Source organism: Yinghuangia soli (genome assembly GCF_021502675.1).
In the GTDB taxonomy this organism is placed as follows: domain Bacteria; phylum Actinomycetota; class Actinomycetes; order Streptomycetales; family Streptomycetaceae; genus Yinghuangia; species Yinghuangia soli.
This window is the reverse complement of record NZ_JAKFHA010000019.1, coordinates 1-102,309: the sequence shown is the minus strand read 5'-3', so window position 1 is coordinate 102,309 and position 102,309 is coordinate 1. Positions and strand designations below refer to the sequence as shown.

At 71.3% G+C, this 102,309-nt stretch carries 71 protein-coding genes and 2 tRNA genes; 40 read left to right on the top strand and 33 right to left on the bottom strand.

The annotated features are described in order from the left end of the window. Window positions 1-76: 76 nt before the first annotated feature. On the bottom strand, window positions 77-1,492 hold the full coding sequence (locus LZ495_RS27425; RefSeq protein ID WP_235055588.1) for a family 2B encapsulin nanocompartment shell protein: 1,416 nt from the start codon (window positions 1,490-1,492) through the stop codon (window positions 77-79). Between the two features lie 392 nt (window positions 1,493-1,884). On the opposite strand from LZ495_RS27425, the gene LZ495_RS44215 reads away from it, so the two are divergent. Further along, window positions 1,885-2,805, top strand: coding sequence for a hypothetical protein (locus tag LZ495_RS44215; protein WP_268823429.1), 921 nt, complete (start codon window positions 1,885-1,887; stop codon window positions 2,803-2,805). Continuing rightward, entirely contained in the window at window positions 2,802-3,557 is a 756-nt protein-coding gene (locus tag LZ495_RS27415) for a bestrophin-like domain (RefSeq protein ID WP_235055587.1), read from the top strand. The genes LZ495_RS44215 and LZ495_RS27415 overlap by 4 nt, the downstream gene beginning before the upstream one ends. 115 nt (window positions 3,558-3,672) lie before the next feature. Here LZ495_RS27415 and LZ495_RS27410 read toward each other — a convergent pair whose 3' ends face one another. Then, window positions 3,673-4,380 carry a VIT1/CCC1 transporter family protein gene (locus LZ495_RS27410; RefSeq protein ID WP_235055586.1) on the bottom strand — a complete coding sequence of 236 codons (708 nt, stop codon included), beginning with the start codon at window positions 4,378-4,380 and terminating at the stop codon, window positions 3,673-3,675. Window positions 4,381-4,654: 274 nt separating this feature from the next. Between LZ495_RS27410 and LZ495_RS27405 the strand changes: the two genes are divergently transcribed. Then, a complete protein-coding gene (locus LZ495_RS27405) occupies window positions 4,655-5,236 on the top strand; it encodes an AAA family ATPase (protein WP_235055585.1) in 582 nt (193 codons plus the stop codon). Here the strand turns inward: LZ495_RS27405 and LZ495_RS27400 are convergent. Then, complete coding sequence (locus tag LZ495_RS27400) at window positions 5,221-5,799, bottom strand: TetR/AcrR family transcriptional regulator (protein ID WP_235055584.1); 579 nt, start codon at window positions 5,797-5,799, stop codon at window positions 5,221-5,223. The genes LZ495_RS27405 and LZ495_RS27400 overlap by 16 nt on opposite strands. Window positions 5,800-5,845: 46 nt before the next feature. Here LZ495_RS27400 and LZ495_RS27395 point away from each other — a divergent pair, with 46 nt between their 5' ends. After that, complete coding sequence (locus LZ495_RS27395; RefSeq protein WP_235055583.1) at window positions 5,846-6,364, top strand: GNAT family N-acetyltransferase; 519 nt, start codon at window positions 5,846-5,848, stop codon at window positions 6,362-6,364. 45 nt (window positions 6,365-6,409) lie between these two features. Here LZ495_RS27395 and LZ495_RS27390 read toward each other — a convergent pair whose 3' ends face one another. The 8 genes from LZ495_RS27390 to LZ495_RS27355 form a co-directional block, all read right to left on the bottom strand. Then, window positions 6,410-8,344: a flavin-containing monooxygenase gene (locus tag LZ495_RS27390; protein ID WP_235055582.1), complete on the bottom strand. Its 1,935-nt coding sequence runs from the start codon at window positions 8,342-8,344 to the stop codon at window positions 6,410-6,412. A 179-nt stretch (window positions 8,345-8,523) separates the two neighbouring features. Further along, window positions 8,524-10,023, bottom strand: coding sequence for an SDR family NAD(P)-dependent oxidoreductase (locus LZ495_RS27385; protein ID WP_235055581.1), 1,500 nt, complete (start codon window positions 10,021-10,023; stop codon window positions 8,524-8,526). Between the two features lie 85 nt (window positions 10,024-10,108). Beyond that, window positions 10,109-11,296, bottom strand: coding sequence for a type III PLP-dependent enzyme (locus tag LZ495_RS27380; protein WP_235055628.1), 1,188 nt, complete (start codon window positions 11,294-11,296; stop codon window positions 10,109-10,111). Window positions 11,297-11,484: 188 nt separating this feature from the next. Beyond that, window positions 11,485-13,164 (bottom strand): IucA/IucC family protein, encoded by a 1,680-nt coding sequence (locus LZ495_RS27375; RefSeq protein ID WP_308268650.1) that lies wholly within the window; start codon window positions 13,162-13,164, stop codon window positions 11,485-11,487. Next, window positions 13,148-14,590, bottom strand: a complete 1,443-nt coding sequence (locus LZ495_RS27370; protein ID WP_235055579.1) for an MFS transporter — start codon at window positions 14,588-14,590, stop codon at window positions 13,148-13,150. Before LZ495_RS27370 ends, LZ495_RS27375 begins: the two co-directional genes overlap by 17 nt. Then, the gene (locus LZ495_RS27365; RefSeq protein ID WP_235055578.1) at window positions 14,577-16,352 is read right to left on the bottom strand and encodes an IucA/IucC family protein; all 1,776 of its coding nucleotides are present in this window, start codon (window positions 16,350-16,352) and stop codon (window positions 14,577-14,579) included. The genes LZ495_RS27370 and LZ495_RS27365 overlap by 14 nt, the downstream gene beginning before the upstream one ends. Then, window positions 16,349-17,590 (bottom strand): ATP-grasp domain-containing protein, encoded by a 1,242-nt coding sequence (locus tag LZ495_RS27360; protein ID WP_235055577.1) that lies wholly within the window; start codon window positions 17,588-17,590, stop codon window positions 16,349-16,351. Before LZ495_RS27360 ends, LZ495_RS27365 begins: the two co-directional genes overlap by 4 nt. 142 nt (window positions 17,591-17,732) lie before the next feature. After that, complete coding sequence (locus LZ495_RS27355) at window positions 17,733-18,752, bottom strand: ABC transporter substrate-binding protein (RefSeq protein ID WP_235055576.1); 1,020 nt, start codon at window positions 18,750-18,752, stop codon at window positions 17,733-17,735. A gap of 152 nt (window positions 18,753-18,904) precedes the next feature. Here LZ495_RS27355 and LZ495_RS27350 point away from each other — a divergent pair, with 152 nt between their 5' ends. From LZ495_RS27350 to LZ495_RS27335, 4 genes are all read left to right on the top strand, one after another. Then, a complete protein-coding gene (locus tag LZ495_RS27350) occupies window positions 18,905-19,984 on the top strand; it encodes a FecCD family ABC transporter permease (RefSeq protein WP_235055575.1) in 1,080 nt (359 codons plus the stop codon). Beyond that, on the top strand, window positions 19,981-21,030 hold the full coding sequence (locus LZ495_RS27345; protein WP_235055574.1) for a FecCD family ABC transporter permease: 1,050 nt from the start codon (window positions 19,981-19,983) through the stop codon (window positions 21,028-21,030). The genes LZ495_RS27350 and LZ495_RS27345 overlap by 4 nt, the downstream gene beginning before the upstream one ends. A gap of 74 nt (window positions 21,031-21,104) precedes the next feature. Then, window positions 21,105-22,094, top strand: a complete 990-nt coding sequence (locus LZ495_RS27340; RefSeq protein ID WP_235055573.1) for an ABC transporter ATP-binding protein — start codon at window positions 21,105-21,107, stop codon at window positions 22,092-22,094. Window positions 22,095-22,167: 73 nt separating this feature from the next. Next, window positions 22,168-22,779 carry a DUF6000 family protein gene (locus LZ495_RS27335; protein WP_235055572.1) on the top strand — a complete coding sequence of 204 codons (612 nt, stop codon included), beginning with the start codon at window positions 22,168-22,170 and terminating at the stop codon, window positions 22,777-22,779. Between the two features lie 328 nt (window positions 22,780-23,107). Here the strand turns inward: LZ495_RS27335 and LZ495_RS27330 are convergent, their stop codons facing one another. After that, window positions 23,108-29,920, bottom strand: a complete 6,813-nt coding sequence (locus LZ495_RS27330) for a polymorphic toxin-type HINT domain-containing protein (RefSeq protein WP_235055571.1) — start codon at window positions 29,918-29,920, stop codon at window positions 23,108-23,110. Between the two features lie 988 nt (window positions 29,921-30,908). Between LZ495_RS27330 and LZ495_RS27325 the strand changes: the two genes are divergently transcribed. The 3 genes from LZ495_RS27325 to LZ495_RS27315 all read left to right on the top strand — a co-directional run bounded on the left by LZ495_RS27325 (window position 30,909) and on the right by LZ495_RS27315 (window position 37,839). Beyond that, the gene (locus LZ495_RS27325) at window positions 30,909-35,822 is read left to right on the top strand and encodes an FG-GAP-like repeat-containing protein (RefSeq protein WP_235055570.1); all 4,914 of its coding nucleotides are present in this window, start codon (window positions 30,909-30,911) and stop codon (window positions 35,820-35,822) included. A 179-nt stretch (window positions 35,823-36,001) separates the two neighbouring features. Continuing rightward, the gene (locus LZ495_RS27320) at window positions 36,002-36,343 is read left to right on the top strand and encodes a hypothetical protein (protein WP_235055569.1); all 342 of its coding nucleotides are present in this window, start codon (window positions 36,002-36,004) and stop codon (window positions 36,341-36,343) included. A 167-nt stretch (window positions 36,344-36,510) separates the two neighbouring features. Continuing rightward, the gene (locus tag LZ495_RS27315) at window positions 36,511-37,839 is read left to right on the top strand and encodes a flavin monoamine oxidase family protein (RefSeq protein ID WP_235055568.1); all 1,329 of its coding nucleotides are present in this window, start codon (window positions 36,511-36,513) and stop codon (window positions 37,837-37,839) included. A gap of 204 nt (window positions 37,840-38,043) precedes the next feature. Here the strand turns inward: LZ495_RS27315 and LZ495_RS27310 are convergent, their stop codons facing one another. Beyond that, window positions 38,044-39,045 (bottom strand): winged helix-turn-helix domain-containing protein, encoded by a 1,002-nt coding sequence (locus LZ495_RS27310; protein WP_235055567.1) that lies wholly within the window; start codon window positions 39,043-39,045, stop codon window positions 38,044-38,046. A 380-nt stretch (window positions 39,046-39,425) separates the two neighbouring features. Then, complete coding sequence (locus LZ495_RS27305) at window positions 39,426-40,454, bottom strand: carbohydrate kinase family protein (protein ID WP_235055566.1); 1,029 nt, start codon at window positions 40,452-40,454, stop codon at window positions 39,426-39,428. 190 nt (window positions 40,455-40,644) lie between these two features. On the opposite strand from LZ495_RS27305, the gene LZ495_RS27300 reads away from it, so the two are divergent. Next, the gene (locus LZ495_RS27300; protein WP_235055565.1) at window positions 40,645-41,085 is read left to right on the top strand and encodes a VOC family protein; all 441 of its coding nucleotides are present in this window, start codon (window positions 40,645-40,647) and stop codon (window positions 41,083-41,085) included. A gap of 39 nt (window positions 41,086-41,124) precedes the next feature. Continuing rightward, complete coding sequence (locus tag LZ495_RS27295; RefSeq protein WP_235055564.1) at window positions 41,125-41,784, top strand: hypothetical protein; 660 nt, start codon at window positions 41,125-41,127, stop codon at window positions 41,782-41,784. 30 nt (window positions 41,785-41,814) lie between these two features. On the opposite strand, the gene LZ495_RS27290 is transcribed toward LZ495_RS27295, so the two are convergent. Next, on the bottom strand, window positions 41,815-42,678 hold the full coding sequence (locus tag LZ495_RS27290) for an NAD(P)-dependent oxidoreductase (RefSeq protein ID WP_235055563.1): 864 nt from the start codon (window positions 42,676-42,678) through the stop codon (window positions 41,815-41,817). 126 nt (window positions 42,679-42,804) lie between these two features. Here LZ495_RS27290 and LZ495_RS27285 point away from each other — a divergent pair, with 126 nt between their 5' ends. Beyond that, complete coding sequence (locus tag LZ495_RS27285) at window positions 42,805-43,359, top strand: CGNR zinc finger domain-containing protein (protein ID WP_235055562.1); 555 nt, start codon at window positions 42,805-42,807, stop codon at window positions 43,357-43,359. Between the two features lie 20 nt (window positions 43,360-43,379). Here LZ495_RS27285 and LZ495_RS27280 read toward each other — a convergent pair whose 3' ends face one another. Further along, on the bottom strand, window positions 43,380-44,375 hold the full coding sequence (locus tag LZ495_RS27280) for a LacI family DNA-binding transcriptional regulator (RefSeq protein ID WP_235055561.1): 996 nt from the start codon (window positions 44,373-44,375) through the stop codon (window positions 43,380-43,382). Window positions 44,376-44,506: 131 nt separating this feature from the next. On the opposite strand from LZ495_RS27280, the gene LZ495_RS27275 reads away from it, so the two are divergent. Beyond that, a complete protein-coding gene (locus LZ495_RS27275) occupies window positions 44,507-46,312 on the top strand; it encodes an amidohydrolase (RefSeq protein WP_235055560.1) in 1,806 nt (601 codons plus the stop codon). A gap of 50 nt (window positions 46,313-46,362) precedes the next feature. On the opposite strand, the gene LZ495_RS27270 is transcribed toward LZ495_RS27275, so the two are convergent. Beyond that, complete coding sequence (locus LZ495_RS27270) at window positions 46,363-47,943, bottom strand: carboxylesterase/lipase family protein (protein ID WP_235055559.1); 1,581 nt, start codon at window positions 47,941-47,943, stop codon at window positions 46,363-46,365. 368 nt (window positions 47,944-48,311) lie between these two features. On the opposite strand from LZ495_RS27270, the gene LZ495_RS27265 reads away from it, so the two are divergent. Further along, window positions 48,312-49,490 carry an ROK family transcriptional regulator gene (locus LZ495_RS27265; protein ID WP_235055558.1) on the top strand — a complete coding sequence of 393 codons (1,179 nt, stop codon included), beginning with the start codon at window positions 48,312-48,314 and terminating at the stop codon, window positions 49,488-49,490. An 83-nt stretch (window positions 49,491-49,573) separates the two neighbouring features. On the opposite strand, the gene LZ495_RS27260 is transcribed toward LZ495_RS27265, so the two are convergent. The 5 genes from LZ495_RS27260 to LZ495_RS27240 are packed head-to-tail and all read right to left on the bottom strand — an operon-like array spanning window position 49,574 to window position 55,211. Then, window positions 49,574-50,659, bottom strand: coding sequence for an ABC transporter ATP-binding protein (locus tag LZ495_RS27260; RefSeq protein WP_235055557.1), 1,086 nt, complete (start codon window positions 50,657-50,659; stop codon window positions 49,574-49,576). Next, window positions 50,656-51,762 carry an ABC transporter ATP-binding protein gene (locus tag LZ495_RS27255; protein ID WP_235055556.1) on the bottom strand — a complete coding sequence of 369 codons (1,107 nt, stop codon included), beginning with the start codon at window positions 51,760-51,762 and terminating at the stop codon, window positions 50,656-50,658. The genes LZ495_RS27260 and LZ495_RS27255 overlap by 4 nt, the downstream gene beginning before the upstream one ends. Continuing rightward, the gene (locus LZ495_RS27250; protein ID WP_235055555.1) at window positions 51,759-52,697 is read right to left on the bottom strand and encodes an ABC transporter permease; all 939 of its coding nucleotides are present in this window, start codon (window positions 52,695-52,697) and stop codon (window positions 51,759-51,761) included. Before LZ495_RS27250 ends, LZ495_RS27255 begins: the two co-directional genes overlap by 4 nt. Beyond that, entirely contained in the window at window positions 52,687-53,649 is a 963-nt protein-coding gene (locus LZ495_RS27245) for an ABC transporter permease (RefSeq protein ID WP_235055554.1), read from the bottom strand. Before LZ495_RS27245 ends, LZ495_RS27250 begins: the two co-directional genes overlap by 11 nt. Then, window positions 53,634-55,211, bottom strand: coding sequence for an ABC transporter substrate-binding protein (locus tag LZ495_RS27240; protein ID WP_235055553.1), 1,578 nt, complete (start codon window positions 55,209-55,211; stop codon window positions 53,634-53,636). The genes LZ495_RS27245 and LZ495_RS27240 overlap by 16 nt, the downstream gene beginning before the upstream one ends. A gap of 416 nt (window positions 55,212-55,627) precedes the next feature. Between LZ495_RS27240 and LZ495_RS27235 the strand changes: the two genes are divergently transcribed. The 3 genes from LZ495_RS27235 (at window position 55,628) to LZ495_RS27225 (ending at window position 61,030) form a co-directional block, all read left to right on the top strand. Beyond that, on the top strand, window positions 55,628-57,253 hold the full coding sequence (locus LZ495_RS27235; RefSeq protein ID WP_235055552.1) for an AMP-binding protein: 1,626 nt from the start codon (window positions 55,628-55,630) through the stop codon (window positions 57,251-57,253). A 144-nt stretch (window positions 57,254-57,397) separates the two neighbouring features. Continuing rightward, a complete protein-coding gene (locus LZ495_RS27230; RefSeq protein WP_235055551.1) occupies window positions 57,398-59,821 on the top strand; it encodes an oxidoreductase in 2,424 nt (807 codons plus the stop codon). Window positions 59,822-60,196: 375 nt separating this feature from the next. Next, window positions 60,197-61,030, top strand: a complete 834-nt coding sequence (locus LZ495_RS27225) for a PaaX family transcriptional regulator (protein WP_235055550.1) — start codon at window positions 60,197-60,199, stop codon at window positions 61,028-61,030. A 126-nt stretch (window positions 61,031-61,156) separates the two neighbouring features. Here the strand turns inward: LZ495_RS27225 and LZ495_RS27220 are convergent, their stop codons facing one another. The 6 genes from LZ495_RS27220 to LZ495_RS27195 form a co-directional block, all read right to left on the bottom strand. After that, on the bottom strand, window positions 61,157-62,590 hold the full coding sequence (locus LZ495_RS27220; RefSeq protein ID WP_235055549.1) for an alkaline phosphatase PhoX: 1,434 nt from the start codon (window positions 62,588-62,590) through the stop codon (window positions 61,157-61,159). A gap of 345 nt (window positions 62,591-62,935) precedes the next feature. Beyond that, a complete protein-coding gene (locus LZ495_RS27215; RefSeq protein ID WP_235055548.1) occupies window positions 62,936-64,474 on the bottom strand; it encodes a DUF2252 domain-containing protein in 1,539 nt (512 codons plus the stop codon). A gap of 180 nt (window positions 64,475-64,654) precedes the next feature. Beyond that, window positions 64,655-65,608 (bottom strand): DUF1444 domain-containing protein, encoded by a 954-nt coding sequence (locus tag LZ495_RS27210; protein ID WP_235055547.1) that lies wholly within the window; start codon window positions 65,606-65,608, stop codon window positions 64,655-64,657. Window positions 65,609-65,787: 179 nt separating this feature from the next. After that, complete coding sequence (locus tag LZ495_RS27205; protein WP_235055546.1) at window positions 65,788-66,621, bottom strand: crotonase/enoyl-CoA hydratase family protein; 834 nt, start codon at window positions 66,619-66,621, stop codon at window positions 65,788-65,790. A 63-nt stretch (window positions 66,622-66,684) separates the two neighbouring features. Next, the gene (locus LZ495_RS27200) at window positions 66,685-67,884 is read right to left on the bottom strand and encodes an acyl-CoA dehydrogenase family protein (protein WP_235055545.1); all 1,200 of its coding nucleotides are present in this window, start codon (window positions 67,882-67,884) and stop codon (window positions 66,685-66,687) included. 168 nt (window positions 67,885-68,052) lie between these two features. Next, on the bottom strand, window positions 68,053-68,634 hold the full coding sequence (locus LZ495_RS27195; RefSeq protein ID WP_235055544.1) for a MarR family winged helix-turn-helix transcriptional regulator: 582 nt from the start codon (window positions 68,632-68,634) through the stop codon (window positions 68,053-68,055). A gap of 161 nt (window positions 68,635-68,795) precedes the next feature. Between LZ495_RS27195 and LZ495_RS27190 the strand changes: the two genes are divergently transcribed. Then, window positions 68,796-70,334, top strand: a complete 1,539-nt coding sequence (locus tag LZ495_RS27190) for an aldehyde dehydrogenase family protein (RefSeq protein WP_235055543.1) — start codon at window positions 68,796-68,798, stop codon at window positions 70,332-70,334. A 21-nt stretch (window positions 70,335-70,355) separates the two neighbouring features. Here LZ495_RS27190 and LZ495_RS27185 read toward each other — a convergent pair whose 3' ends face one another. Continuing rightward, the gene (locus LZ495_RS27185) at window positions 70,356-72,236 is read right to left on the bottom strand and encodes a hypothetical protein (RefSeq protein WP_235055542.1); all 1,881 of its coding nucleotides are present in this window, start codon (window positions 72,234-72,236) and stop codon (window positions 70,356-70,358) included. A gap of 172 nt (window positions 72,237-72,408) precedes the next feature. Between LZ495_RS27185 and LZ495_RS27180 the strand changes: the two genes are divergently transcribed. The 4 genes from LZ495_RS27180 to LZ495_RS27165 are packed head-to-tail and all read left to right on the top strand — an operon-like array spanning window position 72,409 to window position 80,336. Beyond that, window positions 72,409-72,747, top strand: coding sequence for a trypco2 family protein (locus LZ495_RS27180; protein WP_235055541.1), 339 nt, complete (start codon window positions 72,409-72,411; stop codon window positions 72,745-72,747). Between the two features lies 1 nt (window position 72,748). Continuing rightward, window positions 72,749-74,977, top strand: coding sequence for a VMAP-C domain-containing protein (locus LZ495_RS27175; protein ID WP_235055540.1), 2,229 nt, complete (start codon window positions 72,749-72,751; stop codon window positions 74,975-74,977). A gap of 20 nt (window positions 74,978-74,997) precedes the next feature. Continuing rightward, window positions 74,998-76,065 (top strand): AAA family ATPase, encoded by a 1,068-nt coding sequence (locus tag LZ495_RS27170; RefSeq protein ID WP_235055539.1) that lies wholly within the window; start codon window positions 74,998-75,000, stop codon window positions 76,063-76,065. 11 nt (window positions 76,066-76,076) lie between these two features. Further along, on the top strand, window positions 76,077-80,336 hold the full coding sequence (locus LZ495_RS27165; RefSeq protein ID WP_235055538.1) for an SAV_2336 N-terminal domain-related protein: 4,260 nt from the start codon (window positions 76,077-76,079) through the stop codon (window positions 80,334-80,336). A gap of 14 nt (window positions 80,337-80,350) precedes the next feature. Here LZ495_RS27165 and LZ495_RS27160 read toward each other — a convergent pair whose 3' ends face one another. After that, a complete protein-coding gene (locus tag LZ495_RS27160; RefSeq protein ID WP_235055537.1) occupies window positions 80,351-81,193 on the bottom strand; it encodes an NAD(P)-dependent oxidoreductase in 843 nt (280 codons plus the stop codon). Then, on the bottom strand, window positions 81,190-81,603 hold the full coding sequence (locus LZ495_RS27155; protein WP_235055536.1) for a RidA family protein: 414 nt from the start codon (window positions 81,601-81,603) through the stop codon (window positions 81,190-81,192). Before LZ495_RS27155 ends, LZ495_RS27160 begins: the two co-directional genes overlap by 4 nt. A 96-nt stretch (window positions 81,604-81,699) precedes the next feature. Here LZ495_RS27155 and LZ495_RS27150 point away from each other — a divergent pair, with 96 nt between their 5' ends. From LZ495_RS27150 to LZ495_RS27090, 13 genes are all read left to right on the top strand, one after another. After that, window positions 81,700-82,632: a LysR family transcriptional regulator gene (locus LZ495_RS27150; protein ID WP_235055535.1), complete on the top strand. Its 933-nt coding sequence runs from the start codon at window positions 81,700-81,702 to the stop codon at window positions 82,630-82,632. A 151-nt stretch (window positions 82,633-82,783) separates the two neighbouring features. Further along, complete coding sequence (locus tag LZ495_RS27145) at window positions 82,784-83,542, top strand: hypothetical protein (protein ID WP_235055534.1); 759 nt, start codon at window positions 82,784-82,786, stop codon at window positions 83,540-83,542. 169 nt (window positions 83,543-83,711) lie between these two features. Beyond that, a complete protein-coding gene (locus tag LZ495_RS27140) occupies window positions 83,712-84,929 on the top strand; it encodes a thiolase C-terminal domain-containing protein (RefSeq protein ID WP_235055533.1) in 1,218 nt (405 codons plus the stop codon). 25 nt (window positions 84,930-84,954) lie between these two features. Beyond that, entirely contained in the window at window positions 84,955-85,353 is a 399-nt protein-coding gene (locus LZ495_RS27135) for a Zn-ribbon domain-containing OB-fold protein (protein WP_235055532.1), read from the top strand. 84 nt (window positions 85,354-85,437) lie between these two features. Further along, window positions 85,438-86,613 carry an amidohydrolase family protein gene (locus LZ495_RS27130; protein WP_235055531.1) on the top strand — a complete coding sequence of 392 codons (1,176 nt, stop codon included), beginning with the start codon at window positions 85,438-85,440 and terminating at the stop codon, window positions 86,611-86,613. Beyond that, a complete protein-coding gene (locus tag LZ495_RS27125; RefSeq protein WP_235055530.1) occupies window positions 86,613-87,758 on the top strand; it encodes an amidohydrolase family protein in 1,146 nt (381 codons plus the stop codon). The genes LZ495_RS27130 and LZ495_RS27125 overlap by 1 nt, the downstream gene beginning before the upstream one ends. A 78-nt stretch (window positions 87,759-87,836) precedes the next feature. Beyond that, the gene (locus tag LZ495_RS45000; RefSeq protein ID WP_235055529.1) at window positions 87,837-89,219 is read left to right on the top strand and encodes a phenylacetate--CoA ligase family protein; all 1,383 of its coding nucleotides are present in this window, start codon (window positions 87,837-87,839) and stop codon (window positions 89,217-89,219) included. A gap of 31 nt (window positions 89,220-89,250) precedes the next feature. Next, entirely contained in the window at window positions 89,251-90,132 is an 882-nt protein-coding gene (locus LZ495_RS27115) for an amidohydrolase family protein (RefSeq protein WP_235055528.1), read from the top strand. Window positions 90,133-90,136: 4 nt separating this feature from the next. Continuing rightward, window positions 90,137-90,700, top strand: a complete 564-nt coding sequence (locus LZ495_RS27110) for a DUF7700 domain-containing protein (protein ID WP_235055527.1) — start codon at window positions 90,137-90,139, stop codon at window positions 90,698-90,700. Beyond that, complete coding sequence (locus tag LZ495_RS27105) at window positions 90,697-93,180, top strand: acetate--CoA ligase family protein (protein WP_372498654.1); 2,484 nt, start codon at window positions 90,697-90,699, stop codon at window positions 93,178-93,180. Before LZ495_RS27110 ends, LZ495_RS27105 begins: the two co-directional genes overlap by 4 nt. Continuing rightward, window positions 93,180-94,274 carry an alcohol dehydrogenase catalytic domain-containing protein gene (locus LZ495_RS27100; protein ID WP_235055525.1) on the top strand — a complete coding sequence of 365 codons (1,095 nt, stop codon included), beginning with the start codon at window positions 93,180-93,182 and terminating at the stop codon, window positions 94,272-94,274. The genes LZ495_RS27105 and LZ495_RS27100 overlap by 1 nt, the downstream gene beginning before the upstream one ends. Window positions 94,275-94,663: 389 nt before the next feature. Next, complete coding sequence (locus LZ495_RS27095) at window positions 94,664-96,397, top strand: ABC transporter ATP-binding protein (RefSeq protein ID WP_235055524.1); 1,734 nt, start codon at window positions 94,664-94,666, stop codon at window positions 96,395-96,397. A 233-nt stretch (window positions 96,398-96,630) separates the two neighbouring features. Beyond that, a complete protein-coding gene (locus LZ495_RS27090) occupies window positions 96,631-98,445 on the top strand; it encodes an ABC transporter ATP-binding protein (RefSeq protein WP_235055627.1) in 1,815 nt (604 codons plus the stop codon). A 152-nt stretch (window positions 98,446-98,597) separates the two neighbouring features. On the opposite strand, the gene LZ495_RS27085 is transcribed toward LZ495_RS27090, so the two are convergent. Then, window positions 98,598-100,895, bottom strand: a complete 2,298-nt coding sequence (locus tag LZ495_RS27085) for a hypothetical protein (RefSeq protein ID WP_235055523.1) — start codon at window positions 100,893-100,895, stop codon at window positions 98,598-98,600. A gap of 2 nt (window positions 100,896-100,897) precedes the next feature. Next, window positions 100,898-100,969, bottom strand: a tRNA-Ser gene (locus tag LZ495_RS27080). Between the two features lie 109 nt (window positions 100,970-101,078). Here LZ495_RS27080 and LZ495_RS27075 point away from each other — a divergent pair. The 3 genes from LZ495_RS27075 to LZ495_RS27060 form a co-directional block, all read left to right on the top strand. Then, window positions 101,079-101,228, top strand: a complete 150-nt coding sequence (locus LZ495_RS27075; RefSeq protein WP_235055522.1) for a hypothetical protein — start codon at window positions 101,079-101,081, stop codon at window positions 101,226-101,228. 407 nt (window positions 101,229-101,635) lie between these two features. Beyond that, window positions 101,636-101,709 (top strand) — tRNA-Pro (locus LZ495_RS27065). A gap of 124 nt (window positions 101,710-101,833) precedes the next feature. Beyond that, window positions 101,834-102,309: tyrosine-type recombinase/integrase (locus tag LZ495_RS27060; protein ID WP_235055521.1), on the top strand; the 476-nt coding region annotated here is incomplete at its 3' end.

Genomic DNA, 102,309 nt, shown 5'->3' with positions numbered 1-102,309 from the left:
GGGGCTTGGGCTTGTGGGGGGGGGGGGGGGCGGCGGGGGGGCCCCGGGGCCCCCCACCCCCGTATGTGGGCCCGCGTCAGTCGCGCGGGCGGGCGATCTCGACGTTCTCGAGCACGCCCAGCGCGTCGGGCACCAGCACCGCCGCGGAGTAGTAGGCGGTCACGAGGTAGGAGATGACCGCCTTTTCGTTGATGCCCATGAAGCGCACCGAGAGGCTCGGCTCGAACTCGTCCGGGAGCCCGGTCTGGTGCAGGCCGACCACGCCTTGGTTGTCCTCGCCCATACGCAGCGCGAGGATGCTCGAGGTGTGCCCGTCGGTGATCGGGATCTTGTTGCAGGGCAGCACCGGGACGCCGCGCCACGCGGGCACCCGGCTGCCCTGCAGGTCGACGGTGTCCGGGTAGAGGCCCAGCCGGTTGCACTCGCGCCCGAACGCGGCGATGGTGCGCGGATGTGCCAGGAAGAGCGTCGTGTCGCGGCGGCGGCACAGCAGCTCGTCGAGGTCGTCCGGGGTCGGCGGGCCGTGGTGCGTGTGGATGCGCTGCTCGTGGTCCGCGTTGTGCAGCAGGCCGAACTCGCTGTTGTTGATGAGCTCGTGCTCCTGGCGCTCGCGCAGCGCCTCGACGGTCAGCTTGAGCTGCTGCTCGATCTGGTTCATCGGCTGGTTGTAGAGGTCCGCGACCCGGCTGTGGATCCGCAGCACCGTCTGTGCGACGCTCAACTCGTACTCGCGCGGCGAGAGTTCGTAGTCCACGAAGGTGCCGGGGAGATCGATCTCGCCCTCGTGGCCGGCCGACATCTCGATGGCCGCTTCGCCGTGCTTGTTCGTCGACTGCTGCGCGCTGGCGAGGTATTGCGCGATCTGCACGAGAAGTTCGGGGGACTGGTCGACCAGCGACTGGAACACCGTCCGGGGCAGCACCATGAGCGTGCCGGACGTCGACGCGGTTGCGGTATATGCCCAGCGGGCGTCCTCCTCGACCAGCGACTCGTCGCCGAAGTGGTCGCCGTCGGCCAGCACGCCGACCACCGTCTGGTCGCCGTACTTGCCGTCGCCCAACTTGTTGATCTTGCCGTGCGCCACCAGGTAGATCTCGTCCGCGCCCCGCCCGGCCTCGGTGATCACCTCGCCCGGCGCGAACTCGCGCTGCGTGAACCGGTCCGCGATCGCGGCCAGCATGGCGTCGTCCTCGAAGCCGCGCAGCAGCGGGAGTTCGCGCAGCGTGGGCGGGACGACCTGCACCCGGTCGGCGGTCTGCGCGAAGCTCACCCGGCCGCGCCCCACCGAGTAGGTGAGCCGCCGGTTGACCCGGTACGTGCCGCCCGCGACGTTGACCCAGGGCAGCATCCGCAGCAGCCAGCGCGAGCTGATGCCCTGCATCTGCGGCGCGGACTTGGTCGTGGTCGCAAGGTTCCGCGCGGCCGCTGTGCCAAGGCTCTGCTGGTTGCCGGCGCCGTCCGCCTCGATGTCGTATCCCGCGTCGACCGTCATCAGTCTTGCCTCCCCTGAACCGGAACTCGGCTTGCGCCAACCATCCTGACCATCCGGGAAGTTGTTGATCAATAACACGAAAGTGTGGGGTTGAAAGCGGCAAAAACCGCCGAGAACGCGCGGGCGCGATGGTGAACTGCGCCGACCTGAACCGATCCGGAAGTCGATCCGGAAGTTGACCGGAGTCGACTCGGAGCCGACCCGACTCCGACTCGACTCCCGTCCGACTCCGAGCCGAGCCGCCTCCGCGGGGCGCGAACTCGGCGACCATCCCGCGGTGTTCTTTGTCAAGGAAAACCGGGAACACCGGCGGGAATTACACGAACGGGCTATCTTGCGGCGAACCGGCGTTCAGCCGGACAAGATTCGCGCAGGCTGAGATCATGCTTGCGATGTACGTCCGTCCGGCCCCGCGCGTCCTGGCCGGCGCGGTGCCGCTCGCGGCCTGCCTCTTGGCCGCCCTCGCCCCGCCCGCCGCAGCGGCTCCCTCGGCCGCCGCCCAACCGCCGCCCGCGAGTTCGCCGTTCGGCCGGCCCGCCGGACCGCTTTCCGATCCGCTTGTGAAGCCCTACTTCGGCACACCCTACGGACCGCCCTACGCCCCACCTGATGTCCGGCCCGATGCCCGGCTTGCCGTCCGGCCCGTCGCCCTGATCGCCGCCCGCCCCGCGGCCGCGCCCGCGCTCCTGCCCGCCTGCGCCGTCGGCCACGTCGTCCGACTCGCCCTCGGCCTGCTGCCTGCGATCTCCGGGGCCGACTGCTCTTGCCCCTGCCCGGAGGCGCCTGCCCGCCCCGCGCCGACACCGCCCACCCCGGCGCCGCGTCCGACGCCGGTCAAGCCGCCGGCCACACCGGCGCCCGGCATCACCATCATCCAGCACAACGAGGCGAACACGTCCGTCGTCAACCAGAACAACAGCGCCAACATCGGCCAGCCGCCGCCCAGTTCCCCCCCGCCGCGGCCTCCCGCACCGCCGGCCGCGGTGCCCGCACCGCCCCCGCCCGCCCCGCGCAGCCCCGAGCCCCGGCCCGTCGCGGCCGCCCCCGTGGACCGCGTGCTCCCGCCCGCACCCGCCGAACCCGCCGCACTGCCCGAGCCCCCGGTCAGCGTGCCGCCCTCGCCGACCCCTGCGCCCGCGCCGTTCAACCCGCGGCTGCCCGCCAAGGCCGCCGCACCCGAGGACGAGACCAGCGCCTGGGACCTGTTCACCTGGCTCGGGTTCGCCCTCCTGCTCTCCATCGTGCCCGCGGCCCTGGCCGCCGTCGGCCGCGGCGCGGACGCCCGCGGCGGAGGACCCGGGAGGTCGTCGTGATCACGTTCGTCTGGGTGCTGTGCACCGTGGCCGGAGCCGGCCTCGCGGTCGGCGCGGCAATCTGGCTGGGCCGCAGCGCCCGCAGCAAGGAAGGCTCGTTCAACCCGCAGGCGCTCACCTTCGCCGGCGGCGTCGTGCTGTCGTCCTTCGTGCTGGTGAGCGGTTTCCTGATCGTCGGCGCCTGGCAACTCCAGTCGGTGGTCCGCTCGCACGCCCACGAAGAGGCCCGCGTACTGGCCAAGACGTACGCCCGGGCCGGCGAACTGGCCCCTGCCGACCGGGATGCGGTCCGCACCAAGATCACCGAGTACACCCGCACCGTGATCGACGTCGAATGGCCCGCACTCGGCGAGCACCGCGCGTCCCCGGCTGCATGGCGCCAACTCGACGCGGTGCAGAGCACGTTGAACGCGGTCCCCGCCGACCGCCGGGCCGAGGCATACGACGCGACCGTGGCCTCCCTCGACGAGGTCTACGTCAAGCGCTACGCCCGGCTCGCCGACCTCGACTCGGTGTCGCCGCCGGTGCTGTTCGCCGCGATGATCGCCGCGGGCCTGCTGGTGCTCATCTACCCGCCGCTCGTCGGCATGACCGCCAACCCCCGCAACGTCGCGGTGCTGGGCTTCGCGGGCGCCATCGTCGGCTTCGGCATCCTGCTCGTGTGGCAGCTCCGCGACCCGTTCACCGCACCGCTCAACGTCGGACCGTCCGCTTTCCAGGCCGCGCTGGAGAGGTACGCGCAGCTGAAATGACGGGGGACCCCGGTCCCGAGGGCCGCTGCGGACGTCGGACCCGGCAGCGGCCCTCGGGACCTTTGGCGTCCTGCACGCGTGCGCAGCCCGTGCCCAGCCCCCGCTCAGCCCCCGCTCAGACTCCCGAGACGTGCAGCAGCGTGCCGGTCACATAGGTGACGGCCATCGCCAGCCCGCCGCCCGCGATGTTCCGCAGCACCGACACCCGCGGCGGCGAACCGCCCAGCCGCGCGCTCGCCCATCCGCACAGCGTCAGCGCCGCCAGCACCGCGACCACCGTGACCGGCACCCGCCACCCGTGCGGCGGCAGCAGGATCGCCAGGAGCGGCAGCACCGCGCCGACCGCGAACGCCCCGAAGCTCGCGAACGCCGCCCGCCACGGATCGGTCAACTCGTCAGGGTCCAGCCGCAGCTCGGTCTCCGCATGCGCCGCGAGGGCATCGTGCGCGGTCAGCTCCGCGGCGACCTGCCGGGCCAGGCCAGCCGAGAGCCCCTTGGCCCGGTACGCCTCCACCAGCTCCGCCAGTTCGGCGTCCGGATCGTCGCGCAGCTCGCGCCGCTCCCGCTCGATCGCGGCCCGCTCGGCATCCCGCTGCGTGCTCACCGACACGTACTCGCCGGCCGCCATCGACAGCGCCCCGGCCAGCAGCCCGGCCAGGCCCGCGGTCAGGATCGCGGCCTGCGACCCGGACGCGCCTGCCACGCCCAGCACGATGCCCGCGGTGGAGACCACGCCGTCGTTCGCGCCGAGCACGGCCGCGCGCAGCCAGTTGAGCCGGGCCGCGAGCCCCTCGTGGTGATCGGGTGAACTTTGTTCCGTCATAGGGATGACGCCCGCCGCGCGCCGGAGCCGCCCCGGCACCCCGCCTGGTCCTGCGACGCCACCCGCCACCTCCGGAAAACGCCCTGCCGGCAGCCTTTCCGGCGCCCCGGACCGGGCCGCCGCACGGCTTCCACTGCACCACGCAGGCCCCAGGAGCACCACCGGACCGGGCTGCCATGATGACGGCGCAAGGCTGCCGCGGGCCGCCTGGTCGATGCATCGCCACATCGACACGGCCCGGGCGCACGGGGTTCACGGGGATGGGAACCGAGCGATGACGCACGCCGCAGACCACGCAAGAAGCCGCACGCCGTACGCCGAGGGCGGCCAGGTGGTGATCCTCACCGGGCCGCCCGGTGCGGGCAAGAGCGCCGTCGCCCGGCTGCTCGCCGACGCGTACGAGTCGAGCGTCCACCTGCACGCCGACGACTTCTGGCACTACATCAAACGGGGTGCCCTGCCGCCCTACCTGCCCGAGGCGCACCGGCAGAACCAGGTCGTCATCCGGGTGATCGCCGAGGCCGCGTTCGGCTACGCACGCGGCGGCTACCGCGTGGTGGTGGACGGCATCGTCGGCCCGTGGTTCCTCGACGCCTTCCGCGAGACCGCCGCGGCCACGGACGTGCCGATGCACTACGTGGTCCTGCGCCCCGACCAGGCCACCACCGTCCACCGCGCGACCTCCCGCGGCCCCGGCGCGCTCACCGCACCCGAGCCGGTCCGCTCCCTGCACCGCCAGTTCTCGGGCCTGGAGGAGTTGGAGGCCCACGTGGCCGACTCCACCGACTGGACCCCGGAAGAGACCGCCGACCGCGTACGAGCCGCCCTCGACGCCGGCGCCTACGTCCTGACCTGACGGCCCGCGCCGGGGCCGAAGGCGGCATCCAGCAGGGCCGTCCACGCGGCGTCGACGCGGGGGAGCGCGCCGGGGTCCGCGAGCAGGTCGAGGAGCAGGCCGCGCAGTGCGGCCAGGACCAGGGTGGGCGGCAGCGGTCGGTCGGCGAGCAGGGTCTCGAACAGCGGAAGCCAGTCCTGGACGGACGCCGCGGCCAGCCCGGCCCACGGGCCTTCCGGGTCGCCCGACGAGCGGATGTAGCCCTCGAAGAACAGCCGCAGGATCGTGCGGTGCTCCGGGTCGGTGACCCATTCCCACAGGTGCTCCAGCACCGCCCGCGGAGCGCCGCCCTCCTCGTCGGCGCGCGCGACCAGGGCCAACTGCTCGGCCCGGGCCGCCGCCAGCACCTCGCGGATCAGGCCCTCTTTCGAGCCGAACAGGTACAGCAGGACACGCGGGCTCGACCCGATGGCCGCGGCGAGCGGGCGCAGCGACAGGTCGGAGAGGTTGTTCTCCGCGGCGTAGGCCAGCGTGGCGGCCAGCAACTCGCGTTTGCGCGGTGAGGCTTCCGTCTGGTCCGCCATGGGTCTATCCTCCACTGAAACGAGTGTTTCAGTGGAGGATAGACCCATGGCCGAGGCGAAGGCGAGCATCCGCGAAGCGATCCGGCCCGGAGATCTGGGGGCGGTGGCCGCGCTCCACGGGACGCTCTACGCCCAGGAGTACGGCATGGACGTCACCATGGAGGCGTACGTCGCCATCGGCCTCGGCGAACTTGCCCTCGCCTGGCAGCACGAGGGCGACCGCGCCGCGGGCCGCATCTGGGTGGCCGAGCTGGACGGCCGCATCGTCGGCGCGGCCGCTATGGTGCGCGGCAGCGAGGCGCCCGGCTGGGGCCAGCTGCGCTGGGTGGTGCTCGATCCCGCGGCCCGGGGCCACGGCGTCGGGCGGGCGCTGTTCGAGGCCGCTATGGGCGAGGCCCGCGAGCGCGGCTACCAGGGCGTCTACCTGTGGACCATCGCCGGTCTGGACGCCGCGCACCACCTCTACAAGTCCGCCGGATTCCGCGTCACGCACTCCGAACCCGCCCGCAAATGGGGCGTGGACGCCGTCGAACAGCGCATGGAGCTGCGGTTCGACGGCGCCTGAGCCGCGCTGCGCAAGGCGTGTGCCAAGGCGTGTGGCAGTCGTGGGTCAGTCGATCGCGAAGTCGGCCAGGTCGGGCCGCTTCGTCCACTCCCAGTAGTCCACCAGCCGCCACGGGCTGATCACGTGGATGTCCCCGTCGGCGTTCTTGAACCACGAGTGCTTGATCGACTCGTGCGACCACACCAGTTGCTTGATCTCGGCCTGGTGCCGGGCACGGTACTCGGCGGCCACCTCGGGCCGCGGCTCCATGCTGCGGCGCCCGTCCCGGATCAGCGCGTCCACGCAGCCCGAGACGTACCGCATCTGGCACTCGGAGTGGAAGATCAGGCTGCCGCCGTGCGCGAGGTTGGTGCCCGGGCCGTACAGGCAGAAGAAGTTGGGGAAGTTCGGCATCGTGATGCCCAGGTACGCCGCCGGCTCGTCGCCGAACTGCTCGGCCAGCACCACCCCGCCGCGTCCGACGATGTGCATCGGGTACAGGTAGCGGTTCGCCTGGAAGCCGGTCGCGTAGACGATCACGTCGGCCTCGTACCGCTCGCCGGACACCGTCACCACCGCGTCCTTCTCGATGCGGTCGATGCCCTCGCGGACCAGGTCGACGTTGTCGCGCTTGAGGGCGCGCAGCCAACTGCCGTTGTCCTGCAGGGTCCGCTTGCCGGTCGCCGGGTAGTCCGGCAGCACCTTGGCGAGGAGCTCCTCGTCGTCGCCGACCTGGCTCTTGATCCAGTCGGTGAAGATCTGCCGGGTGAAGTCGTTGCGCGCGCTGATGGAGCGGTCCTGGTGCTCCCACTCCGGGTCGATCCGGGCGCTCATCAGCGCGCCGTCGCTGCCCGGCCAGAAGATCAGGAACCGGTACCAGCGCCCGTAGAACGGCAGGTGCCGCAGCGCCCAGCGCACCCCGTCGCCCACCCTGGCGTGGTAGTTGGTGTTCGGGAACATCCACTGCGCGGTGCGCTGGAACACCGTCAGGTGTGCGACGTCCGGGGCGATGGTCGGCGCGATCTGGAAGCCGCTCGCCCCCGCGCCGATCTGCGCGACGCGCTTGCCCGCGTAGTCCACCGAGTGGTCCCACTGCGCCGAGTGGAACGCCGGACCCTCGAAGTCCGCCATGCCCGGGATGTCGGGCAGCTTCGGGCGGTTCAGCAGCCCGACCGCGGAGATCACCGCACGGGCGGTCAGCACCTCCTCGGCACCGCCCGGGCCGCGGACCGTCACGGCCCAGGTGGCGGACGGCTCGTCCCACACCGCCTGCACGACCTCGGTGCCGAAGCGGATGTGCGGCTCGATGCCGTGCCGCTTCATCACGTCCTCGAAGTACCGCTGCAGTTCGGGCTGCTGCGAGAAGAACTCGCTCCAGTGGTCGCTCGGCTCGAACGAGTAGCAGTAGAAGTGGTTGCCGACGTCCACCCGGCACCCCGGGTAGGAGTTCTCCCACCAAGTCCCGCCCACGCCCGGGTTCTTCTCGACGATGGTGAACGGTATGCCGGCTTCCTTGAGCCGGATCCCGGCCAGCAGGCCGGACTGCCCGCAGCCGATCACGACGACCGGGAACGCCTCGCGCGCCGCCGCGTCCGCGTGCACCTCGACCCGGCGGGCGTCCACCCCGTCGAGCTCCATCTCCTCGAGGATCATCGGGACGTACTCCTCGGGCACGTCCTCGCACGCCACCCAGCTCATCATCTCGCGCACCAGCTCGGGCGAGGGCGGCGGCGGCAGCACGCAGCCGCCGTCCCGGAACGCCTTGATCGCCTCCAGGGCCATGCGGCGCGCCTCGGCCTTGTCCTCCTCGGGCAGGAAGCCCTGCACCTCGTTGAGCACCAGCATCCGCGGCCGGATCGCGCCGCGGATGTACGACGGGTCGCCGGTCATGTGCACGAGCGACAGGAGCAGCGTCGGGATGCTCACGTCCTCCAGCGCGGCCGCGATGGCCGCGTCGTCGTCGGTGATCGGCAGGCCGGCGTGCGGATTCGTGGCAGTCATGTACGAACGGCTCCGAGCGTGGTCGCGGACTCGCGGACCGGCTGGCTCCGTCCAACGGCAACGCGCAGCGGCCAACGAATGATGCGGTCACATTAGAACTGCCGCGCGACGGCTTCAACAGATGCAGCCGTGCATTTAGGCCGGAGCCGGGCCGGCGGTTCCGCGGCCCGGCCGCTGCGTCACCAGGGGGACGGCGCGTAGTCCTTCAGGAAGCAGCCGTACAGGTCTTCGCCCTCTTCGCCGCGCACGATCGGGTCGTACACCCGCGCCGCGCCGTCGACCAGGTCGAGCGGGGCGTGGAAGCCCTCTTCGTGCAGCCGCATCTTCGTCGGGTGCGGGCGCTCGTCGGTGATCCAGCCGGTGTCCACCGCGGTCATCAGGATGCCGTCGGTCAGCATCTCCTGCGCACTGGTCCGGGTGAGCATGTTCAGCGCGGCCTTGGCCATGTTGGTGTGCGGGTGGCCCGGGCCCTTGTACTTGCGGCTGAACTGGCCTTCCATCGCGGACACGTTCACCACGTACTTGCGCCGCGCCGGAGCCGCCGCCATCGCCGGCCGCAGCCGGCTGACCAGCACGAACGGTGCCGTCACATTGCACAGCTGCACTTCGAGGAGCTCCAGCGGGTCCACCTCGTGGACGCGCTGCACCCAGCTGTTGGACGCGTCCAGATCCGGGATGAGACCGCCCGCGTCGATGGCATTCCCCGCCTCGATCCGGGCGAGCGTCGCCGAACCGCTGGTCAGCGCGAGCGCAGTGAGCGCATGCGGGTCCAGGTCGCCGTCCGCGTCCGCGGCCCGGGGTGCGGCGGCGGGCAGTGCGGACGGCAGCGCGACGTGCCCCGAGCCCGCGATGTGCCCGAAGGTGACCGACTCGGGCAGCTCGCCGGCCGGCAGCGGGCCCTCCTCGGCGGCGATGAGCGCCGCGTACGCCTGCGGGGTCCGGCGCACGGTCTGCGCCGCGTTGTTGATCAGGATGTCCAGCGTGCCCTGCTCGGCCACCGAGTCGGCCAGCGCGATGACCTGCGCCGGGTCGCGCAGGTCGATGCCCACGATGCGCAGCCGGTGGATCCACTCGTCGCTGTCCGGCATCGCCTTGAAGCGCCGGATCGCGTCGTTCGGGAAGCGCGTGGTGATCGTGGTGTGCGCCCCGTCGCGCAGCAGCCGCAGCGCGATGTACATGCCGATCTTCGCGCGGCCGCCGGTCAGCAGCGCCCGGCGCCCGGTCAGGTCGGTCCGCGCATCGCGGCGCGCCCGGTTCTCCTTGGCGCACTGCGGACACAGCTGGTGGTAGAACGCGTCCACCTCGACGTACCGCTGCTTGCAGATGTAGCAGCCGCGGGCCCGCTGCAGTATCCCGGCCAGCTCGCCGACCGTGCTCGTGCTGATCGGGATGCCCTGCGTCTCGTCGTCGATGCGGTCCGGCGAGCCCGTCGCGGTCGCCGCGGTGACCGCCTCGTCGGCGGCCAGCACCCGCGCCTTGCGCTCGGCCCGGCGGCGCTCCTTGACGCGCTTGAAGATGTGCGCGGTCGCCTCCCGCACCCGCACCGCGTCCGGGTGCTCGGTGGGCAGCTCCTCCAGCTCGCCGAGCACGGCGAGGCAGACGGCGAGGCGCTCCGGGTCGATGCCGGGGACGTCGGCTGCGCCGGTGGCCTCGACGGACGCGTCGTCGCTCGCTGTCATCACTGTTCGCCATTTCGTGCCGGAGGGGGCGTGCGGGTATCCGCTGAACTCTACGTAGGGTCCCCGCCGACCGCCAAAACGCGGGCTACCCGGGGGCCTCGCCGGTGTGCTCGCCGAGGTAGTGGAAGGTCGGCGGCGGATGCATCAGGAAGTCGCGGTGCGAGATGTTGAAGGCGTACGCCCCGGCCATCGCGAAGGCCACGCGGTCGCCGGCCCGCAGCCCGCCGGCCACGGGTATGTCCGCGGCCAGCACGTCCTTGGGTGTGCACAGCTGCCCGACCAGCGTCACGGGTTCGCCGTCGCCGGACGCCGGGCGGGCCCAGGGGTACGCCCAGTCGTCGCGCGGCAGCACCGTGAACGGCTGGGCGTGGCCGCGGGCAGCCGGGGTGCGCAGGTGATGGGTGCCGCCACGGACCACGGCGAAGGCCCGCCCGCGGCTGCGCTTGACGTCCAGCACCTCGGTGACGTACCAGCCGTGGTACGCCGTGACGGCCCGGCCGGGCTCGATGCGGAGGAGGGGAACGGCAGGTTCCCGGGCTGACGCGGAACCGTGTGCCCGCAGCCGGCCGAGTGCGGACCCGTACGTCGCCCAGTCGAAGCGCGCATGCGGTGCTCCGTAATCGACCTCCATGCCGCCGCCCAGGACCACCTCCTCCACGGCGAGCCCATGGCCGCGTGCCCAGGCCTCGGCCCACTGCACGAGAGACGCACCGAGCGCGGCGAGCGCATCCGCGCCCAGGCCGCTGGCGAGGTGCGCGTGCAGGCCGCGGAGCCGCAGCAGCGGTTCGGCGGCCAGGATCGCGACGCATCGGTCGAGTGCGTCCGGGTCCATCCCGAAGGGACTCGGCCGCCCGCCCATCGCCAGCGGCACGCCTGCGGGGCCGCCAGGCAGCTCGAGGGGCGGATTGGCACGCAGCAGCACATCGACGGGACGGCCATGGGCACGAGCCAGCGCCCCGACCTGCCGCAGCTCGTGCTCGCTCTCGACGTGCAGGCGGTGCGCGCCCGACCGGACGGCGAGCGCCAGTTCGCCGGGCGTCTTGCCGGGCCCGCCGAAGGCGATCGGCAGCCCGGGGACGGCCGCGGCGACGTGCGCGTACTCGCCGCCGGAGGCCACCTCCACGCCGTCCACGTGCGGAGCGAGGGCCCCGAGCACGCGGGCGTCCGGATTGGCCTTGGCCGCGTAGTAGAACTCCACGCCGGGCGGCAGCGCGGCCGCGATGCCCTTCGCATGGTCGGCGAGACCGGCCAAGTCGTGCACGTAGGCGGGCAGTTCGTCGGAGCCAAGGGCCTCGGCGTACGCGTGGACCGCGGGTGGCGCAAGGGACCCGAGCCTCGTAGGCGACGCCGCAGCATCGATGTGCGTGTGGACCGCGGGCGAGGCCAAAAGCCCGCGCCCCGACGACAAGGCCGCAACCTCGGCCACGGCTCGGGTCTCCGCCCGGTCCGGGATCGTGCCGCTCACCGGGCCTCCTCCACGTCGACGGCCGACCCCTCGGCCCCCAGCAGGAACGCCGCGCCCAGCGGACTCGGCAGCGGCACGTACCCCGCCTCCCGGTCCGCAGCTCGCCGCCAGCGCGTCATCAGGTTCGCCTTTGCGGGCAGCGGCACCCCGGCCAGCAGCGCCCGTAGCGGCGGCGGGCACCCGTACGTCCGCGCATGCTCGGCCAGGACCGCCCGCACCACCGCCCACAGCCGCGGTTCGGCCTCCGGGCACAGGTCGGCCAGCGCGGCCGCGGTCTCGCCGATGTGGTTCACGAGCAGGCAGTACACGACGCGGTTCCAGCCGCGCTCCGTGTCGTAGGTCATCGGTCCCGCGACCGCAGGCGGCAGCGCGGCGAGCGCGCGGGCGTGCCGGTCCGGCAGCAGCTTGGTGCCCTCCAGGTCGCGGAAGACCATGCGCACCGGCATCCCGTCGGCGTCCACGCACACCAGCACGTTCTGCAGATGCGGCTCCAGGACCACCCCGTGGTCGAAGAACAGCGTCAGCACCGGCGGCACCAGAAGCCGGACGTACGCCTCCCACCACGCCGCGAGGCGCTCGGGCGACGGCACCCCGACCAGGTGCGAGACGTGCGCGGCGGACACCGCGTACTCGTCGGCGACCGCCCCGGCCAGCAGCGGGACCCCCGGCCCGGCCGCCAGTTCGCCCGCCTCCCGCACGATGACGCCGAGCCCTTCGAGCAGTGCGGTATCGCCCAAGTCCACGGTCCGGTAAGCCGGTTCGGGCAGCAGCGCGAAGCCGGGGTGGCGCCGCGCGGTGGCCCGGGCGGGATCGGCCAGGATCCGGGTGAGCGCGACCGCCCCGGACAGCTCGTACGCGGCGTTCTTCCGCACGCAGTTGGTGATGCGCAGGTCGAGGCTGAACTTGAGGAAGAAGCCGTCGCCGGCGAGCGTGCGCACCGACGCGGTGGGCGTGAACTCCGTTCCGCCGACGCCCAGATCGCGGATCCGGCCGTCGTCGAGCGCCTGCCGCAGCGCGGCGTTGCCGGCCAGCAGGGACCACTGCCACGGGTGGACCGGGAGCAGCCGGAATCCCGCGGGCGCGGTGACGCCGGTCGCCGCCGCATCGAAGCGGGCCAGGGCAGCGGGGTCGGCCGCCTGCTCGCGTACGAGGTCCCGGCGCACCGCCAGATAGCGGAGTCGGACGGTACGCCCGGACTCCGGCCCGTACCGTACTCGGTCCTCCCGGCCGCCGCCGTGCGCCTTGGGCGCCGGATGGAACCGGTGCCCGAACACGAGTGCCTGCTCGGAGGCCAAGTAGCCCAGCGGCTCCGGTGTTTCGGGACGCGCCGCGAGCAGGTCCGCGATCGTGTCGCGACTGCTGCGCACCTGGTCGCCGAACTCGGCGTTGGCCTCGCCGCTGCGGGCCTGGAGTTCGCGGGCGATCAGTCCGGCCAGCACGGGCCACTCCAGCGGGTCCCACCCGTGCTCGGTATGTCGCTGCGCGGCGCCCCGGAAGCGGTGCGCACCGGTCAGCGAGGTGCGCCGTAAGGCCACCCGCAGCAGGGCGTCGGCGCGCGGCAAGCGGATCAGCAAGTAGCCGTCGGACACTATGGCTTGATGCTCGGGTCCGGAGACTTCGCGGAGCAGGCAGTTGAGCAGGGTATGGGTGGTCGCGTCGTCAGCGGTCGGCAGCATGGCCGGTGTGTGCGCGGTCGCGGCGGGATGTGCGGCGGAGTGAGCGGCGGGGTGCATGAGGCTCCTTCGCGGGGTTCGCAGGGTTCGCGGGGTTCGCGGGGCGTCGGCGTAGCCGGGGGACGAGGGTGAGGGCGGCGGCCGCGCCGAGGAGCGCCCCCGCGGCCTGCGGCGCGTCCGGGCCGAGGTGCGCGGTCAGCGCGGACGCGGCCAGCCCGGCGGCCACCGCGCCGAGCTTCGAGACGAATTCGAGCGTGCCGAACAGGCTCCCGGGCGCCCGGCCCCGCGACATCTGCGCGGTCAGCGCGGACAGGCCGACCAGCCCGGCCGTGAGCCCGGCCCCGAAGACGACCCGGGCGGCCAGCAGCAGCGGAAGCCCGGCGTCCGGCAGGTGCAGCACGCAGCCGGCCGCGACCAGGCCGAACCCGGCGGCGATGGCCTGCGCCGGACGCTCCGTCGCCACCGCGAGCGCGGGGCGGGCCAGGACGAGGTAGCAGACGTGGGGGAGCGCGAAGACCACACCGGAAGTCACGGACGGCAGACCGGGCATGCGGTCCTCGACGAGCGCGGTGAGGTAGGGGAAGGTGACGATGGTCGCGAAGACGAACACGAACTCCAGGGCCAGCAGGACGCGCAGGCGCGGAGCGAAGAGCAGGTGCTTGGCGGGCGCGTTGTCGGACTCGACACCCGACAGGGGGAGTTCCTGAGGGTTCGGCGCTTCGCACGAATCGGTCGACCCGGCCGCAGCAGCTGTATCAGTCGTATCAGCCGCATCGGCTGACCCGGCCGAGTCCGGCGACCCGGCCGGCGACGAAGCCTTGGCAGTCTCGGCGGGATCGGCGCCCGGTGCCGGAAGCAGCGCCAGCGTCACCGCCGCGGTCAGCGGCAGCAGCGCCATGACCAAGTACTGCCGGTGCGGCGGCAGTACGGGCGCGAGCAGCCCGACCACGACCGGCGCGGCGACCAGGGCCGCCCGCGCGCTGCCCTGCATGAGCGTCAGTGCCCAGGCGAGACGACCGGTTGGCAGCACTCCGGCAAGGTACCCGGTCGATGCGGCGAAGGTCCCGCCCAACAAGCCCTGCAGCACCAGTGCCGCGGTGAACGCGGGCAGGCTCTGCGCCAGACCGGTCAGCAAGAACGCCACGGCCAGCCCGAGTTGGGCGCGCAGCAGCAGGCGCTTCCGGCCGAAGCGGTCGCCGAGCCGGCCCCACACCGGAGCCGCGAGCGCCCCGCACACGGTCGGCACCACGTACAACACGCCCGCCCAGCGCGCCTCTTCGTCGCCCAGCGTGGGCAGGATCTCGACCAGGTACGGCGGCAGCCCGAGCGCCGCGAACGACGCCACGAAGTGGCAGGCCGCCACCGCGTACACGGCGCTGCGTACCGGATCGGATCCCGATCGGGCGGCGGAGCGGTCAGGCGCGGACATCGGCATGCCGTCTCGGTCGGAGGTAGTTCGGCCCGGTGCGGGCGTAGTGCTTGTTGATGTCCGCGGCCCCCGAGCGCTGCTTGTCGAGCAGCGTTCCGGCGGTGACCATGAGCTTGACGGGCAGCAGCTCGGCGTCCAGGACACCGTCGCGCAGCAGCGCGTAGTCCTCGGTGCCGGCGTGCGGTGCCGCCGCTTCGACGAGGCGGTCCCGCAGCAGTTCCATGAGGTCCGCGGCGTCCGCGCGCCCCGCGGCGGCGAGGCCGAACAGCGGTGCCGCGGCGCACAGATGCAGCGTGATGGTGGTGAAAAGGTCGGCCAGCGGGCGGCCGTCGGTCACCGGGATGCGGGCGTCGTCGAACCGAAGGGGCGGCCCGTCCAGCGCGGCCTGCACGCGGGCCGCGATCAGCCGCGGGCCGTCGTTGTCCTTGAGCAGCAGCCGCAGCCGGGTGGCCCCGGAGGCGTCCCGGTCGAGGACGACCGAGGTGTTCTGCTGGTGGGCCTCCAGGGCGATGCCGTAGCGCATCCACAGCGTGACGTGCCAGTCGAGCAGCAGCCGCAGGTAGCTGTCGTAGAAGGCCACCGGGTCGCCGTCGAAGTACTCGTCGGCCAGCGCCTCGACGACCGTGCGCCCGCCGGGTGCGGCGGCGGCGAGGGCCGCGACCGTGACGACCCGGGCGTCGTCCAGGCCGGGCGGCAGGCGGCGTACGAGGAAGGCCACCAGTTCGTGGCGGGCATGCCCGTACGTGTGCTCGTCGGCGATCAGGATGCGGCCCGCGAACTGCGGCTCGGCGTCCAGCACGCGGCGCAGCAGCCGCCCGCCCGCGTCCCCGTCGACCAGCGAACCCGGCTTCATGGTCCGGCGGTTGCGCAGGCCGAGCGTGCTGGTGTCGAGCGGGACCTTGAGCTGGACGCCCGGATCGCCGAGCACCGCCACGCTGCGCATCGACAGCGTCGGGGCGACGTCGAGGTACGCCTCGGGCGCCGGGCGCAGCCACGGCATCGCCGCGGTCAGGGCCCGCGGGTCGGTCAGCGGGTGGACGGGGATCGCGATGTGCGTGTCGTCGTAGCCGCCGGGCAGGCCCAGCGTCGAGGGCTGCGGCCAGAACTCGGGGAAGGTCCCGGTCCGGAAGAGCGCCGCGCGCGGCACGGCGGCCCACCGCATCGCGAAAGCGGGGTGGAACTCCGGTGCATGGGCGGCGAGCTGATGGTCCGTGAGGCCGGTGCGGCAACGCCCCGTCGGGTACGCCGGATGGTCGTGGTGGGCCGCGAGCGTGTCGTAGACCAAGGCCCCGGAGTGCCCGCGCGCGGGCTGCCCGGCCAGCCGGGCGAAGACGCCGGCCCGGGAGGCCTCCTGCGACCGCACGGTCGCCAGCGCGGCCCGGCACTCGGCGGCGAATGCCGCGAAGCCGTCCGCGTCGGCCGGATCGGCGCCGGCCGCCAGGAACTCCAGCAGGGTCTCCAGTCGCCCGGTGCCGCGCCCGTCGGGGTCGTGCGGGCGGTCCGCGAAGTTCAGGTGCGGCCCGCGCGCCGCCAGGCGGCCGAGGAAGGTGCTCTCCCGCACCGGGAATTCGGCGGACCGGTACCCGGAATCCACGGTCAGCCACCAGCCGTCGCGGCGGCGGTCGAGCCGCCCCGCGGTACGGAACCGGTGGACGTCCTCGCGCAGCAGGGCGTCCAGGATCCGCATGCACAAAGCCGCTTCCGTGGCCTCGTCGACACCGGAAGCAGCGGCCTCCCCGGCCGGTGCCGGTTCGGCCCTCATGCGCCGAACTCCCAGCTGCGCCCTGCCAGGAAGCGGTCCACGGCGGCGTCCACGGCCTCCTGGCCGGGGCCGATCGCGCGCAGCACGCCGATGTAGTCGCGGTTGGTGCCGGTCAGCGGCGCCGTGACGCCCGTCTCGCGCAGCGGCCGGTATGCCAGCCGTACGCCGTCGCCGCTGCCGCTGCCCGCTCCGGCCCCCGTGCCGTCGACCAGGTCTTCCGCGGCCGGGGCCGAGAGCAGCGTGCCCGCGCGGTCGGCGCAGACGTACTCGACCCGGGCCCGCAGGTCGGTGCGCCGCGGCAGTGCGTCCGGGAGCGGCTCGCCGAGGTGGGTGCGGAGTACCTGCTCGAACACCGGTATGCCCAGCAGGTCCTGGAGCAGCAGGTCGCACTGGTCGCCGATGATGCGGTAGTTGACCTCGATGAGGCGGGCGCGGCCGTCGCCGCCGACCACGAACTCGGTGTGGCAGGCGCCGAACCCCACGCCCAGCGCGTCCAGCGCGGCGAGCACCTGGGCCGCGGGGCCGGCGGGCGGCTCGGGGTCGAAGACCAGGGCTTCTTCGATGAAGGTGGGCGGCGGCGAGAGCCGGGTGCGGAAGCCGCCCAGGACGTGGCGTACGCGCCCGTCGCCGAGCGTCTCCAGGGTGTGCAGCCCGCCCGCCAGGAACTCCTCGACGACCAGCACGACGTCCGGTGTCCGCTCCCGGATCTCCCGGCACCGGGCGAGGAGTTCGGCCTCGTCCTCGACCAGGTAGACGTCCTCGCTGGCGACGCCCTCGCGCGGCTTGACCACGCACGGGTAGGGCAGCTCGCGGGCGGCGAGCGAGGCGGGGTCCTGCCCGGCGCCGAGCTCCGCGGACGCGACGCGGTCGACGCCCGCATCGGCCAGGCAGCGCCGCATCAGCGCTTTGTTCTTGGCGCGCAGCGTGGCCCGCCAGTCCTTGCCGGGCAGCCCGAACCAGTCGGCGGCCAGGGCGGTTTGCGTCTGCAGGTGGTCGCTGTTGCTGAAGACCCCGTCGGGCGCCGGGCCTTCGGCCATCGCGGCGGCGAGGGCGCGGAAGTCGCGCACGTCGCATTCGACGATGCGGGCCGGCGCGGCGTCGCCTCCGGCGTACGCGGCCTTGTGCGGTTCGGCGCGGTCGGTGAACAGCGTGACGTCGAGACCGAGCCGGGCGGCCGCGGGCAGGAACCCGGCCGTGACCGAGTCGGTGGGGTTGAGGGCGACGAGGTGCAGCTTCAACGGTCCTCCAGGGGGCGGGCGGGTCCCGGAGCACGGACGGGGCGGACAGCTGTGCCGGCGCTGGTGGCCCGGCACCTGCACAACTGTCCGCCCCGCCCGGGGCCAGTGGCCGCCCGCCGGGAGGCGGGCGGCTGCGCGGAGGCTACTTGGCCGGGTCCACGCCGAACACGCGGGCGAGGTCGTCGAGGATGACGTGCGCGCCCTGGACGGACACCGAGGTCATCCACAGCTCGTCCTGCACGTCGTACACGTGCTTGTCCTGCACGCCCTTGAGCCGCGCCCACAGCGGGTTCGCGGTGAACTGCGCCTTGCGGGCCTCGCCGCCGGAGAAGGCGGTGACGAAGATGTAGTCGCCGTCCGCCTGGCCGATCTGCTCCTCGCTGATCTCCAGGTTGAACTTCTCCGGGTCGCGCTGGTTCTCCGGGCGCGCGATGCCGGCGTCGCCGAGCACGATGCCGCTGAAGGACTTCGGCAGGTAGATGCGGGTCGGACCGTCCACGAAGCGGACCACCGACACCTTCGGGTTGTTGGCCTTGGCGTTGATCGCCGTGCCGATCTTCTTCGCGCGGGCCTCGTACGCGGCGAGCTTGGCGGCGGCCTTCTCGTCCTCGCCGATCGCCTGGCCGACCGCCTTGATGTTGTCCTTCCACTGCGGACCGGTCGTCTTGACGAAGACGGTCGGCGCGATCTTGGACAGCTGGGCGTACAGGGCCTCGTGGCGGACCGTCGCCGAGATGATCAGGTCCGGCTTGAGGGCCATGATCTGCTCGAGGTTCGGGTTGTCGAGCGGGCCGACGTCCTTGGTGTCCTTGACCGCGGCGCCCAGGTACTCCGGGAAGCCCTTGCGGTCGCGGTACGACCCGATGCCGCCGACGAGCGGGCGGTCGAGCAGCGCGACGGCCTCGACCAGGCTGTTGTCCAGCGCGACGATGCGCTCCGGCTTGGCCTTGATCTCGGTGGTGCCCTTGTCGTGCGTGATGGTCCGCGGGAAGACCGCGGCCTGTCCCGGGGCGGCCTGCGAAGCGGTCGCGGAAGCGCCCGCGCCGGTCGACTTCGCGTCGTCCTTGCTGTCCTCACCGCAGGCGGCGAGGCCGACGGTGAGGGCGGTCGCGACGGCCGCAGCCGCCAATCTGGCACGCCAGCGGCGCGGTTCCGTACGCATGTTGACTCCTGGGGGCGGGGACGAAAGTTACCGACACTGTGTCAGGTAAGGTTTGCCTAACCTGACTGCTTCGGAGGCTAAGTTAGCGTTGCCTAAATACCGACAGCAATGGGGGGTGTACGTCGGTATAAGGCATGCCTTACCTTCCTGACGTGCCTGCCACTCTGAAAGCCGGAGCCGCCCCCGCGGGAGCGCCCTCGGCCGTACCACCCGAAACCGACCGGCCCCGACGCTCGGCCCGGCGCAACAGCGCCGCCGTCCTCGCACTCTTCGGCGCGCTCACCGTCGCGGTCTTCCTCTCGCTGGCCATCGGCACCAAGAACGTGCCGCTGTCCGACGTGTTCGCCGCGATCGGGGGCAGCACCGACGGCGACGCGATCGTGGTCCGGGAACTGCGCATGCCGCGTACCGCCCTCGGCCTGCTGGTCGGCATCGCCCTCGGCGTCGCGGGCGCGGTGGCCCAGGAGATCACCCGCAACCCGCTCGGCGACCCCGGCATCATCGGCATCAGCGCGGGCGGCGCGTTCGGCGTGGCGGCCGGCATCGGGCTGTTCGGGTGGACCGCGTCGTACCAGTACATCTGGTGCGCACTCGTGATGGGCGCACTGGCGGGCGGGCTCGCGTACCTCGTCGGCGGCACCGGATACGGCGGCGCCACACCCGCCAAACTCGCCCTCGCCGGCGCCGCGGTCTCCGCACTCCTTGAGGCCTTCACCAGCGCATTGGTCCTGCTCGACGTCAACACCCTCGACCAGTACCGCAGTTGGGCGGTCGGATCGCTGGCCGGACGCGACGACGACCTGGCCTGGCAGCTCGCCCCCTTCGTCGTCGTCGGCCTCGGCCTCGCGCTCTTCCTCGCCGGCCGCCTCAACGCCCTCGCACTCGGCGACGACCTCGCCAGCAGCCTCGGCACGCCGGTACGCAGCACCCGCGCCCTCGGCGCCCTCGCGGTCATCCTCCTTACCGGCGCCGCGGTCGCCGCCGCCGGGCCGATCACCTTCGTGGGCCTCGTCATCCCGCACATCATCCGCAGCCTGACCGGCCCGGACGCCCGCTGGCTCGTGCCGTGCTCCGGCCTCGCCGGCGCCGCGCTGATGCTCTACGCCGACGTCATCGGCCGCCTCGTCGCCCGGCCCGCGGAACTCGAGGTCGGCGTGGTCACCGCCTTCCTCGGCGCGCCCTTCCTGGTCGCGCTCATCAAGAGCGGCCGCCTGAAGGAGCGCACCAAGTGAAGCTCGCTTTCGGCCCGTTCGGCCTCCTCGTCCGCCCGCGCGTCATCCTGGCCAACGGCGGCCTGGTCCTCTTCGGCTTCGCCGTCATGGTCCTGTCCCTGTGCCTGGGCACGTACAGCAACCTCTCCGCGAACCAGGTGCTCGGCGCGCTCTTCGGGTACGGCCCGGACGACACCACTCTCCTCGTCCGCGAACTCCGCCTGCCCCGCGCGCTCACCGCAGTCCTGGTCGGCGTCGCGTTCGGCCTGGCCGGCGCGGTCTTCCAGGCCGTCACCCGCAACCCGCTCGCCAGCCCCGACCTCATCGGCATCTCGGCAGGCGCCGGCACCGGGGCGATCACGGCCATCCTCTTCGGCGGCGTCACCGCCGCCGGGGCCGGCTCGTACGGCGGCGTCCCCTTCGGCGCCCTGTGCGGCGCACTCGCGACCGCCGCGGCCATCTACTTCTTCGCGTACCGCGGCGGCACCATCACCGGATACCGCTTCGTCCTCGTCGGCCTCGCCGTCCAGGGCGCGCTGGTCGCACTCAACCGGTGGATGCTCGCCAAGGCCGACATCGACCAGGCGTCCCGCGCGATGGTCTGGCTCACCGGCAGCCTCAACGGCCGCGACTACACCCACGTGAAGTGGGTCGGCCTCGGCCTCCTGCTGCTCGTACCGCCCGTACTGCTCCTCGGCCGCGCCTACCAGCTCATGCAGTTCGACGAGGACACCGCCCGCGGCCTGGGCTTCCGCATCGGCCGGTCGCGCATGGTGCTGCTGATCCTGGCCACCTGCCTGGCCGCGGTCGCGTGCGCCTCCGCCGGCCTCATCGGCTTCGTCGCCCTCGGCGCCCCCCAGGTCGCCCGCCGCCTCACCGGCCGCGCCGAAGTGCCCCTGGTCGCCAGCGCCTTGACCGGCGCGGTCCTGATCCTCGCCGCGGACCTCCTCGGCCGCACGCTCTTCTCGCCCACCGAACTCCCGGTCGGCATTGTTACCGGAGCCGTCGGCGCCCCGTACCTCATGTGGCTCCTGGCCCGCACCAACCGCGTCGGAAAGGGCGGCTGACCATGCCGGCGACCCCACCCGCAGACCCCACCCCCGCCGCCGCACCGCCCCCGACCCCCGAGGCACCCCCCACCATGACGCAGGACACGGCCACTCCCGACGAGAGCCCTACCGTCACCAAGCCCCGCATCCCCGCGGAGGCCGCGGCCACGACCGCGCCAAGCGAGTACGCGGCAACCAAGAATGGCGAGTCGCCCAAGAGCGGCGAGTCGACCAAGAGCGGCCAGTCGACCAAGAACGGTGAGTCGGCTGGGGAGTCGATCGCCCCCCGCGGCCAATCCCTCACCGCCCACAACCTCACCCTCGGCTACAGCAGCTCCCGCACCATCTCCACCGACCTCACCCTCGACATCCCCGCGGGCAAGGTCACCGCCCTCGTGGGCCCCAACGCCTGCGGCAAGTCCACCGCACTCCGCGCCCTCGCGCGCCTCCTCAAGCCCCACGCCGGCACCGTCCACCTCGACGGCACCGACATCTCCTCCCTCTCCGCCCGCGAGTTCGCCCTCAAGCTGGCCCTGCTCCCGCAGACCCCCACGGCCCCCGAAGGCATCACCGTCCGCGACCTCGTCGCCCGCGGCCGCACCCCGCACCAGCGCTGGTGGCGCCAGTGGTCCCGCGACGACGAAACCGTCGTCGACGCCGCCCTCGAAGCCACCGGCGTCGCCACCCTCGCCGAGCGCCGCCTCGAAGAACTCTCCGGCGGCCAGCGCCAACGCGTATGGATCGCCATGGCGCTCGCCCAGGACGCCCCCGTACTCCTCCTGGACGAGCCCACCACCTACCTCGACCTCGCCTACCAGGTGGACGTCCTCGAACTGGTCGCCGACCTGGGCCGCGACGCCGGCCGCACAGTCGTCATGGTCCTCCACGAGCTCAACCACGCCTGCCGCTACGCCGACCACCTCATCGCCATGCGCAACGGCCAGGTAGTAGCCAGCGGCCCCCCGGCAGAAATCGTCACCGCCGAACTCGTCCAAGAAGTCTTCGACCTCCAGGCCAAGGTCATCGACTGCCCGGTAACCGGCGTCCCCCTCATCGTCCCCATAGGCCGCCGTGAGGTCTAGCGGCAGGTGCGGCCGCGGACGCCCTTGGCTAATCGCTGGCACATACGGTCCGCGACGGACAAGAATCATGACTATGCGATTTGCCAACGATGACGACCCTGAGCTCAGGGATCTGGTCGTGCGTTTCGTGCGTCCTGGCCGCCGATATATGCAGTTGGCCGGAGGGATGCTCCAGTTGAGCGGGCCGGAACGCGATTTGTTCGTCGGTGAGTTGGTTCAGGCCGCTCGGGAGATCACTCCTGCTGAGCTCGGCGTTCTTTTTGAAGGCGGATGGCGAGAGCGCAGGACGGCCGCTTGGCTGGTCGCTGTGTCGGGCAGGACTGATTTCCGCGGACGCATCGGCGAACTCATGCTCGGTGCCGGCAACCCTCAGATTGGGGCCTACTGCATCACTCTTGCCACCTTTCGCACCAGTGCGGACGCCGACCTGGTTTGTGCGTACCTTGATCGTCACTCGTCTCAGCCAGAGCTCATCTACGACCGCACTTTCGCCCTTGGTACGCTCCTTCACCTCGATGCAGTTCTCGGGGCCGACCGGGCATCCTCATACGGTTCCCCAGACGGTCTGCGGCATCACCGGTACGAAGGTCACTCGGACGCGGTACGGCGTCCGCGGGAGGCCCAGGAGCTCGTGGCTCAGTTCTGTGCTTTCGCCAATGAATGTGGCGAACTCTACGCCAGGTGAACAACCGGTCCCAGGCTTGCCCTGACCGCGGAAGCCGTCGCCCTTACGGCGGGAGTCCGCAGGACGTTCTTCACAACAGGCGAAGGTGTGCGCGACGCGCGGGCCGACCTTGCAGTGATTGCAAGCGGCCCGCTTCCGATGGCCCAGCAGCTGCCGTCCGCGACCATGCGTCGGGCGCCTACAAGCTCGGGACCTGCCGGTTCGCCGAGAACTTGCGATTTATCGTCGACAGCGTCCCGTCCACGATCGGCTCCGCTCACGGCCTCTCCGAGGCGGAGCCGACGCGGGTAGCAGGCTGCGCTTGGCCACCATCCGGTGTGCGGTGTCACTAGGGTGGCGGTGGCGGTCCTCCACGGACCCATGGCGTGTGCCAGGTTTCTCCGAGGTCAAAACTCACTTCTTCTGCGTATATTTCTCCGACGAGAAGGTGTTCAAATTCGTTTTGGTCATATATCGTATCGTGGATTTGGATATTCCTCGACGGCCCCACGGTAGGATCTATATTTGCGATCTTGATGCGCATGATGACGCCCATTTTGCCCGTGGGATCGTCCCGGTGATGCGTTGCGAAATATGTCGCCGTTTCGTCCAGGCTGTGCGTCCAGGATGTGAAAATGGTGTCCGTCTGATCCCCGACGTGTCCCCGAATATCCGTGCCCGTCCCCAAAGGCACTGCGCGGCCTTTGCTGGCATTCTCATATTCCCAGTGACCCTGGGCTACGCCGCGATACAGGTATTCATCCGTGAACCGCTCACAAGCCGTGTTGTGAACCAGGACGGGCAGTCCACCGACGATCACGAAGTACGTGTGCAGGTCGGCGATGGTCAGGTTGTGGACTCGGCGCCACGATTCGGTGCGGACGTCGAGGGCTGTGATCTGGACGTAGGTTCCGGCTGAGGTCTGGACGAAGTCGCCGGGGAGCAAGTCGACTGCGTCGACCCACGCGTTGCGGTTGGCGGCCCAGAAGGGGTGGCCGTCTGTGGCGGTGATCGTCGAAAACTTCGTGCCTTCGGCGTCCTCGATGGCGACCGAGATGTCGACGAGGGTCTTCTCGCCCTCGCCGAGGATTAGGGCGGTGACCGGCCGAGGGCCGGTCTCGCCCGTCTCCGGGTCGGTGGCGAGGACCAGGTCGCCTACCTTGACGTCCTCGATCTTCTTCTTCGTACCGTCGGCCATGAGCACTTCGGTGCCGGGCACGAAGCTGTTGCAGTCGTCGTCAGCTGTCGGGTCGAATTGCTTCAACCATGAGTTCTTGTTTGCGTACTGCTTCTTGAAGTCGTCCAGAGGGGTGCCGGCCACCGGCGCGCCTGTGGGTTTTCTAGGGGGAAGCCCCTTGGTGATTCTGGAGGTTTTGCCGATGTTGCCGTTCAGGCCGGCTTCTTCCCAGACGTACCACTTCACCAGTCCAATGGCTTGTGCCTCTTCGTCCGTGCACATGTCTTTGATCCAGCACGTCTGGACGGCGATCCAGTACGCGTCCGCCATCCGAGGCTCGAAACCTTGAGCGCGATTTTGCTCAAACCGTCGGTTCATCTCGTGTATGAATTTGTCACGGTTTTTAAAGTTGTAGGGTATTTTGACGTATTTGCCGACGGTGACCGGCTGATACCAATCGTCGACGGTCGGGGGATCCCGGTCGGCCGCGTCCGAGGCCTGCGGAGGCGCTGCGGCGGGCGCGGAGCCAGCGCCGCTGTCGTCCTGCATGTACAGACCACTCGGGTCGCTGCTGGTGACCGGTCGGCTGTTCGCGTACGCGTAGCCGTGCATCTGCTGCGGGTCGGACAGGTCCATGACCGGGTCGACGCTGATGAACCGTCCCAGTCCCGGGTCGTACTCGCGTGCGCCGATGTGGGTCAGGCCCGTCGAGTCCTTGGGCTTGCCGAGGAAGCCCTTGTCGTCCGGCCACGCAGTGGGGGAGGGGCCGCGGTCCTCGCCGTACGGCTTCTGGGCCCGGCGGGTGACGGCCAACGTCGCAGCGTCGAGACTGGTCGACGCGGTGTTGTGGTGGTCGCCGGCCTGGTAGCTGAGCTTGTTGACGCCGGTCAGGTTCGTCGTTCGGACGATGCCGGGCGCGCCGTTGGCAGTGGCGTAGTAGCGGGTCCCCGTCACCGTGTCCGCGGCGACGTTGAGGGTGAGTTCGTCGGAGCCGAGGTACAGGGTGACCTTGTCCACGTCGCGGCGGATCAGGCGGCTGCCGCCCGCGTCGTAGAGGTACGTGCTCGTCTTGTAGATACCGGGATACGTCGTCTTGTTGGAAGAGAGCTTGCCTTCCGCATCCCACGTGAGCGTCTGCGATCCGCCCTCGACCGGCCGCTGGATCGTGTTGCCGGCGCTGTCGTACCCGTACGTACCGCCCGTGGTGACCTGCGCGCCGCCCGCGGTCCAGCCGACTGTGCTCGTGCTGGAGAGGGCGTGTGCACGCTGCGCGTTCGCGGCCGGGTAGGTGTACTGCGTGGTGGTGTTCTTGGTCGGGTCGGCGACGTTGTGCTCGATCAGCTTCGTCCGGTTGCCCGTCACGTCGAACTCGTAGGTCTGCCAGTACGGAGCTGGGCCGCCGATGTTTGTCTGGGCAGGTGCCTGGTTGGCGCACCCGCCGACACCCGGCACCGAGGGAGCAGGCTGGGTGTAGACGGCGCCCGTGTCAGTCCACGCCTCCGTCATGCGCTGCAAGTAGTCGTACGTGAAGCACTGCCGGTCCACGGACCCGTCGTCGCGCCGCGTGGAGATCGACGTGACCGCCCCATTGGGCTTGTAGGTGTAGTCGGTCGTGTCGACTGCGGCGAAGACCGGGTTGCCGTTCTGGTCGGTCTGCCGGTCGAGGGTCGTGGTCAGCAGCCGCCCAGTGGCCTCTTCATAAGTCGGCGTGAACGCCAGCTGCTTGGGCACGCTGCCGAGCGTCATCCGCTTGACCCGTCCGAACGGGTCATAGGTGGTGGTATGGACGTAGTCCACAGAACCGTTGACCAGCCCGGTCGCCAGGCCGGTGTCGCTGTACCGCGTGTAGACGGTCTCGCCTGGCAGCCCCCCCGCGGCCGGAAGCGTCGTGCTGTACGGCAGCCCGATGTTGGGCGTGTACGTCTGCGACGTCGTGTACGCGCCGGCGAGCTTGCCCTCCGCCGCCGGAATCGTCGTGGTCGTCCCACGCGGCCGGTAGGCGACGTCATACCCCGTTACAGAAGTCGAGTACGCCGCACCGTTCTTCCCGCCCACGTACTGGGTGGACCCCAGCGCCTGGCCCTTTGCCCCGACCGGGTCGTATGTCCACGACGCGAGCAGGTTGGCGTCGCCGATGCTTCCGGCGTACGTGGCAGTCTTGCGGTTGATCTTGTCGTACGTGTAGACGAGCTTCTGCCCGCGCGCATCCGTGTTCGACTCCACCCGCCCGACGGCGTCGTACGTGGTGTCCGCAGGCCCGCGGTCCGGATCGTCGGAGTGGGTCAACCGGCCGAGCAGGTCGTACGTCCACGACCACGTGGCGCCCAGTGGGGCGGACGGATTGGTCGGCCCGGTGACGGTCGCGAGCTTGTCCCGGCTGTCGTACGTGTACCGCGTCAGGTCATACGTGGCCGGGTCGTCGCTGCCGGCTTGGCCGCGGTCCCGGTACTGCCGCAACTCGGCGGTCTTGCCGCGCGCGTTGCTGATCACCGTGGTTGCGGTGCTGCCGTCCGGCGGGACCACAGTGGTGCGGTCGGCTCCCGGGTAGTAGGTGAGTGTGGTCGTCTGGAGGACCCGCGGCCCACCGGTGGGCACCTTGTTCTGGTCGATCGCGTACGACGAGAACGTGGACCGCACCGTGCGGCTCAGCCCGTCGTAGAACGTGGCCGCCTGGCCCGGCACCATGTTGTCGTCGGCCTGCCACAGCACGCCGTTGGGTGCAGTGGTCTTGTCCCAGTAGGCCTTGTTGGCCTTGATGACCCGGCCGAGTGAGTCGTAGAACGTGTCGCTGAGGATTCGCCCGGGCGAGTTGTCCGCCGTGCTGGTCTGCGTCTGACGCAACTGCAACAGCGCGTCGTAGATCTCGTGCGACACGGAATAGGAGCCGTCTTCCCGCAGCTTGCGCGTGCTGACCACGCTGGGCGCGGTCTTGCTCGGCGCGTACGCGAAGGTGACGTTCGCCGACTGCGTGCTCTTCTTCCGCCCCGGCGTCCACACCGCGGTCAGCCGACCCGCGGCGTCGTACTGCATCTCGGTGACGCGCCCGTTGAGATCGGTGATCTTCACGGGCAGATTACGGCCGACTGCGTTCTCGGTGACTGTCCTCCATGTGCTGTCCATCGGTCCGGTGACCGTGACCTTGGTCGGCAGAGCGCCGGTGGCCGGCTCGAATGCCGTGCTGGTGCTGTTGTTCGCAGGGTCGGTGACCTTCGTGATGCGGCCGTAGCCGTCGTACTCGCTGACCGTGTCCAGCGTGTGCAGCGGGCCGTACTTGTCGACCACCTGCGACACCCGTGCCGCGCCGTTCTCCCCGATCTCACCGAACGGACGGTCGTCATAGAGCGTCCGCATGTGCGAGACCGTGGTGGTGGTTCCCGGCGCCACCGAGCAGTTGCCCGTGACCGTGTGCGTCTCGACCGGCAACGCCAGGATGTTGCGCGTGCGGTTGTGGGCGTACGCCGTTGTCGTGCAGTAGTCAGGCAGCCCGTCCGCGGAGTCCAAGGCCGTCAGCGGCACCCCGAACTCGGTGTCGAATGTTGTTGCCTTGCTCGCGGTACTCCATTGCCCGGTGCTCAGCAGCGCACGGCTGACGGTCCTCTCTGTCCGGACCATCTGCGAGGTCTGGTCCGGCAGGTTCGGTCCGCGCACGTGCGTCGCCGACGGCGGGAACACCTTGGGATCGTTCACGGAGGTGGAAACCACCGTGGCGGAGTCGCCCAAGTACGTCCGGGACTCACGGACGGTCCCGGCCAAAACGTTCACGTCCTTGGCCGTCGACCCCGGGATCGTGACAGACCGCCGCGTGTTGTCCGCCTTGTAGTCCCCGTCCATGCCCCGCAGGTACACAGTGGACGACTTGGTCGTCAGGTCCCCCGGATGAGCAGCCGTATTGCCCGCCCGCGTGATCACTTCCCCGTACCCGCGGAAGTCGCCCCAGGTGCGGAACTCGTTCTCGGTGAGCTCCGAATCGTCCCGATGCCAAGCCGCATCCCCGACGTACTCGTACCGCGTCGTGCGTATCCGGGAGTTCGGCGTCGTCGTGTCGACCTCGGCCACCCCGGTCACCACGTACTTGTGGAACCAGTCCAGCTCCGGGTCCATCGGCGTGCCCGGGCTCGGGTTCCAATACACCGGGTAGCAGCGCTTGGTGTTGCTGTCCGGTGCCGGGAACTGCCCAGCCGTGCAATCCGACTCATAGGCGACGGTGATCCGCCCACCCGTCTCCGTCGTGACCTCGGTCAGCCGTCGCCGGTTGATGGCCGACATGTTCCCGCTGCGCGTGTCGACCCGGTTCGGCTTGAGCATGCCGTTGAAGTCGGTGGACGCGAAGTCGACCTTGTTCGCGAGGTTCCCGTCACCGGCGTACGCGGTGCGTGCGATCGAGCTCAGCCACAGCGTCGGCGTCGTGCCGTCGGTCGGGTCCGGGAAGTCATGCGTCAGCGTCCACTGGTCGAGCCGTTTCGGCGCACCCGCCGCCACGACCTCGGTGGTGACGGTCTTGAGCCGCCGCGTGCTCCAGAACGTGGGCGCGTAGTTCTTGCAGTCCGCGACCGGAGCCGTGGCCGAGCAGTTCTGGTCGTACGGTACGTCGGGCCAGTTCGCCTGATTGGCGCTGGTGATGCCGCCCGGGGCACACGTCTTCCCGGGCGCGCAACGCTCTTCCGAACCGAACAGCACGCGTGCGGTGGGGCCTTCCGCGCCGTTCTCCTTGAACCCGTAGTCGATCCTGACGAGTTGACCGGCGCGCGTGTACGGCGTGAGCGTGCCGTTCGGGTGCGCCTGGTCCGGGTTGCGGGCGTACACATTCGTCTCGACGTCGTACGTATACGCGACCAGGTTCCCGCGCACGTCCACGGCCGCGACCAGGTTCCAGCGGTACGCCTGCTGGCACCACGCCGCCGCGAAGTCGGCGTTGTAGCAGGGCTCCCCGGCGTTGTTTGCGAAGATCGGACGCGTCCACGTCGCGTTCGACGGCGAGGCTCCCGCGCCCGGCGCGGCCTGGAGGCCGAAGAGGTAGCGCGTTCCGTCGCTTGTCGTGACCCGCCAGTGCTCGCCGGTGTCGTCGGCGCCGCCCTGGTCGCCGTTGGCCGCCCCGGTCAGACGCTCGATCTTTGTGCCGGTCCCGTCGGAGGTGCGCCACGTACCCGGGCTTCCGTCCACCGGCACGAACTCGGTGTTCTTCCCGTTCAGCGACATCGTCAGCGGCTGCTTGGCCGACCAGCAGCTCTCGCCGGTGTTGTCCTTGCCGTCGAGCTTGCAGGACTGGAACGACCGCTCGATGAAGCCCGGACTGTAGTCCCACCCGTCGCCGATCCAGGACGTCTGCGCGTTGCGGGCGCTGGTACGCCCGTCCACCGCAGCCGAGTTGTAGGCCAGCACGACGCTCGGCGCGGTACCGCCGATCGCCGGCGGAACGTTCAGCGGGTAGCTCCACGAGAACGTCCCGGTGCTGCCCCCGGCGGACCATGAACCGGTCGGGCTGAGCGAGGTAGCCGTGTAGTCGCCATTCTGCCCGGACGGGGCCGCGGTCGCCGCGAGCACCGTCACCCCGCTACCGCCACCCGCAGCACGAGCCGTCGCATCAGCGGTGTCGACCGCCGCAAGATCCACGTCCGCGAAAACCTGCTTGGCCGCGAAGTCGTTGCGCGAAGCGACCGGCGTCTGCGTACGACACTCCGCCAACTGCGGCGTGGTCAGCGCACACCCCGGCAGCGCCACCAGACGGACGCGCGAAGCCCAGTCGCCGCCGAACGATGCCTGGATCCCCGCATAGTCGACCGCGACTGTCAGCTTGCCTGCCGCCGACGCGTCTTTCGGCGCCACAGCGACCATGAGGCCGCGCACACCGGCCTGTTCGCTGCGTCCGCGGTCCGCCACGGTCACCGTGACGCGGCCGGAAGCAGCCGGTGCTGCCGGATCGGACGTACCCGAAGCGCCCTTGGCCTGCGCAGCACCGGCCACCGGCCGGACCCACACCGGAGTCATCCCGACACGGCCGGCCGCCGTCTTCCCCGCGTCGGCACCCGCAGCCGCGAACGGCGAGCGCGCTCCGGTGCCTTCGCCAGCGGCAGCAGGACGCCCTGGGTCATCCGGCACCAGTCCGAAGTCCACCTCGGCCGCGTCAGGCCAGGCCGCCGTCGGCACACGCCAACTCGGCGCCCCGTCACGCGCCGTCGGGGCAGGGCCCGCAGCTCCAGCGGCACGTCCGGGTACCGAGATCCCCGGCTTGAGCTTGTTCGGTTCCCAGAGCTTCGGGTCCTTCAGATCCCAGGGGTTCTTCGCCGCGGCGGCCGGCGGGGCCAGCAGCGCGAGGGCAGAGAAAGCGGCGATGGCGGCGCGTCCGATGAACGGCCGGCCAAGGCGGAAGTGCGACGCGGACGACGAAGACACGACTCTCCCCCGGGAGTTCCACTGGTCGCGTCGGACCGTAGTGGCGCGGATCACGCCCGATCAATTGTGATATAGATCACATCAAAGGCGACAGTCTCGTGTCATCGGGGATCGCATCACACCCCGTTATTGCGTACGTGGAATCGCGCTACGGTCCGGCGTCCTTCCGTCTACTGATGATCCGAATTAGTAACAATTCATGATGAAGCGGGCGGCACATTGGCCAGCTGGTCAGACGCTTGGAGTGATGTGCATCACAACCATCAGGGTGTTTGTCTCATGTGAGACTTCGTGACCCCATGCGTCGGTCCGGCGAACGGGCCGACGAAACAGCGTCGATGGAGAACACATGAGGGCTCCGGGCCCGTTCAGATCCAGACGCCGACCCGTCGGCACCAGCGCACTCCTCGGACTCGCCCTGGCGGCCGGACTTCTGGCCGGCGCACCGGCCGGTGCCGCGACCGGCGCGGACCGATCGTCCGCAGTTCCGCAGCAAGCGCCGGGGGAGACCCCTGCCGCGGCGAAGTCCCCGGATCCGGAAGGTGCTTCCGCTCAGGCAGCGCGTACCGGACAGTCGGTCTCGGTGGACGGTCTGACCACCGAGACGAAGACCGTGGTGGCGAATCCGGACGGCACCTTCACCGAGACCCGGTACGCCGCACCGGTACGGACGAAGCAGGACGGCCGCTGGGTCGACCTGGATGCCACCCTCGTACGCGGAGCCGACGGGCTGCTGCGGCCCAAGGCGTCCAGAACACCGGTTGCACTATCCGGCGGCGGCACCGGCCCGATGGCGCAACTGACTTCCACCGAAGGCAAGAAGCTCGCCCTGACGTGGCCCGCCGCGCTGCCGCAGCCCGTCCTGGACGGGGACAGCGCCACCTACCCCGAAGTTCTGCCCGGCGTCGACCTGAAGGTCACCGCCAACGCCATGGGCGGCTTCGCGCAGGTCCTGGTCGTCAAGAACGCCCGCGCCGCCAAGAACCCCAAACTGGCCGCCATCAAAATGGGCATGGCCGCCGACGGACTGGCCGTCACCGAGGAATCCGACGGTTCGCTGACCGCGCGGTCCGCCGACGGACGCGAGGTCTTCCGCGCCCCCAAGGCCACCATGTGGGACTCCTCGACCACGGCACCTGCCACAACGGCACCGGCCCCGAAGGGCACTGCCAAGGGCGAGAGCCAAGCAGGCGCAGACGAGCCCTCGACCCGAACCGCGGTCCCTGAGGAAGTCCCAGCAGCCACCGGCGACTCCGCCCCTCCGGCCGCCGAGCTCGCCTCGGACGCCGACGGCCCCGGGATCCGCGCCAAGACCGCCGAGGTCGACGCCGCACCCGCAGCCGACCACATCCTGCTAACCCCCAAGGCCGACTTCCTCGACGCCCCCGACACCGTCTACCCGGTCTACATCGACCCGGACTGGCACAGCGGCTGGGGCGGCACCTTCAACTGGACCTGGATCCAAGAAGGTTGCGCAAACGTAGGCAACTACAACGACTACGCCAACCTCAACGACAAGATCCGCGACATGGGCGTCGGCCGGCAGCGCTGGGCCACCAACTGCAACGGCCGTGAGCGGACCTTCTTCGAGATGGACGCCGGGTTCCCCACCGACATCATCATCCAAAGCGCCACCCTCAGCGCCACCCAGTCCTACGCCGCCGACAACACGTGCGCCAACACGCACGGCGTGGACCTGTACCGGACCACGGGCATCAGCTCCGCCACGACCTGGAACAACCAGCCGACCCTGTACCGCCACTTCGGACTGGCGACCACCAACAGCGCCGGTGGCGCCGGCTGCCCCAACGCCAGCACCACCGCCTATTGGGACATCACGTACGCCCTGAAGGACCAGGGCCTGCGCGGCCGGCTCACGTTCGGCCTGCGCAGCGCCACCGAGAACGAATCGGGCAGCAATGGGTTCAAGCGCTTCACCCGCGGCGCCGGCGGACTCCAGATGCCCAGGATCACCGTCGTCTACAACACCCCGCCGTACGTCCCCGACAATCTGACCGTCAACCCGGTCCCGAAGAACCCCACCCGCGGGGACTGCGGCTGGATCGGCGCCACCAACGAAGCCACCGGCATCACCCTGTCCGCCCGCGCCACCGACCCCGACCCCGGCTCACTGGTCGCGGCGCAGTTCCACCTCTACGACACGACGGCCGGCACCAAGCACGACTTCGGCTGGGTGCCGAGTGCATTGGTCGGCAACGGCAGCCAGATCAGCGTCGACGCCGGACAACTCGTGGATGGCCACAGCTACGACTGGTACGCCCAGGCCGGGGACGGCCTGACCGACTCGTCGTACTTCCGCGGCTCCGGTGGGTTCGCACGCGGCTGCTCCTTCTCGGTGGACCGCAACCCGCCGTCGGCCCCGGTCGTGACCTCCACCGACTTCCCGGCGTCCGGCAGCGGTACGCCGCCCACGAAATTCGCCGGCCAGAAGGGCGACTTCTCCTTCACCTCGTCCGACGGGGGCGGATCCGGAGTCAAGAGCTTCGAGTACGCGGTCAACGGGCCGCTGCCCACTGTAGGCCCGGCCACGCTGACGGCCAGTGCCGACCAGGCGAACCTCAGCCAGGTGCTGATCGACGCGTGGGGTACCAACACCATCCAGGTACGCGCCATCGACGAGGCGGGAAACCGCTCGCAGCCGACGACCTACCGCTTCTACGCACCCTACGACACGAGCACGAAGCCCGTCCTCGGCGACATCACGCAGGACGGCAAGCCTGACCTGGTCGCCGCCGACTCTGCGGGCAACTTGCAGATCTACCCGCACAATTCGGCGCCTGGCCAGACCGTGAAGGCGTCCGACCGGAGCAGCGGACCCATCGACCCGTCGGCTCCTGAGGACCGGTCGAAGGACACGTGGAGCGGGGTGCTCGTCACCCACCGCGGCGGCATCGGCGTGCCCTACGACGACCTGTGGGCGTACCGTCCGATGCCCGCCGGGAGCCCGAGCGGAAGCCTGTACTTCTACTCGAACACGCTGTCCGGAGGCGGCAGCACCGCATACGGCGGCCAGTACTTCACCAGCGCGGGCGCCCTCCGCTCTCCCGTGACCCGCGAGGCCTGCCGGATTGTCAACCCGGAGGCCCCGTGGGAGGAGGACCCCTGCCCTGACTACGCGACCAACTGGTCGCGGGTGCGCCAGATCCTCTCCATCGGAGACGTCGACCCCCCGAGCACCGGAACGACGCGGAATACGTACGACCTGCTCACGGTCGAGACAAGCGACAACGGAAGCCGTGACAACCTGTGGCTGCTGCACGGTGTCGGCGGCGGCATCCTGAACAACCCGGTGCTCATCGACGCCACGCTCGACTGGCGCGGCAAGACCATCTCCACCCCCGGTGACGCGACCGGCGACGGCTACCCGGACCTCTGGGTCCGCGACGCCGCCACCGGTGAAGTCGCGCAGTACAAGCTGGTCCGCAACGGTGACAGGTTCACCCTGGGCGAGCGCAAGGTCATCGCGAACGGCCTCACCCAGGCGCTCTATCCGGTGCTGTCCACGGACGGCGACATCCTGCAGGGCACCCAGCCCGACCTCTGGGCCACCACCGCGACCGGGCAGATCGTGGCCGCCCCCGGCAAGACCCGGGCCGACGGGTCCTTGGGCTTCGACACGCCGCAGGTCATCGTGCGCAGCAACACGTCGTGGTCCACGTGCAAGTGGTTCACCGGACCGGGCTTGGCGCCGCAGGAACTGTGCGGGCCCATCCTGGCCAAGTACGAGGCGCTCGGCGGTCCCAACGGCGTCCTCCGCTACCCGGTGACCGGAGTCGTCGCGACCGACAACGGCTACGGCTACAAGATCGATTTCCAGGGCCAGGGGACTTTCGGGACAACCGCGAACGGATCCATCTACTGGTCGCGGGACACTCCCGCGTCCATGCTGCATGGCGCAATCCGTACCAAGTACCGCGCACTCGATGCCGAGAAGGGCATCCTCGGGTACCCCGTCACCGACGAGACCCTGAAATCGGCAGCGCACGGCGGCTACATCAACACCTTCGGGACGGGCTCAGGCGCGGCCACGGCCGCGATCACCCACTTGGACAGCGTCGGCACGCATTACCTCTCCGGTGAGATGTACCGGCGCTATGCCGAACTCGGCGGCCCGGACAACGTCGGCTACCCGTCGCTCGACCAAAGCCGGACTGCCCCGCAGCCTGGCCTGTACGTGCACTTGCGCTGGCCTGGCAACAGCAGCGACACCGCCTCGCTCTACTGGAGCCAGACTCTGGGCACGAGTGCCAAGCTCATCATGGGGACTATCCGCAGCAAGTGGGCTTCCCTGGGCTGGGAGAACGGCTGGCTCGGCTTCCCGGTCAGCGACGAATACAGTGTTGCCAACGGACGCCGCAGCGATTTCCAGGGCGGCTACACCCGCTGGAACCGCACCAACGGCGTCGCCACCCCGTACCGGCCCGGCGAAGAAGCGTCCGCGCCGCGCACCAACCTCGCCGGTGACTTCAACGGCGACGGCCGCGACGACATGGCCACCTTCACCGACTACGGCGATTGCGCCATGGGCCTCTCCACGTCCACCACCGCCGCCGACGGCACGCTCGGCATCCCCGTCGAACGGAAGACCTGGCCGGCGAACTGGTGGTGCTACGGGAGCGCGAAGTACCTCAGCGGGGACTTCAACGGCGACGGCCGCGACGACCTGGCCGCGCTCTACGGCTACGCGGACGGCCGGGTGACCTTCTTCACCTTCCTCAGCCGCGCCGACGGCACCTTCGGCGACCTGCCGAGCCGGGACGTGCCGCCCGGCAACTGGACCTTCGGCAACGTCAAGCCGTTCGCCGGCGACTTCAACGGTGACGGCCGCGACGACATCGGCTTCATGTACGTCTTCAGCAGCTGCGACGTCGGCCTGTACACCCTCCTCGGCAGGCCTGACGGAGGCTTCGCCAACGAGTCCAGCAGCTACCGCAGCGGTGCGGGAATCTGGTGCGCCGTATCCAGCACCTTGCTGCCCGGTGACTTCAACGGCGACGGCCGCGACGACCTCGGCGTGGTCTACGACTACGGCAACGGGCTGACGCGGCTGTGGACGTTCACCGGCAAGACCGACGGCGGCTTCAACGCCCCGTTCGTCAGCTGGCAAGGCGCGCCCGGCGACTGGTACGCGAGCAGTGCTAAGTACACGACCGGCGACTTCAATGCCGACGGAAGGGACGACATCGGCGCCGCCTACGTCTACTCCGACAACCGCGTGCGGTTCTTCACCTTCTACGGAAAGCCCGACGGCGGCCTCACCGGGTTCACCGGTGGCTGGGAAGTTCCCGCGGGCAGCTGGGCCTGGAGCGCCATCGGTTTCATCGCCGGCAAGTTCGACACCGACAACCGTGCCGACATGCGGTACACGTACGACTACGGCGACGCGCACTTCCTGTTCGCCGTCGTCCCGAGCAACTCCGACGGCACCTTCGCCCACGACACACTCGGCCGGATGATCCAGCACGGCATCTGGTAGCAGATCGCACATCCCGCCGGTGGCTCCGACCTGCGAGGGTCGGGGCCACCGGTGCTTCCGGCAGTCCGGGTCCCGGGAACTTCGGCGGGACGTCGGCGGCGGCACTACGGTGGGGCGTTGCTTTCGGGGGTGGCTTGGCCGCTGGGGTCGGGCCTGGGGAACCGGGGCAGGGGGCCAGGATGAAGCGTTTGCTGGGTACGGCGGTCGGGCTTGTGGTCGGGTTGGCGTTGTTCGCCGGGCCGGTGGCCGAGGCTGCGCCTGCGCGGTCCGGGTCGGCAGTCGTCGTGCAGGCGGCTGCGGCGGGTGCCGGGGCGGCGGCCGGGGAGGCCGGGGCGGCCAATGCGCCGGGGGCTTCGGCGCCCCAGGCTCAGGTCAAGGAGCCGGCTGCCAAGGCACCGCACGCCAAGGCGAAGACCAAGAAAAAGAAGAAGAGCAAGACCGGCATCTTTGTGGTCGTGGGCATCGTCGTCCTCATCTTGGTCATCGTGGTCGTGGTGCTGATGCTGCGGCGGCGCAACTGACCGGGCGTCGTTTGCCGCGTGCAGGCGGGCGCGGGTGGTCACGGGCCGAGCCCATGGTGACCGCCCGCGCCCGTGTGCTTCCGGTGTGGATCTTGTGCTGAATCGTTCCCGCCTCGATACTTGCCGCGTCTGGATCGGACGACGGCACCGCACGAGGAGCACGACTGATGAGCACCGCCGAGCCCTGGGACGTGATCGTGGCGGGGGCCGGGCTGGCCGGTCTCGTGGCTGCTCGTGACCTTGCCGAACAGGGCCTGTCCGTCGCGGTGTTCGAGGCGCGCGACCGGGTGGGCGGGCGTACGTGGTCCCGTGCGTTTCCCGGGACCGGGACGATAGTCGACCTGGGCGCCGAGTGGGTCGCGCCCGGGCATCATGCCGCGCTGATGGCCGAGTACGACCGGTACGGGATCGGGCTGCGGCCGGAAGCGGACGGCGGCAGCGGGGGCAGCGAGCGGATCTGGCTGTTCGGCGACGAGAAGGCCGTCGGGGAGCTGCCGCTGGACGCGGGGGAGCGGGCAGCGTTCGACGCCTTTCTGGAGGCCTTGGCGGCGGAGGCGGAAATGCTGGCCGGCGAGTCTGCCTTTGCGTCTCGCCTGGAGATGGAAGTGCCCTTCGCAGAAAGGCTCGTGGATCTGCCGCCGCGGGCCGCGCAGGTGCTGGCGTCGCTCGCGACTGCGGTCATGGGAGCACCGGCGACCGAGGTGTCCGTCGTCGGCCTGCTGGACGACATGACCGACCTTGGTGTCCCGGAGCTGCCCGACGAGGAGGGCTCGGAGGGGTTCGCCGGCTCGGCACAGCGGCGGGTCGAAGGCGGCGTGATGCAACTCGCCGACCGGATCGCGGAGTCGTTCGAGGCGAAGCTCCATTTGGGGACGCCGATTGCGGGTGTTGCCCAGGACGCCGACGGCGTACAGGTGACCCTCGCCGACGGCACGGTCCAGCGGGCCCGCGCGCTGGTGTGCGCGGTGCCGGTCAACACGCTCGCGGACATGGACTTCCACCCCGAACTCCCACGCGACGTAGCCCTGCTGGCCGAGCAGAAGCACGTCGGGCAGGCCGTGAAGGTTCTTGCGCGGGTCGCGGGCGTGCCGGACGACATGGCCCTGAGCATGTGGCCGCCCGCACTGACCGGAGCGATCGGCATCGGCCCCGCGGCGCCCGGCTCGGACGACGCCCTGGTCATCTGCTTCGGCCTGCCCGGCAGCTTCGACCCGAATGACCTGGACGCGCTGACCGCCCAGCTGCGGCGCGCGTACCCCGAAGCCCGCGTCCTGGACGTGGCGTACCACGACTGGAACGCCGACCCGTACGCGCAGGGCGCCTGGTTCGCACCCAAGTCCGGCCATTGGCCGCTGCTTGCGGCATTCGGGGAGCCGTACGGACGCGTCGTGTTCGCCGGCAGCGACATCAGCCCGACGTCACTGGGCTACATGGACGGCGCGGTCGTCTCGGGCCAGGCTGCGGCGGAGCGGACCCGCGCCATGCTCGACGCCTGAGGCGCATCGACAGCCGGACGCCTGCGATCGATCGCCGCGGTCGCCCCGCCCTCCGGCCGCACGGATGCGGAGGGCGGGTGACCATGGCCGGGGCGTAGGGGCGCCCCGGGGACCTCATCCTCGGTCGGCCGCACGCACCCGTCACGTACTTTCGGGCTCTGCCGAAACGGCCGGCGAGGTGACGTACGACGTGCCGCAGGGCGGCTACGCGGGACCGTTGAGCACCGCGGCACCCACCGCCGTCAGGGTGTGCCACGCCTTGTTGCGGTCGCGGCGGGTGGCGATGAGGCCGGCGTTGCGCAGGATTGTCGCGTGCTCGCTGGTCGACGACACCGGTAAGCCGATGCGCGCGGCGAGTTGCGACGTCGTGCACGGGCCGTGGTCGGCGACCGCGTCCAGCACTATCGCCCGTGTACGGCCCATCAGTTCGGAGGCCCGCTTGAAGCTGTCCTGGCCGCTGATCCACGCCGCCCAGGAGGGTGCAGCCACCGAGATGGCCGTCGGGATGTAGAGGACGTTCGGCGCGCCCGGCTCCAGCGGGGCGGTGTCGCCGTGCGGGAACGGCCAGCCGAAGACGGTCGGCGCGATGATGAGTCCCTGGCCCTCCAGATGGAAGTCGCCGTGGTCGTACCGCGTGGGCACCTCCAGGACCGGCGGCCGCCAATGCACCGCCGGATGCAGCTGCTCCAGCACGCGCGCGAGGCCCCCGTCGCGGAACGCCTGCATCGACGCCGCATGCACCGCGTGGTGGTGGGCCCGGATGCGCGGCCAGTACGGCGCCACCGCCGCGTCGTGGACGGCTCGGATCGCCACGTCGAGTTCGCGCAGCGCATCGCGGTCCGCGACGGCGAGATCCCGGGCCCAGCGGGGGAGTTGAAAGCGGCTGCCGGCGCGTACGACCTCGCTGCTGAGCCGTTTGGGGGACGACTGGATGGTGTCGAGCGGCTGGTCGAGCGAGTCCACGGGCGCGCCGCCCAGCGTCCAGAGTTCCACACTCCACTTGGCCCGCCGGGACAGCAGGCCGGCGAGTTGGTACGCCTGCGGCGTCATCCGCGTACGTGTGACCTCCCGCCACCCGTCGAACAGCGTCGCCCCGGCACCGCGGTGCAGCAGCGAGAACGCCGCACAAGTCTCGACAAAGGGGCCGGACGTCGCCGCCAATCTCGTCCGCGCCAGGTCCTGTTCGGTGAAGTGGATCCTCAGCATGCACGCTCCCCGTCAAGCGGTCACGACCCCAAGGCGGGAACGAGCGGTCCCGCCATGATCTACACGTTTGAGGAGGTCGATTCGTCACACCGCATTCCCGTCAATTTCCCGCGTGCGGCCGAGGGCCGCCGTGTGGTCCACTGCGCGGGTGGAAGCCGTCTGGGGGGAGCCGCATCGCGGTGCTCGGCACCGTGGTTCACGGCTTCTACGGCTTCCACATGTCCTTCAGCCGCGGGCCATCCCCGACGGGCAGTGGAACGAGCTGTTCGAGCAATTGGGATGCGCCCGGGACCGGGCCCTGCTGTCCTGTTGCGTCACCTCCGGGGCCAGGGCCTCGGAACTGCCGGGCTTCGGGCTCGGCGACGTCGACTGGACCCACGTCAGCCCTTCGTCAAGCCCTTGATGAGAGGGACTGGGCCCGCCCCCGCAAGACCTTGGTCCCGGCCCTCCAGAAGGTGCGTGCGGGCCGCGACCAGTCCGGAGCGCACCGGCTCAGCGAGGTCGGACGGCAGTCCCCTCGCTCCGCGGGTCCCGGCCTTCTGCGTATTCCCGGTCAAGGCCGCCAGCAGGCCTGCGGCGAAGGCGTCGCCTGCGCCCGTCGGATGCTTGATCTCGTCCGTGCGCAACGGCGGCCCGCCGTCGACGCGCTGCGCCGCGCCGTCCCGGTGAATGACCGCATGGCCGGGGCGTTTGACCACTACGGTGACCCGTTCCAGGTCGACCGCGTTGCCGAGGTCCGCCAACTCGCGCTCGTTGACCAGCACCAAGTCGGCCATCCCCACCAGGCTCCGCACAGCAGCGTCCGGCCGTACGCACCAGTCGTGTCCGGGATCGAGGCACACCAGCGGCCGCGTCGGACGCTTGCGCAGGTCTGCCAGGAGGTCGGCCAATGTCTCCGGCGTTCGCTCGTCCAGGAAAGACGTCAGGTGCACCACCCGGGCACGCGCCAGGTACTCGGCGACGTCGACCGCGGCCACATGGTCGGCCATCGACACGTTGGCTCCCGGCGCGATGCGCAGACTCCGCACGCCTCGGTCTTCGAGTGCGAGGCAGATGCCGGCGTGGCCGGGCGCTGTTCCGAGCGCCGCCACATCGACCCCGAGCCCGCGAAGGTGTTCGCGAAACGACGTTGCCCCGAAAGGCACTTCCCCTTCGACCCCGACGAACCCGAGCCGCGACAGCGACTGCCGCCGGGCCAGCGCGGCGACCGTGTTGAAGGCCGAACCGCCCAGAACGATCCGCCGCGGCAGCGGCGCGGCCCTCCCCAGCAGACGGGCCATCTCGCCCGCGCCGACCGCGGCCTCGTCATCGCGAAGCGCCCAGCCCGCTCCGGACACATCCACCACGACATCGACATTGAGGGCACCCACACCCACGACGTCGAACCGGACATCACCCAGCGAACCCACCACACCTCCACGCCACCGGGAAGACACCAGCCACCGACCCTACGCAGGGCCGCAGACTCGGACGACCTCAAGGAACGCGAACGCGATTTCGAGGCACGCATACGCGCCTTCACCGCGGCGGTATCAACCCATTTGCGCTGAGCAGCAGTAGGGTCGGACGCAGCATCGGATCTTGCAAAGGGAGGCAAGGATGGCGGTCCGCCGCATGGACCACGTCGGCATCGTGGTCGAGGATCTCGCCGCCGCCGTCGCGTTCTTCGTCGAACTCGGCCTGGAGGTCGAGGGCGAGACGACCGTCGAGGGCGAGTGGGTGGACCAGCTCGTGGGGCTCAAGGGCGTACGGGCCGACATGGCTTTCGTCCGAACCCCGGACGGCAGCGGCCGCGTCGAACTGTCGACGTTCCAAAGGCCCCCGGCCACCGGCGCCGCCCCATGGGAACCCGTCAACACTCCGGGCATCCCGCGTCTGACCTTCGCTGTGGACGCGGTAGACGAACTCGTAGCCCGGTTGCAGAGCCGCCACGGCGCCGAGTTGGTGGGGGAGATCGCGCAGTACGAGAACTACGTCCGGTACGGCTACGTCCGCGGTCCGTCCGGCGTCATCATCGGCCTCGTCGAGGAACTCGGCTGACTGCACCGCCGGAACGCCGCAACCGGCAGGATGCCTCCCATGGCCGACGAAACCGAGAACGCTGCGGGACCGCGTTCCTTCCTGACCTGCGCGACCGAAGTGGCCCGCCTGATGGACGTCGAGGACGTCGCGGACCTCGCGGCGAAACCGGACAACCCGGCCCGCCACCTCGCCCACGCGGTGCGAAAACCCCTGCTGGAGCGCGCAAGTCTGCCCGAGGAGCTGTTCGCCCCGCTGATGGCCGCATCGGTCTACGACCCGGATCCCAGTTTCTGCCTCTGGTTCGTCGAGCCGGCGGTCTACGCATTCGGACGCCGCCGGGTGGCGGAGGCCCTGCTCGACTACCTGCGCGACGGCACGGATGCCGAGCGAGCAGGCGCTGAGCGGGCCTGGTACTGGACCCATGCGCCCTTGAGGCGAGGCCGATCCGCGGCGTACGAAAGCGGCACGGTACGCGATCCCGCTCTGGACAGGCTGGGGGACATCGCGGACGCCTGGCTGGAGGCGTCCCTGAGGGTGTTGGTCGAAACCGCTGACCTGCAGCTCATTTGGCGCTTGGCGAGGAGCCTGCCCGACTCCCGTTCGGCATATCCGCCGGCCCTGCGCGAACTGCTGGAAACCACGATCGCGTCAGCCCGGGTCCACTCCGACCCGTACATCAAGGACTGGGCAGCGGCGATGGACCGCGACCGGAGCTGAGCCGCGGCAGCATACCGGCGGCCGCTGTGGTCACCGCGGCTGCTGTTCCGCGATGGCTGCCCAGTCGTCTGCCTCGTGGCCGGCGGCGATGGCGTTGTCGAAGACGGTACGCAGCAGTTCGCCGATCGGGAGGGGGATGTCCTGGTCCGCTGCTGCCTGGAGCGCGAGGTGGAGGTCCTTGCGGCCCAGGACGGTGGTGAATCCGGCGGGTTGGTAGCGGCGTTCGGCGATCATCGAGCCGTAGCCGGAGTAGACGGGGCCGGGGAAGAGTGTCGAGCTCAGCAGGTCGACGAACTGCATGGGGTCGACGCCGGCCCTTTCCGCGACGCTGACCGCCTCGCCCAGCGACTGGATCGCGCACGCGATCAGGTAATTCCCGAGGATCTTCACGGTGTTGGCCTGCTCTGGACGTTCCCCGAGCCGCCAGGTCCGCGAGCCGATCACGTCGAAGAACGGCTGCACGCGGTCGAGCAGTGCCGGGTCGCCGGCCGCGAGGACGTTGAGCGCCCCGGCTTCGGCGACCGGGACGCGGCCGAAGACCGGGGCCGCGACGTACCCGACGCCGTGCTCGGCGTGCGCTGCTTCGGCCCGGCGGGCCAGCGCGGCGCTCACCGTGCCGAGGTTGACGTGGACGGTCCCGCGCGGGGTCTGCGCGAGGACGCCGGTGTCGAGGAACGTCTCGGCGACGGCCCGGTCGTCGGACAGGATCGAGAAGACCACCGGAGTGTGCATGGCCTCGGCGACCGAAGCGGCGCGGCGGGCACCCTCGGCCACGAGTGCGTCGGCAGGTCCGTCGGAGCGGTTCCATACCACGACTTCGTGGCCGGCCTCCAAGAGGTTGCGCGCGATGGGTCGCCCCATGGCTCCCAGGCCGATGACCGCGATGCTGCCCACGCCGAGCACCCCTTCCCTCTGAACCCTCTGAACCGTCTGAAGCGGTTCAAGGATGCCACGGAGTTACCATCGCAGTGAACCGTCTGAAGCGGTTCCGGCGTGTTGCCGCCCACTGCGGAGGTTGGAATGACCGAGGACGTTCGTCGGGTGTTCCGGATGGACAACGAGGTCCTGGCATTCCGGTTCACCGCCACCGTCAGCGATCGCGCGGGCCGGGCGCCGAGGGAGCGGCTGACCGACACAGCACGGCTGAAGCTGTGGCTGGGGGCCGCGGGGCTCGATGTCGCAGACGTGACGCCGGCCGATCTGCAGGACGCCGTCGAATTGCGCGAGACGATCTACCGCATGGGATCGGCGATCGCCGCAGGTGAAAAGCCGAAATCCACGGACGTCCGCACCCTCAACGCGATAGCCGCCGCCGGGCACGCGAAGGCTGCACTGGAACGAGGAAGCGCAGGATGGCGCCTGACGGAGGCCGCTCCCGTCGCCGACGCCCTCGGAGTCCTTGCCGCGGACGCCATTCGCGTCCTCGGAGGTCCTGACCGCGGCCGCATCAAGAACTGCGAAGGCCCCGGCTGCGCGGGGCTGTTCCTCGACACCAGCCGCGGAGGAAACCGCCGTTGGTGCGCCATGAACACCTGCGGCAACAAGGTCAAGAAGTCACGCATCGCCGCCTCCTGAACTGTGACGGCTCACCGCAGTCAGGGCGGGGATGCGGATAGCCCCGGCCGGCGCCGCTCACCGTCGGGGCGATTGCGCAGCGTGGACGCTCGTACGACGAGCCGGGTCGGCACGACGGTGGGCCGTTGCCGGACGCCGCCCTCGATCATCCGGACGAGCCCCTCCACCGCCAACCGCCCGCCGGCCTGCGGCGTGTGGGACACCGTCGTGACGGGCGGCGTGGTCAGGGCGTACGACGGGTCCTCGCTGAAGCAGGCGACCAGTACGTCGTCGGGCACGCGGAGCCCGTTCCGGTCTGCGGCGGCCAGGAGTTGGCGGCCCATGTCCTCGTAGATCCCGTACACGGCGTCGGGCCGCCCGGGGCCGCCGAGCAGTTCCCCTGCCGTGTCCCGGCCGAACTCGAAAGCCGCCACCCGCTCGTAGCCGCTGTTCTCGCGGCACCAGTCGCGGTAGGCCGCGACGCACGCGCGGGTGTAGTGGTCGGTGCAGTCGCCCGCCATCAGCGCGATACGGCGGGCGCCCTGTCCGGCCAAGTGGTCGAGAACCGTGCGCACGGAGCCCGCATGGTCGTTGTCCACCCAGCCCGCGGTACGCATGTCGGCCGGGCGGCCGACGAAGGCGAGGGGCAGGGCGGCCTGCGCGGCCTGTTCGGCCAGGCGGTCCTCGGCCGGCGAGTCGAGGATGAGGGCGCCGGTGGCCGCCGGCACGTCCCACGCGGTGATCCCGGCAGGCAGGATGGTCAGCCCGTATCCGAGGCGGTGCGCCGCCGCGGTCGCGGCGTTCACCATGGCGGCGTAGTAGTGCACGGAGAGGAAGTCCCACTGGAGGCCGCCCCGCGCGGTGACGCTGAGCGCCAGCGTGCGCGGCGCGGTCCGGTAGCCGAGGTCGGCGGCGACCGCGCGTACGCGGGTCCGGGTCGCCGCGCTCATCCGCCCGGTGCCGTTCAGGGCGTTGGTGACGGTCGCCCGCGACACCTCCGCCGCCGCGGCGACATCAACGAGCCGTGTCCGTCGCATGCTTGGATCCTACGGAATTCGTCATGACAGGCGGATTAATCAACGAATTCCGAACCATTACGCGGGTTGTGGTTGCGCGTGACACCACTCAGCATCGGCTCTGCCCACCGCGGACAGAGCAAGGGACCAGCATGGACACCACACCCAGCCGCAGAACCGTCCTCGCCGGCATCGCCGCCGCCGTCGGCACGACCGTCGGCACCACCGTGCTCGCCGGGCCGGCCGAGGCCGCCCGCTGCGACGCGGACACCGTCCTGACCAACGGCTACGTCTGGACGGTCGACTACCGCGACAGCATCAAGAAGGCGGTCGCCATACGCGACGGCCGCATCGTCTACGTCGGCACCGACAAGGGAGCCGCCACCTACATCGGCCGCCGCACCCGCGTGGTCGACCTGCGCGGCCGGATGCTGATGCCCGGCCTGCACGACGGCCACCTGCACGTCCTCTCCGGCGGCAGCGGCCTCCTCGGCCTCGACTTCGGGTACGCCCCCTTCACCGTCCCGCAATTCCTCGACGTCATCGCCCGCTACCTCGCCGGCGACACCGCGCAGGAACCGGACGGCTGGGTACAGGGGGAACACTGGTACGTGCAGGCCATGCAGCCGGTCGGCACGACCGTCACCCGCAAGGACCTCGACACCCTGCCGACCCGCCGCCCGATCGTCATCAACTCCACCGACGGGCACACCTCGCTGGTCAACAGCCGCGCGCTCGCCCTGGCAGGCATCACCCGGGACACGCCGAACCCGCCGACCGGCACCATCGAACGCGACGCCTCGGGGGAACCCACCGGCATCCTGCAGGACGGCGCCCAGCGCCTGGTCTCGGCGCTCGTGCCCGACCCGACCGACGCCGACAACCTCCGGTACGCGCAGGCCGCCCTGGCCGCGCTGCGCGCCCAGGGCATCACCACGTTCATGGACGCCGCGTCGTCCGAGGGCACCGTACGGACGTTCGCGACGCTCGCCGCGCGGGGCGAACTCACCGCCCGGGCGCACTTCGCGCCGGTCGTCGACCTCACCGAGGCGGACCCGCTGCCCAGACTGCGCAAGCTCCGCCGCGCCTACGACACGGGACCCCACCGGACCGCGGCGAACATCCACGTCGGGAACGTCAAGGTCTTCCTCGACGGCGTCCTGCAGGCACCCGCGCAGACAGCCGCCGTGCTCGAGCCCTACCTGGTCGACGACGGGCACGGCCACATGGTCCCCGGGACGCACAGCGGCGCCGTCTACTGGCCGCCGGAGAAACTGAACGCCCTGATGGTCGACCTCGCCGCGGCCGGCCTCGACCCGCACGCGCACGCGATCGGCGACCGCGCGGTACGCGTCGCCCTCGACTCCTTCGCCGCCGTCCGCCGCGCGGGCCACCGCGCCAACCGCCTGACCGTCGCGCACGCCGAACTCGTCAGCCCCGCCGACATCCCCCGCTTCGGCCGCCTCGACGTGGTCGCCGCGATGGGCTTCCACTGGGCCAAGCCCGCCCCCGACTCCACCGACACGGTCGAACCCTTCCTCGGCCCCGAGCGGTTCGAGAACTACGAACCGGAGGGCGCCGTCTTCCGCGCGGGCGGACGCGTCTCGCTCGGCAGCGACTGGCCCGTCGACCCGCTGAACCACTGGGAAGCCCTGCGCACCGTCATCACCCGCACGGCCGCGGCCGGCAGCCCGTACGCCAAGTACGGCGCCATGACGCCCCGCCAGGCCCTGCACCGCCGCATCGCGGTCCGCGCGATCACCCTCAACGGCGCCTACCAGCTCCGCCAGGAACGCGACACCGGCTCCATCGAGGTCGGCAAGCTGGCCGACCTGATCGTCCTCGACCAGAACATCATGACGATCCCGGTCGAGAACATCGGCCGCACCAAGGTCCTCCTCACCCTGGTCGGCGGCCGCCCGGTCCACGGCACATACGAGGCCCTCGCACAACCGTGACCCCGGACCGGCAGGTCCCCTCGCCCGTCACGGGCGAGGGAACCGCCTTTTCACTGCTGCGACTTGGCGCGCCAGATCCGGCGGGATGCGGCGAGCGGGTCGGCGACGACGCTCGGCGGGGTGTCCCAGATGCGCGCCTGCGGGTCCTCGGAGGTGAACAGCGGCCACCCGGGGTCGCCGCCGCGCGCGAACGACACCCAGGAATCGCGGAGTCGGCGCGAGAGTTCGAGGAAGTCCGACGGGGGCGGCTTGCCGCCGAACAGGAACTTGCCCATTTCCCCTTGGGCATGCCCGAAGGCGGCGGGGATGTCGATGGTGTGCACGGCGCCCAGGACACCGCCCATCGAGGGGCTGGGCCAGGCGAATTCGTACAGGAACGCGCGCCCGCCCGCCGCCGCGTGGGCCTCCGCCAGCCAGGTCGACGGCATGCGGAACAGCGAGTCGGAGTACATCGCGGTGTACAGCTGTCCGTCGGACGCGCCGGGATGCGCGGCTCGGTACTGGTCCGGCGCATCCGCAGCCAATCCCAACAGGTCCGCTGTGTAGGAAAGTTCGATGTTGCGGCGGGCGGGACGCGGCTGCTTGGGCGCCGACGGGTCGCGACGCAGGCGGCTGCGGGCCATCGTGGCCATCATGGGCAGCGACTTGATCATGCCGGTGAGGCTGGGCCTGATCGCCCCGTGCTGCAGGGACCACAGCGTGAACTCGTCACGGGTGTAGCCGGAGATCAGGTCGATGTCCCGCGCGACCCCCGAGCGCAGCGCGAGCCAGGGCTTGTCGACGACGGTCACACCGTCGATGCTCGGCGAGAACGCGGTGATGGCCTCCGGGGTCGTCCACGCCCTGGGGTCCGCCTCCATCGACGCGAGCGGGACGTCCTGGACGGCGAGCAGCCGCTCGGGAGCCACGCTCGCGAGGTCCTCGGGCCGCACGCCCGCGGCCGTGCAGATCAGCCGGGAGATCCGCGCCGACTCCTCCTGCGGGATGTAGCGTCCGGCCATGCTCTGCACGATGGCCCGGCGGAACAGGCCGCGGGCGTGCGGTGCGGACATCAGCGCCGCGATGGAGGCACCTCCGCCCGACTCGCCGAAGACGGTGACGTTGCCGGGATCGCCGCCGAATCCGGCGATGTTCTCCTGCACCCAGGACAGCGCCGCGGCCTGGTCCAGGAATCCGCGGTTGTCGGGTGCGCCGGGCACGTGGGCGAAGCCCTCGAATCCGACGCGGTAGTTGAAGGTGACCAGGACGACGCCGTCGCGCGCCAGCACGGCGCCGTCGTGCGTCGGGTCGGCGGAGTGGCCGCTCTTCCAGCCGCCGCCGTGGATCCACACCATGACCGGCAAATGGTCGCCCTCGCCGCCCGGCGTCCACACGTTGACGGTGAGGCAGTCCATGCCGTGTTCGGGCAGCCAGGCCCGCGGCATACCGGGCACGAGCGGCAGTTGCGGCGGGACCACGCCGAAGGCGTGCGCCGGCCGGACCCCGTCCCAGCGGGGTGCGGGAGCAGGCGCCTGGAACCGCAGCGGCCCCTCGGGCGGCGCGGCGAAGGGGATGCCCTTGAAGACCGTGAGTCCGCCGGAGAGGCCGGTCCCCTCGACCTGGCCCCCGGTGGTCTTGACGACGACTCCCATGTGCGGCTCCTTCGGTGAATGGTCCGCGTCCGCGGTCACAGGGTGCGCCAGCGTCCGGCGGGGCCGCGGGATTACAAGACGCCACCGAGCGGTGCGGCGGTCCGGTCCTCGCGATCAATACGCTATGGCTATCCCACGAAGAGGGACCGCGACAAGCCTTTCCGGAGGCCTGTGCCCAAATAGCGGCCGGTTTTCCGGTGACTTCGATTCTTGAATTCAGTGCCGTCCGGACCGCATGACCGCAAAGGCGGAATCGTGGCGGGATTCGCAGTCCCGACTTCACGCCGATGAATTCAAGGAGAAAAGCCAAGGTCCGGGCCGGGCGGCATGCTTGACACCGGTGACAAGGCGTGAGGAGCATGATCGGTATGGCTTCCGACGGCAGACCGCAGCGCGATGCGCGCGAGGCCAACCTCCGCGTGCTGCGCGACTGCCTGGCGGCCGGACCGATGGCGCAAGTCGAGCTCGCCGCCGTGTCGAAGCTGTCCGAGGCGACCGTGTCCAACCTGGTCAGGATCCTCGTCGAGCAGGGGCACGTGCACGTGGAGCCGGGCATCCGCAACGGCCGCCGCACCCGGATCCTGAGTCTGCGCGACCGGCCGGCCCCCTGGTACCTGGGCATCGAGATCGCCCGTACGCGCGTCCGCGTCGCCGCCGTCGGGCACGGTGCGGATCCCGCCGTGCACGCCGCCGAAATCCCCGTCCCGTGCGCGTATTCGCAGGCCCTGGACACCGTGGTGGAGCTGGTCCGGGGCCTGGACGAGGGACGCGGCCTGAGCCCGGCCCGACTCGCCGGTGCGGTGGTGGCGGTGCCCGGCCTGGTCCGGGCGACGTCGGAAGGCGCCGCCCCGGACCTGCTCGGCGAGGGCTACCACCAGGCCATGGGCTGGGGGAGTGTGCCGCTCACCCGCGACCTCGCCGAGGCGCTGGGCACGGAGGTGACCGTCGAGAACGACTGCAATCTGGCCGCGCTCGCCGAGATGCACGCCGGTGCGGGCCGCGGGCACCGCGACTTCATGTACGTGCTGGGGCACGCCTACGTCGGCGGAGGGCTCGTGCTGAACGGGCGCATCTACCGCGGCGGAGGCGGAGTCGCCGGCGAGTTCGGCCACACCGTCGTCGACTCCGGCGGCAAGTCCTGCTGGTGCGGCGGCCGGGGCTGCCTGGAGACGGTGGTGGGCGAGGCCGCGCTGGTGGAGGCCGCGGGCGAGGGACGGGTAGGCCGGCCCCGCGACCTCGCGCAGGTGGTGTCCGGCGCCCTTGCCGGGGACGCGCGGTGCCGCGCGGCGATCACCGACGCGGGCACCGCGATCGGATCGGTGATCGGGGCCGTGGCGACTCCGCTGGATCTGCGCTTGGCGGTCATCGGCGGGCCGCTGACCGGAGCCGGGCGGCTGCTGCTGGACGCGGTACGCGCCCGACTCACCGCCTATGTCGGCCAGTTGCACCCGTCCACGACCGCGGTCGCGATCGCCGAGCTGGGTGACGAGGCGCCGGTGCGCGGCGCGGCACTTGCCGCCGCGCGGCAGGCAGCGGCGCCGGGCTGACGCTGCCTGCCGCGCTCCCGACGACGCGGCGAACCGAAGCGCCCGACGAGGCGCGCACCGAAGTACCGCGCCGGGTTGCGGCGTCAGGCGGCGACGAGCGGGAAGTGGCAGGCCACCCGGTGCCCGGGCCGGACCTCGACCGGCTGCGGAACCTCGGCGGCGCAGCGGGCTTGGGCGAGCGGGCAGCGCGTCCGGAACCGGCATCCGCTCGGCGGGTCGAGCGGGGAGGGCAGGTCGCCGCTCAGCAGCCTGTGTGCCACGTCGGCCGACGCGACACCCGCCGGCCCGGAGCCGGCTCCGGCGGACCCGGGCTCGGGCTCGGCCCCGGGTCCGGCACCGCCCGGCACCGAGGCCAGCAGCGCACGGGTGTACGGATGAGCGGGCCGTCCGAAGAGCTCGTCGACCGGGGCGTCCTCGCACAGCATGCCGAGGTACATCACCGCGACGCGGTCCGACAACTGCCGCACCACGGCAAGGTCATGGGAGATGAACAGCATGGCCAGGCGCTGCCGTTCGCGGATGTCCATCAAGAGGTTGAGCACCTGGGCCTGGATGGAGACGTCGAGCGCGGAGACGACCTCGTCGCACAGCAGGAGTTCCGGCAGGCAGGCCAGCGCCCGGGCGATGCTGACGCGCTGGCACTGACCGCCGGACATCTCGTGCGGCCGCCGCTCCAACATGGAGGGGTGCAGCCCGACGAGTTCGGCCAGTTCACCGACCCGGGCCCGGACCTCCGCCGGGTCGCCCTTCCCGGCGAGGGTGAGGGGCGTGGCGATGATGTCGCGGACCGTACGGCGCGGGTTGAGGGAGGCGATGGGGTCCTGGAACACCATGCCGACCCGCCGCCGGTAGGGCTTGAGCGCACGGCCGCGGGCCCGGGTCACGTCCTGTCCGTCGAAGACGATCGCGCCGGAGACGTCGTCCTCGATGCGTGCGACGGCGCGTGCGACGGTCGACTTGCCGCAGCCGGACTCCCCGACCAGGCCGAGGGTTTCGCCCGCGTGCACGGTGAGGTCGAGGCCGGCGACGGCCTCGAAGGGGCGCCCGGCATTGCGGTAGCGGACCCGGAGCCCGCGCACGCTCAGCAGCGGCGTGTCGGGGTCGGCACCGGGAGCGGCACCCGGGGCGGCACCGGGGAGCGGCGTGCCGCGCTTGTCGTCGGTCTTCATGCGCGGCTCGTCTCCTGGGTCTCCTGAGGGATGGGTGCGCCGCCTTCCGGCAGGTCGGCCGACCCGGGCACCGGCACCGGGTTCCAGCACGCGCCGTCGTGGGCGCTGCCCGGCACCGGGGCGAGCGGCGGCGCCTGGGTGCGGCACCGGTCCTGGACGCGCGGGCAGCGCGCGGCGAACGCGCAACCGTCCGGCAGGCGGGTGAGGTCGGGCGGTTGGCCGCCGATCGCCGCCAAACGGCGGCCGCGTTCACCGTGCAGCGTCGGTGCCGCGTCGAGCAGCGCGCGGGTGTACGGCATGCGGGGGCCGGCGAGGACTCCGCGCGTGGCGCCGCGTTCGGCCTGGCGCCCCGCGTACATGACCATGACGTCGTCGGAGTGGTCCGCCACCACGCCGAGATCGTGGCTGATGAGGATGACGGCCATGTCGCGTTCGGCGCGGAGCCGGTCGAGAAGCCCGAGGATCTGGGCCTGCACGGTGACGTCCAGCGCGGTGGTCGGCTCGTCGGCGATGAGCAGGTCCGGGTCGCAGCCGAGGGCGATCGCGATCATGACGCGCTGCCGCATGCCGCCGGACATCTGGACGGGGTACTGGTCGGCGCGCCGGGCCGGGTCGGGGATGCCGACGGAGTCCAGGAGTTCGACCGCGGCGCGCTTCGCCGCTCGGCGGTCGAGGCGCAGGTGCCGCCGGAGCGGCAGGGCGATCTGCCGCCAGACCGGGAGCACGGGGTTGAGGGCGGTCATGGGGTCCTGGAACACCATGCCGATGCGGCGCCCGCGGATGTCGCGCAGCGCCGCTTCCCCGGTCACCGCGAGGTCGATGCCGTCGAAGTGGGCCGTCCCGCCGCGGTGCGCGACCGCGGCGGCGGGGAGGAGGCCGAGCAGGCTGCGGCACAGCACGCTCTTGCCGGACCCCGACTCGCCGACGACGGCCAGCGTACGTCCGCGGGCGAGGTCGACGTCGACGCCGTCGACGGCCGCGACGATGCCGCGCGGGGAGTGCAGATGCACCGAGTAGCCCCGCAGCCGCAAGAGGGAGCCGTGCCCGTCTGCCGAGGAAGCGGGCTTCCCGGTAGTCGGGTTCGTGGTGCCGAGAGGGTTCACAGCATCGCTCCGCGCATGTCGAGTCGGGCGGAGAGCCGGTCGCCGACGACGTTGGCGCACAGCACCACGAGCACCAGGACCAGGGTGGGGGTGAGGGTGACCATGGGGTGTTCGGCGAGGACTTGGCGGCCTTCCGCGATCATGCCGCCCCACGTGGGGTCGGGCGGCGGGACGCTGACGCCCAGGAAGCCGAGGCCGCCTTCGACCATCACGCCTACGCCGAACATGGTGACGCCGTACGTGACGATGCCGGTGAGGATGTTGGGCAGGATCTCGCGCAGCATGAGCCGCGGCGCGGACATCCCCATCGCCCGGCAGGAGAGCACGAACTCGCGTTGCGACAGGCTCAGTACCGGCGCCCGCACGATGCGCACGAAGCCCGGCACGAACAGCAGCCCGATGACGAGGGTGACCGACGTGGTGGACGGTCCGACGGCGCCGATGACCGCGAGCGCGAAGATCATCGCCGGGAACGCGAGGAGCACGTCCGTCAGGCGCATGATGACGCCGGGCAGCAGGCCGCGCCCCATGCCGGCGGCCATGCCGAGCACGGTGCCGACGACGGCGCCGATCACGGTCGCCCCGGCGCCGACGACCAGGCTGACGCGGGCGCCGTGCACGATCCGCGCGAGCGTGTCGCGCCCGAGCGCGTCGGTGCCGAGCCAGTGGTCCCCGCTGATGCCGGCGGCCAGGGCGTCGGTGTCGCTGCGCGTCGGGTCCTCCAGGGGCAGGACCGGTGCCAGCAGGGCGGCGGCGCACAGTACGGCCAGGAAGCCGACGGCCAGCCACGCGCCGGTGCCGAGCCGGTTCCGGTTCGGCGGCAGCGGCCGGGTGCCGTTGCGCGGGGACTCGGAAAGAGCAGCAGCAGAGGCCGAGGCAGAGGAGGGGGCGAGGTCCGGCGGCGGGGTGCCGGCGAGGCCGGTGTCAGCGGGCATGGCGGATCCTGGGGTCGAGCACGCCGTAGAGGAGGTCGACGGCGAGATTGACGAGCACGTACACCGCGGCGATGAGCAGGACGGTGCCTTGCAGGACAGTGAAGTCCTTGGTCTGGACGGCGCCCAGGGCGTAGGTGCCCAGGCCGGGGATGGCGAACAGCTGCTCGACGATGACGGCGCCGCCGACCAGGAACCCGAAGTTGAGGCCGACCAGGGTCACCAGCGGCAGCAGTGACGGGCGCAGGGTGTGCCGGAAGAGCACCTGCCGCGGGGTGAGGCCCTGGGCGCGCGCGGCGAGGATGTAGTCCTGCTGGAGGGTCTCCAGGACGCCCGCGCGCAGCACCCGGTAGTAGACCGCGGCGAGTCCCAAGGCCAGCGTGACCGCGGGGAGCAGGAGGGTGCGGAAGGTCTGCGCCGGATCCTGCTCCGGGGGTGTGTAGCCGGTGGCCGGCAGCGCGCCGAGCTGCACGGCGAAGATGTAGATGAGCAGGACGGCGATGGCGAACTGCGGGGTGGCCAGCAGCACGAACGAGCCCGCGTTGGCGGCCTTGTCGGGGGCCTTGCCGCGCCGGTACGCGGCCCACACGGCAAGGGGTACCGCGACGGCCAGCGCCAGGACCTCCGCGAAGACCACCAGCAGCAGCGACGGGACGGCGCGGTCGGCCAGGGCGTCCGAGACCTTCTGGCCGGTGAGCGCCGAGGTGCCGAAGTCGCCGTGCAGGACACCGGTGAACCACGTCCGGAACTGCTCGACGGCCGGCTGGTCGGCGCCCGTCTTGCGGTTGAACTCGGCGATCTGCTCGGGGGTCGCGGTGTCGCCCAGGACCGCGGTGGCCAGCTCGCCCGGGAGGATGCGCCCCAGGGCGAACGTCGCCACCGCGACGGAGACCAGGACGATCACCGCCTGCCCGGCGCGGGCGAGCAGCGAGCGGGTGGTCACTGCGTGGTCCACAGGTCGACGAGGGAGAACGCGTCGACGCCGTACGCGTCGGCGGCCGGCAGGTGGACCTTCGGCCCCGCGGCGAACATGCCCGTCTTGCGCACGACCGGGATGCTGGGGATGTCGGTCGAGGCGTTGGTGAGGATCTGCCGAGCGATGGGCAGCGCCGCGGCGGCGTCGCCTGCCGCGCCCAACTGCGCGAAGAGTTCGTCGTTCGCCTTGTTCGCGTAGCCGCCCAGGTTGCGGCGGCCGCTGCTGGCGAACGCGACCTCGGTGCCGTCGACGGTGGTGGTGGCGACGAAGGCGGGGGAGAAGCTGACGTCGTAGTTGCGCTGCAGGACGTCCTGCATGATGCCGACCGCGGTGTTGGTCTTGATGGTCGACTCGATGCCCACGGCCTTCCACTGCTGCTGGATCAGCTGCGTGGCGGCCACGTAGTTCGACCCTTGCAGCGTGTTGAGTTCGAGCTTGACCGGCTTGCCGTATTCGGCGAGGAGCTGCTTGGCCTTGTCCGGGTTGTAGTCGGGGACGCCGATGCCCTGCTGCTCGGGATCGTTCTCCGCGAGGAAGGCGGTGGTGGGCTTGGTGTCGCCGTTGTAAGCGACCTTGTTGATGGCATTGCGGTCGATGGCCATGCTCAGCGCCTGGCGTACCCGGATGTCGTCCAGGCCCGGGCGGGTCATGTTCATGATGATGCCGTCGGGGCTCAGGCCCTCGTTCAACTGCACCTGCAGACCGGCGGATTTGGCCTGCTTGGCCTGGTTCGGCTGGGACGCGACCATCATGTCGATGGTGCCGGCCTGGACGGACTGGACCGCGGTCTGGGTGTCGAGCATGACCTTGAGCACGACCTTGTCGGGGTGCGTGCGGTCGGCCAGCCAGGAAGTCTCGCTGCGGACCAGGGTGACGTGGTCGCCGGGCACGATCTCGGTGACCTTGAACGCGCCGGTGCCCACCGGGTTGCGTCCGAACGCGTCGCCGGCGGACCGCTTCGCGGTCGGCGACGGGATCAGCCCGGCGATGCCGGTCAGGCCCACTTCAGGGAACTGCGCCCACGGCGCGGAGAGGGTGAACACGACGGTGTGCGGGTCCGCCGGGGTGATCGCGGACACCAGGCTCATCAGGCGCGGGGCGCAGCCGAGACAGGTCTTCTTGTCCTTGATGTCCTGGTAGTGCGCTGCGACGGCGGCCGCGTCGAAGGGCGTGCCGTCCGAGAACTTCACCCCCTCGCGCAGCTTCACCGTGAAGGTCTTGTTGCCGTCCGAGGCGGTTGCGCCGAGTGCCAGCTGCGGGACGAGGCTGCCGTCGCCGCCGACCGCGAACAGCGGGTCCATGACGGCGCGCGCGGCGGTGTAGTCCATGGCGCTGGCGAAGTTCGGCGCGGTGGGGTCGAGCGTCTGCACGTCGAACGGCATGCCGACCTGGATCGTCCCGCCGCGGCGGGGGTCGCCGCCGGGGGCTCCGGCACCGGCGTCGGAACCGCCGCCGCAGGCGGACGACAGCAGTGCGGCGGCCGATACGGCGGCCACTGCCGCCGGGCCGCGTCCGAGTCTCGGGAATGGCAGAGTGCGCATTATTGACCTCGCAACGGGATCGGAGAAACGCTCGGTACGCGGGCACACAATTTGGCGGTGTGCGGGAGGCAAATGCCGGACGGCATATGTGCGGTGGATGCGGCACGGACTTCGGCCGCCGATGCGGTGCGGTCTGTCGAATCAACGCCCCGATGGCAGGAGATTATTGCGTGTTCCTAGCCGTCGTCAATGAGGTGACATAAAAAATCCACGGCAGTGGATAGCTCGACCCGCGGACACGCCATTGTCTTCGGTCAATTGAATTCAAGGGTCGAAGCCAATGGAGCGGAAGCGTCCCCTTGGGGGTGCGGGCGCAAGCTGTATGTCCAACAGCGATATTGCGCTCCATTGACTGGCGTCATAATCAATGCATACTTGTCGCACGACTCCGCTGCCACCAGGACGAGGTGCCGCTCATGGAGCTGTCTCCCTCTGCCCACATCGACACGTTCTGCCGTGATCGACTTCCGCCTTCCGAGCAGTGGCCCGAGCTGCTGTTCGACCTCCCCGAGTTGGCCTATCCGGCCCGGCTCAACTGCGCGACCGTCCTGCTCGACGACGTGATCGAGGAGTTCGGCCCGGACCGGCGCTGCCTGGTCACCGCCGACGAGACGTGGACCTACGCCGACCTGCTGCGCCGCGCCCGGCAGGTGGCCCAGGTCCTCGTCGAGGACCTCGGCCTGGTGCCCGGCAACCGGGTGCTCCTGCGCGGACCCAACAACCCCTGGCTGGTGGCCTGTTGGTTCGGGGTGCTGCGGGCGGGCGGCGTGGTGGTGACCACCATGCCGCTGCTGCGGGCACACGAGCTGGAGACGCTGTGCGGGATCAGCACGCCGACCCTGGCCTTGTGCGACCACCGGTTCCTGGCCGAGCCGGCCTCCGGTGTGCCCGACCTGCCGACCGTGCCGTACGGCGGCGACACTCCGGACGACCTGATCGCCCGCTGCGAGGCCAAGAGCGGGGAGTTCGCCGCGGTGGACACCGCCGCGGACGACGTCGCGCTGATCGCCTTCACCTCCGGGACCACCGGTCGGCCCAAGGCGACGCTGCACTTCCACCGCGACGTGCTCGCGAACGCCGACACCTTCTCCCGCCACGTGCTCAAGCCGGAACCCGGCGACCTCTTCACCGGAACTCCTCCGCTCGGCTTCACGTTCGGGCTGGGCGGGCTGGTCGTCTTCCCGCTGCGGGCAGGCGCGGCGACCCTCCTGCTGGAGAAGGCCTCGCCCCCGCAACTCGCGCAAGTAGTACGTGATTTCGGTGTCACCATCCTGATCACGGCGCCGACCGCGTACCGCGCGATCCTCGGTGCGGGGCTCGCCGCCGACATGACCTCGCTGCGCAGGTGCGTCTCGGCGGGGGAGGCGCTGCCGGCCGACGTGTGGCACGGCTTTTACGACGCCACCGGCATCCGCCTCATCGACGGCATCGGCGCCACCGAGATGCTGCACGTCTTCATTTCCGCCGCCGACGACGACATCCGCCCCGGCTCGACCGGACGCGCCGTCCCTGGCTACCAGGCCGACGTCCTGACCGCAGAGGGCACTTCCGCGCCCGACGGGGAGTCGGGGCTGCTGGCCGTCAAGGGACCGACCGGGTGTCGCTACCTGGACGATCCACGCCAGTCGAAGTACGTGCAAGACGGCTGGAACCTGACAGGTGACACCTACATTCGGGACGCCGAGGGCTACTTCTGGTACCAGGCGCGGAGCGACGACATGATCGTCTCGTCCGGCTACAACATCGCCGGCCCCGAGGTCGAACTGGCCCTCCTCGCACACCCCGACGTCATGGAGTGCGGCGTCGCAGGTGCCCCCGACACGGCCCGCGGGATGATCGTGAAGGCCTTCGTCGTGCTCCGCGCCGGGGTGGAGCCCGGGGAGGCGACCGCCAAGTCCCTCCAGGAGTTCGTGAAGGCTACGATCGCGCCCTACAAGTACCCCCGCGCCGTCGACTTCGTCGACGCGTTGCCGCGCACCGGCAACGGCAAGCTGCTGCGCGCGGAACTCCGCTCCTGGGCGCGCGGCGACAGCGCGCGCTGACCGGAGCAGCCCGCCGGATGACCGGGCGCACGCAGCCGGAGCGCCTGCAGCGGCGATCGCCCGCATGGCATATCGCGTGACATTGACGGTCGCAAAATGAACAACATAGACTCCTGGTGGAGCCAGGACCATCAGGAGGATTCAGTGCGCATCGCTGTGATCGGAGGAGGGCCCGGAGGGCTGTATCTCGCCGCGCTCGTCAAGCAGTTGTCGCCCTCGTGGGACATCACGGTGTGGGAGCGCAACGCCCCGGACGACACCTTCGGCTTCGGCGTGGTCTTCTCCGACGAGACGCTCGACGGCATCGCCCAGGCCGATCCCGTGGTCTACGCCGCGATGTCCGCCGAGTTCGCGCGCTGGACCGACATCGACGTCCGCTACGGCGGCCGCACCCTCACCTCCGGCGGGCACGGCTTCGCCGCCCTCGGCCGCAAGCGCCTCCTGCAGATCCTCCAGGGCCGCTGCGCCGAACTGGACGTGGACGTGCGCTACCGCACCGAGGCGCCAGATGTCCGCGAACTGGCCGCCGAGTACGACCTGGTGGTGGCGGCGGACGGGGTGCGCTCGGCGGTGCGCGAGCAGTTTGCCGAGCATTTCGCCGCCGACCTCGACGAGCGCCACTGCCGCTACATGTGGCTCGCCACGGACAAGGTCCTGGAGGCCTTCACCTTCGTCGTCGACACCCACGACTTCGGTGCGCTCCAGGTGCACGCCTACCCGTTCGACGCCACCCGCAGCACCGTGATCGTCGAGATGCCGGAGACCAGTTGGCGTGCCGCGGGTTTCGCGGACGCAGCGGCCCGCGACCTGCCGCGCGGCGCGAGCGACGAGGCGAGCGTCCGGCGATGCGAAGAACTGCTCGCCGAACACCTCGACGGACACCGCCTATTCGCGAACAACTCCCGCTGGATCCGCTTCACGACCGTCCGCAACAAGACCTGGCGGTACGGCAACATCGTGCTGCTCGGCGACGCGGCGCACACCGCGCACTTCTCCATCGGGTCGGGCACCAAGCTCGCCATGGAGGACGCCCTCGCGCTGGCCGCCTGCCTGCACGAGAACTCCGGGGTCCACGAGGCGCTGGCCGCCTACGAAGCGGAGCGGCGTCCCGTCGTGGAGTCCACCCAACGCGCCGCGCAGGCCAGCCTCGAGTGGTTCGAGTACATCGAACGCTATACGGGCCAGGCCCCCGAGCAGTTCGCCTTCAACCTGCTCACCCGAAGCCGCCGCGTCACCTACGAGAACCTCCGCTCGCGGGACGCCGCCTTCGCCGGAATCACCGACGACTGGTTCGCCGAGAGCGACGCGGGCGCGGGGACGGCCGCGGGAGCGGTCGCGGTACGAGGCGACCGCGGCGAGGTGCCACCGATGTTCCGCCCGTACCGGCTCGGCCCGGTCGACCTCCGCAATCGCGTCGTCGTCCCGCCGATGACCACCGGCACCGCCGTGCAGGGTGTGCCGGGCGCCTTCGAGCAGGCACACCTTACGGCGCTTGCGCTCGGCGGCGCCGGCGTCGTGTTCGCCGGGATGACCGCGGTCGGCCCGGACGGTCGGCCCGGTCTCGGCAGCCCCGGCATGTACGACGACCGGCAGGAGTCCGCCTGGCGGGCCATCACGAGCACCGTCCGCGAGGTCGCCCCGGCCGCGCTCGGGATCCAGCTCACCCATGCGGGGCGCCGGGCCGCCCGCACCGACCCCGGACCGGACGGCCGGTCGCGCCCGCTGCCCGAGGCGAACCGATGGCCCGTCATGTCGGCATCGGCGATCAGGTGGGACGACGAGAGCCCCGAGCCGTGCGAAGCCACCCGCGACGACCTCGCCACCGTCGCCGGCCAGTTCGCCCAGGCCGCCGAGCGCGCCGACCGGGCCGGTTTCGACATTATCGAACTCCACTACGGCCACGGTCACTTGATCTCCTCGTTCCTCTCCCCGCTGACCAACAGGCGCACCGACGACTACGGCGGCGACCTCGCCGGCCGCCTGCGCTTCCCGCTCGAAGTCCTGGCCGCGGTCCGCGCCGTGTGGCCGCGCACGAAGGCGCTCGTCGTACGGATCTCGGCGTGCGACTGGGCGGACGGCGGTACCAGCGGCGACGATGCCGTGGCGATCGCCCGTGCGCTCGTCGCGGCAGGCGCCGACGCCATCGACGTCTCCACCGGGGAAGTGGTCGCCCACGAGAAGCCGGCGTACGGCCGCAGCTACCAGACGCCGTTCGCCGACCTGATCCGCAACGCGACAGGAGCCCCGGTGATCGCGGTCGGCGGCATCTCGACGTACGACGACGTCAACTCGATCCTGCTGGCCGGACGCGCCGACCTGTGCGCCGTCGGACGCGCTCACCTGCACGACCCCGCGTGGACCCTGCACGCTGCGGCCGCACAGGACTACCGCGGCCCGGGGGCGGCATGGCCGGCCCCCTGGCAGGCCGGCAGCGGCAAGCCGCCGGGGGCGCGCAGCGACCGCGTCGCCCCGCGCCTGCACCTGCTGCGGCGACCCGCCGAGGCGATGCGGCAGCGCTGGCGTCCGACCGCGGCACCGCGGCTCCGCGTCGTCACCGGCCGGGGCTAGGAATCGCGGCGGCCACCAGGAGGCCGCCCCCAGACCGGTGCCACCGAGTCGACAGGCATCCCGACGGGCGGGCTGGGCGCGGGCCCGCCGGGCTGTGGACTCGGGGGCACCGCACCCCCGCCGGGGCCGGAGAATGTCGCGCCCCGGGCCCCGGCCGGAGGTCGGCGGCCGCCACCGAGTCGGCTGCCGACCTCCACTTCCGCAGACATCGGCCCAGCGCCCCGCCACGATCAAGGAACCCCCATGCGCCTTGTCATCTTCACCGCCCACGGCTCCGGACCCTGCGGGGCTCTTGCCGAGGCGTGACGGCACGCCGGGCGGGATGACCGAGTCCGCCGTTTGTAGGATCGCGACCGTACCCGAGGGAAGGCGATCATGGCAGACACGGCGATCCGCCCGAGCTCGCTCATCAACACCATCTACGGCGCGTTCATCCGCCGTCTCGGCGGCTGGGTCTCCATCGCCGACCTGATCAAGTTGATGGCCGAGTCGGACGTCGACGCGCCCGCCGTGCGCTCGGCCATCTCCAGGCTGAAGAAGCGCGGCACCCTCGTGCAGGAGCGGCAGGCCGGCATGGGCTACCGGCTCAGCCCGTCGATGGGGCCGATCTTCGACGAGGGCGACCGGCGCATCTTCGGCCATCTGGAGCCCGCCCGGCTGGAGGACGGCTGGGTCGTGGCGGTCTTCTCGGTCCCGGAGTCCGAGCGCGCGCACCGCCACCAGCTGCGGGCCCGCCTCACGTGGCTCGGCTTCGGCAACGTGTCGCCCGGCGTGTGGATCGCACCCGGACGCCTCCTGGACGATGCGCGCGCCACGCTCGGCCGCGTCGGGCTCAGCAGCTACGTGCACCTGTTCTCCGCCGACTACGAGGCGTACTCCGACCTCGGGCGGGCGGTCAGCGAGTGGTGGGACTTCGCGGCCATCGAGAAGCAGTACGCCGCATTCACCGCCACCTACGAGCCGCGTCTCCGCGACTTCCGCGCGGCGAAGCGGCTCGCTCCCGAGGATGCTTTCCGGGCGTACGTGCCGATGCTCACCGAATGGCGCAGGCTCCCGTACCTCGACCCCGGGCTGCCGGCCGAACTGCTCCCGCAGGACTGGAACGCCGTCGAGGCCCGGCGCGTCTTCCTCGACCAGCACGGCATCCTCGCCGAACCGAGCCGCCGCCACGTCGCGCGCATCACCGGGCTCTCCGACGCCGACCACTGAGCTCCGCCCGCCCGGGCGATCCAGCGCGGTCCGGCTGCCCGCAGTCCGTCGACCTGCCAAGTACGTGGGACGCGCCCGCAGTTGCCGAACGAGGTCGGCGACCGCGGGCGCGTCCGTCGGGCCGGATCAGATCCAGGGGCCTCGGATGGCTATGGTGCAGCCGGCCTTGGACTGGATGTTGACGTACAGGGTGCGGCCGTCCGGATCGAACGTCGCACCGGCGAACTCGGCGTCCGGGTCCAGTTCGACGGGGGCGAGCCGGGCGATGTCCACGAGGTCGCCGCGCGCGGTGAGGCCGCGCAGGTAGTTCTCGTTCTCGCCGTCCTCGCAGAGGATCAGCGTCCCGTGCGGGGTGACCGCGATGTTGTCGGGCATGTCGAGAACCGAGGAGTGCGGTGACTGGTAGACGAGGCGGAGCCGTTCGCGGCGGATGTCGTACGCCCAGACCTGGCCCCGCCCGGCACCGAACGCGGTCAGGCCGCCCGGGCCGGGCGGGAACTCGTCGCCGGGCGCCGCGTCACCGCCCTGAGTGGACACGAAGTAGATGCTGCCCTGGTCGTACACCGAGCCTTCCAGGCGGGAGAAGACCGCGGCTCCCTTGGCCTGCCCTTCGCGGCTGACGGTGGGTGCGGCGTCGAACCAGGTGGCCCCCGGGGCGAAGGTCGGGTCAGGATCGTCGATGTCGACCCAAGTGACCTGGTACGCCGCGCCCTTCGGCTGCCCGAGATGGAGTTGCGCGCGTGGCGTGCCGGCCACCGCGAGCATCTGCAGTCGGCCGCCGTCGAGGATGCGTCCGGCCCGCATGGGGTGGACCGGAGGCAGGTACCGGTAGAACCCGGAGGCGAACAGCGGGTCGTCCTCGGTCAGGTACAGCGCGCCGGAGACGGGGTCGAAGGCCGCGGACTCATGCTGGAACCGGCCCGCGGAGCGAATGGGCGCCATCGTGCCGCGGCCGCGGACCGGCACTTCGAACAGGTAGCCGTGCTTCTGCTTCAGCAGTTTGTTGTCGGCACCGGGGACGGGGCTCTTCACGTCGGGCCCGTCGACCGACTCCTCCGCGGTGACCCAGGCACCCCAGGGCATCGGACCGCCGGAGCAGTTCATGATGGTGCCGTTCAGGCTGACCCGCGAGTCGACCAGGCGGCCGTTCCGGTCGACGGTGAGGGTGGTCGTGCCGCCGCCCCCGGCCGCGTCGTACGCGCGCGAAAGATCGCCGAACGCACCTGGTGTTCCCGGTACTTCGTGGTTGCGGACCAAGACGGTGGTGCCGCCCCAGCCGCGGAATGCGGCCATGCCGTCGGGCCGGGCGGGGGAGGCGTGGTCGTCGTCCATCGGGTCGCCGACCGCCGCGAAGGAGCGGTAGGAGAACCCGGGCGCCAGGTGCAGCCGCACCTGCCCGTCGCGGTCGTCGGCCACCGGGCGCAGCGAGCCCGGACGCGACGGCCGCGCCGAACCGGCCGGCGCCGCCTGGGCCGCCACCAGGCCTTGGAACGGTCCGGCGGCGATCACGGACCCTCCGGCGACTGCGGCGCTGCGGGCAAGGAAGCTTCTTCGTTCCACGAACCGTTCTCCTGTCTGACGGGGGAGCAGGGGCCGGCCGGGCCGGCGGGCTCGGCGCGCCGGAGGGCGTCGCGGGCCCGGCTATGCGGGGCTTAATGGATTCAGCTCAGGTCCGGGGGATGCCGGAGGAGGAGAGCAGGAGTGCGGGAGAGGCAGGGTGGCACCGCGCTGCGCAGGTCGACGTCGTCGGCGGCCATGCGCGGCGTTCCGGGCCCCGTGTGCTTGGCTGGACGTGCCGAACGTTAGCGCGTTTATTTGACCGTCGCTAGATTTTGGATATAAATGCTGCCGCAGTCGTGACCACCCGCCGCGGGTGCCCGGCCCGCCCGGTGCTGCGCCGCGGTGTCAGCCGTCCGACGTCGGCGCGGCGGTCACGCGGCCGCTCTTCACGGCCGCCTTGAGGGCCTTGTAGTCGCGTTCGTTCTGGTCCGCGTACGCCTGGGCGAACTCGCTCAGCGCGCGGTCGAAGGTGTCGCTGGTGCCCAGGTACGACGCGATGGCGATGCGGTCGCCGCTGCGGCCATGCGCGCGGGCCAGCGTCGCGCCGCACATCTCGCCGAAGCGGCCCAGCTCGCGCGGGTCCATCGTCTCCGGCCGGGCGATGCCCTTCCAGTCGCGCAACTGGCGTACGTAGAAGTCGCGCCGCTTCCCGTCGATGCCCTTCGCGCGCTCCCAGCCCAGGAAGATGTCGGTCGCCGCCTGCATCAGACGCTGGCCGGTCACCACGCGCTCGCCCTGCTCGGCGTACTCCGACGCCCCGCAATACGGCGCGAGCACCGACGTGTCGGCCTCCTTCGCCTGCAGGAACAGCGGATCCTCGTCGTCCTTGCCGAGCAGCAGCACGATCCAGCACCGGGTGCCGACACTGCCCACGCCGACCACCTTGCGGGCCATGTCGGCCACCCGGAACCGGCCGAGCAGCGCACGCCGGTCCGCATTCAGGGTCCGGCTGTAGCTTTCGATCAACTCGCTGATGCGACCATGGAGTTCACCCGCCTGGGCATCCGGGAGGAGGTCGCGGATCGGGGCCACCAGGGGCAGATCCGCGGCGATCCGGCGCCGCCCGTCGACCACCTCGGTGAGCCGGTCGAACGCCTGCAGGCTGTCGCGCCCGCGGGCCTTGGCCGCGGCCTGCGTGATCCGCTCCCGGTCTTCCTTGGCGAGCTTCTTCGTCCCGGTGCCCAGCGCGAGCAGCTCGTCGACGTCGGCCCGTGCGTACCAGACGTCCATGTCCCGCATGCCCGCGAAGGTCGTCATCCACGTCCGGTACGAACGCACCGTGCGCCGCACGATCTTCGCCTGCTCGCCCGTATCGAAGCCGTTCGCCCGCGCCGCGATGACCATGCTGGCCGACAGGCGTTTGACGTCCCACTCCCACGGGCCGGGCAGGGTCTCGTCGAAGTCGTTGATGTCGAACAGCAGGTGCCGCTCCGGCGACGCGAGCAGCCGGAAGTTGAGCAGGTGCGCATCGCCGCAGAGCTGCGTACGGATGCCGGTCGCCGGAGTCGACGCGAGGTCGCCGGCCATGATCGCGGCCGCCCCGCGGTAGAAGCGGAACGGCGACTCGGTCATCCGCGCGTACCGGGTCGGGATCAGCTCGGCGACGCGCTGCGCCGACTGCTCCTCCAGCACGTCCACGGGGTCGGGCCGCTTCTTGGCGGGAACGTACTCCGCGTGGCTCGACCGGGGCACCGCCTTGCGCGCGGCCCTGCCTCGCTCGGCCCGTTCTGCGGGCGTGCGGAACGGCTTGCCGTCGAGCAGCTTGGACAGCGTCCCGGAGGACTTCGCCTTACCGGAGGACGTGGCCTTGGAGGACTTCGCCTTGGCGGACTTTGCCTCGGAGGACGTCGTCCCGGGGGACTTCGCGGTCACGGACGCGGTCATGCGGGAGCCCTCCCGAGCAGCGGCGATCGATGACCTTCATGATCGCCCGGATTCCCGGCATCGGCATGGCGAGCGGAGCGGGGGAGGCAGGGGGACGCCGCGGAGGCCGGGGCGCGTTCCGCCGAACGGGTGGCCGCCGGCAGCACCGCGTCGGCAGCACCATGCCGACCGGACCGCCGGTCAGATCCCCGCAGCCATCCGCGCCCGCACCTCGCGGATCGGGCCGCGCCAATCCACCTGGACCTGGTCCCCGACACGGCTGCTCAACGCCGTCACCGTCCCCTCGCGCCACCACAGCAGGTCCGGAGTCAGCGGCCACTGCGCGCCGGCGTGCAGCCGTGCCGCGGCGAAGACCATGTCGGCTGCCGCAGCGACGAAGGACGCGTCCCGGATGCGGTGGAACATCAGGGTCCGGCGGTTCGGCACGCACACGAGCACGCCGTTCTCCGGGATTACCAGGAGGCCCGTCACCGCGGCCACCGCCTCGTCCAAGAGCAGCAGGCGCGACGCCGTGAAGTAGGAATCGTCGGCGACGAGGTCGTACCTGCCGCCGTTCTCGCCGACGATCGCCTCGTGGCGGCCTCCGGGCAGCGCCCGCAGATTGGCGTACGCGGCACGCCACAGGTCTTCGACGGGACCGAGCCGCGCCACCTCCGCGTCGTCCAGGCCGGCGACCGTGGTCCCCGTGTCCCGGGCCAACTGCACGCGCAGGCCGGCCGCGAGAGGGCGCCCGTAGGTGTCCAACACCAGTGCATCCGCGGTCAGCTTCGGGTACATGGTGGCGAGCGCCTCCGCCAGGCCGACCGGGCGCTTCCCCGCGCCGGACTCGGCCACGAGCGCGGCCATCACATCCACATGCTCGGCGACCACGTCGGACCACATGCGGACCCCGCGCGCCGCCGCGCACTTGGCGGCGAGGTTGTGCAGGCCGAACTGCATGAAATTGCCGTTCCCGTTCGGGAGCGTCCGGCGTCGGGAGCCCGACTCCACCGCCTGGTCGCCGCTGATCGTGACGGCGATGCCGTGCGCGGCGAACGCCGCGGTGACCAGGTAGCGCAGATGCACGCCCTCGTCCTTGGTCAGGAACGGGAACACCGCGTCCTCGGCCGGTTTGCGCTTCCCGAACAGCCCCATGGATTCCCGCCCCCGCCTCGTTCTGCTCCGTACGGCACCGTCGCCGCCGCCCGGGCAGCGTAGTGATCATCGACCCGGGGCCCGCACGCAGGGGGAGGGCCTCCCGGGACGTGTCGCGTGTGCGACGACGACGGGGGAGGCCCTCCCGAAGCGGGAAGCGGAACGCCGCGGCGCCGGGGTCAGCGCCCCTTGAACTCCGGAGTCTTCTTCTCCGCGAAAGCCCGCGGCCCGATCCGCGAGTCCTCCGACAGGAAGACCCGCATGCCGATCTCCGACTCGATCTTGAACGCCTGGTCCTCGGGCAGTTCGTCGGTCTCGCGCAGCACGCGGAGCACGGCCTGGACCGCGAGCGGGCCGTTCGCCGCGATGGTGTCCGCGATCTCCTTGGCCTTCTCCAGCGCCGTGCCGTCCGGCACCAGGTGCGAGATCAGGCCCAGATCCTTCGCCTCGGGGGCGTAGAAGTGCCGGCCGGTGAGCAGGATGTCCGCGGCCGCGGTGTACGGGATCTGCCGGCGCAGACGTACCGCGGAGCCGCCCAGCGGGAACAGGCCCCACTTGACCTCGGAGACGCCGAACCGCGCCGACTCGCCCGCGACCCGGATGTCGGTCGACTGCAGGATCTCCGTACCGCCCGCGATGGCCGGCCCCTCGACCGCGGCGATCAGCGGCTTCTTGAGCGTGAAGCCCTTGAGGATCCACTTCATGACCGACATGTCCAGCGCCAGCTTGGTGCCGTCCCCGTCGCCCTTGAACGCGTCGCCCGGGGCGCTCTTGCTCATGTTCTTCAGGTCCGCGCCCGCGCAGAACGCGCCGCCCGCACCGGTCAGGATGGCCACCCGGATGTCCGGGTCCTCGTTGACCAGGTCCCAGGTCTTCTCGAGGATGTCCATCATCTCGGTGGTCAGCGCGTTCTTCGCGCGCGGGCGGTTGAGCGTGACGATCAGGACGTGGCCGTCGCGCTCGACGAGGACGGGCGGCTCGACGGCTTCAGGCTGCGCGGACTGCTCGGACATGCGGGGATGCTCCTTGCGGCAAAAGGGATTTCAGAAGGGGCAGGGGCAGGGGCGAGGACGGGGTCAGCGGGGCGGACGCGGCATGCCGAGCCCGAGCATCGCGATCATGTCGCGCTGGATCTCGTTGGTGCCGCCGCCGAACGTGAGCATCAGGCAGATGCGGTACATGCGTTCCACGCGCGAGCGGATCTGCCCGCCGAGGTCGTCCTCGGCCGCCGGACCCTGCACGTACGCCTCCTCGCCCAGGATCTCCATCAGCATCCGGTACGCCTCGACGTACAGCTCGGTGCCGAAGACCTTGGTCGTGGACGCCTGCGCCGGACCGAACTTCGCGCCGTGGTCGGCACCCCACGCGGCCTTCCAGTTGAGCAGCTTGAGGTACTCGGTCCGGGCGTGCAGGCGGCCCAGGTTGAGGCGGACCAGCTCGCGGTCGATGAGCCGCGAGCCGTCCGGCAGCAGCGTCTCGGTGGCCCACCGGTGCGTCTGGTTCACCAGCAACTGCAGGCCGTACGCCGAACACAGCGCGACCCGCTCGTGGTTCAGCTGCCCGGTGATCAGCTTCCAGCCGTCGCCCGGCTGCCCGACCAGCGCGGACGCGGGCACCCGGACGTTGTCGTACGTCGTCGCCGTGGTGGTCTGCCCGGTCAGCGTCGGCACCGGCGTCCACGAGAAGCCAGGGGTGTCGGTCGGCACGCAGAACACCGAGAGCCCCTTGTGCCGGGCCTCCTCCGGGTTCGTCCGCACCGCCAGCCAGACGTAGTCGGCGACGCTCGCCAGCGACGTCCACATCTTCTGCCCGTTGATGACCCACTCGTCGCCGTCCCGCACCGCGCTGGTTCGCAGCGCGGCCAGGTCGGTGCCCGCGTCCGGCTCCGAGTAGCCGATCGCGAAGTGCAGTTCGCCGGCCAGGATCCGCGGCAGGAAGAACGCCTTCTGTTCCTCGCTGCCGAACTCCATCAGCGCCGGGCCGACGCTGTTGAGGGTCAGCAGGGGTATCGACGCCCCGGCACCCATCGCCTCGTCGTGGAAGATCAGCTGCTCGATGTTGCTGAGCGCCTGGCCGCCGTACTCCTTGGGCCAGCCGATGCCGAGCCAGCCGTCCTGGCCCATCCGCCGGATGATCCGGCAGTACGCGCTGTCCCGGTCCAGGGCCTCGCCCTCGGTCGCGGCCTGCGCGCGGATCTCGGGCGTCATGATGCCCGCGAAGTAGGCGCGCAGGTCGCGGCGCAGCTGCTCCTGCTCCGGGGTGTAGGCGATGTGCATACGGCCTCCGCGGGTGGGCCGAGACGGGCTCGGGATCCGGTGGTGGGTGGCGGGTTCGGTGCCGGTGGTGCCGTGCTGTTCCTCGGTACGAGTGCGGCGCGTCGAGCGCGCGACAGGGGTGGCAGGTCAGCGGTGCCAGGTCAGGAGTGGCAGGTCAGGAGTGGCAGGTCAGGGGTCGCCCCGGCGGTCCCGCAGGTCCTGGTACGAGTCGCGGAACCGGGTCAGCAGCGCGCCCAGTTGCGCGCGGTCCTCCGGGGCCCAGTCGCGCCACACGGTCGCGATGTCGCGCAGCCACACCTGCCGGATGCGCTCGCGCGCGGCCCGCCCGTCGTCGGTGACGTCCAGCAGCACCGCGCGGCCGTCCCGAGGGTCCCCGGTACGCCGGACCAGGCCGTTGTCCTCCAGCGGGCGGATCTGGCGGCTCGCCGTCGACTGCTCCACGCCGAGCCGGTCCGCGATCTCCTTGACGCCCAGCGGCCCGTGCCGCTGCAGCACGAACAGGATGGAGATCGCCGAACGGGGCAGCGGCCGCCCGGCCGAGCCCTCCATCCGCGCGCGGTACGCGGGAGTGCGGTCGACATCGGTGACCAACGTGATGAACGCGCTGACCATGGCCTCGGCGGAGTCGTCCGCAAACGCGTCCGGGAAGGCGTCCCCGAACGCATCCGGAACGTCGTCCGGGAAGTCCTCCGGAGCGGGTCCGGGCGGTGCGGCGGGCGGCCGGTCGGCGGGCATGCCGGATGCTTGCATGTATGCATCCAACAGACAAGGGCCATGCCCGCCCGGCCCGCCGCCGCTCCTGACATAAATCAATCGACTGTTTGATTCTTCTTGCCGGGGCAGGTGCCCGGGCGCTAGAACCGTGAGGCACACGAGCAGCGCACGATCACGGACGGCGAGGTACCGGGACGATGGCGACGACGCACGGGCACGCGGACGCGCACGCGGACGGACAGGCGGACGGACCGGCACAGGGCCGGCCGGAGCCGGCGCCGGAGCCGCGCGAGTTCGGCAACCTGATCGACGGCAAGATCCTCCCCGCCGCCGGCGGCGCGCGGCTCGACTCGGTGGCCCCGTCCACCGGCCTCGTCTGGGCCCGCATACCGCGCTCCGGCGCCGCGGACGCCGAGGCCGCGGTGGCCGCCGCGCGCCGGGCGTACCCGGCCTGGTCGGCACTGCCCCCGGTACGCCGCGCGATGTACCTCCGCGACGTCGCCCGCATCGTCGCGGAGAACTCCGTCGAACTCGCCGAGATCGAGGCCCGCGACAACGGCCGCATCATCCGCGACGTCCGCGGCGGCGACCTGCCCGGCGTGGCGTACATGTGGAGCGCCTTCGCCGGCGAGTGCGATGCGGCGGTCCGCGGCATGAGCACGCAGATTGGCCCGACCACCGTCGGCCTGACCCGCCGCGAACCGTACGGCGTGGTCCTCGGCATCATCCCGTGGAACGCCCCGCTGCCCACCCTGACCGCCAAGGCCGCCGCCGCCCTCGCAGCCGGCAACACCGTCATCGTCAAACCTGCCGAACAGGCCTCCGCCTCCTCCCTGCGGTTCGCCGAACTCGTCGCCGAGGCCCTCCCGCCGGGCGTCCTCAACATCGTCGCCGGACTCGGCGAGGAGGTCGGCGACCCGCTGGTACGGCACCAGGGCGTGGACCGCATCAGCCTCACCGGCTCGACCGCGACCGGTCGGGTCATCACCCGCGCCTCGGCCGACCACCTCAAGCCGCTCGCCCTCGAACTCGGCGGCAAGTCCCCGAACATCGTCTTCGCGGACGCCGACCTCGAGGCCGCCGCGGTCGGCGTCACGACCACCGCCGTCTACACCGGCAACGCCGGCCAGGTCTGCTACGCGGGCACGCGCATCCTCGTCCAGGAGTCCGTGATCGACCCGTTCCTGGAGAAGATGCGCGCAGCGGTCGACACCGTGGTCCTCGGCGACGCCCTCGACCCCGCGACCACCATGGGCCCGATCGTCTCCGCCGAGCAGTACGCCCGGGTCACCGGATACCTCGACCTCGCCCTCGCAGAAGGCGCCGCCCCGGTCTTCGGCGGACGGCACGGCGCCGCCCTCTTCGAGGACGGATCGCCGCTGGCCGGCGGCTACTTCGTCGAACCGACGCTGTTCCGCACCGAGGACAACAGCCTGCGCATCTGCCGCGAGGAGATCTTCGGCCCGGTGGCCGTCGTCATCCCCTTCGCCGACGAGGCCGACGCCGTCCGCATCGCCAACGACACCACGTACGGCCTCGCCGCAGGCGTGTGGACCCAGGACCTCGCCCGCGCCCACCGCATGACCGCAGCCCTGCACGCCGGCTTCATCTGGGTCAACACCTACCGCCGCCTCGGCGGCGGCCTCCCCTTCGCGGGCATGGGCGACAGCGGCTACGGCCACGACTCGGTCCTGGAGAACACCCGCGAGAAGGCCGTGATGATCGAACTCCTGTGAGCCCGGCTCGGATACGGCGGCCTACGGGTACCAGAAGATCCGGTAGTCGGACTTGATCCCGCCGCCCAGCCACGGGAACCAGTCGCCGCCGATGGTCAGCCCCTCGGCGTGCAACTGCGACGAACAGCGGCCGTTGGGGGTGACCAGGCAGACGTTGAGACTGGAAGCGCCTTCCACGATCTGGTAGCGCTGCACTCCGTCCACGTACAGCGCATCGATGATGGTCTTCTCGGCATGCCCGAGACCGGATATGAAGATCTCCACCATGTTCGGCACCGTGCCCTTGAACGGCCAGGCGGCACCGGGCTTCGAGGTCGCCACCCAGATCTCGAACTCGTCCGGGGCACCGCGTGCCGCACCGATCTTGCGGACGCGGATGACGGCCACGACGGTCGTCCGCTGGTCTCCCGGGGACAGCGCCCGGTGGTACGCCAGAGCCCGGGGCAGCAGCGACTGGGCCCCCTCTTTGCTGCCGGAGACCCGGTCGCCCGGGTCGGGCGGCACGAACTTGCCCAGGTTGTCGAGCGCGGCATCCAGCACGCCGTCCGCAAGCGTGAGCGTATTCTGCGCGGTGGCGAAGACCACCCACTCGCCCCGGAAGGGGACTTGCCACGTGGCGGTGGTGCCCGGCGCCGCGGAGGCGCGGGCCCTCGCCTCCGCCTCGACCTGCGCCTGCGCCATGATCGCGCCGGCCGGGGCATAGCTGCAGGTCATCGGAGCACCCACGCCCTCGGTCAGCGCCACCGACTGCTCGCACGCGCCTGCCGGGCTGCCTTGGATGCTGAACTCCGCGGTCAGCAGTGCAACGATCTCCGCATCCGGGTCGAAGTTGCGCCCCGCAGCGACACTGCGCGGCTCGCGCTTGGCCGTGACGGTCAGCGACACCGTGCACCCGGAGTTGTTGCACTGGACGCTCTCCGCGCTCTGTCCGAGGCGGAACTTCGGATTGATGGGCGACTTGCGGTTCTTCTTGGCGTCCGCCAGCGCCTGGCGGATGTTGTTGTACGCCTCCTCGACACTCTTCACCTGCACCGGATAGACGCCCATGGCCCCGGGTGCGTTCGGCCCTCCCGCAGCGCCGTCAGACCGGTGCGCCGCCGTACGTATGGCCGGGCCCGGGCGGCCACCCATGTCCCGAAGCGGAACGGGCGATCCACCGGCCATGTCCGGCGCGGCCGAAGGGCCGGCGCCGCCGGTGGGCGTGAACCCCAGCAGTTTGTGGGGTGCGGCGGCCGATATGTAGATGTCCCCGGCCGGAGTGGCCAGCCTGCGTGCGTCGGTTCCGTCCACGTCGTCACCGACCGGCCGGGCGTCCTTGACTTCGGTGACGGCCCGGCGCAGCAGCTGCGCGAGGGCCGGCGGTGCGGCCCACAGATACGTCGGTCCCGTCCAGTCCCCGCTGTCGACGAACCAGCGGTCCCGCAACGTTTCCGGGGGCAGCGACAGGTCCGTCATCTTGACGGCGGTATTGATGCCCGGCTTGAAGTACGTGGTGCCGAGCAGGGTCGTCATGTCCACGGACACGCCGTCCACCACGGCGGTGCCGATCTCGATCCCGGCGGCGGTGACGATGCGGTCGGTCCGGTCGGTGACGATCCGCAGCGCCGGGTGGGCCGCCAACGCGTCGAACGCCTCGAAGAACGGCTGCCTGACCGGGTCGGCAAGGTCGCTCGGCTCGGCGGCCTGGCCGACCTTGTCGCCCGCGCCTCCGCGTTCGTCCTTGCCACCGGACGTGCCGGTGAAGCTGCACCCGGTGGCCAGCAGGGCCCCGGCGAGCAGACCCGCGAGGGTTCTCGTTCCGGCGGCTGCGAGCCGGGCCCGGCGTCGCGGACCCCGCCCCTGCCCGTGCGGCTGACCGCGAGACGGCAGCGCAGCAGTCGAATTGCCATCTGATCCGGTCACGTTTCCCCCGTGCTCGAGCAGTTTGCGCGCCAGAGACTAGATGACCCGAGCGCGGCGGAATCGGCGGGGGCACGCTGATTCGGTTCATCGCCGCAGACGCGCTGCCGACACGGTTGGTGCTGCGGCATACTGGCGGGGCTCGGGACGGACGGCGCGAACGGGGGCACGGGCGATGGCCGACAGCGGGATGGGGCTGGCCGCGGCGTTGGAGGAGCTCCGGCAGGAGCTGTACCAGGCGCAAACCGACGGTCAGAACCAGCAGTTCGGCTTCGAGATCAAGGACGCCGAGCTCGAACTGCTCCTGGAACTGCGCGAACTCGACGAGGGCTCGGGGAAGTTCTCGTTCGGCGTGGCGACCGTCGCCTCGGTCTCGGCCGGCGGGAGCGGCCAGCGCTCCAACGCGCGCACGCACCGGCTGACGCTGAAGCTCGACATCCAGGACCGCGCGGCCGGCAATACGCCCGTGCAGGTCAACGACGATACGAGCGGAGCCTGGGACCCCGAGGACTGAGGTGGACCCCCGAAGGCTGGCGCTGATCCGGGCCGGAGACGCCGCGGGACACCGCTCGACCGGGACCGGCTACCTGATCGCGCCGCAACTCGTCCTCACCGTGTCCCACGTGCTGTGGAACCACGCCTGCCAGGCGGCCTGGCAGCGCTGCGAGGTCAGCATCGGCGACCCGCGGGACGGCATGGTCCGCTCCGGAGCCGAAGTCGCCTGGTGGCACAACGGCGGGGCCGCCGACTCGGTCGCCCTGCTCCGGCTCGCGCAACCGGTCGACCTGGACGGCGCGGTGTCGTGGGGGCAGCTCACCGGCACGGAGATGGCGCCGTACAACGCGTGTGCGTTCCCGCTCGGCGTCGCCCGCGGCAAGACCCGGCCGGCCGAGCAGATAGCGGGCCGCATCGCGCCGCTGTCCGTCGGCGAAGGCAATGCCGACGTGTACGTCCTGCACCCGGCCGCGAGCCTGGACAAGTTCTACACGGCAAGGCAGCCGCAGCTGAAGAAGCAGCGCGGCGAGGGCCAGGTCTGGCGCGGGGCCTCCGGCAGCGCGGTCTTCTGCGACGGCCACCTGATCGGCGTCGTCGTGCGGCGCGACGAAGACCTCCGCGACCGCCTGTACGCCATCCGCGTCGAGGCGTTCCTGGCCGACGCCGAGTTCCGCGACATCGTCGGCGACCACTGCACGGGCCTGGCCGGGCTCATCGGCATCGGCGACCCCGAGCGGGAGCCGCGGAACCGGGCGCGGGCGGCCGAGCCCGCGGTGCCGGACGTCCCCGTCGATCCCGAGCTGGAACGCCTGTTCTGGAAGCTGTTCGGCGAATCCGACGTGCTGGAGGCCCACCTGCGGCACGCGACCTCGAAGTTGGGCGAACCGATGCCCGACGGCCGAACCGTGTCCGTCGGCGACGCCCTGGCCTTCGTCCGCACCCGCGAACGCGCCCTGCCGACCCTGACCGAGTCGTTCGCCATGCGGCTGACCTCCGACGACCGCGAAGGACGCAGCCATCTCACCGAACTGCTGCGCTATGCGGCGGTCAGCGAGGCGTGCGCCCTGCTCTCGGGGCCGGAATCCGCCGCCCTGGAAACCGAGTTCCGCTCCGCTGTCGAGCAGCGGCCGGATGCCCTGGTGAGCGCAGCGCGGCAGGCGCTGCCGCATCTGGAGCTTCCCGCGGTCCTCCGCGGCCCCGATACGGCACCGGACGCGGTCCCCGAGGTGATCGCCTGGCTGGAGCAGCGGCCGGGCGAATGGTCCGACACGCAGGCCAGGCCGCTCGTCCCGGACCTGCTGCGGGTCGCCGAACACGTCGCCGCGGTCGTCGACGGCCCCGGCCGCGGACGGCTGCGGCAATGGAGCAACCGGATCGCCAAGCGGCTCGGCGTCGCCGAAGGAGCCCTGGAGGAGCGGCGCTCCGACGCCATCCGCTGGAGCGAAAAGGCCGCCGCGGCACCGCAGGAGGCCCGCGTCCGCGTGTGCGTCGACCTGCGCCGCGAACCCGGCGACGACGAGGGCACGTACCGCTGCCGCATCTGGATCCGGGACGCCCGCGACCCGGCACCCCCGCCGGAGCACCGGGACGACGAGCCGAAGGACCCGGTGGACGTCGCCCGGCTCATCCGCACCGTGGTGCGCTCGTGCGGCACCCGCGAGGTGGGCGTGAGCGTCCAGGTCGCCCGCGACGGACTGCAGTGGGCCGTCGACGAGTGGCATCCCGGCAGCGAGTTCGTCGTCGATCCCGGTCTCCCGCTCGGGTCCGACTTCGAACTGGATTTGAACTGCCCGGAGTTGCGTGCTCTGACAGCCGGTACGCAGGGGCGGCAGTGGGGCGGGGACGGGAGCACGCTGCTCGACATCGCGGGCGACGGCCGCAGGCGCGACGACATCGCCGCCGTACGCGCCTGGGTGGAACAGGGATACCGCACCGCCGCGGGAGTCGTCCTCTACGGCCCTCCCGCGACGCGTGAGCAGCACCTGAGCCTGTGCATCGTCCTCGGCGCGCCCGTCGTCATCTGGGACCGCGTCGCGACGACCGCCGCACACGGCGACCGCCTCGACCGCCTCGTCCTTGGCAGGCCCGCGGCCGGACTGCGCGGACGCGTCAAGGAATACCGCCTTGACGCACACGCACATCCCAAGAAGTATCCGGCGCGGGTGTCCCTCGTTTGGGAGGAAGACGACCCGCACGAGACGGACGACAGGCCGCCTCTCGGGACCCTGACCTTGTCGGACCCCGGCTGAAACACAAGGGAGTTCACCAGATGACCGGCAACGGCAGCGAGCCCGGCGAAGTGTCCGAGCCCGGCGCAGCTTTCGAGGACGGCGCAGCCTCCGAGCCCGGCGAAGTCTCCGCGGAGGCCTCCGGCGCCGACGGCTGGCGGCTCTTCCACGGCGACGGGCAGCAGCGCCGTGTGGACTTCCCCGAAGCCCCGAGCTGGCGCCGCTTCACCCCGCTGGCCGACGCCGAACCCGAGCCGCCGCGCTACCTCATCGGGCCCGCCGAAGCCGACGTCGTGAACGCCGCACTGCTGCTGCGCCGCCCGCTGCTCGTCACCGGCGCCCCCGGCACCGGCAAGTCGTCGCTGGCCCACGCCATCGCGCACGAACTCGACCTGGGACGCGTACTGCACTGGCCGATCAACAGCCGCTCCAGCCTTCAGGAATCGCTCTACCGCTACGACGCGGTCGGACGGCTGCGCGAGGCCAACCTCCGGCGTGAGGGCGAGCAGCCGCGCGACGGCGAGCAGCAGGCGACCGAACTCGGCATCGGCAGCTACGTCCGCCTCGGCCCGCTGGGCACAGCGCTTGCACCCCACGCCCGTCCGCGGGTGCTTCTGGTCGACGAACTGGACAAGGGCGATGTCGATCTTCCCAACGACCTGCTCACGGTCTTCGAGGAAGGCCGCTTCGAAATCCCGGAGTTGGTACGCCTCCCGGAGGCGGAGAGCCTCGTCGACGTGCTGACCGACGACCCGGGGAAGCAGGTGACGGTCGAGCGCGGCCGCGTCTGCTGCACCGAGTTCCCGGTCGTCGTCATCACCAGCAACGCCGAACGCCAGTTCCCGCCCGCCTTCCTGCGCCGATGCGTACGCCTGGACCTGCCCGAACCAGGCGATGAGGGACTGCGCGACATCGTCGAGGCCCACTTGGGGGCGGCCGCACTGCGGGACATCGACGGGCTGATGCAGATCTTCCTGGACCGGCGCGAGGAAGGCGGACTGGCCACCGACCAACTCCTCAATGCGGTCTTCCTGCGCAAGGCCGGGGTGGACCTGGACGCGGACGGCCTGCTGGAAGCCGTCCTGCACAAGCTGACCGGCAAGGTCTAGGGCGGACCGGCATGCCCGGGCAGCTGCGGCGCATCCTTGCGGACGCGGGAGTCGACCTCGCCGACGAGGAACTCCTCGACGTGCTGTGGCTTGCCCTGCGCATGCCCAAAGGCGCCGCCGCGCCGCTGGCCCGGGGCCGGGACGTCGAGGCGGCCGCGGCCGAACCATCGCCGACGGCACCGGAACCCGTGCCGCCCGCCGAAGCACGCGAGTCGGCGGCCCCGCCGCCTGCGCCCCAGCCTGCCCCGGCGGCCGACGACCCCGAACGCAAGCCGCTGTACGCCGCGGTGCGCCCGCCGAGCCCGCGCCACGAGGCGAGACGGGCCGGCGCGGCGCAGCGCGCACGTCCTGTCGGAGTGCCCGAAGCCGCATCGCGGGTAGGCCGCGATCTGCTGCTGGCCCGGGCGTTACGGCCGCTCAAGCAGCGCGTCCCCGACCCGCGCCGACTGGAGTTGGACGAGGAACGCACCGTCGCCTCGGTCGCCGAGACCGGCATCGCCGATGCGGAGATGCGCCCCGCACCTGCCCGCTGGCTGTCGCTGGCCCTGGTCGTGGACGACGGCGTCTCGATGTACCTGTGGCAGCGGCTCGTCGCGGACCTGCGGACGCTCATGGAACAGGCGGGGGCGTTCCGCACGGTCCAGGTCTTCGGCCTGGACAGCAGGGCGGCGGACGGCCCCACCCTGCACACCAAGCCCTTCGCCGCCGCCGAGGCCGGGCAGCGCCTGCCGCCCGGAGCGGTGAACGACCCCAACGGCCGCACACTGGTGCTCGTCGTCAGCGACGGCGTCGGCGCGGCCTGGCGCGACGGCCGCATGCACGCCGCGCTGACCGCATGGGCCGGGCACGGCCCCACCGCGGTCGTGCACACGCTCCCGCGACGGCTGTGGGCGGGGACCGGGATCCAGGCCCAGGAATGGTCGGTGACCACACGTCAGAAGGGCGGAGCGTCCGCAGGATGGCGGGTGGTCGATCGCCTGCTGCCCGCCGACCTGGCACCGTTCCCGGGCGTGGCGGTCCCGGTGCTGGCCATGGAACCGGGCGTGCTGGGCGCGTGGGCCCGGACGATCAGCTCGCCGTCCGCCGCGACGCTGCTGCCCTTGCTGGCGGCGCCGGTTCAGCAGGTTCCGCGGACGTCGCGGCCGCCCGCGCCGGGCACGCAACGCCCGGCGGCCGACGCCGTCGTGGGCTTCCGCAGCGCAGCCTCACCGGAGGCGTACCGGCTCGCCGCGCACCTGGCCGCGATCGCGCCCGTGACGGTCCCGGTCATGCACCTCGTCCGCGAAGCGGTCGGCCGGACGACGGACACCGGGCACCTCGCGGAGGTTCTGCTCGGCGGCCTGATGCGCCGGCTCCCGCCCGACCAGGTCGGGGGCATGGGCTTCGAAGCGGTCTTCGACTTCGACGAGGCAGCCCGCCGGACGCTCATGGCCACGTTGCGCGGTCCTGAACTCCTGCAGACCGCCGAAGCGGTCGCGGAATCGCTCGAACGCTCCTCGGGCCGCGGCACGAAGTTCGCCGCGTGGGCGGGTGATTCGAGCGGCATGGGCCGGATCGACGAGACCGCTGAGGGCTTCGGCTGGATCGGCAAACGCGTCCTGGAACGGCTTGGCGTGGGTGTGCGGGCGCACGGCGGAACGGATGGCTCTGCCTCTGGCAAGGAGGCGCCCCCGGTGGGGCGGCCGGCTGCGGCTCCGCAACGGACGCGCCGAAACTCCGGAATCCCGGTCATGGGTGCGTTCGTCGGCCGCGACGCGGAACTGGACGCCTTGGACGCAGCCTTGGCGGAACCCGGTGCCACCTGCGTCGTCCACGGGTTCCTGGGCTCCGGCAAGACCGCACTGGCGGCGCACTGGGCGCTGACGCGGAACCCGACCGACGAGTGCTGGTGGGTCAAGGCCGGGGGCACGAAGGTCGTCGATGCGAGCCTGGCGAGGCTGATCCGGCCGCTCGTGGGAAGAACGGGGCTCGGCTCGGTGCACGTCGCCGAACTCGCCCCTGACGTCAGGGCCGTCATCCAGGACGACCGCATCCTGGTCCTGGACGGCATGCGGGGACCCGAGGAACTGAAGCGCGTCCGGGAGCTCCTGGGCGACCGGGTCCGGATTCTCGCGACGACGCGGACGGCCCTCGAATGGGGACGGCTCCTGGCAGGCGTTCAGGATTTGCCGCTGCAGGTGCTGGATCCGACCGATTCGCTGAGGCTCCTGGAACGGAGGCTGGCCGGCGGAGCAGCGCTGACCGACGGTTTCGAGACGGCCCTGGGCCTGCGGGTGTGCACCGCGCTGGGCCATCTGCCACTCGCTGTCGAACAAGTCGCCTTGGAGTGCAACCTCTCGGAGGAGACGTTTTCGGCGTACGTGGGTTCGCTGACCGGCTTCACCGATGTGGTCACTGCCGGCGCACTTGTCGGCCGGGGAAGCGGCCCGACCGGACAGGTCTGGCGGCATGCTGTCGACACCGTGGGACCGGAGGCTGCCGAACTCGTCCGAGCCTGGGGCTGGTTGGCTCCAGGGACGCTGCACCGTGATCTGGCCAGAGCGCTGACACCCCGCCTGGAGCACGTGATGCGGCAACTGCAGGCGAGCGGGCTGGCCGTCGCAGGTGAGGAAGGCACGTACAAAACCCCGTACGTCGTCCAGTCACTTGCCCGCACGCCGGACGCGGACGACCCCCATCGACAGGTCGGCGACATCCGACGTGCCCGCGACAGAGTCGTCGGAGTGCTGCTCGGCACCTTCCGCAGCACACCGCTTCCGCTGCGGGACACGACTCGGCGGGCACTGATGAGCCACGCCGATGTGGTCCTCGCCGGATACCCCGAAGGGAGCGAGACCGACGAGTTCGCCTACCTGCTGGCCTGGGTGAACTCGTTCAGGGCGGAGGAAGGGAACATCTCGACGCTTGTGCAGGACAGCCGTCGTTGCGTCGAGGTCCTGGAGCGGGTGTGGGGACCGGATCACGTCGAGACCCTGGTCGCACGCAACGCCCTGGCCTGGGCGCACGACATGACGGGAGACGTGCGGCGGGCGATCCCGTTGTACGAGGAGACGCTTGCCGGCCGCGAATCGCTGCTGGGCGAGGACCACCCCGACACCCTCGTCACCCGGGGCCACTTGGCGGGAGCCTACGAATCCTCAGGGGATCTGGTCCGGGCGATCCCCCTGTTGAAGCGGATGATCGCGGACCGGACGCGGGTCCTGGGGGAGGACCATCAGGACACGTTGACCTCCCGTTCGAACCTGGCCGGCGCATACCTCCTGGCCGGCGACTTGGAGCAGGCGATCACGCTGCATACGCAGGTACTTGGTGATCGGACGCGGGTGCTCGGCGAGGACCATCCGCACACTCTCGGGTCGCGGCGCGCCCAGGCCGGCGCGTTCGAGGAAGCCGGAAACCTGCTTCGGGCGATCCCCCTACTGGAACAGGCACTCCTCGACCACCGGAGAGTGCTGGGCCCCGACCATCCCGACACCTTGGCCTGCGCCAACCTGCTGGCGTCCGCGCTCGACTCGGCCGGAGACCTGACGCGTGCCGTCCGCATGAAGGAGCAGACGCTCAGCGACCGGCAGCGCGTTTTCGGACCGCACCACCCCGACACGTTGATCTCCATGAACAACCTGGCCTGGACCTATCAGTCGGCAGGGGAACTACACCGTTCGATCCCGCTGTTCGAAGAGACGTTGGCGCTTTCCGAGCGCCTGCTCGGTGCCGCGGACACCAGCACGATCATCGTCCGGAGCAACCTGGCGCGGGCCTACTCCGCGGTTGCCGAGCATGCACGCGCCACCTCCCTTTCCGAACGTGCCGTCGCGGATGCCGGGCGCGTGATGAGCGTGAACCACATCGATGCGCTGATTGTCCGCACCCGGCTGGGCCACGTGTACGGCATGGCGGGCGATGCGGTTGGCGCCCTTCGGGTGCTCGACGATGTGAAGCTCGGCTTCCACGCGATCAGGCAGCCCCTTCACCCGCGCGCGCTGATTGCGGACCGTGAGAAGGGACTTGCGCTGTCGGCTCTGGGTGAGATCAATACAGCGGTAGTTCTCCTGGAGTCGACGCTTACGAGTCAGCAGCAGGTTCTGAGCCCTGGGCATCCGGAGGCCCTGACCACGTGGCGCGATCTTGCTTGGGCTTACCGAGGCCAGTGGCGCCACGACCTGGCCGAGGACACGCTTGTGGACCTGCTGCAGGACTGCGAGGAGGCGCTCAGCCCAGGGCATCCGCTCACGAGATCCGTGCGTGACCTGCTGGCAGAGCTACGCTCCTAGGCCGTGTCTGCCGGTCAGGCGACGCTGCGCCCCAGCGCGCTGATGTCGGCGTCGGGGGTCGCCGCCGCGGCCTGCGATGCCAGAGCATGAGCGGCCGCCACGGCCGGAAGCGGCTGCTCGGTCGACGCGAGGGCCAAGCCCAAGTCCTTGGCCAACGCGCCGACGGTGAAATCTGCATCCCCGTACGAATCCGCCCTCAGGCGCTCGTACTTGTTCTCGACCAATCGGCCCAGGACGCTCCTCAGCAAGACCGTGAGGATCTCCTCGCGGGGGACATCCAGTTCGGCCCCCAGCCGTACCGCATCGTGCAGGCCGGCGACCGCCGCGCCGAGCGCGAGGTTGGCGACCAGCTTCAGGGACGCCGCACTGCCGACCGGGCCGATACGGCGACGGCTGCCTGCGGGGGACAGCGGAACGAGGAGGGCGTCGGCCTCGGCCGTGTCCTCGGCCGTGCCGCCCAGCAGGACGTGGAGCGTGCCCGCCCGCACTGCGGGGATCGAGCCGAGGACCGGGGCCTCGACGTAGCGCAGGCCGGCCGCGGAGGCCTCCGCGGCGAGGCGGCGGGACTCCTCGGGGGCGACCGTGGTCGCGTTGACGACCAGCGTGCCGGGAGCCGCGCCCGCGGCCACGCCGTCGGGGCCGAACAAGACCTCGGCGGACGCGGCGGCATCGAAGAGCATGAGGAGGACCGCATCGGCGGACGCCGCGGCTGCGGCAGGGGAGGCCGCGGCGGTCGCCCCCGCGATCTCGCGCGGGGTGCGGTTCCACACCGCGGTGAGGGTGAAGCCGTCGTCCTTCAGGTACGCCTCGGCGAAGGCCGTGCCCATGCGACCGAGTCCGCAGATCGCGAGCTTCATGCGCGGTCCTCCGGGATCACTGCGTACGCCTCGATCTCCATGAGGATCTCGGGGGCGAACAGCGCGGCGACCTGTACCGCCGTGCTGGCGGGACGGCGTGTCACGTCGACGACCGCGTCCCGGGCCACCCGGATCGCGGGCAGGTACGCGACGTCCGTCACGTAGTAGTTGAGCTTGACCACGTCGTCGAAGGTGGCGCCTGCGGCGGCCAGGCAGCGGCGGAGGTTCTCGAACACCTGGCGAGCCTGGGCCTCGGGGTCGCCCGGGCCGACCACCTCGCCCTTCTCGTCGAGCGCCACCTGGCCCGAGAGGGCCACGAAGCGGCCGGTGCCCATGACCACGTGGGTGTAGCCGGGACCGGGCTGCACGCCCTCGGGGTCGGGGATGTGGGTGAGATGCGTTGTCGTCATGCGTCGATCCTGGCCGATCACCTATCCATCGCACCAGCGCATGGTTTGCAGGTCAGCCATGCGCCACACGCATGGCTTGTCCCTATGCTGTGCGGCATGGACGTTCTCGCGCTGCGGACCCTGCAGGAGATCTGCCGTACCGGATCGATCAGCGCCGCCGCGCAGGTCCTCGGGTACAGCCAGTCCGCGCTCTCCCGGCAGATCGCCGGACTGGAGGCCCGCCTCGGCGTACCGCTCCTGGAACGCCACGCCCGCGGCGTACGCCCCACCCCCGCGGGCAGCGTCCTCCTCGACCACGCCGCGGTGATCCTGCAGCGCGTCGAGCGCGCCGAGCGCGATGTCGCCGCCTCGCACACGCACGCCGTCAGCCGGCTCCAAGTCGGTGCCGTGCCCAGCGTCGCGGCCGGGCTGCTGCCCCGCGCGCTGACCGCCTTCGGCGGCGACTCCCCGAACGTGCGGGTCGGTTTCGTGGAAGGCATGACCCCCGGCCTGCTGCCGCGGCTGCGGGACGGCGAGCTCGACGTCGCCGTCGTCACCGACTACCCGCCCGGCCTGCCCGCCGACGCCGGCCTGGCCATGACCCACCTGCTGGACGAGCCGTCGGTGTGCATCCTCCCGCCGACCCACCGCCTGGCCGCCCGCGACGCCGTCGACCTGGCCGAACTCGCCGAGGACACCTGGGTGGAGGACTACGCGGGGGCCGCCTCCATGCTGGCCGCGGCCTGCGCCCGGGCGGGCTTCACACCGCGGATCGACATCGAATGCGGCAGCTGGCTCGGCAAGCAGGCCTTCGTCGCAGAAGGCCACGGCGTCGCCCTCGCGCCGCGCCTGCTGGTCCCGTCGCTGCGCCCCGACCTGGCGGTACGTCCGCTCACCGACCCGCCCACCCGCAGCATCTACGCCGCCCGCCGCACCGCGACTCCGGGGCGCGGGCAGGCGCAGGCACAGCGGCCGCCGCAGGCCCAGGGCCAAGCCGCCGACGCCTTCATCCGCGCCCTCGTCCGCGCCGGCCGCCCGGACACCGACTGAACCGGACCCGCGGCGGATCGCGGCCGGCGAGCGCGCCGGAAGACCGCGCCCTCCGACCTCAGCGGCTCGCGCGAACGGCAGGTACGGTCTGAAGGAGGGCGCCGCTGGGGGGTGGCTGCCCGTTCGCATTTGAGCTTCCGGGGGGAAGTCCATGTACGCACGTCCACGCCGTCATGCCCTGGCCTCGGCCGGGGTGGCGGCTCTCTTCGTCCTGTCCTCGTGCGGGTCCGACGACCATGCGCGCGATGCCGCGGCCGGTGGCCGCAACGGGCCCAAGGGCCCGGAGTTCTCGGTGACGTCGACCGAGCTGAAGTCGGTGCTCCTCAGCGCGGACGAAGTCGCCGGAAAGGGCTACTCGGCCGGCCCCGAGACGCCGTATCTGCTCAAGACGCCCACCAGGCCCGGCGATCCGGAGTACGGCGACAGCTACGAGAGCACGTTCTTCGACCCCGCGGACTGCGGTCTGCCGGTCGACCGGCACGCGATGGGCGGGCCGGACGCACCGCGGGTGGAGCAGTTGTACGCCACCAAGAAGTCGCGGAACGGCGAAGGCGACGACACCCACTACGGGCTGGTGCTCGCGAGTGCGGAACGCGCCGTACTGGAGAAGCAGTTCGACGCCTATGTCGCCGCGCTGCAGGCCTGCGGCACCTTCACGGTCAGGGACGGCAACGACTCGTGGGGGTACAAGATCGGCGATGTACAGGTCGGCCGGTACGGGCCGATGAGCGTCGGGTTCCGGGTCGAGTACTCCATCGAGGGCGAAATCGAGGGGTACTACTCCGCGGCCCTGGCCGTGGCCGGCGCCACGAGCGTGCAGGCGTTCACGGCGCAGGCCTCGGGGCAGCCCGCGGAGCCCCGCACGATCCTGGAGGCGCAACTGGCCAAACTCGCGGGCTTGGGCGGATAGCAGCCGGGAGCGGCAAGAAGCAAGCAATGCCGCGTCTCCGCGGGCCGTCGTCCAGAAGGCGCTGACCCTCAATTCAGGCAGTCGTTTGACTTGATCGATGGCCCCCGCTGCGATTGGCTCGGGGGCAAGGACGGGGACCACCGGGGGGGACGAACGGGGGTGACTGGCCATGATGCTGCGTGACCGGACGGCGGTCGCCGGGGTCGGGTGGACCGAGTATGCCAAGAACTCCGGGGTCAGCACGCTGACTTTGGCGCTCCGGGCGATCGGCTCGGCGCTGGACGACGCCGGAATCCGTCACTCCGACGTCGACGGGGTGGCCTGTCACCGGGTCGGCGACTCCGTCCAGGCCGTGCTGGTCGCCCAGGCGCTCGGCATCAAGGACCTGCGCTACCACCTCGACATGTTCGGCGGCGGCGGCACGTCGCACCAGGTCGTCGCGCACGCCGCCATGGCGGTCGCGACCGGGATGGCCGAGACCGTGGTGTGCTGGCGGGCCGTCAACGCGCGGTCCGAGTTCCGGATGGGCGGCACTGGGCGGGCCGCGCCTGATGCCCTGGAGTTCCAGTACCAGCTGCCCTACGGGTACGCCACGCCGCCGCAGCAGTACGCCATGCTCGCCCGGGCCTGGATGCACGCCCGCGACGCGAAGCCCGAAGACCTCGGGCGCGTCGCGATCGCGCAGCGCGAGCACGCGCGGCTCAGCCCCCGGGCGATGATGCGCACGCCGCTCGACATGGACGCGTACCTGGCGTCCCGGTGGATCGCCGAGCCGCTGCGCCTGTACGACTGCTGCCTGGAGACCGATGCCGCGGTCGCGGTCGTGGTGACCAGCGCCGAGCGGGCCCGCGACCTTGCGCAGCCGCCGGTGCTCATCGCCGGTGCCGCGACCGGCGGCGGCCACACGCTGTTCTCCAACGGCCGCGCCGACGCCACCGTCAGCGCCGCCGCGGAGCTCGCCCCGCGGCTGTACGCGGCCGCCGGGATCGGGCCGCGCGAGGTGGACGTGGCCCAGCTGTACGACGCGTTCACCTTCCTGGTGCCGCTGCAACTGGAGGACTACGGCCTCGTCGAACGCGGCGAGACCGGGGGCTTCTACGCCGACGGCCACGCGTCGCTCGGCGGACTTTTGCCCGTCAACACGCACGGCGGGCACCTTTCCGAGGGATACGTGCACGGCCTCAATCACGTCGCCGAGGCCGTCACGCAATTGCGCGGTGCCGCGGGCGCCCGCCAAGTCGCCGGAGCGGAGGTCGCGCTGACGACCGGTCAGCCCGGCTATGTGGGCGGCACCTGCTCGGCACTCATCCTGCGCCGGGACGGGGACCCGGTGCACAGCAGTGGCCAGGCGACGGCTCCGATGGGGAACGAGGGGAACGGGGCGTGAGGTGCCGATGAGCGTGCATCCGTCGATGGATCGCGACTCGACCGAATGGTGGGCGTCGCTGGCGGCGCACGCGCTGATCTTCCAGCGCTGCTCGGAATGCCAGACGTGGCGCTGGCCGGCCCGGGCCATGTGCCATGCCTGCGGGGCGTTCGCGTGGCGCTGGCAGCCCGCGTCCGGGCGCGGCGAGGTGGCCAGTTGGATCGTCAACCACCACGTGTTCCTGCCCGGGGTGCCGGCGCCGTACGTGGTGCTCAACGTCCGGATGGCCGAGCAGCCCGACCTGGTGCTTCCGGGCGCTTTCGAAGGTCCGTACGACGACCCGCGGTTGGTGATCGGTGCGCAGGTCGAGGCGGGATTCGCGGACTGCCCGGGCGACCCGCCCGCGGCGCTGCTGCGCTGGCGCATAATTCAGTCGATCGCTTGATTTAGTGAGGGGGCGGGGGCAGGATGCGTGCGCACGGCGGCAGCAGTTCTGTCGGACCCTCCTCCAGCCAAGGCAGGTCTCGCGATGCGCAACGGATTCAAGGTCTTCGACGCGGACGCCCATGTGATCTACCCGCGCGACCTGTGGACGCGGTTCCTCGACAAGAAGCACGCGCAGCGCTTCGGGCGCCGGCAGCCGTTCCCGGAGTTCGACTCGTACAACCCGGTGACCGTGGACGGACGCTGGACGCAGCACGAGACCATCGTCTACGGGCGGTTCCAGGAGGTCATCAACTGGACCACCGACGACATGCGCCGCATCTACGGCGACGACCTGCTGCTCAACGGCTTCACCGGTGACCGGGTGGCCGCCGCGCTGGCCCGCGACGGCATCGACGTCGCGGTGGTCTACGGGCCCGAGTACGACATGTGGTTCGACGGCATCGACCCCGAACTCCAGGCCGCCATGGCCCGCGCGTACAACCGCTGGGGCCAGGAGATGCGCGAGACGTCGGGCAACCGCGTGCACGCGTCAGGACCGGTCCCGCTCGTCGACATCGGCCGCGCGGTCGAAGAGGTCGCGTACGCCTACGAGCACCTGGGCACCCGCTGCTTCTGGGCGCGCCCGAACCTGTTCGACGGGCGCACCCTCGGCGACCGGTACTACGACCCGCTGTGGGAGCTCCTCCAGGACCTGGATGTGGCTTTCGGGACACACGAGTTCATGGGACTCAAGGGCCAGTCGTTCGGCCACGACCGGTACAAGACCTTCACCGAGTGGCACACCGTCGTCCACCCGTTCGAGACCATGGGCGTCATCACCTCGATGATCGTGCACGGCGTCTTCGAGCGCTTCCCGCGGCTGCGCGTCGCGTACCTGGAGGCCGGCTGCGGCTGGCTGCCCAGCTGGCTGCACCGCATCGACGAGCAGCTGGAGATGGCGGGGGAGCGCGAGTTCCCCGAGCTGACCATGAACGCGACGGAGTACTTCAAGCGCAACGGCTGGATCTCCACCGAGTGCGAAGACCCCTTCGTGGCCGACGTGGTGCGCTGGATGGGCGACGACCGCATCGTCTTCGAAAGCGACTTCCCGCATCCGGACTCCAAATTCCCGCACACGACGGAGGAGTTCCTCGGCCAGAGCGCCGAGATCCTCTCGGACGCGAGCAAGCGCAAGATCCTCTGGGACAACCCGGTCGCGTTCTACCGGTTCCCGGACTCCTACCTGCCCACTTCGTTCGTCGAAGCGAGTGAAAAGTGATGACCCAGCCCGACGCCCGCACGGCCGGCACCACCCGCATCATCTCGGCGGACTGCCATGTCAACGAGCCCCCGCACGTGTTCGACCGGGTGCCCGCGGAATACCGCGACCGCACACCGCGCCTGATGCGCGGCGCGGACGGCGGCGACGGCTGGAGCTTCGACGGCACGCCGCCCAAGCGGACGTACGGCATCGAGGCGATGGCCGGACGCACCAAGGACGAATACGTCATGTCCGGGCTGCGCTTCGAGGACATCCTGCCGGGCAACTACGACGGCGCCGCGCACATCGCCGACATGGACACCGACGGCGTCGACGTCTCGGTCGTCTACCCGGGCCACGCGATCTTCACCTACCAGGCCGCGGACCGCGGCCTCGCGCAGGCCTGCATGCTCGCCTACAACGACTGGATCCTCGACGAGTTCCAGGCCGCCGACCCCACCCGCGTCGTCGGCCTGCCCATGCTGCCGGTCGACGACGGCATGGCGGCCACCACCGCCGAACTCGAACGCGTCATGGCCGCCGGCGCCAAGGCCGCGTTCCTGCCCGGCAACCCGGTACGGCCTTACCACGACCCCTACTACGCAGACCTGTGGAACGCGGCCGAGAGCAACGGGCTGCCGCTGACCTACCACCGCACCTTCGGCGGCAAGCCCCAGGAGAGCGACTGGGACAACGTCGCGAACAACAACTTCAGCGCGGCCGGGACCGTGCACCGGTTCTTCAGCTCGACGCGCCAGATGACGTACATGACGCTCGCCGGAGTGTTCGAACGGCACCCGGGACTGCGGTTCGTGGTCGGCGAAGTCAACTTCGGCTGGCTGCCGTTCTGGGCGCAGACCGTGGACGAGCAGTTCGAGATCCAGGCCCCGATGGGCACCCTGCAGGTCACCGCACCGCCCAGCGCGGCACTCGGCGAGCAGCTGTTCGTGACGGTTCTGGACGACCGGGTCGGCTTCGACCTCGTGCGGTCCGGGGCGTACCCGTACCTCGCCAAGGCCGCGATGTTCTCGACCGACTACCCGCACAGCGTGTGCCTGTGGCCCAACACCCGCAAGACGGCCGAGGAACTCACCCGCGGACTGGACGCGAGGGACACCGAGGCCATCTTGTCGGGCAACGCAGCGCGGGTTTACGGCGTCTGAGAGACGGGCCCGGACCGGGGTCGCGGTCCGAGGCGGGTCCGAGGTCGGCGCCGGGAGACCGGGAGAAGGGGGCGGGACGTGTCGCAGGGGATCCGGCGGCCGCACCAAGCGGTCGACTTCGACGAGGCAGCACGGCGGTTCCCGCCGCCGCCCGAGTACTTCGAAGGCGCCTACCTCGCCTCCGCCGAGGAGATCGAGCGCACCCAGCTGGCCCGGCTGCGGCACCGGGCCGACCAGGCGTACCGGATCCCCTTCCACCGCAGGCGCTGGGACGCGGCCGGCTTCGCACCCGGCGACCTGCGCACCCTCGGCGACCTGTGGCGCGCCCCCGCGTACACGGTCGACGACATCCGGCACAGCATCGAGGCCGCCCCGCCCTACGGCGACTACCAGGCGGTGGTGCCCGGCGATGCGGTGCGCGAGCCCATGCGGCTGTACATGTCCGGCGGTACGACCGGCGCCTCGCGGCCCACGTTCTACACGGCGTGGGACCGCGCGGTCGGCGGGATCCTGGAGGCCCGCCAGCTCTACATGCAGGGCGTGCGGCCCGGCGACGTGGTCGTCAACTCGTGGTCGTACGGAACCCACAACGGCGCCTTCTCCTTCGACGAGGCCGCGTACCAGTGGCTCAACTGCGTGGTCATCACCGCCTCGACGGGCAACGTCACGTCGAGCCGCAAGCAGGTCGAGCTGGCGCTCGAATACGGGGCCACCGCGATCCTCACCACCGGCGACTATGTGCTGCGGCTCGCCGAGGTGGTCCGCGAGATGGGCCTGGACCCGCGGAAGGACCTGGCGCTCAAGGCGATCCCGAACATCGGCGACACCGCGCTCCTGGAGGAGACCTTCGGGCTGCCGTGCTTCGCCACGTACGGCTTCCACGAAGTGCAGACCGTCGCGGTCGAATGCGAGGCCCGCGACGGGCTGCACATCTTCGAGGACGCGTTCGTGGTGCAGGTCGTCGACCCGGAGACCGGGGAACCGCTGCCGGACGGGGAGACCGGCGCGCTGGTGGTCACCGAGCTGTACAAGACCGGCAGCGCGCAGTTCCGCTACAACATCATGGACCTGTCGTACCTGATGCCACGTCAGCAGTGCGGATGCGGCTCGTGGCTGCGCAAGATCGGGCCGTTCGCGGGGCGCGGCGACAACATGGTCAAGCTGCGCGGGGTGAACCTGTGGCCCGAGGTCGTCGGCGAGGTCGCCACGTCGGTGCCCGGGACCGCACCCGACTACTTCGTCCGGGCGCTGCGAGACGGCAACCGGGACGAAATGGTCGTGCACGTCGTGGGGGCGGGGGACCCCGCGGGGTTCGGTGATCTTGCCGGTAGCGTCGAGGACGCCCTGCGCGAGCGCTTCGGCGTCCGCATCCGTGCCGAGATCGCGGCACCCGGTGCACTGGACGCGTGGACCGGGGTCGACGTCTCGCCCAAGCTCAAGAGGTTCCGCGATGAGCGCTGACGCCGTACCTGCCGTGCCTGCCGTGCCTCCTGTGGCCGCTCCCGGTGGAGTGGTCGACTACTTGTGCAACGCCTTCTTCCCCGACCGGCAGGCGCTCTGGCACGAGGCCATCGCCGCCACCGGCATCAACGTCCGGGTGCGCCAGGGCGAGGACGAGGCCTTCTGCGACGGCGACACCATGGTGGCCCGCATGGACGCCCTCGGCGTGCGTACCGTCCTCGTGCCGACCGGGGACCTGTCGGCGCACGCCGCGATCGACCCGCGCGACTACGACCACTACGCCATGCGCTGGGACGAGTTCGACGCCCTCGCGCAGCGGCACCCGGGGCGGTTCGGCGCGCTGTACGTCGTCGACCCGACACGGGGCATGGCCGGCGTCGCGGACGCCCGGGCCCGGATCGCCCGCGACCACTCGGTGGTCGGGCTGTACCTGCACACCCACAGCTGGGACCGGCGCTTCGACCACGCCGACTACTACCCGTGGTACGCGCTGTGCGCCGACCTGGACGTGCCGGTGGCCATGCAGGCCGGGACGTCGGGCGGCCTGATGGCCAGCGAATGCGGCCACCCGATCGGCATCGACCGGCCCGCGCTGTACTTCCCCGGCGTGCGGTTCGTGCTGTCGCACACCGGATGGCCGTGGGTGGACGAGGCCGTCGCGCTGGCCATGAAGTTCCCGAACGTCTACCTGGGCACCGGGGCCTACCCGCCGCGGCACTGGCACGCGTCCGTCCACCAGTTCCTCGCCGGGCCCGGGCGGCGCAAGGTGCTGTTCGGCACCAACTTCCCCACGGTCGGGCACGCCAAGGCGCTCGACCAGATCGCCGGGCTCGACCTGCGCGCCGACACGCGTGAGCGGCTGCTGCTCGGGACGGCTCTCGAAGTCTTCGGCCGACTGGAGAAATGGGCGTGAGCGCATGGGTCTGAGCGCGTACGAGACCGGGCCTACCGTGGGTGCGGTCTACGGCATCCCGCCGCAGCCGCCGATCGCCGGGAACACCCGCATCCTCGATGCGGGTGCGGTGCGCATCGGCGTCGAATACCGCGACGTGGACCCGGAGGCGCTGCGGGCCGCCTACGCGGGCAACGCCGCCCACCTCGCCGAACTGGAGGAGAAGTCGCCGGCCGGCGGCTTCTCCGACGAAGGCGTGTCCGTCCACGTGTACGACGCGGCGGACGGGCACGAGTTCCTGCGCTTCGACCTGTTCGACGCGGAACCGCACTACCACTACAACCACCGGCCCGGGCCGGACGGCGAAGTGGTCAACAACGTGGTGCCGTTCGACGTGACCGCGGGCGGGGACATGCTCGTCTGGGCGTTCGACCGGCTGCGGACACGCCTGCCGCACATGCTGGCCAAGGCCGGCGGGGCGGAGCTGGCCGAGCGGGTCGACAACGCGGTGCTGGAGCCGGTTCTGGCCGAGGCCCAGGCGCTGGCGGTGGCCGCGCGCTCGGCGTACCGGCGGGCGGCGCGGGCGTGACGGAGACCGGTCGGGACGCGGCGGATGCGGGCTGCGGCCGGGACGCGGCCGATGGGGGCGGCGGCCGAGGCGTGGCCGATGGGGGCGGCTCTCGGGTCGCGGCGGACGGCGGTGGCCGGGTGGTCGTGCCCGAGCACGAGGTGAAGGCGCTGCTGGCGCGGCTCGGGATCGCCGTGCCGCGCGGTGCGGCGGTCCCGGTGGAGGAGGGGCCTCAGGCGGTTGCCGAGGCGGCCGCGGGGCTGCGCGAACCGCTCGTGCTCAAGGCGTACGGATCTGGGCTCGTGCACAAGAGCGACGTCGGCGCGGTGCAACTCGGGCTGGCCGCGTCGGAAGCCGCCGGGGCGGCCCGGGCGATGGCCGCCCGGGTGCGCACCCACGGCGCTGCCGCGGCCGGCTGGCTGATCGAGGAACAGCAGGCGTCCGGAGTCGAGTTGATCGTCGGCCGCACGCGCGGCCCGTTTGGAGACGCCATGCTGCTGGGGCTGGGCGGCACGCTCGCGGAGACCCTGGACCAGGCCGTCGTGCGGCTGGCGGGAACGGCATCCGGGGCCGAACTGGTCGACGCGATGCCGGGGGCCGAGGCGCTGCGCGGCGCCCGCGGAGCCGAACCGGTCGACCTGGACGCGCTCGCCGGGCTGGTCGACGCACTGGACGCGCTGCCGCGGGCGGTCGCCTCGGCGTACCCGGGGCATGCGCTCGACGAGTTCGAGTGCAACCCGGTGATCGCCACGAAGGACGGCGCGGTCGCGGTCGACGCGCGGCTGATCCTGCGGCGGGCGGAGGATCTCGCCGCGGCGGATTTCGCGCCGGACGCGGCAGGTGCGGGTCCGGGGTGCACGGCGGAGTTCCTGCCGCACGCGGACTTCGCACCGCGCACCGAACTCGCAGCGGGCACCGAACTCGCACCGCGCACCGGACTCGCACCGCGCATAGGACTCGTGCCCGGCGCGGAACTCGCGCCTCGTACGGAATCCGCGCCCCGTACGGACTTCGCGCCCCTGTTCGCGCCGCGCACGGTCGCGGTGGCCGGCGCCTCGACCACGAAGACGACCTTCGGGAACCGCTTCCTGGCCGCCTACCGGTCCTTCGGCCGGACCGAGGGCCTGTACGCGATCCACCCGTCCGCGCGCGAGATCGACGGCGTCCCGGCCGTGCCGTCTCCGGCTGATGTCCCGGGCGGCATCGACTACTTGCTGGTCGCCGTACCGGCCGCCGCGACACCCGCGCTGCTCACCGCCGCGGCCGGGCACGTCCGGTTCGCCCACGTGGTCAGCGGCGGCTTCCGGGAAGCCGGCGACGCCGCCCTCGAAGCAGAACTCCTGGCCGCCGCCCGGCGCGCGGGCGTACGCCTCCTCGGGCCGAACTGCCTCGGCGTGTACGCCCCCGCCGGCCGCCAGACCTTCCAGCTCGGCGCCGAACGCGAGGCCGGCACGATCGGCGTGGTCTCCCAGAGCGGCGGGCTCGCCGGCGACATCGTGGCCGCCGGGACCCGGCGCGGCCTGCGCTTCTCCGGGCTCGTCACGATCGGCAACGCGGCCGACGTCGGCGCCGCCGAACTCGTCGAGCACTTCGCCGACGACCCCGGTACCCGCGTCATCGGCATGTACCTCGAAGGCACCGGCGGCGGCGAGCGGCTGGCCCGTGCCGTCCGGCGCGCCGCACACCGCGGCAAGCCGGTCGTCGCCCTTGTCGGCGGCCTGAGCCGCCAAGGGGCGCGCGCCGCCGCCTCGCACACCGGCGCACTCGCGGGCGACGAGCGCATGTGGGGGGCGCTCGCGACGGCGTCCGGCATGACCGTCGTCCGCACCCTCGAGGACTTCCTCGCGGTACTCGCCCTGCTGCAGCGCCACCCGGCCCCGGCGTCGCCCTCCGACGCCGGGCCCGGGGTCCTGGTCGTCGGCCCGGGCGGCGGCGCGTCCGTCCTGGCCACCGACGCCTGCGACCGGGCCGGGCTCGAGGTCGGCCCGCTGCCCGCGCCGGCCGCCGCAGTGCTGCGCGGCCGCGGCTACGGCGCCGGGACCTCGCTGGCCAACCCCGTCGAGATCCCGCTCGGCCCGGCCACCGGGCCCGACGCGTTCGCCCGGGTGCTCGACGCCGTCCTGCCGGACGCGGCGTACGGCGACGTGCTCATGCACGTCAACGTCCAGTCGTACTACGGCTATGCGGACACCGGGGCGGTGCCGCTGCTCGCCCTGGTCGCGGACATCGGCGGCCTGGACCGGCACGGCGTCCGGCTGAGCCTGGTCCTGCGCAACCTCGACTGCGCCCCGGCCGCGGACGCCGAAGCGGTGCTGGCGGCGTGTGCGGGCTCGGGCATCCCGGTCTTCCGCGACCTCGACCAGGCCGCGACCGCGATCGCGGCGGTGCGGCGGCTCCAGTCGTCCGCGGCTCGGGGCGAGTTCGCCGAGCGGCTGCCCGATGTCGCCCATGTGACCCAGTTCTTGTCGTCTGCCGGGGGCCACCCTGGAGAGGAGTTGTGATGCGCGCCGCCGTACTCAGCGAGTTCCATGCGCCGCTGGACGTCCGCGACGATGTCGAGATCGCCGAACCCGGGCCCGGCGAGGTACTGGTCCGGATCGCCGCGTCCGGCATCTGCGGCTCCGACCTGAAAGCCGTCGACGGCAAGAGCCCGGTGGTCCGCGAACTGCCCGCGATCCTCGGCCACGAGAGCGCGGGCGTCGTCGAGCGCGTGGGGGAGGGCGTGACCGGCGCGGCCGCCGGCGACCGGGTGGTCATCGCGATGACCGGCAACTGCGGACGCTGCGAATCGTGCCGGCGCGGCGCGTACGGCGGCTGCCGCAGCCCGATCCGGATGAGCCAGCTGGGCCGCATGCGGGACGGCACCACGCGGCTGCGGGTGGACGGGCAGCCCGCGTACCCGTTCATCGGCATCGGGTCCTTCGCCGAGTACGCCGTGGTGAACGAGGAGATGCTGGTCCGGGTGCCGGACACGCTGCCGCTGGAGCAGGCCTGCCTGCTGGCCTGCGGGGTCGTCACCGGGGTGGGCGCGGTGCTCAACACTGCGCAGGTCGAGCCGGGTTCGAGCGTGCTGGTGGTGGGCGCGGGCGGCGTCGGACTCAACGTCCTGCAGGGCGCGGTCCTCGCCGGCGCGGCCCGGATCGTGGTCGCCGACGTGAACCCCGCCAAGCTCGCCCTGGCCGAGGACTTCGGGGCCACGGACACGCTGGTGTCCGGCGACGACCTGACCGAGCAGGTCGCCAAGCTGCTGGACGGCGGGGTCGACTACGCGTTCGACGCCACCGGCGTGCCGGGCGTGCTCGCCAAGGCCTTCGCGGCCACCCGGGACGGCGGCACCACGGTCATGGTCGGCAGCCCGCCGAACGAGCCGATCAGCATCCCTCCGCAGCAGCTCTTCTTCAACCGCACCCTCAAGGGCTGCGCGGGCGGCGGCGGCCTCCCGGCCCGCGACCTGCCCAAACTCGTCGACCTGGCCGCGGCCGGCCGCCTCGACCTGGGCCGGCTGATCACCACGACGGTCGCACTGGACGACATCAACACGACGATCGCCGAGGTCCGGGCGGGCAGCGTCGCACGGGCGGTGGTGACGTTCTGAGGCCGGTGGTTCCGCGCTGACGCAGGTACGACCATCGGGTCGTCACAAAGCCGGGCAATCAGCTGGCCAAGCCCCCGTAAAACCCGGTGGCCGGAGGCGCGCCGACGGGTGGCCGAGGGCGGCCCGGACCGCCGTCCGCGCGTCCCTTGTCCCGCCAGGTCAGCACGCGTGTCGCCGGACGCCCCGGGCGGGTGTGACGGGCGGCACAATTTTCGGCGGGCGTCCAAAATTGCCGAAAATCCCGGGACGCGGTCGGCTGCATGCTGATTACATGTAACTTCGCCCCGCCGGGGGTGCGCTTCGGCATGCACGCTCGGTGCGGAGCGGCGGACAGCCTGGACGGTCCAGGCCGGGCGACCGCGAGATCCGCTGTGTGAGAGAGACCGCGTGTGCTGATCAAACTCGTCAGGGCTCATCTGAAGCCCTACTCCGGGGCCATCGGACTGCTGGTGATCCTCCAGCTCGTCCAGACCTCCGCGACCCTGTACCTGCCCACCCTGAACGCCGACATCATCGACAAGGGCGTCGTGCGCGGCGACAACGCGTACATCTGGCGCACCGGCGGCGTCATGCTCGCCGTCTCGGTCCTGCAGATCGTGTGCGCGATCGGCGCCGTCTACTTCGGTGCCCGTACCGCCATGGCGCTCGGCCGCGACGTGCGCGGCGCGGTGTTCGAGCGGGTCCAGTCCTTCTCGGCCCGCGAGGTCGGGCAGTTCGGCGCCGCGTCGCTGATCACCCGGACCACGAACGACATCCAGCAGGTCCAGATGCTGGTCCTCATGACGTTCACGCTCATGGTGTCGGCGCCCATCATGTGCGTCGGCGGGATCATCCTGGCGCTCAACCAGGACGTCCCGCTGTCCATGCTGCTCATCGCGATCGTGCCGACACTCGGCATCATCGTGGGCGTCATCGTCGCGCGGCTGCGCCCGCTGTTCCGCAAGATGCAGGACGACATCGACACGGTCAACCGCATCCTGCGCGAGCAGATCACCGGCCTGCGGGTGATCCGCGCGTTCGTCAAGGACGAGCACGAGCGGGAGCGCTTCGAGGCCGCCAACGAGGAACTCACGGACGTGTCCTGGCGCGTCGGCCGCATCATGGCGCTGATGTTCCCGCTGGTCATGACCGTGGTCAGCCTGTCGTCGGTGGCCGTCATGTGGTTCGGCGCGCACCGGATCGCGGACGGCGGCATGCAGATCGGCTCGCTCACCGCGTTCCTCAGCTACCTCATGCAGATCCTGATGTCGGTCATGATGGCCACCTTCATGTTCATGATGGTGCCGCGCGCCGAGGTGTGCGCCGAGCGCATCCAGGAAGTCCTCGACACCGAGACCACCGTCGCCCCGCCGGTGAACCCGGTGCGCAGCGTCACCCGGCACGGCCACGTGGAACTGCGCGACGTCGGCTTCCGCTACCCGGGCGCCGAGGCCGCGGTGCTGCGCGGCATCGGCTTCACCGCCCGCCCCGGCGAGACCACCGCGGTCATCGGCTCGACCGGCAGCGGCAAGTCCACCCTGCTCAGCCTGCTGCCCCGGCTCTCCGACGCCACCGAGGGCGAGGTGCTCGTCGACGGGGTCGACGTACGCGAACTGGACCCGGCACTGCTGGCGCGCGTCGTCGCGCTGGTGCCGCAGAAGCCGTACCTGTTCTCCGGGACCATCGCGTCCAACCTGCGCTACGGCAACCCGGACGCCACCGACGCCGACCTCTGGCACGCGCTGGAGGTCGCCCAGGCCAAGGCGTTCGTCGACGAACTCCCCGAAGGCCTGGACGCGCCCATCTCGCAGGGCGGCACCAACGTCTCGGGCGGTCAGCGCCAGCGGCTCGCCATCGCGCGGGCGCTGGTCCGCAAGCCCGAGGTCTACCTGTTCGACGACTCGTTCTCGGCCCTCGACTACGCGACCGATGCCCGGCTGCGCGCCGCGCTGGCCCGCGAGATCGGCGAGGCCACGGTCATCATCGTGGCGCAGCGCGTCAACACCATCCGCGACGCGGACCGGATCATCGTGCTCGACGAGGGCGAGGTGGTGGGGGAGGGGACGCACAACGAGCTCATGGCGTCGAACCCGACGTACCGCGAGATCGTGCTGTCCCAGCTCACCGAGGAGGAGGCGGCGTGACCGAGCGAACCGATGCCCGGGCGTCCGGATCCACGCCCGAGTCCGAAGACGCCGCTTCGAAGGCCGCCGCGGAGAACGCGGTCGGGTTCGCCGTCGAGACGGCCGTGGCGACCGCGTCCGAGAACGGCGCGGCGGCCGCGGTGGTCGCCGAGGCCGCCACCGACGCCGAGGCAGGCACCGACAGCGAAGCCGGCCCCGAGACCGCGAGCGCCCCGCGGCGCGGACCCCAGCCCATGGCCGGCCCCGGCCGCTTCATGGGCGGCCAGCCGGCCGAGAAGTCCCTCGACTTCAAGCGCTCGGGCGCGCGATTCCTCAAGCTCCTCGAGGGCGACCGCCTCGCCGTCTACGCCATCATCGGCCTCGCCCTCCTCGCCGTCGCGACGTCCGTCATCGGCCCGAAGATCCTGGGCGAGGCCACCGACGAGATCTTCACCGGCGCGTTCGGCCCGAACGGCGTCGACTTCGGCGCGGTCGGGGTGATCCTGGGCTGGGCCACGGCCGTGTACGTCGCGTCCGGAGTGTTCTCGATCATCCAGTCGCGCCTCGCCAACCGCGTGCTCCAGCGCGCCGTGAAGCGCCTGCGCACCCAGGTCGAGGAGAAGCTCTCCCGGCTCCCGCTCTCCTACTTCGACACGCAGCCGCGCGGCGAGGTGCTCAGCCGCGTCACCAACGACATCGACAACGTCGGCCAGACCCTGCAGCAGACGATGAGCCAGCTGCTCTTCTCCCTGCTCACCATCGTCGGCGTGCTCGGCATGATGTTCTGGATCTCCTGGCTGCTCGCGCTCGTCGCACTGATCACCGTGCCGATCTCCATCTTCGTCGCGGCCCGGATCGGCAAGAAGGCGCAGCCGCAGTTCATCCAGCAGTGGAAGACCACCGGCAAGCTCAACGCGCACATCGAGGAGATGTACACCGGGCACGCCCTGGTCAAGGTCTTCGGCCGCCAGGACGAGTCCGCGGAGATCTTCCGCACCGAGAACGAGAAGCTCTACAACGCCTCGTTCAAGGCGCAGTTCGTCTCCGGGATGATGCAGCCCGCGATGATGTTCATCGGCAACCTCAACTACGTCGTGGTGGCCGTCATCGGCGGCCTGCGCGTCTCGTCCGGGGCGCTGTCCATCGGCGACGTCCAGGCCTTCGTGCAGTACTCGCGGCAGTTCAGCCAGCCGCTCACCCAGGCCGCTTCGATGGCCAACCTGGTGCAGTCCGGGGTGGCCTCCGCCGAGCGCGTCTTCGAACTCCTCGACGCCCCCGAGCAAAGCCCCGACCCGGTCGTCCGGGCCCGCCCGGACACCCTCCGCGGCCGCGTGGCGTTCGAGAACGTCGCCTTCTCCTACACCCCCGCCAAGCCGCTCATCTCCGACCTGTCCCTCACCGTCCGCCCCGGCGAGACGGTCGCCATCGTCGGACCCACCGGCGCCGGCAAGACCACCCTGGTCAACCTCCTCATGCGCTTCTACGAAGTCACCGGAGGCCGCATCACCCTGGACGGCGTCGACACCGCCGACATGTCCCGCGACGAACTCCGCTCCGCGGTCGGCATGGTCCTCCAGGACACCTGGCTGTTCGGCGGCACCATCGCGGACAACATCGCGTACGGCACCTCCGGCGCCACCCGCGACCAGATCTGCGCCGCCGCCAAGGCCGCCCACGCGGACCGCTTCATCCGCACCCTCCCGGACGGCTACGACACCGTCGTCGACGACGAGGGCACCGGCATCAGCGCGGGCGAGAAGCAGCTCATCACCATCGCCCGGGCCTTCCTCGCGGAACCGACCATCCTGGTCCTCGACGAGGCCACCAGCTCCGTCGACACCCGCACCGAGGTCCTCATCCAGCGCGCCATGGCCCGCCTGCGCGACGGCCGCACCGCCTTCGTCATCGCCCACCGCCTCTCCACCATCCGCGACGCGGACACCATCCTGGTGATGGAGGCCGGCGCGATCGTCGAACAGGGAAGCCACCACCAACTCCTGGCCGCAGGCGGCCCGTACGCGCGCCTGTACGAGTCCCAGTTCGCGGAGGCGCCGGCCGAGGTGGACTGATCACCTACGGGAGCCGAGAAGGCCGGAGGAGCGTCGGGAGACGCCCCTCCGGCCTTTTCTTTTGCGGCACACCGGGACGTCGGGGCGCCGGTACGCGGGCACGTCGGTACGCGGGTACGTCGGTACGCGGGTACGCGGGCACGTCAGCATGCTTACGCGGCCGGACGCACCAAGCGCATCCAATGGCCGCCGATACTCCAGCCCAGGAAGAGGCGGGCGCCCGCTTCCGCCCCCGCTTCCGCCTCCGCCTCCGCCCCCGCCCCGTCGTCCAAGCTGCCGCCGGCCATCACGTACCGCAGCCCGCCCAGCACCGGGGCAAGCCGCGCCGCAGCATGCGGCGGCTGCCGGTCCGCCAGCTCCTGGCACCACACCACGACCGCGTCCTGCTCCTCCAGCCCGCACAACGCCAGAAAGAACACCGTCTGACGCCACGCGTACGCCGCGTCCTTGATGGTCCCCAGCGCGCGCGGATTGCCCTCGATCCGCCCGACCAGTCGGCACACACCCGCGAACGCCCGCCGCGCCAACTCCGGCCACCCGGCCTGCGGATCCACACCCACCGGGTGCACCAGGGCAGCCAGATTGTGCGTGGTGAGGATCTGCGCCTGCTCGATCACCGTGCCGTTCGCCGCGACCCACGAGCCGGGCTTCAGCGTCCCGACCCGCGCACGGCACATCTGCGCGAACGCCTCGGACGTGCGTACCCCGTAGACCCCCTTCGCAGGCTCGTCCGCCGCCCGCAACGCCGCGTAGTCGATCCCGTAGTACCGCTGGTAGAGCGTCCCGTCGAGCAGCTCGCCCGCGCACCTTGCCGCCTCCAGGAACTTGCCGGAGAACGTCCCCATGAAGATGTCCGCCGCGAGCTCCTCGGTGAACGGCACCGCAAGCCCTGACTCCCGTGCCAGCGAGCGGAGTTCCTGGATCAAGGGATTCGGCAGGATGGTCCCCGGAAACCCCTCCAGCGCCAGCCCGCCGAGCTCCACGAGGGCTTTCCGTGCCCCCTCCGCCTGCGCCCCACGCCGGTACGGCTCGACCGCCCGCACCCACGGCAGTTCCTCCAAGCGCACCTGATGCTGCAGGTTCACCAACAGCAGCGACCGCCGCCGGGCGAACGCGCGGTGGACCTCTGCCATCAGCGTCCGCAACGCCTCGTCCGGGTACCCCTGGGCCGTGGCCACCGCCACCAACTGCGGAATGACCTCGGCCAACACCTCCGCGGACGGGATCACCCCGCGCTCGACCAGCTCCGCCGCCGGCGCACTCAAGGCACGTTCCACCACCCGGGCCAGCGCCGCGGGGATCGCACTCCCCGCCGGGATGCCCGTACGCGCCCCCTCCTCCTCCGTCACCGGCCCGACCAGCTCGTCCACCGACGCCGGCGCCGCCTCATCCGGCAGCACCGCCAGCCGCGCCACCAGGACCCGCGCCAGGGCCTGCCACGTCGGCCGCGCCGCAACCTCTGCCTGACGCCCCCTCAAACCGGCATGCTCCGCCGAACCGGGCGTACCGCGCCGCGCGACCATCGCGTCGACCGCGACCTGAAGCAGCCCGTACCGGCGCGGATCCAGCCTCCGCCCCCGCACCGCCACCTCGAGCGCAGCGCGCAGGATCGCCGCGTTCTCCTTCGGCTTCCGGTGCTTGCCACACAGCGTGTGCTCCGCCGCCAGCCGCCCGTACCGCGCCAAAAGCTCCCGCCCGCGCGCCTCCCACCCGGCCGGCCGCACCACCCCCACACGGCCGCCCTCGACGGTCTCCAGCCAATGCGCCAGCAACTCGTCCGCAAACGGATTCCACACGGTCAGCGCCTCGCGCATCGCGTCCACGGCCCGATTCGGCCCCCGCCGCCCCAGCGCGACCCGCACCTCGCCCACGGTCTGCCGATGCACCGACGTCCCGTCCGACACCGGTACATACGCCGGCCGCGGCGCAAACCGCAGCCGCCCGGCGAACGGCCTCAGCTCCTCCAGCAACTCCAGAGCCGCCGCCCGCTCCCCGGCCCGCACCAGCCACGCGACCACGAGCAGCGCCGCCTCTTCGGGCACGTCGACCGCGTACTGCCCGCTGTCCAACAAGGCCCACAGCTCCGCGAGCCCCGCATCCGACAACCAGTACGCGAACAGCCCCCGCCGATCCCCATCCGCCAACCCGGCCCGCAGTACCGCGGCGACCTCATGCCCGAGAAGCTCCCCGCCCGCAGCGGCCTCACCGGTGGCGAACCCACCCCGCATCACCCGCGGAGTCACCCACACCGGCAGCCCCTTCACCGGCGTCCGCGACCCGACCGTCACACGCCCCGCGGCCACCTCGGCCACCACACGCCGCCAGTCCCGGACCCGCCCCTCGGCCCGCGCCCGCACCGCCGCATCTTCATGCCCCGAAGCCGTCGCCAATGCCTTCGCCAACTGAAGACCCGCGTACCCGGCCCCTACCCGTACCTCGTTCTCATCCATAGCCGACGTGGCAGGTCCTGCCCCTGCGCCCTCCGGGTCTCAAGCCCGGCGCTCTCCTACTGAGCTACACGCCGATCGCCGGACCATCCCACCCCCACCACACCCCACCCCGCAACGCCATTACGCCTGGTCCGCCCCTATCGGACCTGGATGTACACGTAATCCGTCCCCTGACTCACCGGAATGTTCTCCGCACCCCAACCCGTACTCGCCCCCGTGCAGTTCGCCCCCGCGTACCCCCGGAAGTCCAGCCGCCCCTTCCACCAGTACCCCGCCACGGTGGTGTCCCTCCCCGGCGTCGCCACGCAGACGCTGACCACCGTGCCGCTCTGATTCGTCCCCGTCAGATACAGCGACCAGGTGTCCCCATTCCGATCCGTGAAGACCACCTGCTGCCCATTACCCCCGGCCTGCGCCGGCCCGGCCACCCCCACAACCCCGACCACCACAGCCCCCGCAACCCCCACCAACCCCGCAACCTTGCCGCGCATCCCCAAACCCCTCCCACCAGCCCGACCGATCCCGACCGACCGATCCTCCCCACCCACCCCCGCCCCCGTCCCACTCCCGCGCAATCCGGCCAAATCCCCGCGTCCCCTCACACCCCTCACCCCACGCCTCCCCACCTGACTCCGCACCGCACCGACCCCCTCGCTCCCCGTCACCCACCCCACCGACAACCAAGTGGCGAAGGCACCCCCTATGTGCGGTATGGTTTCCGTGCTCGGCCAGCCGGGCACCGGGACGTGGCGCAGCTTGGTAGCGCACTTGACTGGGGGTCAAGGGGTCGCAGGTTCAAATCCTGTCGTCCCGACGGTGCGAAGGGTCTTCGCAGGTGAAAGCCTGCGGAGGCCCTTTGCGTTTGCCTCGGAACCGATCTTCGAGTCAGAGCACGGCGCTCCTGGACTCCTTGACTCGGGTGGTTTCCGATGGCCCTTTTGAATCTTGAAAAACTCACTCTCGGTAGCGGTCCGACGTGGACCGGCTTTCTGCGGGATTGGGATCGGTGTCTGCGGTCGGCCGGCCACCCGGAGACGACCCGCTACAACTACCTCCTCGCCGCGGCCCAGCTGGCCCGCTACCTCGCCGAGGAATCACCCGACCCGGACGCCGACGACGCCGCCGAAGACCCCTGCCAGGTCACCCGCGCCCACGTCGAGTACTTCCAGGCCTGGATGATCGAGACCCGCTCCGCATCCACCGCACTGAACAAGCACAAGGCACTCCAGCAGTTCTTCAAGTGGCTCATGCTCGACGAGCAGGAGATCGACCGCTCCCCCATGGAACGCGTCCGCCAACCCAAACCCGCTCAGAAACTCGTCCCCGTCATCACCGAAGCCGACACCACCACCGTCCTGGCCGCATGCAAAGGACGCACCTTCCTCCAACTCCGCGACGAAGCCATCATCCGGCT

What these genes read in the sequence shown, in the direction of transcription:
- LZ495_RS27335 (WP_235055572.1), top strand. Translation starts at nt 22,168, where the DNA reads ATGCGATTTGCCAACGATGACGACCCTGAGCTCAGGGATCTGGTCGTG.
- LZ495_RS27265 (WP_235055558.1), top strand. Translation starts at nt 48,312, where the DNA reads ATGGCTTCCGACGGCAGACCGCAGCGCGATGCGCGCGAGGCCAACCTC.
- LZ495_RS27410 (WP_235055586.1), bottom strand. Translation starts at nt 4,380, where the DNA reads ATGACGGAACAAAGTTCACCCGATCACCACGAGGGGCTCGCGGCCCGG.
- LZ495_RS27320 (WP_235055569.1), top strand. Translation starts at nt 36,002, where the DNA reads ATGAAGCGTTTGCTGGGTACGGCGGTCGGGCTTGTGGTCGGGTTGGCG.
- LZ495_RS27150 (WP_235055535.1), top strand. Translation starts at nt 81,700, where the DNA reads ATGGACGTTCTCGCGCTGCGGACCCTGCAGGAGATCTGCCGTACCGGA.
- LZ495_RS27385 (WP_235055581.1), bottom strand. Translation starts at nt 10,023, where the DNA reads ATGACAGCGAGCGACGACGCGTCCGTCGAGGCCACCGGCGCAGCCGAC.
- LZ495_RS27180 (WP_235055541.1), top strand. Translation starts at nt 72,409, where the DNA reads ATGGCCGACAGCGGGATGGGGCTGGCCGCGGCGTTGGAGGAGCTCCGG.
- LZ495_RS27355 (WP_235055576.1), bottom strand. Translation starts at nt 18,752, where the DNA reads ATGCGTACGGAACCGCGCCGCTGGCGTGCCAGATTGGCGGCTGCGGCC.
- LZ495_RS27200 (WP_235055545.1), bottom strand. Translation starts at nt 67,884, where the DNA reads ATGCACATCGCCTACACCCCGGAGCAGGAGCAGCTGCGCCGCGACCTG.
- LZ495_RS27160 (WP_235055537.1), bottom strand. Translation starts at nt 81,193, where the DNA reads ATGAAGCTCGCGATCTGCGGACTCGGTCGCATGGGCACGGCCTTCGCC.
- LZ495_RS27405 (WP_235055585.1), top strand. Translation starts at nt 4,655, where the DNA reads ATGACGCACGCCGCAGACCACGCAAGAAGCCGCACGCCGTACGCCGAG.
- LZ495_RS27395 (WP_235055583.1), top strand. Translation starts at nt 5,846, where the DNA reads ATGGCCGAGGCGAAGGCGAGCATCCGCGAAGCGATCCGGCCCGGAGAT.
- LZ495_RS27425 (WP_235055588.1), bottom strand. Translation starts at nt 1,492, where the DNA reads ATGACGGTCGACGCGGGATACGACATCGAGGCGGACGGCGCCGGCAAC.
- LZ495_RS27210 (WP_235055547.1), bottom strand. Translation starts at nt 65,608, where the DNA reads ATGGGGCTGTTCGGGAAGCGCAAACCGGCCGAGGACGCGGTGTTCCCG.
- LZ495_RS27190 (WP_235055543.1), top strand. Translation starts at nt 68,796, where the DNA reads ATGGCGACGACGCACGGGCACGCGGACGCGCACGCGGACGGACAGGCG.
- LZ495_RS27170 (WP_235055539.1), top strand. Translation starts at nt 74,998, where the DNA reads ATGACCGGCAACGGCAGCGAGCCCGGCGAAGTGTCCGAGCCCGGCGCA.
- LZ495_RS27275 (WP_235055560.1), top strand. Translation starts at nt 44,507, where the DNA reads ATGGACACCACACCCAGCCGCAGAACCGTCCTCGCCGGCATCGCCGCC.
- LZ495_RS27110 (WP_235055527.1), top strand. Translation starts at nt 90,137, where the DNA reads ATGGGTCTGAGCGCGTACGAGACCGGGCCTACCGTGGGTGCGGTCTAC.
- LZ495_RS27140 (WP_235055533.1), top strand. Translation starts at nt 83,712, where the DNA reads ATGATGCTGCGTGACCGGACGGCGGTCGCCGGGGTCGGGTGGACCGAG.
- LZ495_RS27125 (WP_235055530.1), top strand. Translation starts at nt 86,613, where the DNA reads ATGACCCAGCCCGACGCCCGCACGGCCGGCACCACCCGCATCATCTCG.
- LZ495_RS27215 (WP_235055548.1), bottom strand. Translation starts at nt 64,474, where the DNA reads ATGACCGCGTCCGTGACCGCGAAGTCCCCCGGGACGACGTCCTCCGAG.
- LZ495_RS27165 (WP_235055538.1), top strand. Translation starts at nt 76,077, where the DNA reads ATGCCCGGGCAGCTGCGGCGCATCCTTGCGGACGCGGGAGTCGACCTC.
- LZ495_RS27085 (WP_235055523.1), bottom strand. Translation starts at nt 100,895, where the DNA reads ATGGATGAGAACGAGGTACGGGTAGGGGCCGGGTACGCGGGTCTTCAG.
- LZ495_RS27075 (WP_235055522.1), top strand. Translation starts at nt 101,079, where the DNA reads ATGTTCTCCGCACCCCAACCCGTACTCGCCCCCGTGCAGTTCGCCCCC.
- LZ495_RS27260 (WP_235055557.1), bottom strand. Translation starts at nt 50,659, where the DNA reads ATGAAGACCGACGACAAGCGCGGCACGCCGCTCCCCGGTGCCGCCCCG.
- LZ495_RS27205 (WP_235055546.1), bottom strand. Translation starts at nt 66,621, where the DNA reads ATGTCCGAGCAGTCCGCGCAGCCTGAAGCCGTCGAGCCGCCCGTCCTC.
- LZ495_RS27370 (WP_235055579.1), bottom strand. Translation starts at nt 14,590, where the DNA reads ATGTCCGCGCCTGACCGCTCCGCCGCCCGATCGGGATCCGATCCGGTA.
- LZ495_RS27280 (WP_235055561.1), bottom strand. Translation starts at nt 44,375, where the DNA reads ATGCGACGGACACGGCTCGTTGATGTCGCCGCGGCGGCGGAGGTGTCG.
- LZ495_RS27100 (WP_235055525.1), top strand. Translation starts at nt 93,180, where the DNA reads ATGCGCGCCGCCGTACTCAGCGAGTTCCATGCGCCGCTGGACGTCCGC.
- LZ495_RS27315 (WP_235055568.1), top strand. Translation starts at nt 36,511, where the DNA reads ATGAGCACCGCCGAGCCCTGGGACGTGATCGTGGCGGGGGCCGGGCTG.
- LZ495_RS27195 (WP_235055544.1), bottom strand. Translation starts at nt 68,634, where the DNA reads ATGCAAGCATCCGGCATGCCCGCCGACCGGCCGCCCGCCGCACCGCCC.
- LZ495_RS27340 (WP_235055573.1), top strand. Translation starts at nt 21,105, where the DNA reads ATGACGCAGGACACGGCCACTCCCGACGAGAGCCCTACCGTCACCAAG.
- LZ495_RS27090 (WP_235055627.1), top strand. Translation starts at nt 96,631, where the DNA reads ATGGCCGGCCCCGGCCGCTTCATGGGCGGCCAGCCGGCCGAGAAGTCC.
- LZ495_RS27135 (WP_235055532.1), top strand. Translation starts at nt 84,955, where the DNA reads ATGGATCGCGACTCGACCGAATGGTGGGCGTCGCTGGCGGCGCACGCG.
- LZ495_RS27250 (WP_235055555.1), bottom strand. Translation starts at nt 52,697, where the DNA reads ATGCCCGCTGACACCGGCCTCGCCGGCACCCCGCCGCCGGACCTCGCC.
- LZ495_RS27155 (WP_235055536.1), bottom strand. Translation starts at nt 81,603, where the DNA reads ATGACGACAACGCATCTCACCCACATCCCCGACCCCGAGGGCGTGCAG.
- LZ495_RS27130 (WP_235055531.1), top strand. Translation starts at nt 85,438, where the DNA reads ATGCGCAACGGATTCAAGGTCTTCGACGCGGACGCCCATGTGATCTAC.
- LZ495_RS27270 (WP_235055559.1), bottom strand. Translation starts at nt 47,943, where the DNA reads ATGGGAGTCGTCGTCAAGACCACCGGGGGCCAGGTCGAGGGGACCGGC.
- LZ495_RS27330 (WP_235055571.1), bottom strand. Translation starts at nt 29,920, where the DNA reads ATGACTCCGGTGTGGGTCCGGCCGGTGGCCGGTGCTGCGCAGGCCAAG.
- LZ495_RS27145 (WP_235055534.1), top strand. Translation starts at nt 82,784, where the DNA reads ATGTACGCACGTCCACGCCGTCATGCCCTGGCCTCGGCCGGGGTGGCG.
- LZ495_RS27235 (WP_235055552.1), top strand. Translation starts at nt 55,628, where the DNA reads ATGGAGCTGTCTCCCTCTGCCCACATCGACACGTTCTGCCGTGATCGA.
- LZ495_RS27285 (WP_235055562.1), top strand. Translation starts at nt 42,805, where the DNA reads ATGACCGAGGACGTTCGTCGGGTGTTCCGGATGGACAACGAGGTCCTG.
- LZ495_RS27390 (WP_235055582.1), bottom strand. Translation starts at nt 8,344, where the DNA reads ATGACTGCCACGAATCCGCACGCCGGCCTGCCGATCACCGACGACGAC.
- LZ495_RS27295 (WP_235055564.1), top strand. Translation starts at nt 41,125, where the DNA reads ATGGCCGACGAAACCGAGAACGCTGCGGGACCGCGTTCCTTCCTGACC.
- LZ495_RS27400 (WP_235055584.1), bottom strand. Translation starts at nt 5,799, where the DNA reads ATGGCGGACCAGACGGAAGCCTCACCGCGCAAACGCGAGTTGCTGGCC.
- LZ495_RS27375 (WP_308268650.1), bottom strand. Translation starts at nt 13,164, where the DNA reads ATGCTGCCGACCGCTGACGACGCGACCACCCATACCCTGCTCAACTGC.
- LZ495_RS27365 (WP_235055578.1), bottom strand. Translation starts at nt 16,352, where the DNA reads ATGAGGGCCGAACCGGCACCGGCCGGGGAGGCCGCTGCTTCCGGTGTC.
- LZ495_RS44215 (WP_268823429.1), top strand. Translation starts at nt 1,885, where the DNA reads ATGTACGTCCGTCCGGCCCCGCGCGTCCTGGCCGGCGCGGTGCCGCTC.
- LZ495_RS27225 (WP_235055550.1), top strand. Translation starts at nt 60,197, where the DNA reads ATGGCAGACACGGCGATCCGCCCGAGCTCGCTCATCAACACCATCTAC.
- LZ495_RS27310 (WP_235055567.1), bottom strand. Translation starts at nt 39,045, where the DNA reads ATGCTGAGGATCCACTTCACCGAACAGGACCTGGCGCGGACGAGATTG.
- LZ495_RS27300 (WP_235055565.1), top strand. Translation starts at nt 40,645, where the DNA reads ATGGCGGTCCGCCGCATGGACCACGTCGGCATCGTGGTCGAGGATCTC.
- LZ495_RS27240 (WP_235055553.1), bottom strand. Translation starts at nt 55,211, where the DNA reads ATGCGCACTCTGCCATTCCCGAGACTCGGACGCGGCCCGGCGGCAGTG.